Here is a 115,343-nt window from a genome sequence, read left to right on the forward strand (position 1 = left end):
TTACACCAATGATTTTCCCAGAGTTTGAATCTTCTGTTAATTTTGAAGAATCTTCAACTGCTGGAACCCTAATACCAGTTAGTGGTTCTTTAGCATCAACCGAATTTCCATCATACCGCCTAACAATATTTTTCGAAAACTCAACACCTCCCCAAACTCTAAAAACTTGGAAAATCGTTTTATCAGCGTTGAATTGACCATAAGTTGTTTCAAATTGGTAGTCATGATAATGTTGAGTCGATGTTAATTCACGCCCCGGGCCTCTGTTTTTTGCATAAGAATTGGCATTCTCAAAATCCGAATAGGTTGCGTTTCGAACAATTCTGCTCCCATCTGCATTCCGATCTCTGAAATACAATGGTTGTAAACTTTCGGTCCCAACACCAAAATATTGGTTATAATAACTTGCATCATGGCCCACATAGGATCGTAATCGGTAGGCTGTATCTAAAAAATAAGGAGCATCCCAAGCAAGATAATTGTTCTCAGTGCCACGATTGGTTCGGTATACACCGACATTGAACATATGTTCATAGGGTGTATACTTAAAGGAGGAATCATTTCTGGTCCCGTTATAAAATACATTGGCTAAAAGACCAAGTCCAGAACCATTAACTGCATCATTCCCAAAAAGAGGTAAACCAGTTGCATACCAGCCTTCTCTTTTATTGGCGAGTTCCTTTTCATCTAACTTTTTGAACTCACCCAACCATTCGGGAACATCAGAACTTCTATCTTCCGAATAAATTGGAAAAACGACGATCGTTGATAAACATACCAACTCTATCATCGATTTCCAAAATGACATGAACTTATTTTACTTCGCGGACTTGAATCGTTTCGACTCGATCCTCTCCGGCAATGATGTCGGATAAAATAACTACCTTTTCTCCCGTTTGTAAGTATCCATTATTCACTAAAGTTTGAATGGCTAAATTAATCGTTTTTTCTGGATCAGAAGAGAAATCCACTCGGTAAGGGATAACTCCTCGTGTTAACCAAAGCTTTCGTCTAACGGATGTCATATTAGTGAACGCATGAACAATTGGATACCTTGGGTGAAAAGATGCTAAATTATTCGCAGTAATTCCACGTCTAGTGATGGCTATGATTGCATGTGCTTGCATCGAATCCGCTAAACTAGCAGCTGATCTTGCCATTTCTTCCTTTTGGTCTTTAGGTTTTCTTTGTGCAGCAAGACCTAAGTTAATCGACATTTCCATTCGACGTGCAATTTTATCCAACATTTCAACACAACGAACCGGGTATTTTCCCATTGCCGTTTCCCCAGAAAGCATGATAGCATCAGCTTCCTCGTAAACTGCATTCGCAACGTCAGTGACTTCCGCTCTTGTAGGAGAAGGATTATGAATCATCGATTCAAGTAAGTGAGTCGCAACAATAACTCGTTTCCCTTCTTCTTGGCAACGTTTGACGATACGTCGCTGAACAATCGGGAGTTCTTCAATTTCAATTTCAACACCCAAATCCCCACGCGCTACCATGATTCCATCGGAGGTTTTGATGATCTCATCTAAGTTTTTTAGACCTTCTTGGTCTTCAATTTTGGCTATGATTTGTGCATGGTGTTTTTTCTCGTCGATGATATCTCGCAATTGTAAGACATCTTCTTTCGATCGCACAAACGAAAGCGCTACAAAATCAATATCCTCTTCTAAACCAAACAAAATATCCTTTTGGTCTTTTGGTGTGATCGAAGGAATGTTTACTCGAATTCCGGGTAAGTTGATATGTTTTCTAGAACCTAATTTTCCGCCGTCTAACACAGTACAAATTAGTTCATTTTCTCTGATTTCTTGGACTGCGAGGTTAATCAAACCGTTATCAACTGTGACCTTATCACCTACTTTTAAATCTTTTACGATATCACGGTAGTTTACAAAAACACTCTGCGCTTCCGCTTCCATACCAGGTATGATATGAAATGTAAACGTTTCTCCAACTTTTAAGTGTAAGTCATTTTGTACATCCCCAGTTCGAATTTCTGGCCCTTGTGTATCCAGTAGAATCGAAATTGGATGTTTGTGTAACTCATCCTTGTTTAAAGATTTTATGATTCGAATGATCTTACGGTGAAATTCATGGTCACCATGACTCATGTTGATCCTTGCGATATTCATCCCTGCCAAAGCTAAACTTCGGATCATTTCTTTGGATGCTGTCGCAGGCCCGATAGTGCATACGATCTTTGTTTTTCTTGCTCTTAGTTGTTCAATTGCTGGCATAATCTTATGGTTTTAGTTTGGGTAAAATTCGGTTTAAAAAATCTAACTGCGATTCCGCAAGGTCGAATTTTTCTTGGTTGGGGAACTTATCATTTCTTTGGCGTTCACTTTCAGCAGAAACTTTATCAAATAGTTTTTTGCCATGTCGTTTCAAATACCCAGTAGAAATCAAAATGGGCCAAGGAAACTTTTCTCTTTGGTTACGGATTGGGAAACTGTAGATTTCTTTTCCGCCAAATTTTTTTAAGAAAAAGATCAAATTTTCTTCAGTAAACTTTCCATTGAGTTTGGATAAAACATACTCACGATCAGGATACACACCGAACTCCCACGCTTCATCCAGGATACGAACAATGGATTCAATGGATTCTTTCCATTTTTTTTCTTCTTCAGGGCTACCTTGCTTTACTGGTTCTATATCTTCATCATCATCTTGTGCATTGTTAGAAGAATTAGTTTGTGAATGGCTTTGTTTCGATTTTCGTTCTGCGTCTTTTTCTGCTTCTTCTCTTTCTTTCAACCTAGCTTTGACGAGTTTTTCTTTTTCTTGTGATATCTTTTTAACTTTCTGACTCGCCAAATCTTTTGTGAGTTGTTGCTGGAGTCTTGCTTTGATGGGAGGAATTTCGAATTTATGGACAGTCATATTACCCATAATCATCCTCCATAACCTTGTAAGAAATGGCAAAAACTGAAATAAACTTTGAGCTTCAATTTCTTCTAAAAGTCTTTTTGGGCTTTCATCATTCAAATGCAGTGTCACATTCATTTGATTCAGCACACGGATTTCTAGATCAGAATGTTTGATTTGGAAGGTTCGTTTTGCTGATTCAATCGCCTGAGGGATACAAGATTTATGTAAAATAAATTCATTGAACACTCGTTTGTCTGCATATTCAGTGTACAAAACTTCTGGCTGAGATAATAACATAGCGCGAAATTCATCTGTCAGCGGTTCTCCACTCACACGAAGTAAATTTACCTCAACAATTCTACCTGCTTCTGCCAGGAAGGCCATTAGATCTTCAATTTGTTGTTTTCGTTTTTGTTTTTCTTCTTTTTCTCTATCTTTTTCGATGATTTCGTTTAACACCAAACACTCTTCCATAAGAGTTTTTTGGTCACCATAAGATTCATTCATATATCCTTTGATCTCGGTTAATATGTTTTTCGGCGAATTCCAAGAATCTTCAGTAATCTCACCCATCACACCCAAATTTTTTAACGCAGGATAAATGGTATTTTTTGCATAATCCACATAAGCATCATACCGATCTGAAATCTCAGAAGGACGATTGTATAAAAATACACTTTTGTTTGCTGGCCTCGAAGCAGAGTCGTTTCGAAAGAAAAATAAAATTTTATCATCTACCAATTGTTTGAGAATTGGTTTGAGGTGGATGACAATCGTTGCATCTTTTTGCACCTTTGTTTTGTCATACGGGCATTGGAATAAATTCCCTAACTCTGTAGAAGCATACGTATCAAAAAGTCGATTGGCATCAACAGCTGCTTTGATGACTTTCCGCATTTTTTCTTTACCAACATACTTACGTTTTTCATTGAACCATCCCTTGATGGCAGATGTTGAAAGTTCGTTTAAACCAAGTGCGTATCGGAAAGCCGTTCCACCATCAGATGTAGTTGGTCTTGCAAAAACTGTATTGTGTTTGATGTAGGTTTTAGGATTTTCTGGATCCCCCGCTTCATTCGGATGGAATTCCAGAACATTTAATTTTTTGATGATTGCAGGGTTTTGTTTATAACTTAGATCGATTACATAATTTTCTGTGCGATCCCTATCAATGGAACTATCCCGTTCAATCTGTTCTACATTAGGTAAAACTTTGTTTTGTAAAAATTTATCTGTCCATTCAAAGATAACAAGTAGAACTTTATAGATCCCCTTATAGGAAAAATCTCCACGAGAATCCATAGCCTGCACCTTTTGGAGGCAGGCCGTGTAGTCCATGACTTTTAATTCTGGGAGATTTGGATCCAACATTTTGGTAGAGAGTCCTTACTTAAAATATCCTTTTTTATACAATAACTCAGCATTCAAAATAGCAGCACCAGCAGCACCTCGAATCGTGTTATGCGAAAGAACTACCCATTTCCAGTCCAAGATTGAATCTTCTCGTAACCTTCCCACAACAGTTGTCATTCCCTTTCCTGTGTCTAAATCGAGACGAGGTTGAGGGCGGTCGTTTTCTTCGCGGTAAAGAATAGCGGGGTTCGGTGCAAACGGCAATCCCAATTTCTGTGGTTCCCCTTGAAAATCTGCCCAAACCTTTAAAATCTCTTCTTTTTTTGGTTTTTTATCAAAGGATACAGAAACACAAACAGTGTGCCCATCAAATACAGGAACTCGGTTACAATGAGCAGAGATTTTAAAGTCTGCGGATTTGATGACACCACCTTCCACTGTCCCCAAACATTTTTGAGGTTCCACTTCTGCTTTGTCTTCTTCTCCACCGATATAAGGCACAACATTCCCAAGGATGTCCATGGTTGGAACACCTGGATACCCTGCACCTGAAATTGCCTGCATTGAAAATAACATAACAGACTTTAATCCAAAAGCATCCATCAGTGGCTTAAGTGAAATCGTCACTCCCATAATTGTACAATTGGAATTTGTGATGATTTTCCCTTTTGTTTTTTGTGCAGAAAGAACATCCAAATGATGTGAGTTAACTTCTGTAGAAAGGATAGGAACATTTGGGTCCATTCTATGGTTTTTGGAATTGGATAATACCATCACTCCAGCTTCCGCATAAGCAGTCTCCACTTCTCCTGCAATGGATGCATCTAGACCACTAAACACAAGTTGCACGCCTTTTGTTACATTTGGATCTGGTAATGAAATGATAATATCTTTTGCATAAGAAGGAATGTCAGAAGAAATCTTCCAACGAGACTTCATCACTTCACCATAAGTTTGGCCCGCACTTTTTTCAGAAGCTGCTAAATGAGTCACCGTAAAATAAGGGTGATTCTCCAAAAGTTGAATGAATCTTTGACCGACGGATCCTGTTGCTCCCAGGACTCCAACTTTGATTTTTTCCATAATTTTCCTTATCTAATGTAAGGATTGAAAAACATGTTATTTCGGAAAGAGATTTCCAATTCTTTCCGCATAAATCGAATTCATTTGTTCCATTCCTAGATAAGTGAAGTGATGAAAATCGGAAAACCCTTGCATGGGAAGTACTCCGTGGATGTCCCAAAAATGTACGGAACCTGAATCCAAGGATTGCAGAAAAAGCAAATGGTCCCGATACCAGTCTGAATCCTCATACCAAGAGAGAGAGATTGGATTTTCTGGGTTATTGATGAGCAAAAACGGGATATTTCGAGTTCGAAAATGGTCTGCGATTTTTTGTAGGTAACGAAAATGAAAAAAGGGTCGGAATTTTTCATTTTTGATTCTTTCTTTAGCAAGTTTTAATGCGACTAAATAACCGATTCCAGGTCGTTTGTCCAAACCTTCTAACAATCGATAGTAAAAATAACGAGTATAGGTCTTATCATCCATCCCTTTATAGCGATAGTCTTCCGTACGAGGTTCCCGTGAGTATTGGACATCCGACTTTGCCACTTCTAGGCCAAAGGTCTGTTCCAATCGGACTCCCATGGGATCATAATGGTAATCCAAATAAGCTCCCGTAGCTTCATTCGCATACCATACTCGTTCCAAAGTAGCAGTGATTTGTTTGTTTTCCCGAAAGAAAATTGGATCCAAACGAACATTCGTCCATCGAGCATCTTTTAGGTTTACTACTTGGTTTGTATCACCATTGGAAAAGGTTAGTTTACAAGTGGAACCAGCAAGCAAATAGGGAGTGACTTCTAACCAAATCCCTTTTTTTTCCATTTTATGTGTTGGGAAAAAACTAAATTGTTTCCCTGTCCAACCAAGTCCATTGACTCCTTCTGGAATGTTGACACCCATATAAGAATGATAACTTGTATTTCGACCAAATCGGTGTTGGATTAGGTTCTGTAGGTTTTGTTCGTAAATGTCTTTGTATCGGTAAAAACTGAAACCAGAAGATACGATATAACGAGATAAAGTTTCCGTGTCCATCTCAGAACCCACTTCCATTAGTGTTTCCCAAGGAAAAACCCATAATGATTGAGGTGCTTCACCAAAGGTTAGTGCATCTCGTATCATTAATGACTCATCAACTGTATCATTCCTTCCATCCGGAAACAAAACATACGTTCGGTGGAGACGATAATCAATAAAATTAACAGGATAAACTACTAAGTCGGGTTGCAAGGGTGTAAGCCAATTGAGAAGTAAATACACATACAGAGGACTATTGCCAGCATACGCTAAATAAAAAACATCTACATCTAATGAATATTTCTCCTTTAAGGTTTTTTCCAAGGACCGCGCATCAATGGAATAATAGGCTACAGAACTTCCCACGATGATGATCCGTTTTTTAATTTTGGGAAGCGAACGTATCCTTTCATATTCATATAAAAAATTGAAAAAATGATTGGTATTCCAAGGAGATTCATTTGGCAAAAGGAATTGGATTTTTCGGAAAAACAAAGTATCAATCCCGAACAAAAAGACAATCAGACAAGTTAGGAAAAATATTCGTTTTTTCATCTTAATTCCTAAAATACAAAGTAAACAAAAGGTTTACTTTCAGCAGAATACAATACGATCATAATCAAACTTAAAACTGCAATAAAAGCCAAAAACGCCAATTTTCCTAAGGAATTTTGCATTTTTTCAAAAATCGCTAACAATTGTTTGTTTTCCTTAAACACTCGATTCCCGATCAAATGGCCAATCAAAACCAATACAAAACAATAACCAAATTTCATTTCGAGAGTGTATGGTAACAAAAAACCCTCTTTTTTCGTAAAAATCCCCTGTAGGTAACACAGGGAATCACCCAAATTTGCACTTCGGAAGAATACCCACAAAAGAGTGACCGAAAAAAAAGTGAATAAAACTTTGAATGGCTTCAGTGCCGGTAATGCCTTAAGAGAGTAACGAATCCCTACCCATCTTTCCATCACAAGAAAGATACCGTGCCCAATCCCCCAAACTACAAAATTCCAAGAAGCACCATGCCACAGACCACCAATGGCCATCACAAGGATCAGGTTACGATAGGTTAAAAAAACTCCCATACGATTTCCGCCGAGAGGAATGTATAAGTATTTTTTTAACCACTGGGAAAGTGAAATATGCCAACGAGTCCAAAATTCTGAAAATCCACTCGATAGGTAGGGCATACGGAAATTCTCAGGCAAATGGAATCCAAACAGAACTGCCGTGCCCTGGGCAATATCGGTATATCCAGAAAAATCGCAGTAAATTTGGAGAGAATAGGAAAACATTCCCATCCAGAGTGCGCGGGACGACATACTGCCAGGATGGGAAAAAACGATGTCTGCGACTTCTGCCAGATGGTCAGCCAATACCATTTTTTTGAAAAGACCGAGTAGTATCAAAAATGTCCCAAACAAAAAGGGGATCTTTAGGAAGTGGAGAGGCCTTCTGATTTGCGGCAAAAAAGACTTTGCCGTAACGATGGGACCTGCAACTAACTGCGGGAAAAAACTAAGAAAGAGGAGGTAAGAGGAAAATTTCCTTTCGGGGACTAGTTCCCCTTGGTAAACATCCACTACATAAGAGATTGACTGGAAGGTATAAAAGGAAATTCCAACGGGCAAGAGCCACTGGCTCCAAAAGGCGTCTGGGCTTTGAGTGGAACCAGCAATAGTTGCCCAATTTTCAGCAATAAAATGACCATATTTAAAGAACAAGAGTAACCCAAGACTATTTGCTAGAGAAACCAGCAAAAGTAAGAGGCGGATTTGTTTAGATTTGGAGCCGTGGATCCCCCAAGCCAAAACAAAGTCGACAAATGCGATCCAAATGATTAATAATAAGTAATTAATATTCCAAAAACTATAAAATAGTAAACTAATAACCAGCAAATAAAGAAGTTTTATTGTTCTATATTTTGATTTATTTTGTGCACTTTTTTGCCTAAGTAATCGGGCATCCAAAGAAATGGAATGCCATAAAGATAGTGCTGTGATTAAAAAAATCCCAAATAAGGCAGAATTAAAAAGCATATTTTAGCTTATATTTAAGCATTATACATTGTATTTGCATTTCACCCCACAATTGGGACAAGTGCAGGTGACTTCGGCCTTCACGCGACGGCCTTTTGCACCTTCTACCTTGCCAACTGCAACAAATTCAAAAATAACACCTTCTGGCACAAAGTGACCAGACCCGTACTTGGCCGTTCCTTCGATCACATTGGAGCAGGCGTGACATTTCACCCTTAGACGTATTGTTTCTGCCATACCAGGAAAAGATGAGGAGGACTCGCCACCCAGGCAACCAATATTCGCTTTTCTGCCAATTTTGCATGTTGATGAAACTGAGCTACACATGACATTTTGGCAGCTTAAGCTATCATTTTTCCGATAAAAAGGGGAGGGAATTTGCCCGAAAATACGGGGTTACGCATAGGGAGAAATGCCTTCTGGAGGACAGTTTTTTGGCTTAAACGCCCAGATTTCGGCAATTTAGGTCGTTTTTGGTCAATACTAGGCACTTGTTTCTCTGTTTTCCAATTCCATGGATCAGCAAAGGAACTTCTCTAACGACTACAGTTCCCTTGCAAATTCGGCTTATTTTCTGGGAATCAATTCCCTGCGTTCAGCTCGTTTACTCGGTTCTTATTTGGAAAGAAATGACCGATTTTGGTCACCAAACCACGAGGGAGATTGGAAGTCGCGAACATGCCTGAATCAAAACGGAACGATTCCGCAATAACCGCAAGGGATAGGTTCCCTGACGAAATTCCGGCGGTAATTTTTTGTCTGGAATTGCCGTAATATGGGCCGCCGAATTCTAGTCACCCTCTCCTAATGTCGCCCCCAACAGGGCACTCGCTGCCGAAGGTTGGTCTCTCGGAATGATCTCTCGCCATTGCCATGCCGAGCTTCCGGCAATTCTGGCCTTCCATTTCCGTCCATCTTAATTGCCTAAATATAGGTAGTTTTTCTTGGTTTCAAAGATCCTTTCCCCGAAAAATCGGATTTCGCGTAATGAGGAGCCTTTTCTAAATAGATTTTGGTCATATTTGCCCAATTTTAGGCAAAAATACACACCCCAGGGTGCCTCTCGGGGATGGGTGTATTTTTGTCAATTTTCGCATTTTCCTCCTGTGGTGAGCACAGGGAATGAATGGCAAAGGGAACCCCATGAGATGGTGGTCACATGAGGAGCCCTCGTTTTGTTTATTTTTTAGTTTTAGATGTGGTGGTGGTTTTGGCTTTTTTTACAGGAGACGAGGATTTTGAACTGGGAGAGTCAGATCGTTTGTTTTTTGCGCTAGCGCTGGTTTTGGACGTAGGTTTGGATTCCTTTTGACTCCTGCGAGAATTCCCAGACCCTCCAGCAACATTTTCTTCTTGGGACAGGACTTCGCTTGGCATTCGCCCATTCCGTTTGACCATATAGATGAAATGTCGGACGTACTGTGTGTAAGGCTCATGAATGGCCTTCGGATCAAATTCTTTTGGCTCTTGGAGGAGTTGGTTGACGAGAGCCAATGGGAGGTCGTCCTTACTAGTTGCCATGAGAATCTCCAATCGCTTGCAGATCTCAGAGTCATTGACCTCAGTAGACAGTTTTCGCATGGCGTTGAGAAATTTTTGGAAGGCAACTCGCTTCGGTTGAGACATATCCCCAGAAAACCAAAAAGTCCTGGGCTGGCAATCGATTTTACAGGTAGATTCTCCACTTCCATTCTCGGCTCTGAATTGTTCCCCTGAAAAGTCTGGCAATGGGACAAACCCAACCCCTTTTTTTCTGAAAGAGAAATGATTGAAATGGATGGTTGATTGGATGTAAAAATCTGGAACGTATGTTTTTCTAATTGGGTGTTTGGGATTTGGAAGAGATCTTGTCTTTCCCTTTCGTAAGTTGGAATGGCAAGCTCTTGGTTTGAAACTACCACAACTTCACTGATAACACCTTCTCTTAGTTCGATGGCAGGAACAAGTGGATCGTTTAACAGGACAACTGGTTCTTCCCATTCATTTGCAAATAGGCCTCCTTGGGAAAAAAGGACAAAAACCAGAGCACAAAAAAACGATGCATTTTTTTGCAATTTTTGTGCCAACTTTTCTGTCATTTCCAAGAAAACCATATGAATATCCATAGTTTTCCCCGAAATTATAGAAAAATAAAGCATTTTTTAGTGTTTTTTCTTATTTTTTATACAGGGATGCCCGGACTCTGAGTTTCCATTCCCACAAAACAATTTCGTGTTCTAGGTCTTTGGCCGAGTCTTGTTCTTTGGCTAAGAGGGCATAAATCATATGAGAGATGTCTTTTGAAAATCCACCATCCAATTCTTTTTCGAAAGCTTCGACTTGGAATTCCAAAATCAAGACAGCCAACCGAAATGCTTCGTTCATGGCAATGAGTTGAGGTTTGACTGTATCCAGTTCAGGTTTCTTATACTCATTTTTGATCATTACATCCAAAAAGGTTCGGATGAACATTACATCGTCAGAAGATAAATGGAAATCGAGGAGGAGTTGTTTTACTTTATCTAACTCCATAGCACGGAGGTGGATCCTAGCTAAAAAAACTGGGTTCTCACTATATGTATTTAGGTTTTGGTTTTTGGCAACATCCGTCGCACGCACCTTGTCATAATCCACCACTCCCTTGTCTTTGGATTCTTCGGTTTTTGGAGATTGGGATTCTGCCGAAGTATTGATCCTTTTTTTAATCACAAGGATGTTCATACTCGGGTATCGGATTTTAAACGAGACCATGTCCGATCTGGGGATTTCTTCATCGACAACCAAAAATTGAGCCTGTTCCCCCCGCTCCCAAGCTGCCATCAAATCTTCTTTGTTTTTGTAATGGTAAATAACAACAGGTAAAACATCACTTTGGCTTCCAGTTCCCAGATAAATGGTTTTGATCTCATTCGAGAAACCATGTTGGTACGGAATGACCATCTTTCCTGCTTTTACATTGACGAAGGAAAGTTCTCCCAAATGGAAATGGGAAACGTCAAAATCATCTCCAAAAAAGCCCACTCTCGGGACGTTGACAACGATGGAATTATTTTTGGCACCTTTTGGTACTTCGGGACCTGATTCGGTAAAAACGACGTAGGTCAGTTTGGAAATCCGGACTTTTACGAGAAACCCTGCCGGAGTTTTCCGTTCTTCGTATACAGTATCATCCATCTTTACATCAAACCAAGTTGTTTCATTTTATATTGGAGAGAACCTCTCGAAATTCCCAATGCCTTTGCCATTCGAATTTGGTTTCCCGAAAAGATACGCATTGCCAAAAGAATCTTCTGCCTTTCTAAGGCTTCTATCCCTCGCCGCAAGTCTAAATCTTCGGCATCCGGAATCTCAATATCCATCCGGTTCCGGCCGACCAGAAGATCAGGAACATCTACGATTTTGGTACGACAAGTTAAAATTCCAGAGAGAATGGAACTTCTCAATTCAACGAAATTTTCTTTATAAATTCGATTGAGAAGTTCCGCTTCACCGGCCTGACTCAGAGTAAGATCGGAGCGATTTTGTTCGTGGCATAATTTTTGAAAAATGGACTGGATGATGTTTGAAAATGTAGGTTTTGGCAAATGATTTAATGCCGGTAAATACACGGGATTTTTTTGCAATAATTGGAGGAATTCAGGGAGGACTTCTCCGCTTCCATTTGAATCACCCAAGAGAAAGAGGTTACCCTTGTATCCAGATTTTGCCCACCAATCCGCAAGGATTTGTTGTTGCCCTAAGGAAAAATGTTCTGGGTTCGTAAATACCAAACTTCCATAATTTGACTCGATTCCCCATTCCTGGAGAGCTTTTTCGAATTTCCCAAAATGATCGGGTACGGATTCGACAACGAGAAAGGGAGCCCCCGAATACTTATTTAGGTGAATCCATTTCGCTAAACTTTTTTTCCCTGATCCAGGGGCCCCAAAAATCGAAACCAATTTTTCGGATCCGAACCGTTGGATCGCGGCATCTAGATTGGGAATTTTTTCTCTGAATTGGAGATACGATTCATCAGAATCTTTTTGCTCGGGACGAACCATCTGTGGTTGATTCCCACTCCACTCTTTCCCAATTTTATCTGCAAAAAGAGAAAGGAGTGCGAACATAGGAAATGATGTTTCACCTTCAAATTCGACGAGAAGGAAACCAATACTTTCTTTCGCAACAATCCGGATCGACATTGCATTTGTTGTTTTTCCAAACAAAGGGAATTCTTTCCCAGAGAAAAAAACCGGCTCTCTGGAAGTCATAAGAGTCTCCCATTCCGCAGAACCACGATTCAGAAATGAATAGTAAAAACCATCTTCTCCGTAGCCAAAACTAGCTGATTCATAAAACGAATCTTCGTCTTCTGCTTTGAGAACTACGACACCGGAGGCCAGTCCAAACTCGGTACACAACTCTGCCCACAAAGAAGGAAGGATTGTTTCCATCCATTCTTTGCCTGTTTGGCTGGACGCAAACAAGGATGCGGTATGAGGGGGCATGCTATGAAACTGTTTAAATTTAATCACTTTGTCAAGTACGTACCAGTTTGAATGTCGGATGTCCGACAGAAACAGAAGAGATAGTTTTTGCTAATTTTTGCCATGTCGGATGTCCGACAATGTAGGTAGAAATGGACAAAAATTCCTTTTTTTGTTCCCTTTCAAAAATACAATTGATCCCAAATTTTCCAATGGAAAGCATACCAAATGGGAAGGAAAAAGAGAGATAGATGATCACCATTGCAGTTGCAAATCAGAAAGGCGGAGAGGGCAAAACAACTACTTCTTTGAATCTTGCCATGGGATTGGCTCGCCGAAATCTCAAAACTTTACTCATCGATATGGATCCCCAGGCAAATTCTACCGGAATTTTTCTAAATCCTGAAACTGTCGAAAAGGACCTTGCCCATTTATTCCAAAATTCGGCGAACATGAAAGACATCATTACTCCGGCATATAACGAGCATTTGTGGGTTGCTCCATCTAGCATGCGTTTGGCGGAAATGGAAACTGTTTCGGTGAACTCGGTAGAAGCACCTTATATTCTTAGAGACTCACTTTCCGGACTCAAGGATTTTGACTTTGTCATCATAGACTGCCCACCCTCCCTTTCTATTTTCACAGTAAACAGTTTGGTTGCTGCTAATTACGTTTTGATCCCACTCCAGGCAGAAAAATTTTCGATGGATGGGATTATGGGGCTACAACAAACCATCTCCTCAATTAAAAAAAGGATCAACCCAGATCTGGAAATTTTAGGTGCCCTCATCACCCAATTAAAACCTCAGACTTTATTGACGAAGACAATCTTACCAGTCCTCACAAAGTATTTCAGGATTTTTGAACATACGATATCTGATGGAGTTGCGATTGGAGAAAGCCATTTGGCCAAAAAATCCGTCTACGATTACAACAGGTCGTCCAGACAATCCCAAGAGTATGAAGGTTTTATCGAGGAGGTTTTAAGTGAGCTTAAAAAGTAAACGCCTAGGAACTCTCGCCGACATCTACCAAGCTGAAAATTTGGACGGGACCATTCGTACAATCCGAATGGACAGAATCCAACCTTCGGAACACCAACCCAGGCAAGAACGAAAAAAAGGGATCGAAGAATTAGCCCAGACTCTAAAAGCAGATGGCCTTTTACAACCCATCATCGTTTCAAAAGGCGAAAAAGAAGGCAGTTATAAAATCATCGCGGGAGAGAGACGTTACCACGCTGCCAAATCCTTGGGATGGGCAGAGATTGAGTGTAAGATCTTAAACCGACCCGATAAAGAAATCTACAAACTTGCTGTCATCGAAAACCTGCAAAGAGAAAACTTATCACCCTATGAAGAAGTGGATGCCCTACTGTTTTTAAAAAATTCGTACCAGTATACGGACCAGGAGTTGGGCGACCTATTTGGAAAAAGCCGCAGTTACATGACGGAAGTTCTTTCGATTACTTCCATGTCCAAGGCCGATTTGGAGAAATGTAAAAAGAACGAAATTTACAATAAAAACCTTCTCGTGCAGGCAGCCCAAGCAGCGAAAAAAGGAAGTTTGGATGAATTCCTCACCCTATACCACAAAGGTGCACTCAAGACCGTAAAAGATGCAAAAGACTTCAACAAACAAGTAAAAACAGGTGATGGGGTAAATCCAAAATCTTCCCCTCTTTCTGGTTACAAAATCAGACGCACTAGCAGTGGGATCCAAATCCAATCGGAAGACGAAATTTTGCTAGGAGATATTTATAAATTCATCAGAAAAGAACTTTCAAAAAAGTATGGTGACTCGGCATAACCCAAACAAGTACTTAGCAGTCAAGTACTTAGGAAAAAAATTTTTAGCCCGAGTAGGGAAAAATACTGTACGAACTTGACAGTTACCAGAATCCGACAATAATGTGACATAATAAAACTTTTGATAGGTTTGAGCAAACACCTTTTCTTGAGAGAAGGTGTGGGGGCATTCTATTGCCCTAACCCGATATATAAAAAAAATCCCCTGGAACACCAGGGGGTCGGGGTTTCCCGAAGGAATGTTGTTGGATGAGACATAATTAACATTATGTCAGATAATGTCAACTCCTTCGAATTATTTGCTTAAATTTAGTTTAATTTTTGCAGAAATCGGAGGAGCTTCCTTGAGCGACCAGCGACATCCCTATATCCGTCTGATGACCGACATCATCGATTCTGGTGTTTGGGCAGGGTTATCCCATGCTGCAAAGACGTTGTATCCTGTTCTTTTAAAATTCAGTGACTACAACTTCAAACCCGTTTGGCCAAACACAGAAACCCTCATGCGCCTCACAGGATTCAAAACCAAAAAATCGATCGTGACTGCCAAAAAAGAATTAACACAAGCAGGCCTACTCTACCAAGTTCCTGGAAGTGGGAGGACATCCACAAGGTATCATTTTTCTTTCCACTACGAGGGTTCCAGAATTACCCCTCTGGGAGATACATCGATACACCTCAGAGGGGTCGAGTCGGAGGTCGCTGGGGGATTCAATTCACAAGCAAAGGGGGTTACAGATGGATCCCCTAACCATATTAATATAACTATATCCAATACAAACCATGTACCAGAAACAAAAGACCAAAGCGAAAGTAAAAGAGACTCAAAAGAAGGGAAAAAAGACTTCGAAACTCTTGTCGATTTATTTGGCCCTGAAATTGCTTTAGAAGCATATCGTAAAGCTGTGGACCTTCATATGGAATCGAATGTTTCGTATGTACAAACCCTTTGTAGGGAATTGGTGAGTGCCCAACGAAAAGAAGTGCTTAATTCTGGGCATGATTTGGGAAAGGAGTCCACCCTGCCCCACTCAGCTTCTTGGTCTGGGTTTTTGACTTGGGCTTCGAAACAATTGACAGAATCATCCTTTCGCCAATTGGAAAAAATCCAGGTGACAACAGATGGAAATGTAATCATCGTCACCTCTCCGATTCTTGGGCATTTACGCCAAATCATCCAAATGTATTTCACAGAACGGGTAAAACCGGTAGTGCTCGTAGTGTTTACAGAAAAAGAAGAAGGCTCACGTGTCGGTGAAATTCGATAGACTGAATAGAAAAACGGTATTTTTTGGAAGGAATCATAACTGAAAAAGCGCATGAAAGATCATTTAATTCGCACAAGCCACCCCTACTCTTTGCCCATCCAATCTGTTTCCACAACAGGAACGTATGAAATCAAAAATAATGAGTTTTTGTCATTTTTTGAAGAAAAGGAACAGTCCTCTCTCTCCTCCATCATTTTCCAATTCGACGATGTTGTTTTTTTTAATGGGATCGAGTTATTGCCAGGAAAGGATGGATTGGATTTTTTCCCCGATTCTTTCCGGTTTGAGTTATCCCATGATGGTAAGTATTGGGAACCCATTTTACAAGAATCATCCTTTCGCAAATCATTCAAAACTTCCGCTAAATGGTTGTTTTCATTAACAAGCGCTCGTTATGTGAAGTTTATTTCAAAAATTTCAAGAAAAGCAAGTAACGGGAAAAATAGGATTAGTTTTGGTCCATTAAAAATCTTAATCAGTGGTGTTCAGTCTATCCAAGTTAGTTCTGAGTTAGATAGACTCTATGTGAAAGAGAATTTATTCGATACGAGGCCTGATTACGGATGGTCTTCTAAGAAAAAAGAAGAACCTGCTGATGAATATGTGATTTTGGACATGGGATCAGTGAATCGGATTGAAGAATTTCGGATGTTAACGAAAAACGATGCCATCACCAATTTTCCGGAAAGGTTTATTGTTTATTACAGCGAAGATGATCTAACTTGGCACCAGTTACATGAAGAAAATTATTTCTTATCCGAGCCAGGCACTTGGTACAAGTGGCGTTTTCCACCTGTCAATTTACGATTTTTAAAAATTGTTTTTATCGATGAAAAACAAGCTAACAAAAAAGAATACACTACCGAAGTTATTGAGCTCGAATTGTATTCTAGTGCAGATAAAAAGGAATCTGGTGGCCCAACCAGAGAACCACTTCCTTATGCTTCTGTTTTAAGATCTGGAATCATTCGACTCGCAGTTGATGGTGAAGTAAAAGAAGGTGTTGTTGTTCAATCTAACGATAGAAGGTTAAGAGACGCAACAACCGAATACCGTGGGATTGTGGAACTTGCATCTGACGGAGAAGAAAAACCAGGTGTTGTTGTCCAAGGAAATGATAAACGCCTAAAAATCGCCACTGAACTCACTCATGGACTCGTGAGACTTGCGAGGAGTGGAGAAGCAAGACCGGGTCTCGTTGTCCAATCGGATGATGAGAGGTTACGGAATGCTTCTACAGAACACCCAGGGATCGTAGAGCTTGCGTTAGATGGCGAAACACGTCCAGGGGTTGCCGTGCAAGGCAATGATTCTCGATTAAAAATTGCGACAAAAAAATCGGTTGGACTCGTACAACTGGCGGAAGCGGGTGAAACTGCAATCGATAAAGTGGTAACAGGTGACGATCCAAGGTTAAAGGATGCCACAACCACTGCAAAAGGAATTGTACAATTAGCACCAAATGGTGGAGAGGAAGCTAATACAGTTGTGCAAGGGAATGATAAACGTCTGAAACTTGCCAATACGGAAGCACATGGAATTGTCCAACTTGCACATTCAGGCGAAACTAAAGCTGGTGTTGTTGTGCAAGGAAACGACAAACGTCTCGCCAAAGCAGGGTTTGACGATGCAGGTATAGTTGTATTGGCCAATCATGGAGAAGCTGTCCCTGGTAAGGTCGTATTGTCCGATGATCCAAGATTGTCTGATAAAAGAGAACCGAAACCTCATACACATCCATACGCTGAAAAAGATCATGATTTCAATTCCCATACTGGATTATTAAAGATTACAGGCGAAGCTGAGTCTATTTCTAAGGGATTTGTTCCACCACAATCAAACGATGCGATCATTTACGGTAAAAATACGAAAAATGGCTCAGGTCTTGTAGGGGTCTCTTCTGGTTCTGGAGTTGTTGGATTTGGCGATTCCATCGGAGTTTACGGTATATCCAAAGGGAAGGAAACAACTCGGTCAGCTGGAATTTTAGGTGCCGGCACAGCGTCACCAGGTGGTAGGTTTGTTTCACAATCAGAGTTCGCCCTTGTTGTTGATGGAAAAGGAATTCCTGAATATGAATTAATTGGTTCTGGGAAAGCAATTTATGCTAACGGTGAATCGGTTTTTGAAGGGAACCTTCGCATAACGAAGGATGGAGGTGAAGAATGTATCGCTCGTTATTTTAGACTCGATGGAAAGGATGTTATTACTTCTGGTGATTTACTCGTTGCTACCGAAGAAACGGGAGTTCTCGGGAGGAGCAAACACCCCTACTCTACCAATGTGATCGGTGTTGCTGTCACAAATGCTAATGTTGTTTTTGGTAAAAAAGAAAAAGGCGTAGAATACGTGCTAGTTGCACTTCTTGGAATGGCGAAACTTCACGTGGATGCTACACAGGTGCCCATTTACCCTGGAGATCTTTTGGTATCAGGACTCACTTCTGGTCATGCGATCAAAGCAGATCCTTCCAAATTAAAACCAGGAATGTTGGTGGCAAAGGCAATGGAAGCTTGCAAACGAGATAAAGGACATATCCTTTGTCTCTTAACTTTCTCCTAAAAACAACGGTAGTGTCGAGGTGGGTTTTTTGATAAAACCTGCTTCAATCGCTCTTTGGAAAAGGTAAGACACAGCATCATGTCCTTCTTTTCCCAATGATTTTGTAAATTCATTCACATATAAATCAATATGAGCTTTGATTACGGAATCTTCTTTATTCTGAGAATTTTCTTTGATGTAATCCATCATTGCTTTAGGTTCTTGGTAAGCATCTCTTAGGCTTTTTTGAAGTTCCGTTTGGAATTTGAGCGCTTCTTCTCTGGAGATGTCCCTTCTGATGGCAATGGCGCCAAGAGGAATTGGGTATCCTGTTGATGATTCCCACCATTCACCAAGATCAACTACCTTCTCGAGACCTCTTTCTTCGTATGTAAACCTTTCTTCGTGAATGATCACTCCTAAACTATTTTCTTCCGTTAAAAGTTTAGGAATGATTCCATCATAACGAAGAGGAGTTGGTTTATGTGTACCATTTGTGTAAAGGGATAATAATAAATTGGCAGTAGTCAGTTGCCCCGGGATATATAGAGATTGGCAATTTTCTAAGCTGGTATTAGTATTTTTTTTTCTGACGAGAAGTGGGCCACAACCACGTCCTAAAGCAGAACCTGTTTCCAATAATATATATTTATCAATGATGTGAAAAAAGGCAGCAAATGAAAGTTTGGTTACCGGGAATTTACCTTCAAATGCAAATTCATTTAAGTTTTCAACATCGTAAAGTTCTTCTTTGACTGGATAACCTGTGTTACGAATCAGGTGATAGAAGAGAAAAGTGTCATTTGGGCAAGGTGAATACGCAAGTGAAATCATAATGCTAAAAAATATTCCTTTGTTGGTGTGATGAAAAAAATGCGAACTAGTAAAAAGAAAAACAAAGTAAGTGAGGTGCCAAGAAAGATCTTAAAACTCAGTTTTTTGGTTACACTTTCCAGAAGCAAACAGAAAGGTAAAATGAGCGTAAACATTCTGCTTAGATTATCAAAAGACCTCCAGTACCCCTCTTCTGCAATGGTTATGACAAATAAACTTCCAAGGATAGGAACAAGTAAGTTTAGATCCTTTTGAAATGAGTTTCTGATAGATGAGATAGAAATCATAATCATACTTAAAAACGAAACTAGGAAAAGTAGTTTGGGAATTTCCTTTAGTTTGAATTGAAATTGGTTATGGTCAAAAAAACTTTTTACAAATCCAAATAAAGGAACATCAGTCATATCTTTGAAACCAAGTGGGTTTGTCCCTAAATGATTTGGGGAGTTTTTCCATCCGAAATATAAAAAACCCAAAAACAAAATACCTGGTAAGGAAAATAAAAAAACTTCTTTCCATTGTTTATGGTATAGGGCTCCCAAAACAATCGGAACTAAAAATAGAACTCCCAACTCTCTTGTGAAGACTGTGATCAAGAAAAATAGAAAAGAAAAAGTTAAGTTTTCTTTTGTATAAAAATAATAACTAATGATTGCTAAACTCACAAAAAAAGAATCAGCAACTAATAATAAATTGGAATTTAACGAATAAGGAGAATGAATATAAAACAAAACGAACCATTTTGATTTTTCGGGAAGTAATAGGTATAAACAATAGACTGAAAATAGAAAAGTCGAAAATAAAATCGTAAGGGTTATGAGCGGGTAATGTTCACTACCTAATAAATGAGAAACATATCCAGAAATGAGAGATAATCCGATTCTATGGTAACGAAAATAATAACTATCTACAATTAAGTTCCAATCGGAATCGTTAAACAAATCTTTTGCGAGTAAGTAAAAAAATTGTCCGTCATATCCGCCTGATTTATATACGACAAAATTTGGATCGACTAAGTTTGGATTGATTTCATAGAATCCTTCCCAAATCCCAATTAAAGCAGACAGTGAATGGTTGTAGGGAGATATTTTAAATTGAATGATCCCCACTACTCCCAAAATGAAAAAAAACATGGTAATCCAGAGTTGCCGCGGTTTCACACTCCCATTTTGTAAAAATTAATAGATTTTGAAAGGAATTTCTCTGGAATTTTAACAAGATTCTGACAGTTTGTATCCAAAGTTGGGGCAAATGAAAGAAGTTCTCGTTACCATACAAACGGTTTATCAGTATTTGGAAAAATTGGGTCCAAAAAAGTCCTTTCAAATATTGAAAAATTTGGGATACGAAAAACTTCTTTCCCTTACTGGAAAAGTACCGAAGGAACGCCTCATCGTTTTAACACAGAAATTGAGTGAAGAAACAGTCGTTGAGTTAGTGAATCAAATCCCTGAAAAAATTTTGGTGGAGATGATACGTGAAAATGATGATGATGATTTGGTTTATTTCATTCATTCGTTATCGATTGCAGATCTTGCCATTGTATCTAAAAGTATCCCTCCACACGATGTGGGTCTATTGGCAAAAACATTAGGTCCCGAAGCAAGTGTTGAAGTTTTAAAATCTCTCGGTATCCAAAAGTCGATATCTTTACTAAAAGAAATTCCAATGCGAGATTTTTTATGGTTAGTTGATAAAATTCAGCTTCAGCCTATCATTCAATTGGTAAATGAACTTTCCGTTGCAGATTGTAAAAAATGGATCAAACAAAGAGGATTAGAAGAATTACCGATCCTTCTCAAGTTTTTTGGTGTTTCGAATGTTTTGGAAATCTTTAAAAAATTGGGTATGAACCAAGCATTAGCAATGATGCAACTTTTGGGTACAAGGGAAATGATGGAATTATCGGTTCTTTTGTCTAAAATGAATTTAGACTTACAGAACATCCCTTCCCATTTACATTCCAAACCCGTTGTTTTGGAAAAAGAAAAATCAAAAATACCGCCAAAGAAAAAAGCTGCACCTAAAAAGAAGAAGGTGGTTAAACGTTCCCATTGACGATTGGGAAGTGAATGGTAAATTTACTTCCTTCACCCATTTTACTTTCAACAAATATTTCTCCGGACATCTTTTCTACCAGTGATTTAACAATGGAAAGTCCAAGGCCTGTTCCACCTATTTTTCTATTATCTGTGGATGGGATTCGGAAAAATCGATCAAAGATTTGATTTTTGTAGTTGGGATCAATTCCGATTCCAGTGTCTTCAACTATGATTTCCACTTTCCCGTTGGCGTCGCGTAACGAGATTCCAATTTTCCCTTTGAATGTGTACTTTAGTGCGTTGACGTATAAGTTTGTTATAATTTGCGAAAATTCGAATTTGATGCCACGAATCAAAAGGCCTTTTTTCAAAGAAAGTTCCCATTCAATTGGTTTTCCTTTTGCAAGATGAGAATTCATGTGTATGACATCTTCAATCACAGGCACAGGATCAAAAATTTCTATCACTTCGGCTTCTTTGTCTTTTTCTCGCGAAGTTGTTAATTTTAGCAGGTTTTCGATTAGAAAACTAAGTCTTTTTGCGTTTTTATCGATTACTTCCAACATATTGATATGTTCTTTGTTGAACGGTAAAGAAGAGTCCGATTTAAAAAATTCTAAGTACCCACGGATATTTGTCATCGGGCTACGTAATTCGTGGCTTACATTGGAGATAAATTCATGTTGGAGTCTTTCTTGTTCTTTTCGTTCGGAGTTAGGTCGGAATTGAACTTGGTATCTCTTTTTTGGAGATAAGAGTATGGACGTAAAACTGATATCAACTTCCAGTTTGGAGCCATCTTTTACTAAAATTTCTACATCAGGAAGTGATAACATTGTATCGGAAGACAAGTCGGATCCAAACCGTAATTGGTTGGATACTTGGTTTCCGATGATGATATCTTCGATATTCATTTTTGTGATATCACCTCTGGTATATCCAGTTAAAGAACGGAATTGGTTATTTGCTTCCAGGATACTCCCTGTATCAGCATCAACTAAGGCGATCGCCTCTCTTGAAAATTCAAATAGGTAACGATATTTTTCTTCCGAGTATTGTAAGTCAACTGCGGATCTATCTAATTTAATTTCCAAAATTGAAATTAAATTTTCCAATTCAGTGATCTCTTCTCTTTGTAATTCGATTTTGGCGTTAAATGAATCTAACATTGAGTTTACGAGTACTTTGACTCTGTTGTCCAGTTGAAGTGTTTCGTCGGTGTTAAGCCGTGAACTGTAATTTCCTTGGAGCATATCCAAAACCAATGAATTGACATCAACAATTAAGTGTCTAACTGCGTTTAGTTTTCGGTAATTGATTTGTGAAGGTGCATGTAATTTTACATTTGTTGGTTCTTGGAAACTGGATAATTTTCTAACATCGAATACTTTTTTAGGTTCCAGAGCTGATAAAATTTCTTCAAAGTTTAGAGCAGCTTGAACAGCCTCTGGTTGGATGACCCTTCGAATTAAACGAAAATAGACATCTTTTAGCAACGGGAAAAGAGTTGTTTCGTCACCATGGTAAGAAAAAACTCCTTTTTGGATTAATGGATGTTCGGTGAGAAGGTTTTTTGTTTCTCCTACTCTTAAGTGCGGGTAAAAATGAGAAAGTTGAAGGTCTTCCCATAAATTGCCATGATACTCTTTGTTTGCATTTTGAAGGAAATCTATGGCTTTTTTGACAGCCAATAATACTCCTGATATTTCTCTTCCAGTTTTTAAAACAGCGTCACCACTAAATGCAAGTAAGGTGGAGGGATAAATCGTACCTTTTTTTAGTATGGGAAGTTCTAAGCTATTCGCAAAGTCTTGGAAGTTCCGGAGGAAAGGACTTGAAAATGGATCAGATACAAGTCCTAAGCAATTAGGTTTTAAAAATTCTTTTTCTTCTAAAAAGCCAGGTGTGTCAATGTAACGCACTTTTACAGGATTTTTAGGTGCATATTCTTCTAGGAATTTTTCAGCGAATAATCTTTCAATAGAATTGATATGTGGAACAGGAAGGATATAGGCTTTATTTCTGGTTAAGTCTTCTGGTTTGAATTGAAATCTTGAATAAAAAGATAAAGGAGAATGATAAAGATAAATTCCTCTATAGATTCTTTTGAGTTTTGATTTTTTTAAAAAACTATCTTGTAGGTATGCAATGGTCGGAACTTCCCCTGCTTCCACTCGTCCAGCATCCAATAAAGGTAAAATAGCTTTGTGGTGAGTATTTAGGTGTAGTGTAACTTTAACTCCAAATTCTTCGAAGTAACCTTTTTTGTAGGCAACCACGATGGGTAAGGAGCTGAGTCGACTTGTAATACAAATTTGGATCACTTGGCAACAATTCCATTTATGGGAATCGTTGCCAAATCTTTATGAGAGGAATTTGTCCTAGGTAGAAAAAATCTCCTGAAGAAATTCTGTTGTTCTTTTTGTGTACTCTGAGACTTCTTTTTCGTCCATTACCTTGGCAGAGAGTAAAGACAAATCGTAGATGACACGTGCCAATTTTTTTCCTTTCTCTGGGTTGACTCCCTCAAACGCCTGTAAGGCGAATTTTACAAGAGGAGATTTTGAGTTTACCATCAAAGTATGAGACTTAAGCATTGATTTAGTGTCTTCTCTGTTAAACATAGAATTCATTTCTGTCATTCTACGCATAAATTCAGGAAGTAAGATAACCCCTGGGACATCTACTGATTTTAGTGCTTCTACTTTGACTTGAACCCCTTCCTTTGGTAATGCAACTTCAAAGAGTTTTGCGATTCGATTGGATTCTGTTTCATTGGATTCGTTTACAATTTCAGTATTTGATTCTTTGTCTAAAACTTGATCAGCGATTTCTGAATCCACTCTTTGGAATTTCCAATCGGGATTTTTACCCTCTAAGTGTTGGATGAGGTGAGAATCAATTTTAGAATCAACTAAGAGGGCTTCTAGTCCTTGTGATCTGAGTAGTTCCATATAAACAGAACCCATTTCTGTTTCATTTGCATAAAAGATTTTGTTTTGATTCTTTTCTTTGTTCTTTTCCCAATATTCAGAAACAGTTGAGAAACCATTTTCGGAATTTTTAAAGATGATATGATCTGTCATTGAATCATAAAATTTTTCATCTGTTAGTACGCCATATTTGACAAAGATAGATATATCGTTCCAGTTTTCTTCATACTTTGAACGATTCTTTTTAAAATCATCAATCAGTCGGTCTGCTACTTTTTTAATGATATGGTTGGAGATTTTTTTAACGAGTGGATCGTTTTGTAAATACGAACGTGAGACATTCAGAGGTAAGTCAGGTATGTCGATTGTTCCTTTGAGAATCGTTAAAAATTGAGGGATTAACTCACTTGCATTATCACTTACAAAGACATGATTGCAAAAAAGTTTGATTCCATTTTTTGAAGCTTCTAATTCATGTGTGAGTTTTGGAAAGTATAAGATCCCTTGTAATCGGAAAGGGTAATCCACGTTGAGGTGGATATGAAATAAAGATTCCCCTGAAAATGGAAACAAGTAAGAATAAAAATCCTTATAATCTTCAGGAGACAGTTTAGAAGGTTCCTCAGACCAAAGTGGTTTTTCTCTATTTGCTTTTTCTCCTTGGACAAAGATTGAAACGGGCAGAAAATCACAGTATTTTTTGATTAGTTCCTTCAATTTCCATTTATCAAGGTATTCACCTGATTCACTGTCCAAGTACAGAGAAATTTTTGTACCTCTAGTATTTTTTTCAATGGGTGTAATTGAAAAGTCAGTGCCTGATTCACTTGACCACATAACCGCCGATTGGCCAGACTTGTAGGATTTAGTCTCAATGGTTACTTGTCTAGAGACCATAAAACTCGAATAAAAACCTAGACCAAAATGGCCGATGATCTCTGCTTTATTTTCGGCATTTTGGTATTGTTTGGCGAAGTCTGTGGCACCAGAAAAAGCAATTTGATTGATGTATTTTTTAACTTCATCGATGGTCATTCCAATCCCATTGTCTTCGATGGTTAAAATTCGTTTATCGACATCAAAATTTAGGTCAATGCGGTAATCACTTCCACCTTCAAATTCTTCTGTCAAGGCTACTTTTTTTAGTTTGGTGATTGCATCACTTGCGTTGGAAACAAGTTCCCTTAGGAAAATATCCTTTTCGGAATAGAGCCATTTTTTAATGATCGGGAAAATGTTTTCTGTTTCGACACTTATTTTGCCTTTTTCTTCAGCTGACATATGTTACTCCTTTGTTTTTAATGTTTTGGCAATGTGTAATGCCATCATCTTGTCTTTTTTCGATAAGTTTTTATATAAATGGGAGAGGTCAGTGTGATTACTGATCAATTCGGTGAGCCATATGGAATCGGTTTTTGGTACTCCCTTTTTTTCTAAATGTTCTGTTAAGAAAAAATCTCTTTTTTTGCCAAAACTTTCAACCATACGAACAAAAGAATTGGTCTCCACATTTAGTTTATACTTTTTAAGTGCTACGTAACCAAGGATTCCTAAAACTGCAAGTAAAACTAAAGAGAAGAAAGGTAATTCTAATTGTAATTTTTCCTTTTTTGGAGGAATTACTTCCGCTATTTTCCTCTTCGGTAGAATTTGAAATTCTGGAAAATTGATAGAGATTGTTTTGTATTTTTTTTCTGCTAGGGAGAAAAAACTTAATTGGATAGGCTCCACTTTTTCCATTGGCATTTTTTCGATTTGATAGCTGTAAAGAAATTTTACTTTTGAAAGGAATCCGTATTCTCCTGAGTCTAGTTGTTGGAAATTTTTTACTTTTGATTGATTGATACACTGAATCTTTTGATTAGAAAAAACCATTGGTGATATTCCTTCAAATCCACCTTCTCCTTCTATCATGATCTCAATGTATGCAGTTTCACCAACATACACCTGTTTGGGAGAGCTGAGGATGTGCATTTTAAAGTTCCCAATAGCGCCTCTAAAATCATGAGGTGAGTTTTTTGGAAGGTCTAAAACAATGACCTTTGCAGGTATTGTATCAATTGTTTGTTGGAGTGAATTGAATCGTAAACTATCGCCTGTTATGAATTTAGTTTTACCTAAAAGGAAACTCCCTGATCTAAGTGCTGTTAATCCATAAATTTCTTTTGCAAACACCAGAGTTTTTTTAAGTACATTATTCCTTACGACTTCTGGTTCGATTTGAACTGTCACTTGCCTTAAAGTTTCTGAAAGAAAAAATGGAAATGAGATGGATTGGTTCGGGTCTCTCTCTAGGAAAGGTTGCCTATATTGATCATAGTACAAAACAAAGTAACCAACTATAGGTTCACCTTTGTAAAATACCGACTTATTCGTATGAAAGGATACCTCTGGATTTTCTCCGGTAGTTGGTTCATCTATATCAAACGGAAAAGACTTAAAAAAACTATTTGGTGGATTTTTTGTTTTTTTACTGACTTTAAAGTCAAAAGGAGGTGAAGAATATTGTTTGCCCGCATACTCAACCGTTATTTCGGGTAATTGGAAATTTCCTTCTTGTTCTGTATCAACGTAAAAGTTGATGATTTGTGATTTAGATACTTTGAAATTTACGATTTGAGTTTCGGTGCCACTCCCAACATATCGTATTCTGACACCATTACGTTTTACGTTTGTTTGTAATGTTCGAAAGGGTTTGTCTCCATAAGCTTTTACTTCTAATTTTGCAAATTCTCCTAAAGAGAATTCGTTTGGATGGAAAAAAAATTCCACTTCCGTAGAGTATAAGTTTGTAATAGAGGCAAAGAGAAAATAGAATACAAATGGAATCAATTTACCAAAATTTCTCATTATCAATTGGACCTCCCCGTTTATTTTTTAAAATGGAGTCGTTGGAAAATGGCTCAAACATCCTGTCGATATCGGATTGCTTTTGTTTGGAAGGATTCGTTTTGTCATTTTGTGGTTTTGATTCTGAAGGATTCGGATTTTCACCATTCCCTTGTTTTTGGTTTTCCGATGGATTTTGCTTAGATTGGTTTTTTTTCGTTAAGTGTTCTATGTTTTTTTTTGCCGCGATTTGATTGGGGTTATGTTTTAAACTTTCCACATAGGAGTTGAGGGCATTTTCTTTTTGGCCTAATTTACTAAAAATGTTTCCCAATGTTAGATTTGCTTTTGATTTGAGGTTGGAGTTTGATTTAGGATGGGAAAGAATTTTTTCTGAAAGTTCTTTTGCTTCATTGTACTTTCCTAATTGATAAGCACTTGCTGCTTCATTGTAAATTAATCTTGGGTCATCTTGGAAGTATTCCTTTGCGTTCAAAAATTCTTTTTGGCTCTCATTGAAATTCTGGTTTTGGTAAGATTTAACTCCCCTTTCTACAGCATTCCCTCCTGGATCCAACTCCCATGCCTCTAAGCTATGTTGGAAAAGGATGACGCAAAATAAGAGAGTAATCATTTTGAGTGGGGATTTTTTCTGAAGTCCAATGGAGAAAATTCTTTCTAGTAATAAAAACAACAAAGAGAGTAACAAATATGGATGTGCTCCATCTTCATTTTTAAATTTTTCCAATCTTTGGATCTTGTTTTTTTTCATCACCTTCACTTTGTCGATAAGTTGGAAACTCCCATCAGGATAAAAGGATATGTTGGAATATTCGCCATTATATTTTTCTGCGATCGTTTCTAAAAATTCCTTATTTAATTTGGATACTATAACATTGTCTCCATAAGGTGATTCCACCAAATTGGAGTCATACGTAACAAATCCGCCTTTCCCGGTACTCGGATCCCTAAATTCGATTGGTCCACCTTCTTCTGTTCCGACCCCCCAAACCATTACTTCATTTTCTAGATCCGGTAACGACTGTTTTTCGTGGTCTTCCCCGTCAGTAACAATGACAGTGATAGATGATCGAATTCCTTGATTTTTTTTAAGTACCTTCCCAACTCTTTCTAGAGCAACTCCTAAATTTGTGCCTTTTGTCCCTACCATTTCTACACTTAACGATTGTATGTAATCTGAAACGGCAGATAAATCAGTAGTCATCGGACAAAACGAAAATGATTGGCCTGCAAATACAATGATCCCAATTCGATTACCTTTTAATTCAGGAAGTGTCCTCAATATTAGATCCTGAAAACGTTTCAGACGATTTGGTTTAACATCTATTGCATTCATAGATAAACTTACATCGACTACAAATAAGATATCCGTAGATTCAAATTCCTTTGTAGATTCCACATCAATTGATTTGATTTTGTATAAAGACAATAAACACAAAATGAGAGCAAACAATAGTGATAGATAACGTAAGAATAATAAAAACTGATTGGAAGTGGTAAGCCTTGAGTTAAATTCTAAATGTTTTTTTGTAAGTTGTGAAGCTTTGAAATTGATGAAGATTTTGATACTAGCAACGAGAATTCCCAAAAGAATGGTGATAGATCCAAATAAAATGACAGTTTTCATTTCCATTAGAGTTTCTCTTGTAAGGGGTAAAATTTTAGAATTAGATTTAAGAATAGGAATAGAAAAACGACAAACACAAAGGAAGGGAATTTCGTTTCTTGGATTTCAAGAGGTTTTGAAGGTAATTCGACAACCTCTAGCCTATCGATTTCGTTTAATACTTCCCCCAAAACCTCAGGCGATTCAGCTCTAAAAAATCTTCCGCTGGTATCGGATGAAATTTTCTGTAATGATTCATAATTTACTTCGTATTGGCCTTCTTCTTTGCCAATACCTATACAATACACTTTGATGCCTAATGTTTTTGAAGTATATGCTGCTGTTTCTGGATCTAGTTTTCCAGTATTTGATACTCCATCTGTTAAAAGGATGATTACTTTTGATTTAGCTTCTGAATTTTTTAATCGATATGTAGATAAAACGAGTGCATCTCCAATCGCTGTACCTTGTTCTTCTATATCTTCATTCGAAGTATCTTCAATTAACTCATCCAAGGCAGTTCGGTCACTTGAAAGTGGTGACTGCAGATACGCTGCTCCTGCAAATACAACAATCCCTATTCGATCATAAATTCTTTTTTGAATGAATGCTCTTAATAATTCTTTTGATACAGAGAGTCGATTTTTTGGTAAAAAATCATAGGAGTTAACCATAGAGCCCGAGATATCAAGTGCGATCATAATATCAACACCTTTAGTGTTATCAGGCATTAGGTTGTATTTTGCTCCTGGACCTGCGGAAGCAAAAACCAAAGATAACATTGCAAGATAAATCAAAATCTCATTAAAAATATAAAATTGTTTTTTGAAGCTTACCCAAATTGTTGATTTATGCTCTTGGAATCTGTCGGATTGTACAAAAAAAATAGGGCCATATGGATTTGTTTTCCATTGATAGATGAAAATAATTATGATTGGGATCAAAAGTAATAATAAATATGGTCTTTGGAAGTAATCCATATTATAAAAGAAAATCCTTTTTAATACGATTCCAAATGATTCTCGCGTCCTCGTTTGAAATCGTATTACTATTTTGATTGTATTTTAGGTCTCTAAAATAAAGTCTTAAGTCTCGAATGGAAGAGTCAGGTATATGAGTTTTATCATGTAAAATTGCTAAAAATTCAGAGTCAGTTGTGCCTAATAAGTTCTCTTCAAATTTTTCCGAGTATACTTCCTTTAAGTAATTACTAATTCGAAATGTAAGTTCTTTCTCGTCTATAGTTTCTGAATTGAGATATTGTTCTAAGAGGTGTAGTCGTTTAGTAGATTCTAATAATTTGGGAGGTTTTTCCCAGATAGCATCGATGATCTTTGGCTTTGATTTCCAATATAAATACAAAGCATATAATAAATATAAATTCAAAATTGTAAAAGCGATGAGTCCAATTAGTCTCAACGCATAAGGACCTGAAAATTGGATTGGTGGTTCTATATCTTCAATTTCAGTTTCATTGCCTGTTAAGTTGCTAAGGACTGAAATTTTAAGTTTCGAATTTGTTTCTATACCATCTTCCTTCCAGTTCACTGGTAAAAAGAAATCTCCAGGCACAAAAAAAATAACGGAAGCAGTGATTTTATTTTTGTCTTTTTTTACAGTTCGAATTTCGAAGGTAGGCAAAGTATGGTCTTCGTAAAACTTGCCTACTTCTAAACTAACGTCTGATACATTATTCTCCCATTCAATGGTATATTCTATGGTGTCTCCAACATATAGATCTCCTGATGGGATTCTTTCCTTTGGTGCAGGGAAAATCGAAAAAAGAAAAGCAGAGAAAATAAAAATATAAACTATTTTAGCCATGTTTTTGTGATTTGAACAAAGGAAGGATTTGGTTATTCAATTTTAAACTAGGGTTTATTTTAATTAGTTTGTTCCCAAATAAATTTTTTGCTGCCGTTTTATCTTCGTCATAAGTTGTCATTGGACTTTTAAGTTTGATCCCTTCCTGTGAAATTGGCTGAAACCACTTTAACCAAAATGGAAAATTCAAATCATCGATAGGATCCGAAATCCAAATTCCATATTGGTCCCATACTTTGGGGATCGAAAATGTTTTTGTCCAAATTGCTAGATGATTAAAATCACTGATCCAATACGTAACTGCATACTTTGGATGGATTTTAAATGCATATTGGCTTGCTATTGTATAGTTTGTTTGGTTTCCATGTTTCTGTTTATTCAGATTTTCGAAATAAGTGAGCACTTCGGTTTCTGTTTTTAACCATTTGTTGGACGAAATTGTCTGATTCGAAAAACTGATTAAAAAAATTCGGTTCCCTATTTTGATGTGAAATAATGATAAAAATAATGCAATTTGGAAGGCAGTTTTTGCTTTTATACCTTCCATAGATTGGCTTAAATCAATGAAGATTAGAATTGTGGCATCTTTTTCTTCGTAAAATTCTTTTGTATGGAGTTCGCCAGTCCGAGATGTTACATTCCAATCGATATAACGAATGTCGTCACCGTATTGGTAATTTCTTACTTCTTTAAAATCAAGCCCTCTTCCCTTATCATTCGTAAAGATAAGTCCTCGCCTATTTGAAATGAATTTTTTCTTAGATTCCCATTGTAAGACTTGGAGTAACCTTTTTAGTTCGGGATCAAGCATTTTAAGGAACTTCCGTAACTGTTAAAATCCTTTTGATAATGGAAGTCGTGCTTACATCCTCACTGATAGCATCAATTGTTAGGTGAAGTCGATGTTTAACAATTTCAGGAAAATACCTTTGGATGTCCTCTGGTATGACAAACGTTCTTTCTTCTAATAAGGCATTAATTCTACTTACTTTCAGTAAGGCAAGACTTGCTCTCGGGCTTACTCCATGTGAAAGTAATACTTTTAAGTCTTTGTCTGATGTGGATTCTGGCCGTGTATTGCGTGTTAATTGAACGATATAAGAGAATAATTTTGGATCAACAAAAACATGGTTTGAAATTTCTGATATTCGCTGGATTTCCTTTGGTTTCATCACTTTTTTCAGTGATTTTTTTTCAAAATTTACATTCCCGTGTTGGTGAAGGATTGAAACTTCATCTTCAAAACTAGGATAATCAACATTTACTTTAAAAAGAAATCGGTCTAATTGTGCTTCTGGAAGCGGATAAGTTCCTTCTTGTTCAATTGGGTTTTGAGTTGCGATGACAAAAAATGGAGGATTCAAATCAAAAGTTTGGTCCGCAATCGAAACTTGTCGTTCTTCCATACATTGTAAGAGTGCAGATTGCACTTTTGCTGGCGCGCGATTGATTTCGTCGGCTAACAATACATTCGTGAAAATTGGGCCTTTTCTAATTTCAAATGAGGAAGTTTTTGGATTGAATATATTTGTTCCAATCAAATCTGCTGGTAATAAATCTGGAGTGAATTGAACTCGAGAAAACTTGGCATCGATAATGGATGCTAAGTTTTTAGCGACCAATGTTTTTGCAAGGCCTGGCATACCTTCCAATAAAATATGTCCATTTGCAACAAGTGCTACAAATAGGGATTGGATCACTTCATCCATCCCTGATATTGATTCCGCTAATTCCGACCGAATGAGTTTCATTTGATCGGAGATTTCTTTGATTTGTTCTTTGTCTATTTGCATTGAGAAGCAGTCATCTTTGGCATTGGTTTATCTATCATGTAATACTCTGTTTTACCACCGATTGTCCAACATCCCATTTTTCTACCTTGTGGTTCAACAGGACCTCTTCCTAATTCTTTTCCATCTTCTGAATATTCAGTCGCATCTTCAGTGGAACGAATCACCATTCTTTTTTTTCCAGATGGATAGAAGTAAGTATAAGGTATACTTGGTTTATAATTTAATTTTAAGTCTTGGAGTTCTTCGTCAATTTTAACAATTGAAAAAAACATTTTTCCTTCGCCTAAAATTTTGCCTGATTGGTCGTAAACTTTTGCAGATTCTAACATACTTTCATTGGCCATATTTCCATGATAGGCGACTTGTCCGTTTTTATAATAAAACTTCCACTCACCAGTTCTCGTATGTTTTCTTGGTCCTGTACCAAATAAATTTCCATCAGGATAGTATTCTTTCCAAATCCCTGTCCTTTCGTATTTGATATCTAAATTTTCAGAGTTTTCTTTTTTAGAATAATTTCCTTCTGCTAAGATATTCCCTTTGTTTCCAAACATTTTCCAAAGGCCAGTTCTAACATCTGCAGAATAATTCCCTTGTGACTCTATGGCACCATCTTTATAATAATTTATTTCTAATCCATTTTTTAAACCATTGGAATAGGAAACTTTTGTTTTGATACCATTACCATCGGAACCTACAAAATAATATAACCATTCTCCATCTTCTTCATTCTCTTTGAAGGCACCTTTTTCTACCCACTCACCTTTGTTATTTTTTCGGAAGTACGGACCATTTTTTTTGTCATCTACATATGTAGTTTCAGAAGATACGTTCCCTTGTTTATCGTACGTTTTGGCGATCCCTTCCTTTTTGCCATCGACCCATGGAGTTTCCGCAATGAATTTTTGAGGATTTTCTGGATCAGGTTTTTTCCAAATCCCTGTTTTTTTCCCGTCAACGTATTCTCCGATTTGGTCAAGTGTAGATTTATACTTTGGATTTTCAGGAGTTGACCCTGGTTGTTCGAATTGAATGTATTCTTCCCAATAACCATGTTTAGGGAGTGATTTAATTTTTGGTGCTGCAAATTTGGAAACCTGGTCTTCTGTACATTTTGTTCCACCACATTCTGCTTTCACTTCTCCAACAGCTCGAATTCCACCTGAATTTTTGAATCGTTCGGTGCGGATCCATTTACCCTTTGTTAATTTGAGTTCAAATTCCTGGTCACCTGATCCATCTTTTACTGATGCACCTGAACATTGGATTAGCAATGTTGTGATCATTAATGCATAAATTTTTCGATTCATGTTTCTATCCTGTCAAAGAGATGTGCTCGTTTCAATTTATTAACAGATAATAATTCATTCGCAATCGCTATTTTCCCGCCTGTCAATTTTTCTGAGAAAAATCTTGGAGGGAGTATATGAAATGCACCCTCCCCTTTTACATATAGAATTTCCCCATTTAAGGAGGTTAATTCGCATTCAAGTAATACCTTTCTTTTGGCCTTTTTTATGGGCCATGCACGAATTAATAATTCTGTTTCGACAGGAGTTGCTTTATGGAATTTAAAACTCATTGTATCCGTCATGACGATGTAACCTAAATGGAAACACAGTCCTCCCATTGCTTCGTCTAACACTGTCGACAAAATACCACCATGCACGAATCCTGGTGCACCATTATAAAGTTTTTTGAAATTATATGTAAAATTTACCTCTCCAGTATCATCGTGGAAAGTAAAATCTGCTACAAGCCCAAGTGGGTTTTCCTTTCCGCAACCAAAACAAGTGTCATGATGGATTTCGTAACCATGTCTGGATGGATTTTCGATAGGTGAATTCATTGTGTGTCCTTTGGAGTCTCTTCGTTTAGAAATTGATGTATGACGTGTGCAACCTTTTCCGGGTGATCCATATGCAAGTGATGACCACCGCTTAAAATCACTTCGGATAAGTTTTTGATTGCTGATTTTCTATTAGGGAAGGCATTTGCAATCGGGAAATTGGATTTGTCGCCTAGTATGAGTAATGTTGGACAATCTATTCTTTCGCAAAACGAAACTACTTGTTCTTCCGTATAACGAAAAAAAGAATTAAAATGTAATCGAATATCCCGTCTTGGTTTTAGCCCACGTGGAGTTTTTTCAATTCCTCTTTCCATTAGCACGGAAGCAGAATTTTCTGTCATGTCCCCTGCTCTAAGGCGAATCGTAATCGCGGACTCCATATCAAGAAAATAGGTTTCTTTTTTCCCTCTTGGGTGAAGAATCTGTCTGATTGCCTCCGACATGATATCAGGTGCAGCTTGTGAAACATTTGTTAGTGGGCCAAGAGCTTCAATCAAAATAAGTTTTTTGATTTTTAATAAATTTGTACCAGCAACTAACGTGGAAATGGCGGCTCCCATTGAATGGGCCATTAATATAAAATCTTCTATTCCTAAAGATTGGACGATGGATACAATTTCTAATGCGTATTCTGCAAAGTAATACACTGTGTTTTCAGGTTTGTGGCTTGATTTGCCATGACCAGGGAAATCAATTGAGATGAATCTATACTCTGGAAAATAAGGAGCAAGAGGTGCAAAGCTATTTGCATTGTCGAGCCAACCATGAAAACACAGAATTGGAATGCCTTGTGGATTCCCCCACTCCAATCCCTCGATTGAGTGAAATTTGGTGCGAATTGAAATCGGCAACATAAATATATGGTTTCTCGGCACCTTCGGATTGTAAACATTTATCTGGCGAAATAGACTTGATTCTTTATTTTGCTCTGATGGTATTTGTGGTATGTTATTTCTTCGGCTGTGTGTAGTTTTTTTAATTTGTGTAACCACAATATTGGGACAAAATAGAACATTGAAACAATGTGTCTCCTTGGTTGATTGTGAAAAAAAGGCAGATCTCACTTCCATTCATAGAAAAAAAATAACTTTCTTATCTTTTGGCATCAATGAGTTTTCAAAAGATGCGACAATTCAATCACTCATTCCTATTTATCTAAAAAGAGCCAAATCGATTCTTCTTGAAGCGAATGGAGATACTGGTTACACTGGAGAAGTTATACTAAAGGTTACTCATAAACCAGAATACAAACAGGCTCAACTACAAAAAGCGGAAGAAGACCTTTCCTTCATAGAGAATCAATTAGCTAAATGTTCTCCAGAACAAGTTAAAGAATTTAATGAATTAAAAGGAATACTTCAAAATTCTAAATGAGTCGTTTTATTTTTTCTGTAATTTTCATTTTCTTTAACTTTCATTGCAGTCAACTATCTAGAGAGGAACAATTACATGATGAATGTAATACAACTCGAAAGAATGGATATTTGTATATGATACCTATCCTCCAAAAACACACACCAGATGGTGCAACCGATACCAATACGATCTATTGGATTGGCAATACAGAATTGGCTTATAAAAAATGCATTTCAGAAGCAAAGAAAAATGAGTTCAATTTACGTTCCAATTGATGCATCATTTGCTTCTTCTTGGATTAGTCTTGAGCCGGCTCGAAATGTTAAATAACTCCAAACCCAACTGATGAGAGTGCTCATCTTATTTTTGAATCCAACTTGGTAAACAAGGTGTACAAAGAGCCACCCAAACCAACCCATTATACCCTTTAGCCGTATTCCGCCAAACTCAGCAACTGCATCTGTCCTTCCGATGGTTGCCATATTACCTTTGTCAAAATATTGAAATGGAATTAAGGTTTTATTTTTTTCAATTGATTGTATGATTTTAGCTACATATCTCCCTTGTTGCATGGCAACAGGAGAAACTCCTGGCAGAGGTCTGTTTAAACCTTTACTAAAATTGGCAGCATCTCCAATAACAAATACATTTGGATATTCTATTGTTCTGCAAAATTCATCTACAACGATTCTATTCGCCTTATCCTTGTTAATTGAAAGTTTTTGTGATAGTTCTGAGCCCTCAACTCCTGCAGCCCATATGATAGTATTAGATACAATCGTTCTATCTTTGAGGACAACTCCCGTGTCGGTTATATCCAATACAGGTGAGTTAGTTAATACTTCAACTCCCCTACTTTCTAACTTTTCCTTTGTGAAGGAGCTGGATTTTTCGCTGAATGCATTTAATAATCTTGGACCAGCTTCTATTAAGGTTACTTTTGTCATACCCGAATCGATACTACGTAAGTCTTTTCGAATGATATTATGTGATAACTCAGCAATGGAACCTGCTAACTCAACTCCAGTTGGTCCTCCGCCAATAATCACATAATGCATTAAACTTTTTGCTTTTTCGTAATCTCCGATTAATTCGGCTTGTTCGAAAGATAATAGAATCTGTTTTCGAATTGCCAATGCATCTTTTAAATTTTTCAATCCTAAGGTTTTTGATTGCCATTGAGAATTTCCGAAATAACTGGTTTTTGCTCCTGTAGCAATTACCAGATAATCATATTTTTCGTTATGGTTTTGAAATGACACTTCTCTTGTATTAAAGTTGATACCTGTCACCTCACCATATAAAATTTTTACATTTTTAAAATCGGTTGTTATAGATCGAGTTGGAATCGCTATATCTGCTGGAGAAAGTACTGCAGTTGCTACTTGGTAAAGTAATGGTTGGAACAGATGATGATTCTTTTTATCGATTACTAAAATTTCAAAGTTTTCCTTGTTCCCGAGTGATTTGATAACTTGTAGTCCACCAAAACCAGCACCAATGATAATAATCTTTTTCTTTAATTGGGACACATTTATACTCCTAAGTAATCTAAGAAGCCAATAGAACAGTTCTCTACTAATTCTTGAACGTTTTCAAAGTCCTTTTCACTTCCATAATACGGGTCAGGAACTATATCAGGTCCTGTATCAGAACGAAATTTTCCGAATTTAAAAATTTTATTTTTTAGGGCTTCATCATTTGTTAGACTTAGTAATTCGTTATAATTGTTATTATCCATAACAATTAAATAGTCAAAGTATTGAAGATCCTTAGATTGTAATTTTCTAGATCGATGGGTCAATTGGATTCCATGTTGAAGTGCTGCTTTGCGTGTCCGAGGGTCTGGTAGTTCTCCATCGTGATAACCAGATGTACCACAAGAATCAACTTCGAACATGTGATCTAATTTTCTTTTTTTTATTAAATTTTCGAATGCACCTTGAGCCGCTGGAGATCGACAAATATTACCCAAACAAATAAACAGTACTTTAATTTTATCTTTCATTTAATTTAAATAGTAAATATAATTTTTACCGCATTCTCTTAGCCATTTTTCAGCTATTTTAAAATTAGGATTTTGACTTTTTACCAAATTCCAAAATTTTTGTGAGTGGTTGTGCTCGATCGTATGTGAAATTTCATGTAAGATAATGTAATCTATAATATAATCTGGGCAATGTACTAAGCTTAAGTTGATTGATATATAATTTTTGGAATTACAACTTCCCCATAATGATCGCATTGTCCTTATGCTAATTTTGTTTACCTTCGTTTTTAAATTGAATTCAAATTTTTTTACTAATGGTTCAATTTTAGAAGTTAATAGGGATTTTAAATAATGTTTTGCTCTTTTCTTTCTTAATATCTCATTTTTCTCTTTTTTTACATAAAAACCATTCATAGGATCGTAGAATGTCTTTTTGTCATTGAAATAAATTTTTACACTTTCCCCGAATATGTGAATTGTTTCACCGTCTTCAAATTTGAGGCTCTTTGGTAAATCTTTAGGGATTTTTTGTAGTTTGTTTAAGATCCAGTTTTGTTTTTCGGCGATAAAGTTTTCTAATTGAATTTTTGAAATTTTTGCTGGGTGTTTTAGTACGACCCTACCGTTTAGATATACAGTTAATGATATATTTTTACTTTTTGTGATTTTTCTTTCAATTTCAATTTGAGTCATTCGTTTCTATTTTTTCTTTAATTCCTGATTCTTGTTTTTCTGCATTATCGATGCCGTGGTTCCATTCTATTTTGTTGAGAACTCCTAATTCGATTGAAAAGTCTTTAATATTGATATGAGATTTAAATCCAGAGACCAGATTTGAAGTCAAATCAGCCACGGTCAATCCTCCTTGAGAAGTGAATCTCCCTTCTGAGAAAAATCGTCTATGATTGAGTCTAAAATAACTTAACCATGTTGGATTAAATTGGTAACCTACTTCAATTTTAGAACTCCATCCGAAGCCATAATTTTCAGAGAAAAAGTTAATCGATCTCTGAACATGAAAATCTCTGGTTTTTATCCTTCCGATTGAAGGCATAAAACTAAAATCGAAATATAAATTGTTTTTGGAATATCGATAACCACCACCATAAAAAAATTCCCACAGATCATTAGAGTAACTTAATCCTAATCCTATCGGCGCATAAAAAACAGGAGTTGATTCTATGTATTGATTCACATCATAAAAAAGGTATTTGAAGTAGGAATATCGGGCTCCTGTTGCTATGAAAAAACCAGAACCTTCTTTCCAGTAATCAGGATTTGCATCCTGAAAATAATAACGACCAAAAAGCTCGATTCTGTTTTCAACAATGGTAGATTTACCTTTTCCGTCGGCAAAATTTCTGCTTCCTGAATATACAGTTGCTGAGTCACGGTAACTCCATTCTCGGGTTGCAATATTTGTTGAATTTTCAGTCGAAACTGTTCCTAGAAAAAAATCTTCATCCCTAGCTTCACCTGATTTTTGATTCCAACCCGTTGTTTTCAGTTTTCCATTAATTTCCCATCTATCTTTTGTATAAATTCCCTGGATTCCAAATAATGTGAAAGTGCGCGGGAAGGAAATTCTAGAACCACCACGAATACCTGATAAATTTGGGTATTTATTGCCTGTTTCAAAGATGTACTCACCTCCGGATTTTTCGATGGATGGTCCCCAAATAACTTCAGATTTCGTTGGAGTAGTAATAACTAGTAAAGAGGTAAAAACGAGGAAAAATTTGAAAAAATTTTGCACCAACTTAGAATGAATATTACCTCAATGTTGTAAATTCGTAATTTGATTTCCTCTAGGTGTTTTGAGGAAACTTGGTGAGTTAACATCTCCAATTAAAATTACCTCTTAGGGGTGAAATGATTTCACCCCTAAGAGACATAATTAAATTGACAATAGTCATCAAGATACGATGGTTAGAGTAGGTTAGGTAAAGTGGAAACAGTTTTTGATTCTGAAGAGGCTGCAAAATTTGTTGGGATAAGCCTCGATGATTTTCAGCAGAGGGTAACGGCATTAAAAGTTCCTGGATGGAAAACTGGTGAATTTAAGAAGTCGGTACTTTCCAAATATTTTGAAATCAATCATTCGGAAGGATTTGATAGTAACGTTATAGCAATCTCTAACCAAAAGGGAGGGGAGGGGAAAACAACTATCAGCTTATACTTAGCAGAAGCACTTTCGGAAAAACATAAAGTATTATTAATTGATTGGGATCCACAAGCGAATGCTACTCAGTTATTTCTAAATGACGATGTTACTTCAATAATGGATTATTTGGGATATCGTGGAAAAAAACCAAGAAACATTGAACCCCTTATCAAAACAGTAGCGAAGAATTTTGATTTATTACCTTCCACATTGGAACTAGCAAACCTGACAACACCTTATGAAAGAGATGACTTTGAATTATTAAAAGAGGCGATTTTACCATTAAGATCAAATTATGAATATATCATCATTGATTGTCCTCCTTCGTTAGGATTAATTTTAGAAAATGCATTGATTTGTGCAGATTATATTCTTGTACCAATTCAAACTAGGGCATTTAGTTTACAAGGGATTCGAGACTTGTATGAAACCATCCAAAAAATTCAAAGAAAAGCCAATCAACGATTAAAACTTTTAGGTGCTGTCTTAAATCAATTCGAAGGCCAAAAAGCTTTGGCTGGTTTGGCAGAGGGAGTTAAAAAATATTTCCCTGTATTTGAAACCGTTATTCAAAGGCGTGAATCCATTCCGCAGGCTCAGGCAAAAATGAGTTTTTTATCAAAAATCGACCTAGCAACTATGAAAAATTTTCGAGAATTGGCAATAGAGGTTAAAGAGAAAATCAATGTCCAAAAAAACTGAATTCCAAGCCTTAGATTTAATATCAGCTTATTCTGAGAAAAAAAAGAATCCTTCTCATCTTGAGTTAAGCCAAATATTTCCAAATCCAACCCAACCTCGGCTTATTGGTAGAGAAGATACTTCTGATTTACTCCCTTCCATGGAACGACTAGGTCTCATAGAACCCATACTGGTTCGAAAAGAAAAAGGTAAGTATTTAATCGTTGCTGGTGAACGAAGATACCGTGCTGCATTAAAGTTGGGCTGGAAAGAAATACCAGCCATTGTAACAGATGCAAACGAAGATGTTTGTTACGAAATGTCTTTAGCAGAAAATGAAAAACGAAAAAATTTAAATCCTTGGGAAGTTGGAAAGGCAATCCAATATCTAAGGAAAGAAAAGAAAAAAACTGCCGATGAAGTTTCAAATCTTTTAGGTTACAGTGAAAGGTATGTTAAACAACTTAGCAGTATAGCAAGATTAGATCAAAAATCAGTAATGGAATTGATCATAAGTGGTAAGCCATTGTCAGTCAAAAATTTAGAAGATTTACTAAAAAGAAAGGAAAATAGAGGGGGTGAAATCATTTCACCCCGTGTTGGATTATCGCAGACTAAAATTAGCATTAATGTCGGAAAACTAAATAGTAAATTGCGCGAGAGTTTTTTAAAGGAATTAAACTCGCTCAAAAAAAAATACGGTATCAGTGAATAGGGGAAAAATGAAATCAACTTTAAAATTAAAAACAATAGATGATATCGAAAAAGAATTATCAATTATAATCACTTGCGAAAAAAAACAAAAATCAGACATTACATTATCGCAAATTTTTGATTTTTTGGCTGAGTCCATTGAATTATCCATTCAGGGAGTAGGGTATACTACCAAAAGAACAACTATAAATAAACTTTTAGGAAAATATAAATTTGCGAAACTTATATCAACTGGCCATTATACGAAGGCAAATCAAATCCCCGGTTTCCCACCTAAAGACTTAGGTGATCCAGAATCTGCACAATTAAGATTAAAAACATCTTTAACGGCTTTTAAATTACATTCTGGACCGTTTGCTGACCATCCAGTTTTTGGGGAACTTGATAAAAAACAATGGGAGAAAATTCATGGAATTCTAGCTTCTTTTTTGTTTGGATACATACAGTTGTTTGGTGATGAGAAGCTAAGATTCACGAAAGATAGAGAAAATAAAAAAGATAGAAATTTTTCTGAAAAAAAACAAAATCACCACCAAAGAAAAAATGAAGACAAAGGTGAGTCCAAACCAAGCGGACACAATAATAGAAAATGGAAAAATAAAAAGAAAGCCCATTATAAGGGAAATAGAAACCAAGGAGGTGGACCTAAATGAGGATAACGTTAGTAAGCGGAAGTCATAGAAAAAATTCACAATCATTAAAAGTAACAAATTTTTTAGCATCAATTTTAAAAGATAAAGGCATCGAAATTAAAATTCTAGACTTAGGTAATTCACCATTACCAATTTGGGAGCCTGGAATGTGGGAAAAAGATTCGGAGATAAAAAAGTTTTGGAACGAATACAACCAAGGATTGTCTGAATCGGATGCATTTGTATTTATTACTCCAGAATATGCTGGTATGGCAAGTCCAGCGATGAAAAACTTTTTCCTATATTTATCTGGTGGGGACATTTCTCATAAACCAGGGCTTATAATAACGGTATCAAGTGGAATGGGTGGAAGTTACCCAAATGCCGAATTGAGAATGTCTAGTTACAAAAATACAAGAATCGTTTACATTCCAGACCACGTTATTGTGAGACATGTAGAAACACTTTTAAATTCGGAATCACCAGAATCTAAGGAAGATACATATATCCGAAGTAGATTAAACTATGTTTTGAACGTGTTAGTAGAATATGCAAAAGCGTTCACAGCTATTAGGTCAAGTGGTGTGATTGATATAAAAACTTACCCTTTTGGATTATAATCGATATTAAAATTGGAATTCCTACGTTCAATAATAGTGTCAATACATACCCAAAAAATGGACCTCCAAAGGTATATGGATCTACACTGTGCATAAAGTGTATGATAAATGGATGCAGTAGGAAGATAAATAAACTTTGATTTCCTATATAACTGAGGATTTTGGATATTGATCCATTGAAATCATTCAGGTATTGCCAAACGAATAACAGAAATAGTATCGGATATATGGTGTGGTGATTTTTTAAGTCTGTACCAAATAAATGACTAACTATTAGTACCAAAATTAAAGATAAAACGTAATAAATTGATAATATAAATTTTGAATTCTGATTGATTTCAGAATTCGATTGTTTTGTTTTCCCTATATGAATTCCTAGAACGAAGAAAAAAATATAATTGAAGATTGAAATTGAATGGTACTCAATCGGTAAAAAAGTATCAAAAAACCCTAAATTGGATATCACGTTGATTAAAAAGGAAATTAATAGGATTATATTTCGCCAATTATCTTCTTTCATGATTGGATTCAAAATATAGAATAATATGTAAAATTGTAACAACAAAGGTACAAAATAGAAGGGTGTAAACACTTTACCTAAAGCATAAAAAGTAAAAAACTCATTGAGTGAATAATGATTGTATTTAATCCAATACCCAAAAATTGAGAATACCGTATAAGGTACAACTAAGTGCCTAAATTTTGATATCCAATAACCTTCCTTTATTTTTAGAAAAATAGCTGATGTCAGGATAAACATTGGGACAGAAAAACGTGCCAAATTCGATAACATCAATGTATTATGGATAATAAAAGTATCACCAGGATGAAAAAACTGAAAGTAAGAATGGATATGAATCATTACAATTCCTATCATTGCAAACCCTCTTAATACATCAAAACGTGATTCTCTGCTATTTTTTGATTGGTTTGGCACTGGAAATAATAATGGAATGCGGAAGAAGTAAAACGTAAGTGCCAACATCCCTGCTAGTATGATCCCTAATAATTCCCATTCCATATCGTAATTGTCCTTTTCGAACATTTTCATTTTATATTTCAGGATGGAAAGGAAAATGAATTCAGATTTTAGCCAAAATAGCCAAAAATAGATATAGGAGTCACCATTTTATGAGCAAACTCAACATTCCGCCGAACCAAAGGATCTTCAAAGAAGGGGAGTTGAATAATGCTATGTACATCATTTTGCAAGGGAATGTAGAAATATTTTTTACTGTTAATAACAGCCAAACACGATTGGCGCTCATGAAACCTGGGGATTTTTTTGGAGAAATGGCTTTGTTTAGTTCCAATCCAAGGAGTGCAACTGCAAGGACAATTACAAACTGTGAATTAGCAGTAATTGAGAGTAAACAACAGTTAGAAAATTTCTTGGTTAAAAATCCGAAATTCGCAGCCAAGATGGTTTCTATTATGGCGGATCGATTGGCAAAAACAAATGAATTATTAATTAGCAGTATGGAAAAATCTGTTGCTAAGAAAATTGAATTTAGTACCGAATTAGGAAAAGATTTAAAAGAAGATTTGGGAAGTGTTTAGTTTTAATCCTATCAACCATAAATAGATGGTAAGTTTTTTTTGACTAAAGTGATTTCTAATATAGGCGCATAACTGAGTAAATTCTTCAAATTGACCTTATGACCTTCCGCGAGTACAAATTCTTTCAATATTTCTAAAGTTTCTTCGGGTGATAAACTTGAGATAAAAGGGTATTCTGGATGGCCAACTAAATTGAGTTCGTCAGCTAAATTCGGGTCTTCTAAATCTTTTTCTTCCAGTGTAAGTAATAATTTCCAATCCATTTTTAAATAAAGAGATTTTGGTATTCTTCTCTATGTTCCTCAAATTTTACTTTAAAACGATCTTGCATTTCTCGAAATTCTTTTTCTGAGTGAATTTCAAAATAATCCAAAACTTCTGGTTCAACAGTAAAGTAATTCCCTTTTCCTTTGCCGATATTTGACAGGATGTCTGCCAAGTATATGATTTGGCATAAAATGTTATTTCTTGATTTACACTGCCAAGGTTTGTGATGGAAACGAATTACGTCTAAAATTTCTTCAGGGAAATGCCATTTGTCAGAAATTAAATAACCAATCTCCGAATGAGTTGTTCCAACCGTGTATTCTTCAACCCATTCCGAAATTTCCGTATTATCGTCGCTTCTCAAGACTCGGATCTGATTCACTTGGCTTAAATCAAGGGATAAGAGAACCATTCTTCCTAAATCATGTAGTAGGGCAGCGATTGTTGCAGATTCTAAAAGTTGGAAGTGTTTTCGCTTTTCTTCTAATAAAAATTTCACATACATAGAAGTTTTGAAAGAGTGAGTCCAAACTAGAACTTGTTTCGCATAACGAGAGTTAAGTATTTTTTTGGCACCCAAGGCCAAAAAGATTGACTCCAGGTTTTTTAGACCAATTCGTTTCACTCCTTCAACAACAGAAACAATAGATTTATGGACTCCAAATAATGGTGAATTTGCAATTTTGATGATTTCAGCCGCGATCGCTGGGTCTTTTTCAGCTTCAGTCGCAATTTCTTGGAAAGTAACATCTTTCTTTTTTGCAATCGTGATTAATTTATTAATTTGAGCTGGCAATGGCGGAAGTGAATTTACTTCTCGGATCAAAAGGTCTTTGATGCGTGATTGGCTATCTTTTGGGATCAATTGTTTGGGAATACGAATGATCACTTCCGTATAGTCTTCACCTGTTACCAATTCGAAAAATTGGTTCGGTATTCCTGAATTACGAAGTAGGATATGAATTAATACAATGCCAAGACCAGAACTTTCCTCATTGTCTACGGATTCTCGGTAAGCATCATTGATATTTCTATACTTTGTTGAAGCTTGGACCCTTCTAACGATTCGATTTTTTTCTTCTGGTAGGATTTTTGCATTATTGCGAACTCGAAACTCAATAAAATCCTCTTTGTACATTGTACTAAGAGAGATAGAATAATTTGATTTTTCTAAAGATGAAAAGACTCGTTTGCGATGGTGACCAAATTCTTCCTTATAAAGACTAATCCCTCTTGCATAATCTTTTTCATCCCATAAGTCTAACCCTTGTTCTGAGAAAAAAACACGTTTCCCATTGGCTTTACAACCATTCACTAAAAGTTCGCTTAGGATGGTGAATAAAATCTCATGGAGGAATTCCAGAGAAATACTCCTAACCACTCGACCAATCCAAATGTCCAATTCCGGACAGTCGATTTCCGAAAAATGGACATATTCTTTGGTGATCAATTTTCCAGAGAGAAAGTCCTCCTGGAATGTCATGAGTGGGGGAATCGACATGATAAAACTGTTTTGAACCTTGTTTCTCTTTTTGAAAACCGAAAATTTTATTTTGAAATTTACTTAGAAAATCCGATAATAGTAACTATGGAACTCTCGAAAAAAAGCCTTCTCTTTACCATTTTGTTCAGTTTAGCAGTTGTTTCAATCTCTGCACAGGACACTAAACCACAAACAACAACTACCGACGTGAATCAAGAAAATCACGATGCCAAAGAAGGCCAAGACAAAGAGTTGTTCGAGTACTACTATAAAACACGTCCAGAAAATTTACCACCTAATAAAGCAAAACTCGAATATAACCTGATTAAGACGCTCAAAAAAGAAATCATGAGTCGTGATTATTCAAAAGAGTCAGCAGAATCAATCAAAAAAATAGATGCAACTAACATCCAATACGAAAGAGTTTATCGAGATAGCAAATGGTTACGTGGGTTTATGACTCAAAATACACATCTCAATTATATGGAATATATGTATGTTGTGAAATATGATAAATATATGTGTTTTGTTACTTTTGATGTAAATCCTGAGAATTATTTACAACAATCACGTCAGTCTCATTTGGTTTTTTCTGGGAAGGATAAGTTCGAAGTAACAATTCCGAAACCCTAATTGCCAAAAAAACAGCCGTTAAAGTAAGGAAATAGTAAAAACTAAGTTTAAAATATTTTTCTAAGTTCTCTAAAAGGGGGAGTGGTTCTTCATTCCCCATTATTCTCGAAATTGCCGTAGGTTTTCCTAAAATTAGCAATTCCTTCTTATAAATTTCAATTGTATCACCTAACCTTAATCTTTTGTAAATGGAATAAGGGATTTTTTCTGTAGATTCATATAATGATCCATCAGATAATCCAAAATTATAATGGCATTGGTAAGCGATAGGGAATTGGTTTTTAACTCGAGACAATTCTTGGACTCTCGCAAAACTTCTGTTTTTCTCATTGATGAGCGATGTGGACTCCTCTTTTAGGAAGGAGTTTTCGTAGTAAATGAGGGAATAGAATATAGAAATCACTAAAAAGGAAACGAAAACCGAATTGGATATCCAAACGGAAATTCGTGGAGTCATCTAGGACTTAGATGGCTCCTCAAAAGACTTCAAAGCATCTTCGCGATCAGAAAAAAATTGGAATGCATTGGATAAACCTAAAAGATGAAACACTTGTAGGATAGAACTTGTTACACCAACAAGTGCCATTTCCTTGTTTCGTTTTTGTAAGTTCATTTTTACATCTAAAATCATACGTATTCCTAAACTAGAAATGTAACGTAATTCAGAAAAATCTAATATTAAATGTTTTCTATCGGCACCAACCATTTCATCAAGTATGGTTTGTGTGATTCGGTCTAACGGACCAGATTCCATCCGCCCTTTAATTTGAACAATGACAGTTCCATTGATGCGTTTTTGTTCGATTTCGTATGGTAAGTCCTGCATGGATTCCCCTCTCTTTAGTGGAACGACTACAAATAATTTCTCAGGCGATAATTTGATTACCGCTTTTGCATATGGTGGAAAAGGGTAGTGTCTCTCTGTCAGAGAATCCACTGCCAAACCACCATTCATTTCGGAAATAACTTCCACTTGATCCAAAGCCCTAAAATCTGCCAAGGAAAACTCTGTTTCTCGTGATTTGACTCGTATTTCTCTGGAATACACGTGGAAAAATGGCTCATGTTTCGAAAACGGAGGGAATTTTTTAGGGAAACAGGAACTGATCCAACCTGTTGATCCTGCACCCGTGTAAACAAGTAAGCCAGAACATTTTTGTTCCTCCTTTTTGTCCAAATAGGTGATCCAAAATCTTGAAGTGAGATCTGGGCTATTGTTTCGGATGGATAGTTCACAAACAGCTGGAACAGTTTTAAGTTTTGTACCATTTGGATACACAATTTCGGTTTCTAAAAGTGACCAAGACTCTATTTTTGTTTGTTTAAAATTGTGTTTCACGGCTTCACCAAGTTCTTCCGCTGTAAAGCCAAGAAGTGCACCCACTGAAGAATCTGGATCAGAATTACATCCAATCAAATGAGTACTACCAACCAAATGGGCTACATACGTAAAATGATTATCACCACCATGTGCGACGACTAAATCATAATTCGAACCAGATTCAGGGTCAAAGTGTTCTCGGAAAACAAAATCAGCCTTTGGAAATACATGTGTTTTTAGATACTCACGGGAACGAATTTGCCTTTCGTGGGATTCAAATGTTCTTTGGAATACATTTGGATTTTGTTTTGTGACTTCCTTATAGGCTTGGATGGAACCATAAGTTTCCAGATCCAACTCGTATTTGGTTCGTTTGAAAACGACAACGATCTTCTTGTATTTGATGGAAGTCATGAGTTTTGGAAGAAATTCCCATTTTCCTTAGGAAAATAAAGGTTTTTTTACAAAAACTACGATTTTCTTAAGGAATTTTAAGAAAAATTGTATCCAAAATGATTTTAATCTTGTACCAAAACAGGTAGTTTTGTAAATAATGTGTAACCGTTAAATGGTTTAGAGGAAAATCAAAGTATGGCAACAACTCCTACCCCAATGAAAAAGTCCGAAATGCTCAGCGAACTCGCTGAAACAACTGGAATGACCAAAAAAAATGTAGCAGCATTTTTGGACTCTTTCGTTGAACTCGCTTACAAAGAAACTAAGAAGAATGGTGCATTTGTCATTCCTGGTCTAGGTAAACTTGTTAAACGTAATCGTCCGAAAAGAAAAGGTAGAAACCCTGCAACTGGTGAAGCGATTGTTATTCCTGCAAAAACAGTTGTGAAATTCACACTTTCTAAAACTTGCAAAGACGCGGTTGTACCACCTAAAAAATAAAGTCATTAATTCTCCCAGGTGGGAATCTACCTGGGAATTTTATGGAAAAAAAACCATATCCATTCTCACCGTTTGAAGACTCTCTCGTAGGGGAAAAAACTCTACTTGTTTGGCAAGATAGCCATCATTCTGAAAAAAATTTAAAAGATCATCTACTGATGGCTTTGGATTTAAAAGAAGACCAGTTAGTATTCACTCCAAACGCCATAAAACAAAAGTTAATGGTTTCATATCCTACCGAAATTAGGAATTTAATTGCTAACAATCAAACATCTGAAATTTCCAAATTACTGATTGCGATTGCAAAAGGGAATACTCCAACAAATTCTCAACCAGCTTTAGATATTTGTTTTGAACTCATTGAATGGTTGTTAACTGGATTTGATTTGGATGAAGTTTTAAGAGAAACTTTGTCATTATTATTCGGAATCACATTATCAATTGAGTTTTTAACATCTGTTCGTGCTGAGTATTTCAAAGAGTTACGTGGTTAAATAAAACGAACAAAATTATTTTTTGGTTGTCAATTTGTGAATTTGGTTCAAAATTTGGAGCAAATAAGGATTTTTGGTAACTTCTATGCAAACTCGAAACATCTATAAATGGGGATCACAAGAAGTGGAAGAAAAACTTCCCTCACATACATTGGATTTTTTAAATCATCAATTCCCAGTATCAAACGAATTTAAATCTTCTCTTCCTAAAGGTGAACTTCCTTTAAAACCATTAAAGAAATCGAAGTTAACTCCTACAGTTATTTCAAAACTTAAAAAAATTGTGGGGAATGCGAATGTTTCGTTAGACGATGTTAGTCGGGCAAAACATTCAATGGGAAAGTTTTATACCGAGATCTATAAAGCTCGGTTCGGTGAAGTATCGGATGTAGTCGATGTAGTGGTCTCTCCTAAAAATGAAAAAGAAATTGAAGAAATATTAATACTTGCGAATGCAAATAAAATTCCTGTCATTCCTTTTGGTGCAGGATCCACCGTCACAAAAGCACTACAGGCTCCGAAAGGAGGAATCTCCCTTGATTTGTCTCGATTGAATCGCATCATTGAATTTAATGCAATTGATTCAACTGTAACTGTTGAAGCTGGTGTGTATGGGCCTGAATTAGAGAAACATTTAAATGACAGGGGATATACCTGCGGACATTTCCCACAATCCTTTGAATTTTCAACTGTAGGTGGTTGGATTGCGGCAAAAGGAGCAGGGCAAGCATCAACGGGTTACGGTAAAATAGAAGATATACTTCTTGGGTTAACAGCCATTACACCTTCTGGTAAATTTGAATCAAGAATTTATCCCGCAGCTTCCATCGGTCCTGATATGTTTCGTTTGTTTCTTGGAACGGAAGGAAGTTTCGGTGTCATTACCAAGGCTACTTTAAAAATCCGCAAATACCATTCACAAAATTCTGCAAAAGGTTCTTTTATATTCAAAAACTTTGAAAGTGCAGTTGAGACAATGCGAGAAGTAATGCAAGGGGGATTTGGAAAACCTCATTTTTTCCGAATCCAAGATCCAGAAGAAACAGATATTTCTTTTCATATGAGTGGATTACATGGTGGAAAAGAGGATCTTTTTCTAAGGTTTATTGGTTACAAACCAATGCAAAGGTCACTTATGCACATCATCATCGATGGGGACCCTTCTTATACAAAAGAAGTTTTGAAGAAAATCAAAAAGATCGCTAAACGAAATGGAGGATTCTCCACCGGAGAATCACCTGTTAACAAATGGCTACACCAAAGGTATTCAAGTGCATACTTGCGTGATTATTTAATGGATGAAGGCATTCGAATTGATACCTTAGAGACAGCTGTTAGTTGGTCAAACCTTCATACTCTTTGGGAAAACACACGAGCATATATCAAAAGTTTTGAAAATACGTCATGTATGGTCCATATATCCCATGCCTATGAAAATGGAGCAAATTTATACTTTATTTTCATAAGCCCAATGGATAAACAAAATGAAGTTTCCTCATTTGTTAAATTTCATAAAGGAATTATCGATAGTATCCATGAAAATGGTGGATCCTTGTCACATCACCATGGGATCGGAAGAATGTTATCTCCATGGATGGAAAAGGAAGTAGGGAAAGAAGGGCTTCGTATCCTTTCTTCTCTCAAAAAAACTTTTGATCCAAAGGGAATCATGAATCCAGGTGGATTGTTGGGATTAAAATAATGGGCGTTTCTGAAAGGAAAAAAAGAGAATTTGCACAAAGAGAAACGGACATTCTAAATTGCGCGATTGAACTTTTTCGAACAAAACATCCATCGCTTGTGAAGATGGATGATATCGCAAAACATTTGGAAATTGGCCGTGGTACGATTTATCTACACTTTAAAAGTAAAGATGATTTGATGGCTCGTATCCAATATGAAGATTATGTTCGTCTTCGGGGAAGGCTAGAAAAAGCTTTCGAAGAAAAAACTGCTATTGAAATGTCTAGGCGTGCCATTCGAGCCTACATAGATCATTGTTTAGGTGATAAACATATGTACCTCGTTGCAAAACAATGTGGAGTTAATCTAAACATAGATAATGTTTCGGAAGACATGAGAAAAATGCTCACTGACGAAAGAACAAATCGATTGTCTTTATTAGAAAAAATTTACAAACAAGCAAAACTAGAAAATCTCATCAACTCACGAGGAACCTATCCCAATGTGGCCGTTGCATGGGGAATGATACGTGGTGCAGTAGAAGTGATTCTCGATGGGCATTTTCAAAATGAAATAAAAAGTGAAAAAGCTTATTTAGAAACGATAGAACATGTTTTATTTTTTGGATTATTTTCAGGTGGAAACAAAGGAGAAACATGATGAGAAAGATAAAGGTAATTTTAAATCCAGTTTCGGGTGGAGGTCTTTCTGCAAAAGTTTGGCAAAAAATTGAACCTATTCTCATCCAAAAGGGGATTCCCTATTCCTATGAAGCAACTACCAAAGAAAAAGCCGCAAAGGATATCGCAAAGGAATCTGTAAAACAAGGGTATCATTGGATTTTGGGCATTGGAGGCGATGGTACTTTCTCAAATATCATCAATGGACTTTTTGAAAATGGAAAATTGATCAATCAAAATGTTGTATTTAGCCCAATCCCTGCCGGCCGGGGAAATGATTTTATCAAAACGGTAAAGGTTCCAAAAAATCCGGTAAAAGCTTTGGAACAAGTGTTAAATGGCAACGAAAGACATATTGATTTAATTGATGTAACTTATACCAAGCCCGATAAATCAAAAGGTAAATATTTGTGTTTGAACTTGGCTGATTTTGGAATGGGTGGAGAAGTTGTATATAGAGTGAACCAATCAAAATTAGGTAGGATTATTGGTGGCAAAGGTGTATTCCTTTTTTATACAGTTGTTTGTTTGTTTTCATATACGAATAAAAAAATCACACTCACACTTTCCAAATTTGAGAAAATCACAAATAAATGTAGGTTAATTGTTTGTGCAAATGGCGAATTTGCTGGAGGAGGAATGTGGTTTGCACCGAAAGCAAAGTTAGATGATGGAAAAATGGATTTATTGGCAATCCAAGACGTTTCCGTTTTTGAAACGCTTCGAAAATTTGGAAATCTTTACCAAGGAAAATTATCTGATGATGCAAAAGTAATTTCAAAACAAATTACTGAACTGACAGCAGAGTCAGAAGAAGATGTATTTATCGATGTAGATGGAGAAAATATGGGGCAACTTCCTGCTCAGTTTAAAGTTCTTTCCAAGGTATTACCTATTAAATGTTAAACTTATGAAAAATAGCACCAAACAAGAAAATTCGAGATTAGATCATTTAAAAAAAGAATACGATATTCTTGTCATTGGAGGTGGGATTACAGGTGCCAATGTTTTATGGGATGCGACACTAAGAGGTTACAATTGCCTTCTAGTGGAAAAAAATGATTATGCATCTGGTACGAGCCAAGCTACTTCCAAACTAATCCACGGCGGACTACGTTATTTAAAGAATTTTGAACTAGGTCTTGTGCGTGAATCTTTATCAGAACGAAGGTATCTAGCAAAAATCTCTCCACATGCTGTTCGACCTATGGGTTTTATCATTCCGATTCGGTCTCTCTTCCAAAGGATCCAGTTATTGCTAGGAATGGAGTTATACAATTTATTATCTTTTGATAGAAACAAAGAAATTGACCCAGATGTTCAACTTCCCAGATACCGATGGAATTCTGTTGCGGAAACAATTTATAAGGTGATGGGACTTGGTAGAAAATCACTAAAAGGAAGTTTCCAATACTACGACTATGCAAACCCAAATCCTGAGAAACATACTACTGAGTTTATCCTTTCTGCTAAAGAAAAAGGTGCACATGCTTTTAATTATTTGGCAGTTACTACCTTAAAAAAACAAAATAGCGGTGGTTATACGGTAGGATTAACAGATGAAATCACTGGCAAAAAAGTTTTGGTATCCGCTAAGGTAGTTGTCAATTCGGCAGGACCTTGGGCAGATATAATCGAATCAATGGCGGGGATTTCTGCTGAAAAAAAATTAGTTCGATCTAAAGGGATCCACGCAGTTGTACGCAATATTTGCGGAAATGAATGTGTTGTATTGTCAAAACGAGATGGCTCACATTTATTTGTGATCCCATGGCGTGGGAAAACAATCATTGGAACTACTGATACTGCATATGAGGATGATCCAGACAAATTTAAAGTTAAACAATCTGAAATTGTTGATTTGATAGATGAAGTGAATTTCAGTTTTGGTTTTGCAAAATTAACATTAAAAGATGTCGATTATTATTACGGTGGATTAAGACCACTTGTAGAGGATCCAGGTAGTACGGAGGGAACATACTCTGCATCAAGGAAGTCGGAGATATTTCATTATGAAAATGAAGGTTTCGCTGGATTTTTTTCTGCACTAGGTGGAAAATACACAACAAGTAGAGCGGTTGCAGAAAGTTTAGTGAATGCAATTGATACTTATACAAAAGGAAAACTTGTTCCTTGTGTTACAAAGTTCACACCATTACTCGGTGGAAGATACCAGAATCTTAAAGAATTAGTTACAGAAATTCAATTTAAGTTTCCACAAGTCCCCGGCATTAAGTTAGATACATTAGTTAAACGGTATGGCAGTTTAACATGGAAAATATTATCATTAAAAGGATTGGATACATATCGAATTCCAAATGGTGAGGTGTATTATGAAGACGAAGTGGAATACATTGTGTTAAATGAAGACATTCATCATTTAACTGATTTTTATTTTAGAAGGTCTGGTGTAGGAACAGTTGGGAAAGTAGAACCATCAGAACGATCTCGTTTAGATAAAAAAATTGCTAAGTTACTTGGTTGGAGCGCAGATCGCCTGAAAGAAGAAACCAAAAAAGTTGATGAACGTTACCAGTGGTTTGTTGATTAAGTGCCCAGAATAAAAATCGATATTCCAAATCATAAAATATTTGAAACATCCTTATCTGTTCGAATATCAGATATCAATTTTGCCGGACATTTGGCACATGATGCAATTCTGACTCTAACACATGAATGTAGAGCTAGATTTTTCCATTCCCATGGATGGACTGAGATCAATGTAGAAGGGAAAGGGATAGTTGTTTCTGATGTGGCTATCGTTTATAAATCAGAAGCTTTTTTCCCTGATGATCTAAACATCCAATTGTATGTAGATCAAATTTCATCAAAATCATTGGATATGTTATATGTGATCACACATAAGGATGGAAAAGAAATTGCTCGTGCTAAAACTGCAATTGTCTTTTTTGATTATTCGGAACGGAAACCTTGCCCAATCCCAGCAGTGTTTTTAAGTGTCATCAAAAAAGAATCTAAGAGTTAGTTTTTGTCGTTTTGAGCTATTTTGTTTTGAATGAGAGATAAAAATTTTGTTTCTTCTAACTCATAATTGAACTTATGAATGCCACCTAAAGAATTGAGTCTGACAGCTTGATTCCAAGTATTGGATTCCATTTTTTTCCAAATCCCAATTCCAAAACGGCCATATTCATTTCGAATCCACTGCATAAGTTGAGTTATAGTTTCTATATTTTTATCCTTCCGTTTCGAATATGTTAGAATAAAATTTAATAGTTCTTCTATCCCTTTCTTTTTTACCACTGATGTTTTAAAAATTGGTGGAAGTGACTGGTCAGGGAGAATGTCTTTGATAAATTCGAGAGTGGACTCTAACATATAATAACTTGAATTGGCGAGGGATTCTTCATCACATTTGTTGATGATAAAAGCTTCCGGAACTTCCATAATCCCAGACTTCATAAACTGAACTTGGTCACCACCCAAAGGTTGCATCACAAGAAATGAAATATCGGAAATGAGTGATACTGAAATTTCGTTTTGTCCAATACCAACCGTTTCAATGAATACATAATCAAAAATCTTTCTTAAAAAACGGATTACATGATAGGTATAGGGATTAAGTCCACCTAATTCAAGTTGAGATGGTTGTGATCGAAAATAAATCCTTGTGTCCCTTCTGGGAAGAGTGACTCTTGTTCGGTCTCCAAGTATCGAGCCACCACTGATATTGGAAGAGGGGTCAATTGCCACGATTGCCATTTTTTTGTCTGGTGCAAAGTCCAGGAACAAACGACAAAGTTCTCCGAGTAACGATGATTTGCCGGCACCAGGAGTTCCTGTGATTCCAATGGTAAGACCTTCTTTGGCATTTGGTTTTTGAGATTGGATTTCGTTGAACAAACTTTCTCGAAATCTTAGATTATTTTCTGTTTCGATTTTGGAGATGATTTTAGCAATGGGAAACTTCTCACCAAGAAGTGCTTCTGAAACCAATTGCGATAGTGTTTCTGTGGAATCCATCAAAGAGTGTGCCATTGTAAAATGAGTTAAATTCAAGGTGAAACCTCCACTAACATTCATATCGAAATGTAGTGGAGGCAGTTGGATCTCGTGTTTAAACGAGGGCTGGTTCAACCGAAATGATATCAATGATTTTGTTCATGATCGACATCAAATCATAATCTTTTGGAGTAAAGATTTCACGGATTCCCATTTTTTTCAGTTCTTCAAAATCGGATTCTGGGATGATCCCACCAATCACAACTGGGATGTTTGCTTTGTAGTGAGCAAGTTCATCAAATAGTTGTTTTGCGATTTCTTTATGGGAACCAGAAAGAATGGAAAGTCCAATCACATTTGCATTTTCTTCCACCGCAGATTGTACGATTTCCTCTGGAGAAAGTCGGATTCCGGAATAAATCACATCAAACCCACTGTGTTTTGCTGATACTGCAATCATCTCAGCTCCATTGGAGTGGCCATCAAGTCCCGGTTTTCCTACAACAATTTTTGGTCTATGGCCATGGGCTTTTGTGAAGGCATCCACTTTCCCGCGAACAGTTGCTACTTTATCATCAGAGAGGAAAAGTTTTTGTCCGTCTACACCTGTTGGTGGGTTATATTCGCCATACACTTCGCGAAGAGCATCTGCCCATTCTCCTGTTGTCACAAGTGCTTTTGCACATGCAATGGAGTATGGCATAAGATTTTTTCCATCTTTTGCTGCTTGTTTGAGTTCCTCTAAAGATTTTTTAGCGAGTTCTGCATTCCGACGTGTTTTTGCTTCTGCCAATACACCTAATGTTTGTTCAGCGGATTTAGGATCAACTTTGAAAATACCACCGTCAGAGTCAGTCATAAGTGGTGATTTGATCCCGTCAGTCCATTTGTTTTTACCAACAATCACAAGTTCATTGGAATTGATTTTGGAAAGCCTTTCGGTTTGTGATTTCACGAGTTGTGATTTCATATAACCATTTTCAATGGCAACAAGAGCTCCACCCATATCGAGAATTTTTTGGATTTCCAATTTGGCTTGTTCTTTCAGGGCTTTTACTTTTGATTCAATGACTTTTGATCCTTCAAAAATATCTGGGTATTCTAAAAGATCGGTTTCATATGCTAATACTTGTTGCAAACGAAGTGACCATTGTTGGTCCCAAGGTCTTGGAAGCGAAAGGGCTTCATTCCATGCTGGTAATTGTAAAGCACGGCATCTTGCGTTACGAGATAAAGTTACACCCAATGCCTCGATGAGGATTCTCCATGCATTGTTTTCTGGTTGTTCTTCTGTGAGACCAAGTGAATTTACTTGTACTCCATAACGGAACACTCTGTACTTTGCATTTTTGACACCGTAACGTTCTTTTGTGATTTCTTCCCACATTTCTGTGAACGCACGCATTTTGCACATCTCTTCTACAAAACGAATCCCAGCGTTGACAAAGAAGGAAATCCTTCCCACACACTGTTCGAATTCATCTTCTGTGAAACAGTTTCTTTCTTTGATGGCATCTAACACAGCAATCGCTGTTGCAAGAGCAAAGGAAAGTTCTTGTACAGGTGTTGCACCCGCTTCTTGTAAGTGATAAGAACAGATGTTAGAAGGGTTCCACTTTGGAATATTGTGCAGACAATATTCATACATATCCACGATGATTTTCATCGAGTCTTTTGGTGGATAAATGTATGTTCCTCGTGCCAGATATTCTTTGATGAGATCGTTTTGAGTGGTTCCGTTCAGTTTTTCGAGGGGGACTCCACGTTCTTCCGCAAGTGCCACATAAAGTGACAAGAGCCACATAGAGGTTCCATTGATGGTCATCGATGTGTTCATCTCTTCGATTGGGATCTGGTCAAATAAAATGCGGAAATCTTCAAGTGAGTTGATAGGAACTCCCACTTTTCCGATTTCAGGCCTTGAGACTTCGTGGTCGGAGCTATAACCACACTGAGTGGGTAGATCAAATGCAATGGAAAGCCCTGTTTGGCCTTTAGAAAGGTTCTTTCTGTACAACTCATTGGAGGCTTTTGCGTTGGTGTGCCCTGCATAGGTCCTAAAAATCCATGGTTTGTCAGGTTTTCCCTGTCCATTCTCGTCAACGAGAAGGTAATCTTTTTTTTCGGCGGACATTCTTTGCCTCGTTTTATAATTTCTATGTATAATTGAAAATCTTCTGGAATATTTTCACCTAAAAATTTATACAGGACTAGGCAATTTAAGCCTTTTCCAAGATGCGCGAACCTAAACCTTTTTCACCAATTCCATTCATTTTTAGCATCTTACTCTTAAGTTTGGGTTATGCGTTGTTCTCATATTTTAGACCATTCCCAACGACAGAAACAGAATGGGAATTTTTGGCAAATGCCAAAGCTGCAACGGAGGAGGGGGGACTCATTTCTGCAAGAGAACCACTTGCTTTTTGGTTTGTAGTCACTTGGAAAAAAATCTTTGGTAGCAATTACATTCCATCCTTCATTGCGTTAGCTGGTTTATTTTATAGTTTGTTTTTACATTTCTTTTTGTTGTTACTCAGAAATGTAGAATGGAAACGAAATCACTATTTTGTGGTTTATCTTGCTGCCTTTTTACCGTTTTCCTACGGATTCCCCACTTCCTATTTCACGGAAACACTTTGTTTGGTATTTTTGTTACTCGTCTTTTTGACATTTCGATTAGAGAAGATGACAGACTTACTGATTTTTCCAACATTCACTCTTCTTGCATTTTTCTCTAGTTTTATCATGTTCTATTTGGGTTTCACATTCTTTGTGATTTTCACAGGGATTCGTGGTTCGAGAAAAGCAGCACAAAAAACATCAGTTTTTTATAAGAAAAAAAATGTTCCGTTTTTATTTTTACTTGGGTACTTAGCTTTTTTTGTCATCTCACTTATCTTTTTCTCTTACTCCAATTTTTTTGGAGAAAAATCGATCAGTTTTCTTTTCAAAACTTGGTACCAAATAGCATTGATGATATTACTTCCTATGTTAACCATTGGGATTGGACATATATTATTAAAAACAGAAAAAGAACTGAATACAATTACAGCCTCTGTTGTCTTAGGCATTTCAATCCTTGTTTCCGTGTATTTTATCTTTAAGGATTTGCGTTCTTCTGCCAAAGAACCTTGGGATACACAAACCAAAAATTTAACCAAATCATTTGGTCAGGCACTTGTACTCAAATCAGATCCTATATATTTACCAAAAGAGTTTTCCTTTGCTTTGTATTTCCAAACAGGTACCAAAACAAAATATTTAAAAGAAACAGTGATTCCTGATAAATCCTTTTTGTATGTAGAAGGGATATGGAACCAAGACATCCAATTGGTGCAAAAATCTGGATTGTTCCGAAAATCGAATCGGTCGATTGGAATAGTTCCATTGAGTGAAGACGATGTCCTCATCCAAAAAACTACCTTCGATAAAATTAAAAATGAAAAAAACCTAAGTTTTATCTCTAAGAAGATAGAAGAATCCTTTACGAATGTTCCCGCAAAGCGCCCGTTTGACGAATATACGGCAGGATTACAAAAAAAGTTTGGTTATTTGAGTTTTTACTAAATCTTAAGAACTAAAGTCTTTATAAAAACGTTTCACTTTAGAAACATATTGTTTTGTTTCCTCATATGGTGGAATACCTTTGTATCGTTTCACAGCACCAGGACCTGCATTGTAAGCGGCAATTGCCTTTTCTGGATCCTTAAATTCTTTCATTAGACCTTTTAAGAATTTTACACCACCAGTGATGTTTTCTTCTGGATCAAAAGGGTCCTTTACACCCAAACTTTCTGCTGTCTCAGGCATTAGTTGCATGAGACCCATTGCCCCTTTGGGAGAAACCGCATTCGTTTTAAATCCAGATTCTGCCTTCACCATTGCCTTTACTAAATTTGGATCCATCCCTTGTGCTTCAGCTATGGATTCGATGGTACCAATGAGATCCCCTGTTTGTTTGGCTCCACGAGAGAGAGAAGGCTCTAAGGATTTTCCTGTCTCAGGAAAAGGAAGTTGGATGGAATCGTTTGAAACGGGATTTGTTCCACTTGTTTGTTTTGCCCCATTTTGTTTGTTCCATTCCTTTTCTAACAGTTCAGGGAAGGAGACAAGGGTACTAGGGTTCTTTGCCAATTGGGACAAAGATTCCATTCGGCCAAGGACAGACGAAACAGACGGGATATCAGTGAGTTTCACACCATTCCCTTCGGTCGAAATTTGGAAAACTGAAGTAAAAAATTATGTCTCTTACTGAATTTTGGAAGTTTGGATTTGGTGGAGGTCTTTTGGGCCAAGAGGTTTTACAAGGTAACCTTTCACATTGGGGAAGGACAAACTTTTGGATTGGTCGGAAGGATCAATGGAAGAAGTGAGAATGTAAATCGGGATTTGTGAGATGGGTGTGATCGTTTGGATTGTATCCAAAAACTGCCAACCATCCATGATCGGCATATTCAAATCTAAAAACAAAAGTTCGGGTAGTTGTTCTGAAGACTGTAAGGCAGTGAGTGCTTCCGATCCATTCGGGTATGTGAAAATTTCAGAAGCAAACGATATTTTTTCCATGAGGGTTTTGATGAGGAAAGTTGTAACAACATCATCTTCAATCAAAAATACTTTGGATATTTGGCTCATGATTCTGGAAAACTTCTCTCAGAAACTATCGATTTCTGGAAAAGAAGCAACCAATAAAATGACAAAACCACCCATTATAAGGAATGAGGAGAGGTTAAAACTTCTGGCCTTAGTATCTCTTTTAGTTTTTTTTCTTCTAAGAATCCAAGTTCAAGGACAATGGATTCCACAGATCGATTTTCGGCAAGAGCTCGTTTGGCGACTAAGGTTGCATTTTCATACCCAATGTATGGATTGAGGGCAGTTGCAAGACCTGCTGATGTTTTGACTCTGGATTCAAGAACTTTTCGGTTTGCTGTGATTCCTGAAACACAATTGATTTCCAAAGTCTTGCAACCGGCTGTTAGGTGCTCAATGCTTTTGAATAAACTATGGGCAATGATTGGCTCAAATGCATTCAATTGTAATTGTCCTGCTTCTGCCGCCATAGTGATCGTGATATCATTTCCTATTACTTCATAGGCAATTTGATTGACCACTTCCGGGATGATGGGATTCACTTTGCCTGGCATGATGGAGGAACCTGCAGCTTTTGCAGGCAAATTGATTTCATTAAATCCACCTTGTGGGCCACTCGAGAGTAATCGTAAATCGTTACATACTTTTGACAGTTTGGTAGCGATTCGTTTTAATACTCCAGATAATTGGACAAATGCACCTGTGTCTTGTGTTGCTTCGATCAAATTTGGAGCTGCATTTAAATCAAACCCCGTTTGTTTGGCTAGGATTTCAGTTACGATTTTCGAATAACGAATGTCAGTATTGATCCCTGTTCCGATTGCTGTAGCACCTAAATTAATTTCGCCTATGAGGGAAGTTGCTTCTTTTAATCTCGAAATGTCTTCTCCTAACATGACATCATATGTTGAGAATTCTTGGCCTAAGGTCATTGGCACTGCATCTTGTAATTGAGTTCTTCCAATTTTTAATATATCTTTAAATTCATCTGATTTTTTTCGAAACGATGCCTGCAAACTTTTTAGAGCAGAAAGTAGTCCAATGATGGAAAATACAGCAGCCAATTTGATTGAGGAAGGATAAACATCATTTGTACTTTGTGACATATTGACATCATTGAGTGGGTGAAGAAAAGTATAATCACCCTTGGGATGGCCTGCTAATTCTAAAGCAATGTTTGTGATTACTTCGTTGGCATTCATATTGGTGGAAGTTCCTGCACCACCTTGGATGACATCCACAACAAACTCCGAATGGAATTTGCCATTTAAAATTTGATCACAAGCTTCCACGATCCATTTTGATTTTTCGGAAGGGAGTAGCCCTAATTGTAAGTTTGCCAATGCAGACGCTTTTTTGATATGGGCAAGGGCACGCACTAAATCAGGATACGTACCAATGGACTTCCCCGTGATGGGATAATTTTCAAGTGCCCTTAATGTGTGGATCCCCCAATAAACATCCTTAGGAATTTTTCGTTCACCGAGTAGGTCATGTTCCATCCGAAAATTTGTTTCTGTCATTTCAGAATTTCTCCAGTTGAGAACGAAAGATACTAGACCAAAAAGAATTGGGAAGAAGATTTATGTTCTGCATGAAGAAATTCACATTCCTATTTATATACTTTAGCCTTCCATTTTCTACGATCTTTTTGTTTGGTATTGAAAAGACAAATTTGGAAGTAACTTGTAAACAGAAAGAAGAAACAGTCAAAACGATTTTTCAACTTTTACCTGATTCAGAACGGACTTGTCCTGAAATTGCAAAACTTGTTCTCACAGATGAAGATGAAGAAGGCGAAAAATTGGACAAGGAATACCAAGAATTGTTTTTGAAAGTGTGTGAGTTAAAACGTAAAAAACGTACATTAGAAGAGATTCGTGACAATTTGGGTCTTACCAAACAATGTAATTCCTACCAATCCGTGACGAAAAAGAATTGATTCTTCGAATCAACTAAGAAAATTTATTTCCAAGTATATGTTGAATTACATTTCCATTTTCTGTTTTTTCCTTTTCCCTATGGTTCTTCTGCCATGTGAACCTTTTGTTACAAAAGTTTTGTCACCTATCGACCATTCATCGAAAGACAAAAGTTTTTCGGAATTCAAAGTCAAATTTTTAAAAACCTTAAAATCAAAAGATCGTAAATCCTTAGAATCTTTTTTGGACAAAGACATTCATTTTACTTTTGGTCCAGAAACTGGCAAAAAAGAATTTTTAAAATCATTCCAACTGACAGAAAAACCAAATGATTCTGATTTTTGGAATTTAATGAATGATACAATCCAGTTAGGGTTACGTCAAAATGCGGAAGGCCAAATGGTAGCTCCTTATTTTTTTGAAACATTCCCAAGTGATTATGATCCCTTTTCGCATTATCTCATCATTGGTAAAAATGTAAATGTAAGAGAGGAGGCATCAAAAGAATCAAAGGTGATTGCCCAACTCAGTTACCAAATTGTTAAGTCAGAGGCTGATGATTTGGATGGAAGGAGACTGGAAAAGGAAAGTAATTGTAATTGGAAAAAGATTTGTACACCTCAGGGAAAAGCCGGATTTGTTTGTGATCGATTCATCCGTAGTCCTCTCGACTACAGAGCTTTTTTCGAAAAAAAGAATGGGCAGTGGTATCTAACAACATTCATTGTTGGCGATTGATAGCTGTTAAATTATCAATTCGATTAGTTTTTTCTTGATATTCGAAAGCTAGATTTTCAAATGAGAACAAACAATCGTAAAAGGATTCAATATGTTAAAAAAATTGCTTTTAGGTGCCATCGCACTTTCTTTCACCAACTGTTTGGTTTTAAATCCACTTGGTGCAACAATTGATAGGGAAAAAGGTTCTGTCGCTGCGGGTCGAATCACGGATGCAGCCATCCAAACCGATTTGGTTAATTCAACTCTATTGGCAGGAAGACCTGCGATTTCACTTATCACATTACTCGCTTCCGATATTGCAAAAATTGAATCAGATAAATATTATGTAAAAGCAGATGTTGATCAATGCATCGATGACATTACTGGATTCAAAGGTTTTGTACTTGGGTCTTTGATCACAAATATTATATCCTGCCAGGATTTGAAAACAGATGGATATATTACTGGAGATCCGTTCCCAAGCTTCTAAAATCTTCCCATATTTTTCCTGCTCTTTTTTTTAGGGCAGGGAACCATTTCAAAATCTTCCGGGTCATATTCTCAAAACAAAAAAGGAAGGTTTTATGATCTCTTTTAAAAAAGCTCTCAAAATCACAACGACTCTTGGTCTTGTTTCAGTTATGGCGTTTGCCTTTGGAAATTGCCGTGGTCACAAAGACTTTGAAAAACGAATCGAATGGGTAACCTCCAAACTCACTTCAAAATTAGATTTGGATGATGCTCAGAAAGCAAAACTAGAAAGTATCAAAGCAGAACTCATTGCTAAACATAAGGAGATGAAACCAAAACATGAATCTTGGGCCAAAGAATTAGCAAGTCAGATTCGTTCTGAAAAAATTGATACCAAGTATCTCGACAAAATGAGTGCAGAAAGAGAAACACGCCACCAAGAAATGCGTAAGTTTTTCCAAACAAAACTTGTTGAGTTCCATGCGGTTCTAAAACCAGAACAACGGGAAAAATTTGCGGAACTCGTTGAAAAATTTGCATCTCGTCACCAATCACCTGAAGAGTAAAACATGGCAAATTTTGACTTCGAATCTGTAGTCAAAGAAACCAAATACTTGGTTTTAAAAACGATCGGTGACACACTCATCGATCGTTTTGACGATGCCACTGAAGATGTAGTTCAGGAAGTGTATTTTCGTGTTTTTAAGTCCCTCGAAAAAGGTGGTTTTGATGGTCGATCTAAGCTTTCCACTTGGATCTACACGATTGCAAAAAATGAAGCCTTACGTATGAACGAAAAACGTTTGCGAGAAGAAGAGAAAGCAAAACGATATTTACAAAAAAACAAATCGAACTTATTCCAATCTGATGAGAATCATTCCATTTTAAAACAAGAGTGGATTGAATCTACCTTACTCAAAATCCCAGAAGTATACCAAAAGACAGTACGATTGTATTTATCAGGCAAAACAATGGATGAAATTGCAAACGAACTTAACATCAAAGAGGGAACCGTAAAATCCAGATTGTTTCGTACAAAAGAATGGATTCGAAAATCGTTGCCAGGAGTGAAAAATGAATTCCAAGAATCATAAAAGATGGGAAGAATTATTGAATGATTCTGATTTTGAATCGCGTATTGTTCGTAAAATTGAAACCAAGATGCGAACACAACGTAAGAATCGAAACCTAGTTGTCTCATTTGGGCTGAGTTTTCTCATTTTGTCCTCATTTACCTTTCACCAATGGGTGATTGAACCCAACGAAATGATCAGTAACATGAGTTATTTGGTCGAAGAACTAAGTTCTGAATCGATCGTGAGTTTGAGTTTTGATTGATATTTGTCATTGATAAATATCAGTACAATTTGGAGGCATCTTACTGAAGAATTAGGTATATTTTATTCAATTGTTTCGTCATAATTTGGGAAGGAACAATATAAAATGAACGCTTGCATTCTCTACTTAAACAAAAAACGAATTGAGATGATCAAGTTAGAATCAGATCACATGGAATCAAAGTCATGGGAAAAATTGAAAGAAACCGACAAATGGGATTTTGCAGAGATCACCAAAACATTAGATTCACCAAATGAAGTGATCTTAGTGGGTGAATCCGGTTTGAATATGGAATACCGCCGATGGTTAGCCAACCATGACCGTGTTTTGGCCAAAAAACTCATCGCTGTGATTGGAAGTACAATCGAAACTAAAATCAATCCAAGTGTCGTCAGTCACTTTAAAGAAAAGTACTTTCGAGGAAGGGCATAACTTTTAGATCAAATGATCACAAGACTCCGAGTGGGCATGAAAGAACAATCGGAAGAGTAAAAACCCAAGTGAAGTGAGAATGATCACAGTACCAAAAACTGGAATCCACTTGGGTTGAATGTAGTTTCGGATTTTCCCCATAACAACACTTAGGCCAGTCAGCATTGGGATTGTGCCTAGATAAAAACAAAACATCACAAGCCCCCCTGTAACTGCACTTCCTGTTGCAAAGGATGCAGCATATGCTGGGTACAAAACACCACAGGGTAGGAGAGCACTGAGAATTCCAATTCCAAACCCTAAACCATTCAGATTTGTTTTTTCACGGATTTTTTGTAAAATATTAGAAATCCCTTTTGGTAATGTTCCAAATTTAGAATTTGTTGAAAGGAAAAGCATACGTATCAAAAAAAAGAGTAACAGGACAAATGTAAAAATTCCAGCAATGCTTTGGATGGACTTGAGTTCTCCTATTGCGTTTGCTCCTTTGCCCATCAATCCTAACACAATTCCTAAAAAGGAATACGATACCATCCGGCCTAAATGATAGAGAATCACGGGTATTTGTTTGGATGGATTCGATGTTTGCAGGAGAGAAATAAACGGTCCACACATCAAGGCACAGTGAAAACTACTGAGTAAACCATAGATAATGATAGAAGCAAAAAAACTAAGGTTTGTCAGTTGGTCCATTTTGTTTGTCTTCTGCTTTTGTTAAGGAAGGTTCCACTTTTGATTGAACAGGGTATTCTTCTTCAAAAAACATTCTATATTTAGGTGACTCAATGTCTTCGAATTGGCCTTTTCGGAATGCCAAAACAAATACATATAAAAAGAAACCAGCAATACACATTGCCATGGGAATGGTTAAATAGAGGGCTTCCATTTGGGGATCCTTATCCGTATTGATAACGAATTGATGAGAACTGTCAAACTAGAACAAGCCATAAATACTGCACAGATTACGGGTAACATCAAACCAAACATGGCAAGTGGTAACATAATCGAATTGTAACAGAAAGAAATGATAATGTTTTGTAATATGACTTCTTTTGTTTTTTTGGCAGATAATAAAGAATGAATGAGTCCGTTTAAATTTCCAGAAGTAAGTACGACGTCCGATTTTTCGAGTGACATATCTTCAGCTTCCGTATGCGAAATGGAAACATTTGCCCTAGCCAAAGATAAACTGTCATTGATTCCATCACCCACCATAATGACCACATTGCCTTTGTTTTGTGAATCTTGGATGATATTTGCTTTTTCTTCGGGAGAAAGATCTGAATAAAACTGTTGGATCCCTAATGTATTTGCAATGGATTTTACCGCTGGGAAACGATCGCCAGAAAGGATGGCTATTTTTGGAATCATTTGTTTCAGTAAAGTCACAAATGAATGAGCACCTTGCCTCACTTCATCTGCCAGTACAAATTGCCCTAACATCTTACCATCAATGGCAACGTAGATGATAGAGCCTTCTTTCTCTGTATGGGAATCAATGGTTATGTTTTGGTCTTTCAGAAGAGTTTGGTTTCCAATGAGAACCGAATGTTCGTTACCCAACCAAAGGATAGTTCCTTTGACACCTTGTCCTGGGATATTCTGTAATTGGACAAGATCCATTTCTTTTGCTTTTTCCTTCACCAAATGGAAAGGGGAAAGATACTTTACGAGAGATTTGGCTAAGGGATGGTTAATTTCCTTTTCGATTCGATAAACAAATGGTAGGTGGTCTTCTGAAACAGTCACCAAACGAACAAGGAATTTCCCTTCCGTGAGTGTCCCTGTTTTATCCAAATAAATTGTATTTGCCTTTGCTAAAGTTTCCACAACGGACGGATTTTTTAAAAGTACACCTTTTTCAGCATTCAAAATATGATTTGTGACGAGGGCCGTGGGAACTGAAATTCCTAAAGCACATGGACAGGCAACAATCAGAACAGATATCGTTGTGACCAAACTCTGTTCTAAATTACCATTTGTGACAAACATCCAGACTCCAAAACAAACAAATGCCAATAGGAAAACGACAGAAATAAAATAAGAGGCAATTCTTTCAGTTAGGATTTGGATTTTTGGTTTTAAGTGAAGAGCTTCCTCTAATCGTAGTTTCAGTGAAGATAATGTCGAAGCATGGTAATCAGAATTGGCGAGGATAAGAGCTGGATTGTCCATTGTGAGGGAACCAGCAAGAATGGTATCTCCTGTTTGTTTTCGAATCGGAACAGATTCCCCTGTTAAAAATGATTCATCAACATAGGTTTCCTTTGACAATAAAATTGCATCGACAGGAATTCGTTTACCTGGAGCAACTTGGATTTTATCACCTAACTTAATCTCGCTACTAGGGATTGTGGTTTCAGTATTTTCACTGATAAGAACTGAAGTTTCTGGAAGTTTACAAAGAATTGATTCTAATTTATCAGAAGCAAAGACCCTTGCCTTTTCTTCAAAGTACTTACCTATTAAAATAAAGAAATAAATCATCGCGACGGAATCAAAATACACTTCTCCCTTATCGGTTAAGGTGACAAAGACGGAATAGAAGTAAGCCATCGAAATTCCTAAAAATAAAAGGAAATCCATGGAGAGAGTTCGCCTTCTAATACTTGTTAAAAACCCCGACATAAAAGGGAATCCGGAATATAAGTAGGCAGGTGTTGCAAAAACCCAAGAGGCATAGTGAAACATACGTTTGAGATTGAGATCAATTCCAGTGAAGTAACCAGAGTACAATGCAACACTGAGAATCATGATATTTCCAAAACAAAAACCCGCCACACCAATGCGAAGTAATAAAGTTTTTAGTTGTTTTGATTTTTGTAAATTCCCTTCGGTAGGGGAGAATAAAATCGGTTTATAACCAATCGCACGGATTAGAGAAAGAATACGTGCGATTTTAATCTTAGATTTATCAAATCGGATTCTTGCACGCCCAGAAGCAAAATTAATTTGAGCAGATAGGATTCCTTCTTCCTCATTCAAAACTTTTTCATTGATCCAAACGCAGGCAGAACAATGGATATTCGTGATTTGGATTGAAACTTCAGAAAATTCTCCGGAAGGCCTTACGAACTTTTGGTATACCAATTCATTCTCAATCTCGGTGTCATTCTCTTCGATTTCAACGGGACTGAGTTTTGTATTTCCTTTTAGGCTGTAATAGTAACTACCACCCAATGAATGGATAATGGAATAAACCGTTTCACAACCTTCACAACAGAAAACTTTTGTTTCGTCCCCCAATTTGGATTCGATACGAACCAAACGAATTGGATTCCCACAGTGGTCACATTCCGTTGTTGTGTTTTGTGATGTTGTTTCCTTCATTTAACTATGATTTTACCTTCTCTCTCAAAGGATTTTCCGCTGATATTTGCAATCAGCCTCATGTTCCAAGTTCCTGATTCCTTTAATGGAATTTTTCCAGTGAAAGTGAGATCTGATGGTTTTAAATCATATCGAGTAGTGTTTTTGGTGGTTGCATTACGTTCCAGTATGACATACATTGAATCTGCTTTCACAAATGATTCGTTTTGATTTAAAGTCACTGTTAATTCTAAATCACCTAGAGGAAGTATTGTTGTTTTGTCCCAATTGGTAGACAATTTGTAACCTTGTTTGATCAATTCTTTTTGATTCTCGATCGCCTTTTCATAATTCAAACCAATTTCATAATAGTTTTTGTCCATGACTGGTTCAAAATGTTTGTAAGTAAGACGTATTGTATAAAATGTTGCAGCCACAAGGCCAGTAAAACTAAACAATACTACATACATTGCATTGCGTAAACTAGGGTGTAAGTCTTTGAACATAATTATTTCCTCGGTAGAGACAGTGATAGTTTTTTCTCTAGTTTCTCATCTGGATCTTGTGTGTTTTTTAAAACGATGGAACCAGGTAAATATCCTTCGTTTAATTCCTGTTCGGAGAGGGTTTGCGTTTCCAACACAACAGAAATGCTTTTGATTTCTCCTGAACCTAATGTGAATTGATTGTTTTCTTCACCTGATCGAATCAGGATCTCCTTTCCATGCCTTGTATCAAAAGCAGTGAGTTGGAATTCTTTTTCGACTGGAGCAATGTTTTGAATTCTAAGTGCTACAAAGGCTCTTATTTTATTATCTGGAATGAGGATAGGGGGCATTGATTTATTGGAAGCAGCAATCATTGACATCGGAATTCTTGTGAGAAGTTGGATACTTGCCCCTGTGAGAACCACACCTAATAAAATTGCATAGACCACTGTCCGTGGTCGAACCCATTTGATTTTATCACCGGTTTCAATTTGTTTGAGGGAAAAATAACCAATTAAGGTTTTTTTGTTTTCTTTTGCCATGATGGATGTACATGCATCCACACATTTCCCACAGGCAACACAGCCTACTTGTAAGCCATCACGGATATCAATTCCTGTTGGGCAAACTACCACACACATATTACAAGCAATGCAGTCACCGATTTTGGTTTTTCCATCACGACGTGGTTCACCACGTTTGAAATCGTAAGTTACATTCCAGGAATGTTCATCCATGAGAAGGGTTTGGAATCTTGCATAAGGGCAAGCATATCGACAAAATTGTTCTCTGATAAAACCAATATCAATGAACATCGCAGCAGTAAAAAATAAGGTAAAATAAAAATATGTTTCGGAAAATGCTGATAAACTCATGTAATCAGCTAACATTTCATAGGGGCTTACAAAATACGCAATCCAGTGAAAGGAAGCAATAAATGAGACTACGATCCATAAAAAATACACAGTGTATTTTCCTATAATGGATGCGTCTTTTTTTCCATATTTAGAATCTAAAACAAACCGACCAATTCGGTCGAATAAGTCGGTATAAATGGTTTGGGGGCAACCCCATCCGCACCAGACACGTCCAATGACGGATGTAAAAAAGAAAAGTGACAATCCCATTGTGAGAAGGAAAAACCATAGGATCAGTCCTTCTTGTGGGATAAAAAGACCACCAAACAAGTGAAACATCCTCTTCGGGATGTCCAGTCGGATGAGTGGGCTACCTTCAGGTAACACCACCCAAGGTGCGACTAAAAATAATCCCACGAGAAAACTCATAACGATATTTCTTCGTGTCCTTACTTTTCCTGATTGGGGTCTTGATATGATCATCTTTATTTTGCCTTTACCAAACTACTGTTCTTTGTTGCAATCCATGCCATAACAGCATAAACTTTCTCAGCACCTAAACCTTCCCAAGCCGGCATACCACCTCGGTTGAGTTTTTGTCTTTCTGGTCCAATTCCTTTCATGATGTTGTTAAACACTTCTTTATCAGTGTTTCCATGAATCCAATCTTTATCAACCAAACTTGGTCCTACCGCACCTTCTGCCGTTGGGCCGTGGCAAGCTGAGCAAATTTGTTTGTAAGTGCTCTCACCTTCTTTAATCGCAACAGCATCATCACGGTATGGATTTGAGCCATCTTCTGGATTTGCAACAACTTGTTTTGTTGGAAACTTAGTTTCGTGTTCAGCTACTTCTTTTTCGAAAGCAACATCCTGTGGCCAATCTGAGTACCAGTGAAAGTATACAACATAACCGATGGATACGATGATACTGATGAGCCATACTAATTTCCACCAAGGTGGCATTGGATTGTCGGCTTGGAAGATTCCGTCTACTTCTTTTGGTTCTTTCATTCGTATTAATCCTCCTCAAGCATTCGATACTTGGGTTTTTCCATTTCTTCTTTACTGCGTTTTTTATAAACGTAGTAGGTGATGTATGCTATAGCGATCACAAGGATCGGCAATCGCAAACTTTTATAGATTAAGAGAAGGTCGGCGTCATTCATGACTTTACTTCATCCCTTTTTGTAACTCTGCAGAGTCACGTCCCAGTTTTTGCAAATAAGCAACAAGTGCATCTCCCTCAGTTTTATCTTTGAGAAGTGATGGAGCATTGGCTAAATCCTCTTCGGAATATGGTACTCCGATGGATCGTAATGCTTTCATATTTGCAACTACTTGTTCGACATCTACTTTGTGTGACTCTTCGAATAACCATGGATAGGCTGGCATAATGGAGTTTGGTACACCACCTACGGTTCTTGGGTTGATGAGGTGGTTTTTATGCCACTCATTTGATCGTAACATTTGGGACTCGTGTGCTAAGTCTGGTCCCGTACGTTTTGAACCCCAAAGGAATGGATGGTCGTAAACAAACTCACCACCTTTGGAATAACCATTTCGTCCATACGATTTAGTTGGGTCAAAACGATCCACTTCCCATTTAAAAGGACGAACCATTTGTGTATGACAACCAATACAACCTTCCCTTTGGTAGGTATCACGACCTGCCAACTCCAATGCTGAATATGGTTTTACAGTGGATATTGGAGTGACCGTTTTGGTTAGGAAAAACGGCGGGATGAGCTCAAAAAGTCCACCAATCACAACCGCAATGGTTGTATAAATAGTAAACTTGACACCTTTTGTATCCCAACGGTCAGCAATTTCTGAAAACCAATCTAAGAATTTGTTAAAACCAAACATTATGATTTCACTCCTATACGTAAGTCTTGTTCCACAAAACCACTGTCTTTGTTTTGAATGGTTTTGATAAAGTTATACACCATAAGGATAATCCCTGTTAGGTAGAGTGTTCCTCCAATCGCACGGAACAAACGAAATGGTTTTAAGAACTCAACGATCTCGACCCAATCTTTGTAAACGAGTTCACCGTTTTCACCAACAGCTCTCCACATTGATCCTTCTGTGATCCCAGATACCCACATGGAAATGATGTAGAGTAGGATCCCAAGAGTTCCGAGCCAAAAATGTGCATTCGCCAATTTTTCGCTATAGAGGTTTGCATTCCAAAGTCTAGGGACTAAGTAATACAAGGCAGCGGCTGACATAAAACCAACCCAACCTAAAGTTCCCGAGTGAACGTGACCAATGATCCAGTCTGTGTTGTGACCTAAAGCAGAAACCGCACGGATCGAAAGAAGAGGTCCTTCGAATGTTGACATACCGTAAAATGTAACGGCAGCTAACATCATTTTGAGGGTTGCATCCACTTTGATTTTATCTTTGGCTTGTGTGAGTGTTAAAAATCCATTTAACATACCACCCCAAGACGGCATCCATAACATGATGGAAAATACCATACCAGTCGTTTGTAACCACTCAGGGATTGGTGAATACAATAAGTGGTGAGGACCTGCCCAAATGTAGATAAAGATGAGAGACCAAAAGTGAATGATGGAGAGTCTATGTGAGTAAATTGGTTGTTTGATGTGTTTTGGGAGGTAGTAGTACATAAGTCCCAAAAATGGAGTTGTGAGTACGAATGCTACAGCATTGTGACCATACCACCATTGGATGTTGGCATCAAATACTCCTGCGTAAACCGAATACGATTTTAAGAATCCTGCAGGGATTACGATGTTATTCACAATGAAGAGTAGGGGAACTGTCACGAAGGAAGCAATGTAAAACCAAATGGCAACATACATTTGTTCTTCTTTTCGTTTGAGTACCGTCATGAGGTAATTTGCAAAAAAGATTACATACCATACAACAATGAGTAAGTCGATGGGCCATTCTAATTCAGCATATTCTTTTGATTGGCTGTAACCGAGTGGTAATGTGATCGCAGCTAAAACAATTGATAGATTGTATAATGCCAAATGCAGTTTGGAAAGAGTGTCGTTCCACATTCTTGTGCGACAAAGTCTTTGTACTGTATGATAAGCAGTGGCGAAGATTACGCTCAATGCAAAACCAAATATGGCAGCATTGGTATGTAGAGGTCGTAGTCTTCCGAAGCTCGTCCAAGGTAATTCCAAATTCAGCTGTGGATACACAAGTTGGAAGGCAATGATGACACCAAATGTCATTGATGCAACGCCCCAGACTAACGCTGAAATGATAAACCCTTTTACGATAAAATCGTCATATTGAGTTTTTTCCGTAGCCAATGTTTCTCTCCTTAATCTTTATCAGTTCTATTTCTTTAGAGAACTTAATCCTTTATATAAAGAAGACGAAGAAAAGAAAGAAAAACAGGGAAGCGAGACTATGTTCCACCCTTGATTTTTGTCAAGGATGGACTTGAGATTTAGAATTGATCTAAAATAAGTGGAGTGGTAAAGTCAGTTTAATTCTAGTTAGAAGGTGAATTCGTAACCTAATTGAGTGCGATGTTCAATACCTCTGTCACCAGCGATTGCTGTAGGGTGGTATCCAACTCTGTCTACCGTTGAATGGAGGAAAAACTTTTCTTTCCTCGTATCATCCATACTGAGTCCAGAACCTGTGGGGTGGAAGTAATATGCATCAAAGATGTTCCAAGCATACGCAAGTAAGGTGGCAATCCCAATGTATTGCATTTCTTGGTAGTGCCTTTCCACAGATTCTCTTTGGCCCTTAAATGGTCCAAGTTGGCTTGCAACCACTGCCTCTCCAGGTGAAACAGCAGCGGTTTGTGGTGTGAAGGCAGCACGGAAGAGTCCATTTGTTGTATAAGGATTATCTAAATTATTATAATCTCTTTTTGCATTGAGATACATACGGTGTTTGTCATAAGTAAAAAAGAGTCCAATGGCAATGATGGAAGGGTAAACAATCGCTTGTACCTTTCTTCCTTGTTTCCACTGACCCCATCCTGGGAGAACAGCAGATCGCCAGGTTGCACCTGCTCGTGTTAGACTTTTCCTTTCTGCATCCGCAAGTTTTGCATCTTCTTCTTGTTTTCGTTTTGCTTCTGCTTCTAGAATCGCATTGTTTTTAGCGTTTTCTTTTTCCAAACGAGCTGCTTCTTCTTGCTCTTTTTTAAGCCTTGCCGCTTCTTCTTTTTCTCGTTTGATACGTTCTTTATCTTCTTCTGCTTTTCTGAGTTTATCTTCTTCTGCAGCTGTTAAGTTTTCTTTATAAACAACTTTTAAGATTTCTGTTTTGTTGAGAACAATTGTGGTTCCGTCTTCTTTTCTGATTTTAAGCTTGTATTGGTCTTGTTCTACAACTTTCCCTTTGATAGTTCCTCCTTTTTTGAGGAGAATGTTCTCTGCAGAAACGCTGGTTGATAGTATTACCAAAAGTGTTGCGATTTTTATGATTTGTTTTACAATTAGTTTCAAGGGAGTCTCGAATGTTGGAATATTACTTAACAATTTTTATAGTGTTACTTGCTACGTTCCAATTAATCTCTCCTATGATTTTATCGATTTGGAAGTTAGGCAAGAATTTTTTTGCAAAAGAGAAAATGAATCAGAATCCACAATTGGAAACAAATTATCCCTGTTACGAGAAAGTTTGCTCCAAATGTGGTCCCTAAGCGATATTGTTGAAAGATTAAGCTTCTACTTCTGAAGTCAAAAAATGGTGCACTTGGTCTGCACACTTTCTGCCTTCCGAAATGGCCCAAACAATCAGGGATTGTCCTCGTCTTACGTCCCCACAAGCATAGACTTTTGGAACTGAAGTTGCAAAGGATCCAGATTTTGTGCCAAATTCTGCTTTGACATTCCCTCTGTTATCCAGTTCTAACCCTTCTTTTTGTAAATCAGCAAGTAATCCTTCTTTGACAGGGTTAACAAATCCCATTGCTAAAAAGACAAGGTCAGCTGGCCATTCGAATTCGGTTCCAGCTACAGGGATGAACTTTCCGTTTTCTTCTTTGACTTCCGATCCGTAAATAGCAGTGACTTCACCTTTCTCATTTGCTTTGAATCCCATTGTCGAAACTGCCCATTTACGATTCACTCCTTCTTCATGAGAAGTGGATGTTCTGTACATCTTTGGATACAAAGGCCAAGGAGTGGACTTGTCTCTTTCTTTAGGAGGTTCTGGGAATAATTCAATTTGGGTGACGGACTTTGCACCATGCCTGTTGGATGTCCCTACACAATCAGATCCTGTATCACCACCACCAATCACAATCACGTGTTTGTCTTTTGCATTGATGATGTCGATGGCATCACCTGCGACGTGTTTGTTGTTTTTTGTCAAAAACTCCATCGCAAAATGGATTCCTTTGTGATTTCTTCCTTCAACAGGTAAGTCTCTTGGCACTTCAGATCCACATGCAAGGACAACCGCATCAAAATCAGCTAATAATTGTTTTGCGGTAATATCAACTCCAACATTTACATTGGTTTTGAAAGTAACACCTTCTGCTTCCATTTGTTTCATTCGGCGGTCGATGTGTCTTTTTTCCATTTTAAAATCCGGAATTCCGTAACGGAGTAAGCCACCAATTCGATCATTTTTTTCGAAGATAGTCACTGTATGACCTGCGCGCGCTAACTGTTGTCCTGCGGCAAGGCCAGCTGGTCCTGATCCAACAACTGCTACTTTTTTCCCAGATTTGGAAACGGGAGTTTGTGGGATGACCCATCCTTCTTCCCAAGCACGGTCGATGATGGTTCGTTCAATTGACTTGATGGATACTGGTGGTTCAATGATCCCAAGGGTACAAGCTGACTCACATGGAGCAGGGCATAACCTTCCCGTAAACTCAGGGAAGTTATTGGTTTTCGAAAGATTTTCCCAAGCTTCTTTCCATCGACCTCGGTACACAAAATCATTGAATTCAGGGATGAGGTTGTCCACAGGGCAACCAGTGTCGCCATGGCAAAACGGAATCCCGCAGTCCATACAGCGAGCCCCTTGGTCTTTGGCAACAACCTCAGGGAAAGGTTTTTCAAACTCTTTATAGTTTTTAACTCTTTCCTTCGGATCAATCTTTTGAAGGTATTCTTTTTTAAATTCTAAAAATCCTGTTGGTTTACCCACGAGTTGTTACCCCCTCTGTTTTTTGTTTTTCCGATCCATTTTCAGAAGCCATTTTTTCTAAGGCTTTTTTATAATCTCTCGGAATCACTTTGATCATTTGTTTTACGACTTCATCCCAATTGTTTAGAACTTCTTCTGCTCGGTTGGACCCTGTGTATTTTTTATGGTCTTCCACCATTTTTTTGACTTCTGCAATTTCAGCAGCTTCAGTTAACGGATCTAAGTCGACCATTTCCTTGTTGATGAGAGCTTCTTTATTTTTCTTTGGATCCCAAAGATATGCAATTCCACCTGACATACCAGCCGCAAAGTTACGACCAATCTCACCTAAGATGATCACTCGTCCTCCGGTCATATATTCACAACCATGGTCACCCGTTCCTTCCACAATGACATGCGCTCCAGAGTTTCTCACACAGAAACGTTCTCCGGCCATCCCGTTTACATACGCATGACCACTAGTGGCACCAATGAAACATGTGTTACCGATAACGATGTTTTCTTCTGCTTTGTAAGGAGCATTTTTAGGAGTTTGGAAGATAAGTTTTCCACCACAAAGTCCTTTTCCAACATAGTCGTTTCCTTCACCCACCAGGCGAAGTGTCATACCTTTTGTAACAAAGGCACCAAACGACTGTCCTGCGGTTCCAGTAAACTCAATGTCGATTGTATCTTCTGCTAGTCCATCCACTCCGTATTTTTTAGTGACTTCGTGGCTGAGCATCGTTCCCACAGAACGGTTTAAGTTCACAATCGATGTTTGGATTTTTACAGGTTGTTTGTGGTCAATCGCTGCAAGGGATTTACGAATGAGTTCGTTATCAATCTGTTCATCCAAATGGTGGTTTTGTTCTTTTGCACGATAGAGACCTGTTGGGAATACAGGGTTTGGTCTATGGAGCACTTTGCTAAAGTCAAGTCCACGAGCCTTCCAATGGTGGTGAGGTCGTTTGAATTTGATTTTTTCCACTTGGCCAATCATTTCTTCGAAAGTTCTGAAACCAAGTTTTGCCATGATCTCACGAACTTCTTCTGCAACAAAGGTCATAAAGTTCACAACATACTCAGGTTTTCCTGTGAACTTACTTCTTAAAAATTCATCTTGGGTCGCAACACCAACTGGGCATGTATTGAGATGGCATTTACGCATCATGATACAACCAACAGAGACAAGTGCTGAAGTGGAGAATCCAAACTCTTCTGCACCGAGGAGAGCTCCTACAACCACGTCTTTTCCAGTGAGGAGTTTTCCGTCCACAGCTAGATACACACGATCACGTAACCCGTTTGCAACAAGTGTTTGGTGGGTTTCTGAAAGTCCAAGTTCCCAAGGAGTTCCTGCATGGTGGATGGAAGAAATTGGACTCGCTCCTGTTCCTCCTTCGTGACCTGCAATGAGGATATGATCCGCATGGGCTTTTGCAACCCCTGCCGCTACAGTTCCAACACCTGATTCCGAAACCAGTTTTACGGAGATACGAGCTCTTGGGTTTGAGTTTTTTAAATCGAAGATGAGCTGTTTTAAATCTTCAATTGAATAAATATCATGGTGAGGAGGAGGGGAGATGAGTGTTACCCCTGGAGTTGAGTAACGTAACCATCCAATGTATTTGTCTACCTTGTGTCCTGGTAACTGTCCACCTTCTCCTGGTTTTGCGCCCTGTGCCATCTTGATTTGGATGTCATCAGCGTTCGTTAGGTATTCCATGGTCACACCAAATCTCGCAGATGCCACCTGTTTGATCGCCGAACGCATGCTATCTCCATTCGGAAGGGTTTTGAAACGAACTGGGTCTTCTCCACCTTCTCCCGTATTGGATTTTGCACCAATGCGGTTCATGGCAATGGCAAGAGTTGTATGAGCTTCCCAAGAAATGGAACCATGACTCATCGCTCCCGTTTGGAAACGTTTGAGAATGGATTTTACAGATTCCACTTCTTCGATTGGAATTGCCTTTGATCCTTCAAAGTCCAATTGGAACAAACTTCTCAGAGTGATCGCTCTTTCGTTTTGGTTGTCGATGAGAGCAGAAAACTCTTTGAACGTTTTGTAATCGTTTTCTTGGGTTGCTTTCTGTAATTTATGAACTGTGATCGGAGTGTAAAGATGGCTATCTCCATTTTTACGGTAATAATGAACTCCACCTGGTTCTAAGTTGTTAGGGAAAAAAGTTGGGTCATACGCTGCTTTGTGCCTTCTGACAGTTTCTTCTTCCAACATCTCAAGAGAAAGTCCTTCGATTCGTGATTGTGTTCCCGCAAAATACGTGTTCACGAGTTCGGAATCAAGTCCTACCGCTTCAAAAATTTGAGCTCCGCAGTACGATTGTAATGTGGAGATTCCCATTTTGGAGAATACTTTGAAGAGTCCTTTCCCAATGGATTTGATGTATTTTTTCTTCGCATCTTTGTAGTTTGGAACTTCTGGTAAAAGTCCTTGGAGAGACAAATCAGCTATTGTTTCGAATGCAAGGTATGGGTTAATGGCATTGGCACCATATCCGCATAACAATGCGAAGTGGGCAACTTCTCTTGGTTCCCCAGATTCCAAAACGATCCCTGCTTTTGTGCGAAGGCCTTCACGGATGAGGTAATGGTGGAGTCCAGCAACTGCAAGTAAGGAAGGAATGGCTGCCTTTTTTTCTCCCACGGCATGGTCAGTGAGGATGATGAGGTTTACTCCTTGTTCCCTGATGGCTTTTGCTGCATCCGCGCACACTCTATCGAGTGAGTTACGCATATCATGTTTTTTGGAAGGGTCAAAAAGGATATCAAAGGTTTTTGCTTTAAAATGCCCTTCACTGATTTGTTTGATCTTTTCGAAATCTTCGTTTGTGAGGATCGGGTGTTCCAACTCTAACCTGTGAGCATGTTCCGGTTCTTCCGAAAGAAGGTTCCCTTCAGGACCAATGTATGTTGTGAGTTCCATCACCAATTCTTCACGGATTGGGTCAATCGGAGGATTTGTGACTTGCGCAAAGTTTTGTTTGAAATAACGGTAGAGAGGTTGTGGTTTTTCACTGAGGACAGCAAGAGAGGAATCTACACCCATGGAACCGACTGGTTCTTCTCCCGAAACACCCATCGGTTTGATGAGAGTAAACACATCTTCGTGCGTGTAACCAAATGCTCTTTGTCTTTCTAAAATGGTTTCGTGTTGTGGTTGTTTTACGTTCTCAGGTTCTGGTAAAGAACCTAATCGAATCATATTGTCCTCTACCCATTTGCGGTATGGTTTTTGGGTAGAGATTTGTTTTTTGATTTCTTCATCGTCAAGGATTTGTCCTTTTTCCATATCGATGAGGAGCATCCTTCCTGGACGAAGTCTGTCTTGGACAAGGACTTCTTCTGGTGGTAAATTGAGAACACCTGCCTCGGAAGACATGATCACTTCATCATCTTTGGTCACGATATAACGAGCAGGTCTTAATCCATTTCGGTCAAGAGTGGCTCCAATGATCCTTCCATCAGTGAACGCAATTGCAGCAGGACCATCCCATGGTTCCATAAATGTGGCATGGTATTCGTAGAACGCGCGTCTGTCGGCATCCATCGCTTTGTTTTTTGACCAGGCTTCAGGGATCATCATCATCACTGAATGAGGTAAAGACCTTCCACCCATCACAAGTAGTTCAAGGACAGTATCAAATGTTGCTGTATCCGATTGGCCTTCCATTACGATAGGAAGCATTCTTTTGAGTTCATCACCGTATAACGGAGATTGCATAACCATTTGGCGAGCCGCCATCCAGTTCATGTTCCCACGTAAAGTATTGATCTCACCATTGTGAGCAATTTGTCTGTAAGGGTGAGCCAAATCCCAAGTAGGGAAGGTGTTTGTCGAAAACCTTGTGTGAGTCAAACAGAACGCTGAAGTGAGGTCAGGTGACTTTAGGTCTTCGTAGAATTTTTTAACTTGGTCACCAAGTAACATCCCTTTGTATACAATCGTTCTAGAAGAAAAACTTGGTACATAGTATTGGGAACGATCGAGTTTAAGTTCCGCACGAATTCGTCTGTCAATGAGTCGTCTGATGAGGAATAGTTTTCTTTCAAAATCATCTGATGTTTTGATTTTTTTGGATTTTTTCCCAATGAACACTTGTTTGAATACCGGAATGGTTTTGGAGGCAACCACACCCGCATACTCTTTGTTCACTGGAACATCACGAAATCCAAGGAAATCTTCCCCTTCATCGATGATGATTTTTTCGATTACGTTTTCAACGGCTGCTCGCACTTCCGCATTTTGAGGTAAGAATAAAAATCCAACAGCATAATCACCTTCTTTCGGAAGCGTGAAGGGTAGGTTTTTGCGGAAAAAAGCATCAGGCAGGTTGATCATAATCCCTGCACCGTCTCCCGTTTTTGGATCTGCACCTTCTGCGCCGCGGTGTTCGAGGTTACACATGAGGCGGATCCCTTTGTCTACGATGTCACGGGAACGTTTGCCCTTGTAGTTTGCGATAAAACCAACACCACAGGAGTCTTTGTCCATGGCAGGATCATACATACCTTGGGCCTGTGGGCCGAGTGGTGGAAGAATGGGTGGTTGGTTAGATTTTGACATACGTACCCTACACTAAAGCAATTACTGTACCTTGTTTTAGAATTTGGGTGTACTGTCCAATTAATTTGTTTTCAGCAAAATGATTTATTTTTAGGCAAAACCAAAGCTGCAAAAATGCCTATCAATTAATCATTTGGCTTATTATGTATAATTTAAGATTGTTTATATAGCGTTTTTATATTCAGTCTAAAGTTTGGCGGAGTACAAGAAAGAAGCGAACTGCAACTTCCATAGGAAGATCGCTTAAATCACAACGTTCCATTTGGGAAGTGATGGAAGAGGTTTTTTGGTTGGTGAGGAAGGCTCGGGACTTCTTTGACTATGATTGGATTCCAATCCAATCCAAAAGTTTTACAACTGCTTCTTCTTTGGAAAGTTTGGATAAATTCAGTTTAAAGTGTGCCGCTTCTTGGTAAACAGGGAGTCTTTTTTCTAAAATCTGTTTGTATGAAGTTACTTTCGAAAGGTCGGGCCTTGTTTTATCCCCTTTTACTTTTTCCACAAGTTCTTCAATGCCACGTTCTAAGTAAACAATGCGGCCAATTTTACGTAAGAGGTCCAATTTTCTTTGGCTCACAATTTCATTCCCAACATCATCTAAATCAAATAAAATTCCACCACCACAATCTAAAATAATACCATTTGCATTTTGTAGTTTTAGTAAAATAGAATATTCTAATTCACGAAAAGCCTTCCATCCATTTTTATCTACAAAATTAGGGATTGGTAACCCTCCAGCTTCATAAACTGCTATAGAATCTGTTGAAACCACTGGAATTTCTGTTTGTTTTGATAAAGTACGAGAAACTTTTGATTTCCCCGCTCCTCTTGCCCCAATAAAAATGATGTTCATCTAAGAGTAAATCCTTAGTTTGTTTTAAACATTTAACAAATCAGCAAGACCTGCTTGTAAGTCAGGAATGTGAACAAAATATGTTTCGATATCTGCATCGGTAACACCTGTTTGGCTGAGAGCAAATGGTGAAATCGGAACTGATTCTCCACCAATATCAATCCCAATCCCTGATACAACAATAAGGATACTTGCTATATGCACAACTGAAGTGAGGAGTGGGTTTACTTTGGAATTTTCAGGAGTGAGGTAGTTTGCCACAACATCCGTAAGGTCAACAGGGAAATTCCATCGTTTTAAAAGTGTTTCGGAAACTTCCATGTGTGTGTAACCGAAGTATTTTTTTTCTAATGCAGGGAATGGTTCTTGGTTGTCCTTGAGGTCTGTTTTGATTTGCATCATCACAGAACTAAAAAACTGAGCGAGGACTATTTTGCCAACACTACACAAAAGACCTGAAGTGAAGGCTAAGTCCTTATCAATTTTTAACTTTTTGTGTTGGACGATTTTACTAGAAAGTTCGGCAACAAGTAAGGAAGCAGTCCATAATTGTGCCGCTTCCAATTGGTAACTGTTTAAGTCTTGTGCAAGGATTCCCTTTGCAGCAGTAAGGAGTACAATTTCTTTTACTGTTTTGATTCCTAATGTCATCAATGCTTCTTGGACAGTTCGAATTGGTTTGGAAGCTCGGTAATAAGCCGAATTAGAGAGTTTGATTACATTGGCCGTAATGGCTGGGTCTTTAGATATTTCTTGCGCTAAGTCAGCAATGTTGACATCGGGTTTTTGCAATTTTTCCAATACCTTGGAAACAACCGATGAAATGGCCGGTAATTTATTTACGTCTTGTAATACTTCATCAACTTTTGATTTTAGCATATCGCCTAACGCACCTTATAAAGGTATTTTTCCATACCAGCTTTTTTTAGCAAAACGCGACCGTCATCGCAGTAGAGACTGATGGTTCTTCCCTCGTTACCAGCTATATCTTCCACAATGATTGGGATTTTTTTCTCTTCCATAAACTTTTTTACGATGAGAATGTTCTGTTCCCCAATATTTTGTAAGAATTGGGAATTGATTCCTTTGAACATGGAAGCACCACCAAAAATTCGGCAAGAATATTGCCCAATGTTTGATCCTTCTTTTTTCATCATATCAATGAGGATTGGAAGTGCAGTTTCTCCATATTTGTGAGGAAACTTACTCATGTCTTTTCCTGTTGGATCTTTTGCGAGCATGATGTGTGAAATAGCACCAATTTTTTGGTCGGGGTCATACAAGACGATTCCAATGCAGGAACCCAATGTAGTCCGGAGTACATCCGTATCTTTTCCGACCTTAATGTCAGCAATTCCCACATTGATGATTTTGGATTTTATAGACATTCTTCTTGTTTCTAGAGAGAGGAACCGTTATTTAGGTATAATAGATAGTCACTTCTCAGTATGCGTTCAATCAAAAAAACTACTCCACCAAGAAAATCTGCCAAAAAAGGTTTCAAAACCAAAGAACCTTACCTATTTAAAACCATTGACAAAACAGAAGTCCATATTTTAGGAACTGCCCACATATCCAAACAAAGTGTGGAAGAAGTTGAAAAACTGATCCAAAGTATCAAACCAGATGTCATTTGTGTTGAGTTATGTGAATCACGAATGAAGTCTGTGGAAGACCCAGATTATCTTAAAAAATTAGATATTTTTAAAGTGTTCAAAGAACGAAAGATGTGGTTATTACTTTCGAGCCTCATCCTTTCTTCGTTTCAGAAAAAAATGGGGAATCAAGACATCAAACCAGGAGATGAAATGCGCAAAGCCATCTCTCTTGGAAGATTACTCAAAAAACCGGTCCTTCCTGTTGACCGAGAAATCCAAACCACTCTCAAACGTTCGTGGGGCAATGTTGGATTTTTTTCTAAGATGTATCTCTTTAGTGCCTTACTTGCATCATTACTTGTCAAAGAAGATGTTTCTGATGAAAAAATTGAAGAAATGAAATCGGATGATATCCTTAAAGATTTGTTCTCTCAGATTCCTAAAAAATATGAATCTATCAAAAACGTTATCATTGATGAACGGGATGTATACTTAGCTGAAAAAATCCGCGTTTCTACCTTAGACAAAAAGGTAAAAAAAGTGGTAGCTGTTGTGGGAGCAGGCCACCTCGCTGGGATCGAAAGGAATATTGATTTGCAAAATGACTTATCGGTGTTAGACGAAGTACCCAAACCAAAACTTTGGGATAGTCTGAGTCTAATCATCTACCCTGTGTTTTTTGCGGGTCTCATTGGTTATACCACTTGGAGCCAAGGGGGAGAAGCAGGTTTGGATTTGTTTTCTAAACTCATCTACATCAAAGGAGGACTTGCTGCCCTTGGAGCACTTATCGCTTGGGCTCACCCCATTTCCATTTTACTTGCTTTCATTACAGCACCCATTGGAACCTTTGTTCCCATTTTTAAGGCGGGTTGGGTGAGTGCCTTGTCTGAGTCCTATTTACGAAAACCACTCGTAGAAGATTTTGAAAGAATTGCAGAAGATTCAGAAACCTTTCAAGGGTTTTGGAAAAATAGAGTTTTGCATATTTTTTTGGTTTTTTTCCTCCCCCAATTTGGGTCCACAATTGGAACCTTTATTGTCGCAGGAAAAGGCTTGAAGAATTTATTTTAAACTGGTAATCTGATCATAAGTTCTTCGTCTAAAGACAAGGAAACAACAATGAAACGTAAGGCAAGTTTAGGGTTCATTCTGCTGTTTTTACTCTATTTAGGGTGTAAATCGTCCCTATTTGGTGTATGTTTATCACCTGAATCCTTCGTTCAGAAATCCTCACTCCCTCCTTGCCACCAAACACAAGCAGGTGAATCGAACAAAAAAGACAACTGTGATTGTCCGATTGCCTTAGAATCACTGCAATCTTCACCTGATTCGGATCTTTCTATCGGCAAACCTATGGTGACATTGGTTGTTTGGTCAGATTCCCGTGGGTCTTTTATTTCCTTATTGAAACCGAGACCAACCGAGAGTTGGATTGCTGGATCACAACACAAACTCCCTCCTCATACTCCCACTCGCACCATCCACCTTCTGATTTGAGATAGGCACACCTTGTAATGAGGTGAACCGATTTCGAATGATTAAAATTACAACAGAAGGATAAGAATATGAATCGCAAAGAATTATTACAAAAAGCAGGAATGGCAGTTGCTGTTTCTGGAATTTTATCAACACTTTCCGCAGAAGACCATGACCATTCAGGTGCTATGCCCACAGCTGGAAAATCCAAATATGCAAAAGCGATGATGGCAGCAATCCATTGCCAACTATCTGCTGAAGTATGCCTCAGTCATTGCATCACCGAACTTGGAAAAGGTGATAAAGCGATGGCAGCATGTGCGGCTTCCACTCGTGAAGTGATTAGCCTATGTGACTCGTTTGTGAAACTTGCAAGCCAAAGTTCATCATTTACGAAAAAACTAGCAAATTTATGTGTGGAAGTTTGTGAGGCATGTGCAAAAGAATGTGACAAACATGCCAATCACCATGCAGTTTGCAAAGAATGTAGAGACAGTTGTCTTGCTTGTGCAAAAGAACTAAAAAAAGTTTAAGTTCAATTTAGAACTTTGATTTTAGGAGCTGTCCATCGTTTGGTGGACAGCTTTTTTTATGGATTACCGTTTGGATTTCTTTTTCGGTTTTGCCTTTGGTTTCGGAGTCTGTTTCGCTTTCTGATTTGGTTTTGTTTTTGGTGTCGGTTTCGACAACTCTTTGTTAGAAGAAGATTTCTTTTTTGCTAACGTTGCCTTATTCTTTTTATAAACAGCTGGTTCATATTTAGAAAAATCAACTTCAATTTTTTTAGGGACTGCAAATTCAGGATTTGCTTTTGGACTTGGTGTGATATTGATATTATCTTTTGGTGTTCCTAAAAATTCACGTAAAGTTCGGATGTTTTCATTCCTGCGTACAAGATTGTAATTCCCTGGTATGTCAAACCAAAGGTCACGTCCTTGTCCAAACTCGGTACTTTCTTGAGGGGGAAAACTAAAATCTTCAATGGCAGAGAGTGGTTGGAAAAGTGGGAAAAATAATGCGTTTTTATAATTGGTTTTCACCCAATCCGATTCAAAACCCCAATACGAAAATCTTGTATTGGTAAATCGATCAGATCCATGAAACGGAGTTCCAAGAGTAATTAATCTTTTTACTTTTCGTCTCGCTTCATCTGGTAAAATCAAAACCAATAGTCCACCAGTATTATGAGCGATCAAAGTAACTTCGTTAGGTGCTGTTAAAATTTGTTTCGCTAAGTGTTGGATTGCTTCTTCTAACGAAGTGGGGTTTCGTAAAGTAGACAAAATCCCAACTTTAAAACCCAAATTGTCTAAATTTGACTTTAGTCTTGCATAAAAAAAACGTCCGGCTCTAAACCCAGGCACAATGAGAATATTTTTATCTTTATTGTTTTCAATCGACCAATGACTAGGCAGGTAAAATGATACGAGAGCCCAAAATCGTTCCAGATATTCCATGAATCGAAACATGAATTTGATGATTCAATCTGACACAATTCTTGTCTAGGAAAATCAATTCCAGGGGAAGAATTCCTGAATTGACCTCTAACCGTCTCCACATAGGATTGCCTTTTAGTAAGCTATGTTACATTTGGTGCGCTTTTTTTTGTTCCTTTTGGTTTTGCCGTCCTATCTCTCGGCAAATCCTGGGACCTATGAGGATGCAGCCAAATTACTCCCTGAAATTTGGGAGACAAAATACCCACTTCCTTACGGAAAACTCATTAAGAAGGACCCTCTCCATCAGGGGATCCGTCAGATTTCTCGTAAAAAAGGAAAGTATTGGGTGTACAATTTCGAAGTATTTATGCCAAAGTACGAAAGGAAAGAAACAACTCCGGTTCCAAAACTGGAAGGTCGTAATATTCATGTCTTTTTTTTCTGGAATCCGGGAATCATTGATGAACCCCACCGGATCGAATTAGGGGAACCACACGAAGGGAAATGAAATGGAGAAAGAAACCGTAGACCAACTGATCCGCGAGACAATGAAACAGGCAGGTCTTTCTAATGCGTTCATCGCTGACTTTATTCTTAAAGTAGACGCAGTCCGTAATGGCGAAACAGGAATCGTACGTTGGGATGAGGTAGGGGATTTAGACCCAAAATCTGATGAAATTTCCCTTGAGTCAATTCATGATTCCTATCCTCTCGATACAACACTTCTATCGAAACTTGTTGTCATCAAGTTGAATGGGGGACTCGGGACAAGTATGGGACTCGACAAAGCAAAGTCTCTCATCCCGATCAAAGGGAATTTGTCTTTTTTATCCGTGATGGCAAAACAAATTGAATACCTTCGTAACAAGTATGGTATCGATGTTCCTTTGCTTTTTATGGATTCTTATAATACCCAAGAAGATTCTCAAAAAGAATTAAATCATAGTGGATTCAAACAATCGTTACGATCTAGTTTTTTACAACATAAGGTTCCAAGATTAGATGCAAAAACCTTTGCTCCTATCAAAACCAATGTGGAAAAGGAAAACTGGTGTCCACCTGGCCATGGTGATATTTATTTCACAATGATGGAAGAAGGGATTTTAGATGAACTTCTCTCCAAAGGATTTGAAATTGCTTTCCTCTCCAATGGGGATAATTTGGGCGCAACAGTTGACCCTCAAATTGTATCCTACTTACTCAAAGAAAACATCCATTTTGCAATGGAAATGACACCAAAAACTTTAGCGGATAAAAAAGGCGGAGCTATTTATCGCAAGTTAGTCGGCGCCAAAATGATTCAATACGAATTATTGGAAACGGCTCAAGTTCCAAAAGAACACGAACACGAATTTAGTGGGCTCGGAAAATTCAGAACGTTTTCTACCAATAATCTTTGGATCAACTTACGTGCACTTAAAGAGAGATTTCAACAAGGAAACTTTTCTTTATCTCTCATCGTCAATCCAAAACAAGTGTCTGGAAAGGATGTGATCCAACTAGAAACAGCAATGGGAAGTGCTGTTGGTAATTTTTCAAAGTTTAAAGGGATTATTATTCCAAGAGATCGATTCGCACCTGTCAAAAAAACAGAAGACTATCTGATCCGCCGTTCGGATGCCTATGTTTTAAACGAAGATTTTTCGTTAACAATGACGAAGGAACGAAAGAATAAGGGACTCGGTGAAGTCCTTGTTTCTTTGGATGAAAAATTCTATAAAAAAATCCAACAATTTGATACATTGTTTGTCGCCTTACCATCTTTAGTTGAATGTGAAGAACTTATTGTGGAAGGTGAGATTTTATTTGATGTTCCTGTGAAAATAAAAGGAAAGGTAAAATTCCAAAACTTTTCTGGTACCCTTCAAAAGATATCGTCTCTATCACAAGCTGAGTTTGAAAACCAAATCATTTCATTATGAGAAGATTGATTGGTTCTTTCACCATCTTATTTTTTTTGAGTTGTGGTTCGCCATTTTCATTTCGTTCTGCATGTTATGAGCGGAACAAATGTTCGACGATAGAAGGTTCGTGTTTTTTGCGGAATGATGCGTTTTATCGAGTTTCAACTGGTGCAGAAACGTATAGTAACGTGGATTTGGCGGCAATTGTGGGCAGTTGCCTCGGATTAGAAAAAGTATGTCGAAAAAACTGCGAAAGTGGGACTATTTTTTAAACTCAATAATCAATTCATATGTATAGGTGAATTTGGATCCAATTATCATTCACGAATGAATGATAATTGGCTTTTTTCTGGAACTAAACCTTTATCTTCAAATTCACCTGATAAGGATTCATAGTTTGGAGATAGTTTAATTTTCCATTTTCCTTTTTCTTCGATTAAATCAGAATCCACAATATTTTTGCCACGAAAGATTGGATTTTCATTCCATTTCATGACAATGTTCCCTTCCGCGTCTTCAGCTTCGATGGTCAAACGAACTGGCTTCACTTTGTTTTTTCCATCCCAATACATTGCGGTCCAAGGCCCGATAAACTTCTGTATGGCGGATTCACCAAATGTTTTTACTTTTTTAATATCAGGTACAGTCTCTGATAAAACAGCAGTAACGGGAGAGGAATACAAACTTTCCCCAACTCCTTTTTGAACAGATTGGATCACAAAAAAGTAAAATTCATTTTTGGAAAGGTTTTGTAATTTAAAATTAGATTCTGAAGTTTCTTTCACAAGACTCCAGTCTTCTTCATTCTTTTTTCTCATCAGAATTTTATAAGAAGTGACCTTTGGAATTACATTCCAACTAAACCAGAGTTCACCAGATTTACGATTTTCTGTGATTGTTAATTCAGGAGCCTTTACACTTAAAGACCTCCCTGCAACAAGTGATGCATATCCTATATCTGGTTCAGATGGGAAACTATACAACTCCCCATCGAATTCTGCTGTGACAGCATAAAAGGCTTCTTTTCCAGATGGTTCCCCGTCTTTGTAGAGTAAGTCTGTGGTTTTTGCAATGCGTTGCCAGGAACCATTTGTTTTTCGAAAGATATGATAAGCTGTTGCACTTGGAGAACCTTCCCATTGTAAGACAGTCACACCAGGATACAATCCCTTGGAAGCGGTGAAATGTTCAGGTCTTGGTTTTAATACCTCAGAAGGATCTAAATGTGCAGATACGTAAAAACTGGACTCTCCTTCTAATTGGTTTCGTTCTGGAACAACTTGGTAAATTTCATTGTCACCGTTACGACTGGCTTTTAAATCCGTATAAGAATTTTTTTCAGTTTTTCCTAAAAAGCGGAAAATCCTAGCCATGGCGTTCCATTTGTATACAATGTAAGTGGTAGGAATGGAATGATTGTCCCATTCTAAAATAATGCGGTCATTTGTTGGTGCAACTGATGCTCTTAAATTCGTGACGGGTAAAATCCCTGCAGGTTTTGTTGGCTCCGACGCATAACCATCGTTTGAGTCAATAGATGGCTTGGATAAATAATTTTCATCTAAACTAGCTACTTTGTAATGGTAGGCAGTATTTTTTTGAACACCATAATCATCGAAAAAAGGTTGTTTGGAGAGTCCAACAAGCTGGTATTTCGTATCGATCTTTCGTTTTCTGTACACTTCGTACCCAATGGCTCGCTTTTCACTCGACCATGAGATTCTAATCCGATCAGAATAATCTCCTCGGGATGCATACACTTCTTTGGGTGGGAATAAATTATGTTCACCAAATTCCAATGACTCTAATTCATTCATCAATTTTGATTCTGTGAGTAATTGGTTTCCCTCTGAAGGATTCGCAACATAAATCGATTTGGTGTGTTTTGGGAAACTATCATAAGAAATCCAAAGATACCCTTGGTCTCCCCAATTGGTTCCCCAAGTATTCCAAACTTTAAACGCTTTTTTTTTGTCATTATATCCCAAAATGACAAGGGATTGTGCCCCTAAAACATCTCCATTGCCTTGTTGGAAAACGGCATCTGGTTTTGGATCTAGAAAGTTTTCATAAACCAAATATCCTATTAAAACTGGTTTTTTTTCAGCTAATGCAAGTTTTACGGAAGAGAGGTCGTGAGGTTCAATTTTAAAAATTCGCCCAAGTCTAGCTTTTCGTCCTATTTCTACAATGTTTGCTTTTGGCCGAACCCTCAGATTGTTATTTGATTCATTCATGAGTTCAATCGGAACAGAACCTCTGCTTGTTGCAAGAACCAAGGCATCGAGTAAGGAAACTGCTTGGTCTTTTCCACTGTTCAATTGGTTATAAATGAAATTTGCGGAATACAGAAGTTTTTGTCCATTCGCAGAATTAGGACCAATGGAAGCTAAATTGCGAATCCCTTTTTTCCCAGCCTCTAAATATGAAATAAGGCCATATCCGACTGTAAAACCTACGTTATCTTTTCCTGTGCCTTGGTCCATTGGTATAGGAAAGTCCGCACTAAAGTCGATATTGGAAGGTAAGTCGGAAGGGGAAACATCGGAAATATAGGGAGGAATACTTTGGTATAAAGCAAATGGGTCTGGAGTCAGCCCTGGTTTTTTTAAAGAAGATTTGGGTTCTGTTTTCCCTGTAATCGGTTTTGTTTGGAAACTAACAACGATTAGCCCAACAATGAATAATAAAGTACCAATTGCAATTTTTTGTTTTGTATTCCGAAACATCTTAATCCTCTTCTAAATCAAAACTGATGGGCAATCTATGAGCCATCCGAGTTGGTTTTCCTTTGTCATAACCAGGTGTAAACCTGGCGCGTTGGATGATTTTAATTGCAGCCTCATCAAACCCATATCCTGCTCGTCCCGAAACAATTTTCACACCTTGGAGTACACCTTGTTCGTCAACTTGCACCATAACAACAACAGTCTTTTGGCTGATGTTGGCAGCCTTGGCTGCTTCAGGGAAGTATGCTTTTAGATCAAAATCAATGATGGGTGTGGGAGGTCTGTCACCGTTAAATGAAAACAAAAATCCATCTTTGTCTGTACCATTCCCTGAAAGTTGGTTTGGGTTTAAGTCTGAATTATCGGGTTTGTCTTCCGCATCTTTATTCGATCCCTCTACCCATTCTTGTTTTTCGACGGGAGCAGGGCTTGAAGTACCACCAATGAGTTCTGGTGGAATTTCTTCAAAGGATACGTCCACATCTTCCAATGAAGTCTCTTGAAACGCTGCTTCACTTGGCAATGTTAGAATAAAATATACCAAATAACAAAATACATGTAAACTCACAGAAACAAATAAGCTGGCTCGGAAAAGACCAAACCGCCTGAGTTTGTATTGTAAAAATAATGTAAATGAATTCATGTAACTAATGTTTAGTGGTGAATGTTGGGAGTGGAACTAGAAGATTGGTTGTGTTTTCCACTTGTGATAAAACTTGCATGGATTTCTTTCGAAAGAATTTCTAATTGTCCTAATACCAGTTTCATTTTACGAGTGAAGTAGTTATTGGCCATCACAACAGGAATCGCAACAGCAAGTCCAGCAGCAGTGGCAAGTAGGGCAGTGGAAATACTACGCATCACCACTTCTGCTCCAGAGTTCCCTAAAGTACCTAAACCATAAAATGCTTTGATGACCCCAAGCACAGTTCCCAAAAGTCCAATGAAGGGGGTGTTGTTCCCAAGAGTGTTGAGAATTGGAAGTCTTTCTTCTAAACTGAGTCGTTCTTTTAGAATTTTCCCTTCCATGAGTTCCGATAAACCTTTATGATTTTCTTTTTCACGTTCCAAAACAAAATGAATGAATCGTGTATAAGAATTTTCCATAGGATGGCTTTCGAGTAATTTTTCCGTACCTTTTAGATCACGGTGGCGAATCAGAAGTGTGAGTGAATCGAGAAGTGATTCAGATTCTTTGTTAAAATTGCGTTTATAAACAATTAACCTTTCGATGAAAACAGCAATGGCGAGGATACTCGCGAATAACATCACGAGAAAGATGATTTTTTCACCAATGTCTACGAAATCTTGCATTTTTTGAACCTTCTAACGGACAGAATCCAATTCCTTGGACAACAATCAAAGAGAAAATTTGCGTAAAAAATACTTCGGTTGATCCCAATTCGACCCCAAAGAAAGAATGATTCCAAGGATTGGTATGAAGGCAAAAAACATTCTTCTGAACAGTTTTGGGGTTCTTTTCATCGGTTTCGGCGTTTTTCTCGTCGTGTTCTATGCTACAAAATCTTGGGAGGCCTTCCTCCAAATTTGTCCCAACAAGGATTTTTTGTCTTGGGACGAAAACATACGACTGAACCAAGTCCTCGACCAGTATGTCGATTTTCGAAATGGAAATTGGTTTTATGGCATGCTGCCATTTTTGGAAAGCCCCACTTGGCCTCCGTTACGTTCGCTACTAACATTCGTTACTTTGTATTTACCAATTGATGCTTATGAAACCTATCGAGATAGTTTTCTTGGACTATTCTTTTTGATCTTAGTGTATCCAAGTTTGGTGTATACATCGTTTAGGATGACAAAATCTCTTTTTTGGTCCGGACTTTTTTCATCCCTCATTTTTATCCTGACCATCCAAACTGTAGAAGTGCCTGCGTATTCTTTGTCTTCCATGTTGGAAACCCAATCTATGTTTTTTTTACTTCTCTCTGTTTATGCAATTTACCGTTTGTATGATACAGATAACCGAGAACGTGAGATTGATGGCACTACCAAATGGATGATCTTTGTTTCGCTATTTGGTTTTTATTTCACCAAATATCCATATGGGATTTTATTCTTTATGGCATGTTTTGCCTATGAACTCATTCGTTCCCCAGGTAAATACAAAGAAGTAATCCTTTATCTATTAAAACAATACGCAAAAGGAATTCGACTTTTATACTTAGTTTTTGTAGTACTCATGGTATTTTCTTTGCCAGTGTTACGAGTTGTCACCAAAATCAATTTGAATCAAAAGGGTTTCAAACAGTTTATGTTTGGGATCACCTTGGTTTTGTTTGTTGATCTTTCGGTTTATTTATTCCGAAACCGCGATACCATGAAGAAAATCTTCCCAAAAACAGCAGTTGTACTTTGGGCTTATGCAATTTTCCCTGCATTTTTATGGTTATTTTTAAATCCAGATAGAGTGAATGCTCTTATCGATGCACAGATGATTGTGAATGCATACACAAGGAGTTTTTTCCTGACCCTTTGGACGGAACCAGGAAAAGACCCATCTGTTCCTGGAGTTTTTGATTTCATTTGGGGATTTAGAACTTTGGTATTATTTTCCACCTTGTCTTTGTTATACTTTTTTGTTCGCACGAAAGAAACAATGTGGAATAAAATCAAAGACCCACTTGTGGCAGGCACTTTTATTCTATTTTTAGAACTTTTGATTTTGGAACTTACCACAGGGAACAAACAACCAAGGCATGTTCTTCAGTTTATCCCTGCGATTGGTCTAGTGGGGTTTTTGTGGATTTTACGACTCTACCATTTAGCGGATCACAATTTTCAAAGAATCACTTCTATATCAGTGATCCTACTCACAACTAGTTTTGTATTTTATAATTCGGTTTACGAACAAGGGATCCTTTCTGGAAAATTTCATGAGACCAAAATGTTTTGTTACCGAGGGATGAATGCAGGTGATTTCCAACCGGCAAGAGAAATTGCCGAACATGTGGCTCCTAATAAAAAATACATCCTCATGAATGCCTTCCATTTTACCGAAAAATATGAATCAAAAGGGAGAGTTTTAGCCTCCGATTTTGATCTGGCGATGAAACTTCGCACTTACAAAGAGGGTATGGTACGAAATGACAACAAATACCGATGGAAAGATTGGACAAATTTTGATTCCGTTCTCTTATTAAGTGATGTATGCCCTGATAGTTTTGTTGAAGAAAAATTTGAAAATCGCACAAAAATGTTGAACAGCAAGTCAACATTGCTGTCTACTTACAGAGAGAGCTCAGGCATCGCTTGTTTACAAGAATACAAACTGCTTAAATAGAGATAAGAATTCATGAGTATTGCTTCTTTTTCGATCAAACGCCCCATTTTCATTTCATCCCTCGTGATCATCATGGTGATCACAGGATATATTTCCTTAAAAAGAATTGGTGTGGATTTATTCCCAGATATCAACATCCCATTTGTTGTGGTGTCCACTGTGTACCCTGGAGCAGGCCCAGAAGAGATTGAAACATCCATCTCCAAACCATTGGAAGAGGAACTCAGTTCCATCTCTGGACTCAAAAGGATTACTTCCCGAAACCAAGAAGGAATCTCTCTCGTTTTTGCTGAGTTCAGTTTGACCACTGACATCAAATATGCCGAACAACAAGTACGGGATAAAACAGCAAGGGTCAAACCACTTTTCCCTGAATCATCAAAAGAACCTCTCGTACAGAGGTTTGATCCCTCAGACCAACCCATTATGCGGATCTCTTTATTTGCGGATTTGCCAGAAGGTGAGTTGTACGATTTAGCAAAAGAAAAAATCAAAACCAAGTTAGAACAAGTGAATAACGTTGGTGCCGTGAAAATTATCGGTGGAGCTCGCCGTGAAATTCATATTGAACTTGATCGTAACAAAATCAATGCCTACCAAGTGCCTGCCATTGCCATTGGGAACCAAATCAAAAATTCTGGTGTGAACATCCCTGCAGGAAAAGTAGAAGGTGGAGAAAAGGAAACTTCTTTTCGTACGGTTGCAAAATACGATTCCTTATCCCAAATTGAGAACACAGTTGTTTCGTTTGGTGGTGAATTCGGTAGAGGGGTACTTGTCAAAGACCTTGGCCAAGTTAAAGACACATTACAAGACCGCCAGACTCGTGGTCTTTTGTACGCTCCCATTAAAACAGAAGAACACGAAGAACCATCCATCATTGGAAAATTATTATTCAAATACGATGCTCCGAAAAAGGAGCGAGTTCAAAAAACAGCACTTTTTCTAGATGTTTATAAACAATCGGGAGCAAACACCGTTGAAGTGGCGGATGGTATCATAACAAAAATTAATACTATCAATGACCAAATCAAAGATATGAAAGGCACTCCGAAAGTCATTCTCATACGAGATGGCTCAAAATGGATCCGAGCTAACATTGAAGATGTAACTCTCGCCATTATTCTAGGGATTTTTCTTGCTGTTTTAGTTGTGTATCTTTTTCTCGGGAACGTTCGTTCTACCATCATCACTGGTATGGCTCTCCCAAACTCAATGTTAGGTGCCTTTATCATCATGTATGCTATGGGATTTACCATGAACGTGATGACACTTCTTGCCTTATCACTTGCGGTAGGTCTTTTGGTTGATGATGCCATTGTGGTTAGGGAAAATATTTTCCGTAAACTAGAAGAAGGGGAATCGGTCATTGTTGCTGCCCGAAAAGGAACAGAAGAAGTAACCTTGGCGGTCATTGGTACCTCTCTCACCGTGATTGCGGTTTTTCTTCCCATTGGATTTTTATCGGGAATTGTGGGTCAGTTTTTCAAACAGTTCGGACTCACCGTTGTCTTTGCCATGATCATTTCACTTTTTGATGGTCTGACAGTTGCACCAATGTTATCTGCTTATTTTGCAGGTAAAACTGACATTCATAAAGAAAAGAATTTTGTCCTACGTTATTTTGATAAGTTTCAAGATTTCTTGGACAGAATGTACGCAATCATTATGAAGTTTGCCTTAAAAAAACCATGGGCAGTGATTTTACTTACAATTCTTACACTCGTCACAAGTATTTTCTCACTTGCCTTTGTGAAAAAGACCTTCCTTCCTGCAAACGATCAGGGAGAATTTATGGTGAATGTGGAGATGGCACCAGGGACTTCCTTAACAGGAACTTCTGAAGTGGTAGAACAAATCCAAAATGAAATCATCAAAAACGTTCCCGAATTAGAATTATTGGCAACAGTTGTGGGGAATAGTGATGGAGAATCCAATATCGCTACGATCGGTGTCGCGTTACTCCCTTCTGAATATCGAAAACGTACAACAGCTGCTGTAAAAGACAAAATCAGAGATCTTCTAAAAGCATATCCACATGCAAGACCGAAAGTGAACGACTATTCTGCGATTGGTGGTGGTGTCCAATATCCATTCAACCTTAACTTAAAAGGGGAAAATTTAAAAGATTTGGAAACCTATTCCTTTAAGGTAATGGATGAACTCAGGAAAATTCCAGACTTAACTGATGTGGACACAACTTATAGAACAGGAAAACCAGAATTCCAAGTGGTACCAGACCGTGCCAAAATGCAAACCGTTGGAGTGGTGGCAGGGGTGATGGGAGCAGAACTTCGTTACCACATCGAAGGGGGAGAAGTTGCCAAATACCTTGAAAATGGAATTGAATATGATGTTAGGTTACGTCTGAAAGAAGACCAACGAAATTTACGTAAGTCTTTTTATGAAACAAGAGTGCCAAACATTCAAAACAAACTCATTCCTCTAAGTGCAATTGCAGATGGTAAGGAAAGTTCCTCCCCTGCAAGGATCATTCGTGAAGACAGATCAAGGGTTGTACCTATCAATGCAAACCTTGCGCCAGGTGGTGCCATAGCATCAGCTTCTGAATCTGCTGTCAAAATCCTAAAGGAAAAATTACCACCACCTCCTGGGATTACATATTCCTTTGTGGGACAATCTGAAGACTTCAAAGAGTTGTTACAAAACATCGTTCTTGCCTTTGGGATGGCGCTCATCTTCATTTATCTTGTGTTAGCTTCACTTTATGAGTCATTTATCACACCAATCACGATTTTATTTGCCATTCCTCCGGCAATTTCGGGTGCCTTTTTTGCACTTGCTTTAACTGGTGAAATGTTAAACTTATTTAGTATGATTGGACTCATCTTACTCATGGGACTTGTTGCTAAGAACTCCATTTTACTTGTCGACCATGCGATGCTTGCCATGAAAGAACATGGAATGTCTAGAAACGATGCTATCTTTGATGCTGGTGCAAAACGTTTGAGACCAATCCTTATGACATCCCTTGCGATGATTGCCGGGACATTGCCGATTGCACTCGGGATTGGTGAGGCATCTAAATCGAGAACTGCAATGGGGATTGCCATCATTGGTGGACTCATCCTATCGACACTGATCACACTCATTGTGGTACCTGCCGTTTTTGGATACATTGATAGGCTCAGAGAGAAAATTGAAGGAGCCTTCCGTCCAGATTACGAAATCCGACCTGAGGATTTAGAAGGATAAGAGAAATCTCACCCTTAGATACGGGTGAGATTTTCATTTTAAACTTGCCCAAACATTGATTTTGGTGTTCTCTAGCATTCATGTCTAGCGAACGCCGCATTTACAATCGTATCTCTGAAAAAGTCCATCTCACCTACCGTGTGATCCAATCGGGTGCAGGTTCGGCTCAGTTTTTGCCTAGTGACAAAGGGGAAGGTGACTCACAAGACATCTCTGAAGGTGGACTCCTCTTTCGAACCAAGGAACCAATGCCTATGGGAACAAGGCTTGAATTGGAATTACGATTCCCTGATGTAAAATATGTTTTGTACCCGAAGGCAAAAGTCGTTCGATTGGAAGAATTTGGAAGGTGCTTTTTATGAAGTCGGACTTGAATTCAACCAAATCTTTGATGATGATAAAAAACTTCTATTGGAACATATCAAAAAACTAGAAGTATGAAGAAAGTCTTCATTCCCTACCAAACAAAGTATTGGTAGATTTATGAACATTCGTGTTTTCTATCACAAACTTTTGGGCAAACAATTTGACCCAATTTCATTAATTGCAGTTTACTCAGAAATCTTAAACAAACTGTATTTTTTAGGATTCGCCTATACCCTTGCTTATGCTCATAGCGTTTATTTAGAGTGGGGAAAAGTGGATCTTACGAATTGTTACCTTTCATTTTCCCAACTCATCATCAGTTTATGCTTAATTGGGATTTCTTTTTTTTATCGAACAGTGAACACAAGTATTACTAATCTAGTTCGAATTCTGTTTTTATCCTTAGTCTTAGTCGAAATCGAAACTGGCTTTCATGATCCAACAATTCCTTATTTTGATCCAAGGAATTGGTTAACCATCATCGCACTCATTGGTTCAAATTCGTTTTTTTATCCAGGACTTGTTTGGCAGTTTATTTTTGAATGGACCCTTGTTTTTTGCTTTTATTTGATACGAGTTTTCATCCAAAATGATTCTTTGATTCCAGAAGAAACATGGAGAGAGATGTCAACTATTGTACCATTATTCTTAGTTTCTTTTTTTCTAAACCATTGGTGGTTCCAAACACGATACATCGCAGCTTATCGTGGTATGTTACTCGAAGAAAAACGTAGGACTTTTTTCCAAGACATCCATGATAGTTTGGGTTCTAAACTCACGGACTTAGTATTACTCTGCCAAACATTAGAGTCCAATTCAGTAGAAACTTCCACGGCTGTGATCCATAAAATCAAAGAACTTTCTTCTGATGCGTTAGAATCTTTACGGAACCAAGTAAAAGAAGAAGACCAGAGAGTAATTTTACAGGAATCTCTGGTTGATGGTCTGCAACTCCTGGTTAAAAAAAGATATAAAATGTTAGGCAGGGAAATTTTAATCCAAAGCGAATCACTTAAGGAACGATTGATCTCAATCAAAGAACCTGAGGCTGCACATCATTTATTACAAATTTTCAATGAAATCAGTACCAATGATTTAAGACATGGTAGTGGAAAAACAATTTGTCGTTTAGAGGAAACTGAAAATTTCATCTCCTTTGATTTTGCCACAGAAAACAAGGTAACAAATCCACAATCTCCAAACGTAAACATTGCGAATCCAGAATCATTTTTGGATTTGGGAATCGGAGAAAAAGGGATTGAACAAAGAATCCAATTCCTAAATGGTCAATTAGAAATTAGTCCATCTCCTTACCGGATCAAAATGCAAATCCCGAAATCATTATTCTTATTATGAATGTAGTCCAAATTGGCATCATAGAAGACAATCCTGACTATTTAGCTTCGTTAGTTGGTGTATTAAAAACAAGAGATACACTTTCCATTTCAACTTGGAATTCTGCAGAAGCCTTCGATTCAAATCCTCCTAAGGAAGAATTACAATTATTGATTCTTGACATTGGACTCCCAGGTGCCAATGGTATCGATGTTTTAAAAAAATACCATACTGTTGAAGTGAGGAAAAGTCTTGTTATCTCTTCCTTACAAACTGATGATGTGATCTTTGCTGCGATCAAACTCGGTGCATCAGGTTATATCTGGAAGTCTGAATTGGATTCACTTTGGGATACCATCCAAACGATTTTGGAAGGGGGGAGTGTGATTTCTCCTTCCATCGCCACAAAAGTATTGTTAGCATTTCGGAAACCAGAAACCAACTCTAGTTTAGGTTCTCATCCTAAAAAAGAAAAAGAATTGGGTTTAGAAGTTTTATCCCCAAGGGAAAGGCAAATTTTAGAACTCATTATTGAAGGAGATACTCCCCATCAAATTGCCCAATTGTTTGGAACAACTATCGGGACTGTCAGGCAACAAATCAAAACCATCTACAGAAAACTCCAAGTCAATACGAGGGTCCAAATGTTAAAGAAAGCAAGGATATTTGGTATCTTCTGATTTGAGGGAGGTTTTAGTTTTATACCATCTGGTAGATAGACGAACCGAAAATTCTAAAGTATAATAAATCCTGAATTCAAGGAATTCTTCTTTTGAGGGTTTTGTAAAAAATTTGGTCTTATTTTTTGTTACCTACTTTCGTTTTTTCCTTTGGTTCGGTGTTTATTTCGGGATCCTTTTTTTTGTGAACTTTATTCTTTAATTCTCCCTTTTTCAATTTGAACTTTTCCTTTAAATGAATGATAACCTTATAATACACCATCGTGTTCAGTCACGGTGGTGTTTTTTTTATTTTCCTAAAAGGAATTTGATTTCACGGAGCACCGTGGACTTACCTTGCATCAGTTTGGATTCTGAAACGGCAATGGCTTCTTTTTTCCCTTCTTTGGCAAAAAACTGATCCAGAACTGCTTCCCGCAAGGACTCTTCAAACCAAGTTTTGGTTTGGTCTTCGCGATTTTTCGCATAATATCCGTTTGTTCTTGTGGTAGAGATATAATCGAGAATTAACTTCCAAATTTCATCGATTCCTTTTCCTCCGAGTCCACTGCAAGTGGTGGCACGTGGTGTCCACTTGGATTCGGGCGCAGGGAAGAGGTGGAGAGCTGATTCATATTCAGCTCTGGCGCGAGTGGCATAGGCTTCATTTTGACCATCGGCTTTGTTGATGGCAATAAGATCTGCCATCTCCATAATCCCTCGTTTGATCCCTTGCAGTTCGTCTCCTGCTCCCGCAAGCATCAGTAACAAAAAGAAATCTACCATGGAATGGACTTGGGTTTCAGACTGGCCTACACCCACAGTTTCAATGATGATGGTATCAAACCCCGCCGCTTCACAGAGATACATACTCTCTCGTGTTTTTCGTGCGACACCACCCAGCGAACCACTGCTAGGTGAAGGTCGTATAAATGCATTTTCTGCTTTGGACAAAACTTCCATTCTCGTTTTATCACCAAGGATGGAACCTTTTGTCCTTTGGCTACTCGGGTCTATGGCTAGCACTGCGAGTTTTCGATTTTGTTCGAGGATAAAACTTCCAAAACTTTCAATGAAGGTAGATTTTCCCACACCAGGAACACCAGTGATCCCAATGCGAATGGAGTTCCCAAGCTTTGGCATCACAAGTTCTAATATCGCCTGTGCCTTGTCATTGTGTTCTTCTAAATTACTTTCCACAAGGGTGATGGCCTTGGAGAGGGCAGTTCGGTTTCCCGAAAGGATTCCTTCTGCAAGAGATTCTGGCGTCGTATCTTTTTTCGATAAGGATTTTCGTTGTTCTTTGATATAAGGAGAAATGGCAGGAGCATCCGCAACACCAGGATTGACCGAAAGGGCAGACTTAAGCCTTTCGTTGTCACTCGAACGATTTGGTTTCTCTGAGTCTTTGTTTTCCTGATTCATTTGATTCTCTGTGAAGCGTAAGAACGTCTTGGTTGTATTTTGAATCCAGTTTTGTCAGACACCAAACGAACACCGACTGCCCCATTGACAAGTCGGCGATTGTTGTTTGATTCAGTGTTTTACCAGAACTTCGCTTTTTAAGCCTTAAGCGGCTCTTCGTTCGCCGAGTAACAAATTGAGGATTTGTTTGGCAGCTTCCGAAATCACAGTTCCTGGTCCAAAAATTGCTGTGGCACCTGATTTGTAGAGGAAGTCGTAGTCTTGTGCTGGAATAACTCCTCCCACAACAACTAACACATCTTCTGCGCCAAGTTTTTTCAATTCTTCAATCACTTGGGGAACCAAGGTTTTGTGTCCTGCTGCAAGAGAAGAAACTCCAAGTATGTGGCAGTCGTTTTCTACCACTTGTTTGGCAACTTCTGCAGGTGTTTGGAAAAGAGGCCCAATATCAACGTCAAAGCCCATATCGGCAAAACTGGTGGAGATCACCTTGGCACCACGGTCATGGCCATCTTGTCCCATTTTGGCAACCATGATCCTTGGTCGACGGCCTTCGAGTTTGGCAAATTCGTCGGCAAGACCCCGTGCTTCGATATAACCTTTGTCTTCAGAAATTTCTGAGGAGTAAACTCCCGAGATCGATCTGATCACAGCTTTATACCTCCCGAATACTTTTTCCATAGCGTATGAAATTTCACCGAGAGAAGCACGTTTTCGCGCAGCATCTACTGCGAGTTCGAGTAAGTTTCCATTGCCAGTCTCTGCACATTTCGTAATGGCGTTTAACGCAGCTTCTACGGCTGTGTTGTCACGGTCTTTTTTCATTTGTTCGAGTCGTTTGATTTGGGCGAGTCGAACTGCAGTGTTATCGATGTCTAAAATATCAAGTGGGGCTTCCTTATCCAAACGGAATCGGTTCACTCCTACGATCACATCTTTTCCAGAGTCGATACGAGCTTGTTTTCTCGCGGATGCTTCTTCGATCCGCATCTTTGGAATTCCCGTCTCAATCGCCTCTGCCATACCACCTAATTTTTGTACTTCGGTGATGAGGTCCCATGCTTTGTGGACTAAATCGTTTGTGAGTTTTTCCACATAAAAGGATCCACCCCAAGGGTCGATGACACGGTGGATGTTGGTTTCTTCTTGTAGATAAATTTGCGTGTTACGAGCAATCCTCGCAGAGAAGTCAGTCGGTAGGGCAATCGCTTCATCAAGAGCATTCGTATGAAGGGATTGTGTATGGCCAAGCGCCGCTGCCATGGCTTCAATACAAGTCCTTCCTACGTTATTGAATGGGTCTTGTTCTGTGAGGGACCATCCAGACGTTTGGCAATGGGTTCGGAGAGCCAAAGACTTTGTCGATTTCGGTTGGAACTGGTTTACGATTTTGGCCCAAAGCAGACGCCCCGCACGCATCTTGGCAATCTCCATAAAATGGTTCATCCCAATTGCCCAAAAGAAAGAGAGGCGTGGTGCAAATTCATCTACAGAAAGCCCAGAAGCGATTCCTGTTTTGATGTATTCCCAACCATCCGCAAGTGTATAAGCAAGTTCCAAATCCGCAGTGGCACCGGCTTCTTGCATGTGGTAACCAGAGATGGAGATGGAGTTAAACTTTGGCATGTATTTAGAAGTGTAACCAAAGATGTCCGCGATGATTTTCATCGAATGTTTTGGCGGGTAGATGTAAGTGTTCCTCACCATAAACTCTTTCAAAATATCATTTTGGATGGTACCGGAAAGTTTGTCCTTAGAGACCCCTTGTTCTTCTGCTGCAACAATATAGAATGCAAGGACTGGGATGACCGCACCATTCATGGTCATGGAAACAGACATCTGATCGAGAGGGATTTGGTCGAAGAGGATCTTCATGTCGAGGACAGAGTCAATCGCCACACCCGCTTTCCCCACGTCTCCTACGACTCGTTCGTGGTCGGAATCATATCCCCTATGGGTCGCCAGGTCAAAGGCAACAGAAAGTCCCTTTTGCCCTGCGGCTAAGTTTCTACGATAAAAGGCATTTGATTCTTCTGCCGTGGAAAATCCTGCATATTGGCGGACCGTCCAAGGTTTGTTCACATACATGGTGGAATAAGGCCCACGTAAGTAAGGAGGGATTCCCGCTGCATAGTTTAAGTGTTCCAAACCTTCCAAATCGGTAGGTTGGTACCGAGATTGGATGGAGATCCCTTCTGCCGTTTGCCAAAGCGAAATGGACTTTGGGTCTGGTTTTGGGGCGCTAAAAGAAAGTGGGGTAGTTGCAAAATTAGGTTTATTCATTTGTTTTCCCGATCCATTTGGTTTGGGCTTTTTCCATAAACTGAACGAGGTTACGTTTCATGTGGATGAAGTCGTCGATTCCGAGGGATTCTGCTTGGCTTACCAGGTCTTTTGGGTATCCAGCAAGTAGTTTCCAAGAGTTTGGAAGTTGGGTTGCCATTTCCTTTGCAAATTCAGGAAGGTAGGTCGCATACTCTTCGTCAGACGAACAAAGGACAACGATCTCAGCTCCCGATTCCTTTGCTTTGGTAACTCCTTCTTTTACAGAGGCAAATCCAAGGTTGTCGATGATTTCGTATCCTAGGCAACCAATGAAGTTGGAGCTAAAACCAGCACGTGCTTTTCGCATCGTTAGGTCCCCAATGGTTAGTAAAAATACCTTAGGTGCTTTTTTCCCAGAAGCAACATGGAGGTCTGTTTTGTTTCTCCACTTGTCAAATTCATAAGAAAGTCTGAGTGGCACCAAACGTTCGTATGTTGATTTTTCTGAGTAAAATAGCCGTTTTTCAGTTTCGGCCACTGATTCTTTAAGTTCGGCATGCCGTTCTGTTGGGAGTGGGTATTGGTTTGTTCCAAGCAGGATTTCTTTTTTGGTAGCAAGAGCTTCGCGTTTTTTGGAAGCACGAGTTTGGATTTCTGTTTGGATGGTTCCTTTTTTCAAAGAAACACCGAACCCACCTTCTTTTTCTACAGTTTGGAATTTTTCCCAAGCCGTTTCCGCTAATTTTTTCGTGAGAACTTCTAAGTAGTACGAACCTGAAGCAGGGTCTTCTACTTTGTCGAGGAAGGATTCGTAACGAAGAAGGAGTTGTGCATTCCTTGCAATTCGTTTGCCTAACTCTTGTTTTGTGGTATATTCGGAATCAAAAGGCGATACTGCGATAAAATCAGCACCACCAATTATGGCAGACATAGCAGCCGTTGTTCCCCGTAACATATTCACGTAGGGATCATATGCCGTGTATTGGAAATTAGAAGTTTGGGCAAGGATGAGGGCAGGAAGCATTTCTCCAAGGCCTGGTTTGTAGGCATTTAAAACTTCAGTCCAAAGGATTCGCATAGCGCGGAATTTGGCGATCTCTGTGAAATAATCAGAGCCAATTCCCATCCAAAACCAGAGGTTTGACGCTGCATCTTCGATGGACACACCTGCATCCAAATGTCGGTTTAGGTAATCCACACCCCAAGAAAGGGAATAGGCAAGTTCTTGGCCAATGGAAGCACCAGAATCCCGTAAGTACAAACTATGAATTCCAACTCCAGAAAACCCTTTGGTTCCCGAGAGGGATTGGAATGTTTTGCCAATGTTATTTTCTTCACAACCAAGTTCTCCACAAAGAAGAGCAGTACCATACGGGTCGAAGTCACCGAGTACTGTGTTATGCGAAGGTATAAGTTTTTTGAATGTGTCACTGAACTTTGGAGTTCGTGTGGCGAGTGAAACAATGAGGGGAATCTCACCCACTGATTTTGCCAAAGATTCTAAATCGGAAGCTGAGGAGATTTTACATCCATAATGTTTTCCAGCTTCTTCATGAGAAATGAGGATGGCTGCATCAACACCTTTCTCTGTTACAGATTTTGTTTCGGATTCGGATGTGATAGATTCGGTTACTTTCCATCCAGGGTTTCGTTTGAAAACTCTAGGCAAAACAGGAAGGTCTTCTTTACGATAAAACGGTTCAATTTTAAAACCTTCTTCTGTTTCCCAGGTCACTTTGTCCCAAGGACTACCTTTTAGGTCTTTGAGGATTTGGTTTTTCCAATCCTCAGTGGATACTTCAGGAAAATCTGAAAATAAAAATTCGTTCAATTTATTCCTCTACGATTTGGTAATCTTCCATATAACCAGGGAAGTCGCCTAACCCTCGTGTGAAGGTGAATTTTGCAGGGTATACAACCAATCTTCTTCCAGATTGCAAAAAAGTTCCAGAGAGAAGAGTGAAGGGAGATGCGACGATAAATGCAGCAGTTCCTAATACAGTACCTGCAAGTCCCATGGGACGAGCAACGATGAGATCTATCAACATTTCTCCGCCAGAAGGGACTTCTCTTGCAGATAAGGTTTGTGTCCACAAAAGACAGATTAAGAAAAGGATAGACAAGGGTCGTGTTTGTTTCATAGGCTGATCACTCGGGCTTTCCATCTGATGAAATCTCGAGAATGATATCTGTGTAAAGTAAGAAATATGGCTAAAGAAATTGTTTTGTTTGTTCTCTTTTCTGTTGTACATCTACTTGCGATCGTTACGATCTCAAAGGAAGATGTTTTTTATCTACCTTCCAAAATTGTCCCAATCTTAATCTTGATTGTCGCATTGTTTCGTTCGTTTCCCACATTGGAAAAACGAGGGAAATTGGTAGCAGTAGGACTTGTTTTTTCTCTATTTGGAGATAGTTTTTTGGCCATTCCAAAAGAAGGTTATTTTGTCCCAGGGCTTGGCTCTTTTCTTATCGCCCAATTGATTTATTCGTATGCATTTACCATTGATTCCAAAATCAAACCTCTCCTTGCCATTCCTTTTTTATTATTTGGATGTTCGTTCTTTATGGTACTAGTTCCGAAATTGGGTGCTCTCACAATCCCTGTTGGATTTTATATCTCTGCCATTTGCCTTATGGGTTGGAGAGCTGCCGCGAGAAATTCGATCACCAAACCATTTTATTTAGGTCTCCTCGGTGCTCTGGTTTTTATCCTATCGGACTCCATTATCGCATATTCAATGTTTCTCAACCGTGAAATGGACCGATCCGTTGCATCTCTTGGAATCATGATCACTTATTATCTTGCACAACTACTCATTTATGCTGCAACAAAGACAGAAGAGTTAGATGTTCAATCAGTGAAAAATACTTGATTCACTTCGCTCAAACGAGTATCGTATTTATGGTTTTACAAAACCAGGGAAAGGGATTATGAAATCACTAAAAAAAACATCCTTTATTGAAGCAGTAGCAGCTGCGATTGAACACGAGGTTCAATGTTTCAATTTTTATCTTAAACTATCTGAAAGTTTGCCTGAAGGTCAAATTAGAGAACTTTTCAGCCAACTTGCGTTAGATGGTGATGAGCATATCAAATACATCAAAGACATTTATAAAAGTGCAGAGGGGAAAGAACTTCCTAACCTCAAACAACTTTCGGAGATTGAAAAATTCCATTCTTCCACCATCCAAAAGATCATGGATCGTTTGGACCGAAACAAAAATGCAGAAGTCAAAGCTGACGAAAAGAAGGCCATTGAACTTGCCATTCGCGAAGGGGAAGATGCACGTAATTTTTATGCGACTGTCCGTGGAAAATTCCAAGATCCAAAAATCAATTTGTTGTTTCAAAAATTAGCAAATTTTAATGAATCCAATAACTCACTTTTGGAAGCCCAAGCAATGGCGATGGAACAATCCACTCCAGCAGACCAAGTTTTTTATTGGGAAGATGAAGAGTTACTTGCACAAGTAAACCAACCTTCGAAGTCACAAGGGAAATCAAAACCAAGTGCGAAACCAAAAACAACGGCAAAGGCAAAACCGGCATCCAAACCTGTCGCTAAACCACAAAACAAAGTGAAGGCGAAAAAAGCTGTTAAAAAGGCAGCAAAACCTACACCTAAAAAAGCCAAACCAAAGGCAAAACCTGCAAAGAAAAAAGGTAAGAAAAAATAGTGAAATACCAAGTCATCCATACATTCCCAGTTCCCTTAGATAAACTTTTGCATGCAAGAGAGGAGAGATACAAACACCTAGACCAGTTTCCGGATCTAAAGAATGTAACTTTACTCGAAGAAAAAAAAGAAGGGAACCTCATCCACCAAAAACGAAAGGTGAGTTTAGAAGGATCAATGCCTGCCGTTTTATCGGCGGCTTTGAATGATCTTTCTTTGTTAGAAGAGTCTACCTTTGATACCACAACCAACACACATGAGTTTAAAATTGCCCCACCTGGCAAAGACAATGTATTTGTGATCAAAGGGAAAAGTAAATACGAGGCAAGTGGATCTGAGTCCAAACGTTCTTATGATGTGGATGTGATTTCTAGTTTGCTCTTTGTTTCTCCGATTGTGGAAAAAGCGATTGAAGAAATTCACAAACATAGTTTGGAGAAGGATAGAAAATCCATCGCCAAATTTCTAGGGGTTGAATCCTAAGGAAGAAGTGAAAACTTCTTCCCCATCTTTCATTCGTTCTGTACTCGAACTCAATTTGACGATCCTCATTATGGGGAACGTCACTTTGTTTGCCAAACTCCTCCCTTTTCCAGCAGTCACTATTATCTCTGGTCGTGCTTTGTTTTCTGTATTGATATTAGGTTTATTTTTTATCCTAAGGCGTAAGTCGATACACTACCAAAGTTTTAAACATTTTAGCTATGTATTTGGGATTGGGATATTGTTTGCCTTACATTGGGTAACATACTTCCACTCCATCCAGGTATCCACAGTGGCCGTTGGGATGTTGTCTTTATTTACTTACCCTGTGTTTTCTGCAATCCTCGAACCAGTATTAGGTGGAAATAAACCAGAACCATTTGCTTTGTTTTTGGCTTCCTTCTCTCTTTTTGGATTATTTCTCATCGTGCCCGATCTTTCTTGGGACAATCAAATGTTCCAGGGTGTGGTTTGGGGTGTTGTTTCTGCAGTTTTGTATGCAATCCGAAACTTGCTCACAAAAGAGATGCATGTCCATTACCCAAGTTCTCAAATTTTATTCACTCAACTTTTCGCAACTTCCTTGGTTTTGCTCCCCTTTGCCGATGGGCTTTCCCAGATGCTTGCAGAACCGAAGTATCTCCTCTTCCAAGTGATCCTAGCGGGAATTTTCACATCGCTTGCTCATACCATTTGGATTCGCAGTTTGTCAAATTTGTCAGTGACTACGGCAGGGACATTGTCCACACTGAGCCCGATTTACGGGAGTTTGGCGGCTTGGTACTTCCTCGGAGAAGTTCCACCCGAAAGGTTATGGCTCGGTGGAGGGGTGATTTTGTTTTGTGCTGTGATGGAAGTGTTTCGGAAACAGAATGAGGTTCGGTTGCGAGATAAAGAGAAGCTGGTGTAAAACTCATCCCAAAGGAAATCTGGTTTCTCTCTTAGATTCATTTTATTCATTTTGAGATATGACCTGATGTGCTAAGGATGGGTTTTTATAGCCAAGCGCCACCGATGGTAGCGAAAATCCTTTCGCAAGGCGAAAGATTGTAGCGGACAGCGGGATCGCCTAATGGAAAGAATGCGAAATTCGAATCCATTGGCGAGGTGCCCCCGCTAATTGAAAAACAATTACAGAAAGTACTTTATTCGTGAAGGTGGTGGATCACTCGGACAAGTTTGTCCTGCACTTCTTTGGCGATGGTTTCCAGTTCGGAGTTTTGCACAAGTTTCGTCATTGTCATAGGATCAAAAATGGATACTTTGATTTCTCCGTTTTTTTCTTCTGTCACTACCACATTACATGGTAACAACATTCCAATTTCGTCTGCGGTTTGTAGGGCTCTGTGCGCAAAACTAGGGTTACATGCGCCGAGGATGGTATAACGTTTGAAATCAACGTTAATTTTGTCTTTTAAGGTTTGTTTGACATCAATGGTAGTCAAAACTCCAAACCCTTCTTTTTTTAACGCTTCCGTTGTATCGTTTATGGTTTCTTCAAAACTTTTTTTTCTGTGAACAGTTAACCCTAACATAAATCCTCCGAAATCCTATACCCCATAGGGTATAGGAGAGGTTGGAAGTTGCAAGAGCTTTTTTTAAATTTTTAAGGAGAAGTTTCTTTTTTCGGGAGTTTTTGCATTTCTTCGACACTGGGAAGTTGGTTCGAAGTATGCCTAATTTCGCCCGAAGCATTCAATAGAAAGTATTGAGGCAGTGGGTCAGTTTTGAGTGAGGCAAATCGATCATCCAATACAAGGGTTTGGAATTCGTTATCGCGCGGAGTGAAGTTGAGGAGGACATAAGTGCCAATGTCTGGTTTTCCTTCCCCACATTCCAACCCTTGTAACATTTCACAACGTGATTTTGTTACGGATAATAAAATGAGTTTCCCTTCTCTTGAAGCTTGTCCAAACGCAAACGATTTATTATGGCCCCAATGGATTTCTTCACTTGCCATTTGGTTGATTTTAATATAGCCAAAAACCAGAAGCAAAATAAAGAGAGGCATAGCTAAAAAACCAACGAGGTAAAAAACGCGAGAATATTTCTGCATACAAATCTATGGAATGGAACTTACCAATTCCCGCCAAGTTCAATTTTTAAGCTTTCCCATTCCTAAATCTTCAAAAAAAACTACACCTTCTTCTTCCCATTCCTATTCTGGTTCAAAGAGAGAATCCTTAGGAGCATTTAATGGAGATTTGGTACACAGAAAAATTGGAATTAGAAAAAGGGCGAGCCGTCAGTTACCGAGTAACAAAGACAATCGAAAGCCTACAATCTCCATTCCAAAAAATTGATATATTTGAAACACAATCATTCGGTCGTATGTTCACTTTAGATGGTGTAACAATGGTTACAAACAAAGACGAACATTCTTATCATGAGATGATTGCACATATCCCGATGATGAGCCATCCCAATCCAGAATCTGTGCTTGTAATTGGAGGAGGAGATGGGGGAACAGTTCGTGAAGTATTAAAACACCCATCTGTCAAAGAAGTTGTTTTGTGTGAGATTGACAAAGCAGTTGTCGACATCAGTTACAAATACTTTCCAGAATGTGCAGATGCCATGAAAGACCCAAAAGTCATCCATCACTATGATGACGGAGCCAAATTTGCAAGAGACAACAAAGGTCGTTTTGATGTAATCCTTGTGGATTCTAGTGACCCAGTGGGCCCTGCAGAAGTTTTGTTTAAGGAACCATTTTTTCGTGATATGGCAAGTGCCTTAAAACCTACTGGGATCATTGCGACTCAAGCAGAATCGTTTTGGTACCATGGAGATGTGATCACTTCACTCTTTGAATTCATTCCGAAAATTTTCCCTGAGTATGGATATTATTACACAACCATTCCCACTTATCCTTCTGGAATCATTGGGTTTACTTTTTTATCCAATGCAATTGATCCGTATTCGGTCACACCAGATCCAAAACGAGTTCCAAAAGGTCTTAAGTACTATAGCCCTGAAATCCATAAAGCAGCGTTTGTGTTACCTGAGTTTGCAAAAGCTTATATCAAACGTAAAGGTTAAAACATTGTGAAACTACGATTCGTTTCCAATTTCATTTTCTGCCTTTGGCTTTTAGGAAGTACAAATCTATTGTTTGCACAAGAAACAAAAGCAACAGAGATGGAGTTGGAGGCTGAATCTTTTGAAGAAAGAGGATACCCAAAAAAAGCAAACCTCATACGAGAAAAAATCAAACGAATACGAAAGGAAAATTTCCAATCAAATAAGTATAACGATCCAGTTTATATCCCGCCTAACCAAAATCTCCCAACCACGAAGAACGGATCACTTGAATTTATGAATGGGACATGGGAGTTTGGGTTTCGTTTTTTAAGCCAAAATGCAGAATTTCGTTCTGGTAAGGAATGGGCGTTAGATGATGGCAGAGTTGCTTTCCAGTCCGGTTCTCCCTATTTCCCAAGATCCCCCATGGGATACCAAAATATCCGCACCCTTCCTTTCCAATCGGAATGGGAAGATACAAGAAAAAATTCTAGTACATTCTCCCCAAGGATTTCTTACCAACATAGTTCCAAAAAATGGGGAATTGAATATGTTTATATGCAGTATTCTACCTCTAGGAATTTTTTCTCGATTGGAGACATTGCAGGTTTCCAATTAGGATTCCAAACAGATCGATTTTATAGCGCTGATCATAAAGTATCTGTATTAGTTCATGATGAATATTCGCATAACAAGAGATTTGTGTGGGAATTTGGATTACGGATGGGATCCTTAAATACAAATTCTTCACAAAATTCACAAACATTAGGGCAAACAGGACTATTCCGAGACACAATCCAATATGTGGCTCCCAGTACTGGTTTTAAATTTGTGCATCAGTTTTTTGAAAATTATTCCTATGAATTGGGTGGAGATATGTTTTTTACACCCGCTGGGAATTTAAAGTATAGAAGGGATAGTTTTACAAGTAGTGGAGGTGTGAGCCGATTTGGAGGTGAACGAACCACAACTGATGAAGTGTATTCTTTATTTTCAGAAAAACGAATTCTAACGACGATTGTTGGATTGAATCTGAATGCCCAATTGAATTGGGTTCCTTCCCCAAATCATAAATTCCATTTGGGTTTACAAGCCATCCAATACAATTGGCGGGCCAATGAATCCCAAGCACCAGGACTTCGTGCTTTAAACCAAGAGTCTTATCTAGCGGGTGTTAGGGATTATTATGTGAGTTCTGCGTATTATGAAGCAGATGGAGGGAAGGATCGTCCAATGAGGTCCTATGGTATTTCTAATTTGTACTTTGGGTATACTTATGTTTATTAATCGATTCCTTTTTATTATAAGTTTGTTATCGTTTCTCTTTGGGTTTTTGCATTGTGGAATTTCTTTGCGAGTGTACCGAGTTTTCCCAAATGAAAGGGAATATGATTTTGTAAAAAAAATGGATCATATTTTCATCCAGGTCAAACATGAAAATCGAAGGCAAATGGCAGTGTATGATCCATATTTTTTTGATTCCGAAGCCTTACAAAATGAATATGGTCCATTATCCTATCTCATTCGAAAAGAACTTTCCATCCGAGAGTCTAGGTACCCATTACTTGTGGAAAGAGGAGGGTCAATCATTGTAGAGGAATTCCAATTAGTTTCATTGGATCGTTGTTATAAAAATTTAACTTATGTTCGGTTAAAAGCAAAAATCCAAATCCGAGGTTATGCTGAAGAAGAAATTAATTATTATGACGAAATTGATTCAAAAGTAACCAATTGTTATTTAACGGGCAGTATCATCACTCTTGTGCCTCTTTTGTGGTATGTACCTTATAATGGATTTCGTGGAAACCGCGATGACCAAATCAACCAGTTGGGCCGAAATGCATTGACAGAACTATTCACCCAATTAGAAATACGTTCTGGTTACATTGAAAAACCTACCGAATCACAAAAGTTAGAGGATCAAAAAATCATTCCGAAACAATCACCCACCAAACAAGAGACAGTGGATCCGAAATTAAAGGAAATTTTAGAAAGTTTATGAAACAATTTGGATTCATCTTGTCCATTGGAGTTATGGTATTTATTACCAATTGTTATTCATTGGAAAAACCGTATAATTATGGGAATCCTTTCCTCCCAAGCCCTGAGTTTTCAGAAGATGATCCACAATTTGAAGAAGGTGAACCGATTTGGATTTTGGACCAAACGGGGAATTGGATTTTTTCGCTTCCTTCCAAACTGGTATTGTGGAATCGAAAAGCAGACAATCATTATATTTCAAAAGAAACGAAGGAATATTTAATTCGTTATATCAAAGAAAACAATTTAAGAGATGTAAAAGTTCGTTTTAACCAGTATGCTCCTCTTTCTGAATGGCGTAGACTTTCCAAAAACAAAAACATTAACCCTGTAATCCGATACTTTTTTGGATCCATCTCTCTTCTTGCATACACGTTTTTGCCAGGTAGATTGTTTGCAGGTACCATTGGTGGTGATCATTATAATTCCTTTACCAATACGATCAATGTATACTCTGACCTACCTCCCGTTGTGATCCATGAAGGTGGGCATGCAAAGGATTTTTCGCAAAGAGAAAAAAGGACTTTGTATGCGATTGTTTATGCCATTCCAGTTGTGGGATCTCTCTACCATGAGGCAAAAGCATCTGACGATGCCTTAAATTATTTTGCAGAAAAAGAAGATCTTGCTCAATTAGACTCTTCTTATGAGTTGTTAACACCTGCTTACTCTACTTATGTGGGTGGAGCCATCGGAGATGTGGTAGTAAACCCATTAACGGCTGTCGCTGTCATACCTGGCCATATTTATGGTCGGTATAAAAAAAGAGATATCCCGATTGAATTAGAAAAACGAAAACAAAAGAAAAAACTAAAGGAATCAAAATCCATTCCATGACTTCATTTTTAACAAAATTCCATTCCCGAAGAGACAAATTACGATCCCTTTTATGCATTGGAATGGATCCTGAATTGGAAAAATTACCGAAGTCTTGTTTGGATTCAAAATCACCTCTTGTGTTTTTTGCAGAAACCATCGTTCGTTACACCCATCTTTATGCAGTCTCTTGGAAACCCAACATTGCCTTTTTTGAACGCCACGGTGCCGAAGGTTATTTTGCGTTAGAACATACAGTCCACTTAATGAAAGAAATTTCTCCAGAAGTTCCCATTGTGATGGATGCCAAACGCGGAGACCTTGCGAACACGGCAAAAGAGTATGCAAAGTATTTTTTCCAAACCTTAAAGGTCGATGCCCTCACAGTGAATCCATACATGGGTCGAGATAGCCTTGTTCCCTATTTGGATTTGGGTGGGTATCTATTTGTTTTAGGGTTAACCTCAAATCCAAGTTCATCTGATTTCCAAAAACTTAGGATTGGGTCCAGTGGTTTGTACGTATACGAAGAGGTAAGTGACCAAATGGCGCGCCTGGCTGAATCCTATCCTGGCCAATTGGGTTTAGTCGTGGGTGGAACCCATCCCTCTGAAATTGAATCTTTACGTGACCGCCACCCTGATTTATGTTTTCTCATCCCTGGTTTTGGAGCACAAGGTGGAGATTTAGAATCCATTATCAAAGCAAGTGGCAAGGAAGCACTTATCAATTCATCGCGTGGGATCACAATGAGTACGGTTGCTGAAAATTTTGGAGAAGTTTCTAAAAAGAAATCAGAAGAAGTACATTTGCAGATGAACCAACTCTTTCCTTAACGGTCTAATCACCATTAGGGAATCAAGTGAAAGAAACTTTAGCAATTGTCGGAACTGGAATCGCAGGTTTAGGTTCTGCATACTTTTTAAAAAACGATTTTGAATTAACCATTTTTGATCATGCCGATTATATCGGTGGTCATACCAATACAGTCATGGTAGAAGAAGATGGAATCCAAATTCCTATTGATACTGGGTTTATTGTATTCAACCATGTTACGTATCCAAATTTATTACGTTTATTCCAAACCTTAAATGTTCCGACCAAAAAATCGGATATGTCATTCAGTGTACAATTTGATCCCACCAAACTAGAGTTTTGTGGATCTGGACTTTCTGGTTTATTTGCTCAGAAAAGAAATCTCTTCCGTCCTCGGTACTTAAAAATGTTACTTGAGATCAATCGGTTTAATACGGAAGCACCGAAAATATTGGATAACCCAACTTACGATGATTGGAATTTGGGTCGTTATATGGAAACCTTTGGGTATGGAAAAGACATTCTCAATTATTATTTGGTTCCTATGAGTTCGGCTGTTTGGTCCACTCCACCAGATTTGATGTTGGAATTCCCTGCCAAATCACTCATCCGATTTTTTTACAACCATGGATTTTTGGGACTCAATACACAACACCAGTGGTATACAGTTGATGGTGGATCCAAAGAATATGTAAAACGAATCATTCCGCCCATCCAAAACCGATTCCGATTGAATACACCTGTGCTTGCCGTAAACCGTTTGCCGAATGGAAAAGTGGAACTTGTGTTACCGGAAGGGAAAAAGGAAGTATTTGACAAAGTCCTTCTTGCAACACATGGGCATATTTCCGCTAAATTACTAGGGAACCCAACAAAACTCGAAAAAGAATTACTCCCTCTCTATAAATACCAACACAATACAGCGACCTTACATACTGATGATTCCGATATGCCATCTATCAAATCCTGTTGGTCGAGTTGGAATTATAAAATCACTGAATCAAACAGTGGAAAATTGGAACCGTACACCATCTATTGGATGAATCGTTTACAAAATGTATCCAAAAAGAAGAATTATTTTGTAACAATCAATGATCCAGGTCGTGTGAAACAAAGCCATACAATCAAAAAAATTGATTACGAACATCCATTGTTTTCGGTCGAAGCGTCTCTTGGTCAAAATCGTTTGCCCATGTTAAATGAAGATGGGCCAATTTATTATGCAGGTGCTTATTTTAGATATGGATTCCATGAAGATGGATTTTTGTCTGCAGTGAATGTATCAAAAAGTATTTTAAAAAGAGACCCATGGACTTAAATTCCTGTATGTATGAAGCGGACGTATTTCATATGCGTACCGCTCCCACACAAAACAAATTCCAGTATAAAATATTTAATTTTTATTTGGACTTGGAAGAAATTGATAACTTGGCGAAGTCTAGTTTGTTGTTTTCCAGGAATCGGTGGAATCTGTTTTCTTTTTATGACAAAGACCACTTACAATTCGGAAAAGAATCCATTTATGAAAATGTTAAAACGTTTTTGGAAGCTTCGGGTGTCAAAGGACCAATTGGCAAAATTTTTCTCTTAACAAATCTAAGAGTTTTGGGTTATGTGTTCAATCCTGTTAGTTTTTACTTTTGTTTTGATACATTGGGGAAACCACTTGTTGCCATAGCAGAAGTAGGGAATACCTTTGGGGAAATCAAACCATACATTGGTACATTCCAAACAGGGAAGGGAACCATTGCAGATCCCGAGGTTTTCATACGAGAACCAAAGAACTTTTATGTCTCCCCATTTAT

Annotated in this window: 111 protein-coding genes (2 of these 111 cut by a window edge); 50 read left to right on the forward strand and 61 right to left on the reverse strand. The window is 38.0% G+C overall.

The features are described 5' to 3' along the window. The 10 genes from omp85 to ND812_RS17240 form a co-directional block, all read right to left on the reverse strand. Positions 1 to 790, reverse strand: the 5' portion of a protein-coding gene (gene omp85, locus ND812_RS17195) for an Omp85 family outer membrane protein (protein ID WP_265376576.1). Its footprint begins 614 nt before the window's first position; only the first 790 of its 1,404 coding nucleotides appear in the window; the start codon lies at positions 788 to 790; the stop codon falls past the left edge of the window. A 22-nt stretch (positions 791 to 812) separates the two neighbouring features. Then, positions 813 to 2,246 carry a pyruvate kinase gene (pyk, locus tag ND812_RS17200; RefSeq protein WP_265376577.1) on the reverse strand — a complete coding sequence of 478 codons (1,434 nt, stop codon included), beginning with the start codon at positions 2,244 to 2,246 and terminating at the stop codon, positions 813 to 815. A 4-nt stretch (positions 2,247 to 2,250) separates the two neighbouring features. Further along, complete coding sequence (locus ND812_RS17205; protein ID WP_265376578.1) at positions 2,251 to 4,182, reverse strand: hypothetical protein; 1,932 nt, start codon at positions 4,180 to 4,182, stop codon at positions 2,251 to 2,253. A gap of 84 nt (positions 4,183 to 4,266) precedes the next feature. Then, on the reverse strand, positions 4,267 to 5,316 hold the full coding sequence (asd, locus tag ND812_RS17210) for an aspartate-semialdehyde dehydrogenase (RefSeq protein WP_265376579.1): 1,050 nt from the start codon (positions 5,314 to 5,316) through the stop codon (positions 4,267 to 4,269). A 36-nt stretch (positions 5,317 to 5,352) separates the two neighbouring features. Then, positions 5,353 to 6,873: a hypothetical protein gene (locus ND812_RS17215; protein WP_265376580.1), complete on the reverse strand. Its 1,521-nt coding sequence runs from the start codon at positions 6,871 to 6,873 to the stop codon at positions 5,353 to 5,355. An 8-nt stretch (positions 6,874 to 6,881) separates the two neighbouring features. Further along, positions 6,882 to 8,360: an MBOAT family O-acyltransferase gene (locus tag ND812_RS17220; protein ID WP_265376581.1), complete on the reverse strand. Its 1,479-nt coding sequence runs from the start codon at positions 8,358 to 8,360 to the stop codon at positions 6,882 to 6,884. Positions 8,361 to 8,381: 21 nt separating this feature from the next. Then, positions 8,382 to 8,597, reverse strand: coding sequence for a hypothetical protein (locus ND812_RS17225; RefSeq protein WP_100716066.1), 216 nt, complete (start codon positions 8,595 to 8,597; stop codon positions 8,382 to 8,384). Between the two features lie 942 nt (positions 8,598 to 9,539). Then, positions 9,540 to 9,986: a phosphatidylinositol phospholipase gene (locus tag ND812_RS17230; protein WP_265376582.1), complete on the reverse strand. Its 447-nt coding sequence runs from the start codon at positions 9,984 to 9,986 to the stop codon at positions 9,540 to 9,542. Between the two features lie 528 nt (positions 9,987 to 10,514). Continuing rightward, positions 10,515 to 11,513: a hypothetical protein gene (locus ND812_RS17235; protein ID WP_100716018.1), complete on the reverse strand. Its 999-nt coding sequence runs from the start codon at positions 11,511 to 11,513 to the stop codon at positions 10,515 to 10,517. A 2-nt stretch (positions 11,514 to 11,515) separates the two neighbouring features. Further along, on the reverse strand, positions 11,516 to 12,775 hold the full coding sequence (locus ND812_RS17240; RefSeq protein ID WP_265376583.1) for a helix-turn-helix domain-containing protein: 1,260 nt from the start codon (positions 12,773 to 12,775) through the stop codon (positions 11,516 to 11,518). Positions 12,776 to 13,059: 284 nt separating this feature from the next. On the opposite strand from ND812_RS17240, the gene ND812_RS17245 reads away from it, so the two are divergent. The 4 genes from ND812_RS17245 to ND812_RS17260 all read left to right on the forward strand — a co-directional run bounded on the left by ND812_RS17245 (position 13,060) and on the right by ND812_RS17260 (position 18,446). Then, positions 13,060 to 13,812, forward strand: a complete 753-nt coding sequence (locus tag ND812_RS17245) for a ParA family protein (RefSeq protein ID WP_265376584.1) — start codon at positions 13,060 to 13,062, stop codon at positions 13,810 to 13,812. Next, positions 13,796 to 14,617, forward strand: coding sequence for a ParB/RepB/Spo0J family partition protein (locus tag ND812_RS17250; RefSeq protein ID WP_265376585.1), 822 nt, complete (start codon positions 13,796 to 13,798; stop codon positions 14,615 to 14,617). Before ND812_RS17245 ends, ND812_RS17250 begins: the two co-directional genes overlap by 17 nt. Positions 14,618 to 14,960: 343 nt before the next feature. Next, entirely contained in the window at positions 14,961 to 15,884 is a 924-nt protein-coding gene (locus ND812_RS17255) for a helix-turn-helix domain-containing protein (RefSeq protein WP_265376586.1), read from the forward strand. A gap of 51 nt (positions 15,885 to 15,935) precedes the next feature. Continuing rightward, entirely contained in the window at positions 15,936 to 18,446 is a 2,511-nt protein-coding gene (locus ND812_RS17260; protein WP_265376587.1) for a discoidin domain-containing protein, read from the forward strand. Here the strand turns inward: ND812_RS17260 and ND812_RS17265 are convergent. After that, the gene (locus ND812_RS17265) at positions 18,432 to 19,259 is read right to left on the reverse strand and encodes a 1,4-dihydroxy-6-naphtoate synthase (protein ID WP_265376588.1); all 828 of its coding nucleotides are present in this window, start codon (positions 19,257 to 19,259) and stop codon (positions 18,432 to 18,434) included. The two genes, ND812_RS17260 and ND812_RS17265, sit on opposite strands and share 15 nt — an antisense overlap. Further along, entirely contained in the window at positions 19,256 to 20,419 is a 1,164-nt protein-coding gene (locus ND812_RS17270; protein ID WP_407658607.1) for an AZOBR_p60025 family cell surface glycopolymer formation protein, read from the reverse strand. The genes ND812_RS17265 and ND812_RS17270 overlap by 4 nt, the downstream gene beginning before the upstream one ends. Before the next feature lie 91 nt (positions 20,420 to 20,510). Here ND812_RS17270 and ND812_RS17275 point away from each other — a divergent pair, with 91 nt between their 5' ends. Beyond that, positions 20,511 to 21,317, forward strand: coding sequence for a hypothetical protein (locus tag ND812_RS17275; RefSeq protein ID WP_265376590.1), 807 nt, complete (start codon positions 20,511 to 20,513; stop codon positions 21,315 to 21,317). Here ND812_RS17275 and ND812_RS17280 read toward each other — a convergent pair. Genes ND812_RS17280 through ND812_RS17330 form a run of 11 tightly spaced genes read right to left on the reverse strand, consistent with a single transcriptional unit; the run spans position 21,301 to position 35,013 of the window. Further along, entirely contained in the window at positions 21,301 to 23,625 is a 2,325-nt protein-coding gene (locus tag ND812_RS17280) for an ATP-binding protein (protein ID WP_265376591.1), read from the reverse strand. The two genes, ND812_RS17275 and ND812_RS17280, sit on opposite strands and share 17 nt — an antisense overlap. 57 nt (positions 23,626 to 23,682) lie before the next feature. Then, positions 23,683 to 25,515, reverse strand: a complete 1,833-nt coding sequence (gene htpG / locus ND812_RS17285; RefSeq protein WP_265376592.1) for a molecular chaperone HtpG — start codon at positions 25,513 to 25,515, stop codon at positions 23,683 to 23,685. Between the two features lie 3 nt (positions 25,516 to 25,518). Beyond that, complete coding sequence (locus ND812_RS17290) at positions 25,519 to 27,084, reverse strand: BatD family protein (RefSeq protein WP_265376593.1); 1,566 nt, start codon at positions 27,082 to 27,084, stop codon at positions 25,519 to 25,521. Further along, entirely contained in the window at positions 27,068 to 28,711 is a 1,644-nt protein-coding gene (gene batB / locus ND812_RS17295) for a VWA domain-containing protein BatB (protein ID WP_265376594.1), read from the reverse strand. Before batB ends, ND812_RS17290 begins: the two co-directional genes overlap by 17 nt. 5 nt (positions 28,712 to 28,716) lie before the next feature. Then, complete coding sequence (gene batA / locus ND812_RS17300) at positions 28,717 to 29,670, reverse strand: VWA domain-containing protein BatA (RefSeq protein WP_265376595.1); 954 nt, start codon at positions 29,668 to 29,670, stop codon at positions 28,717 to 28,719. A 1-nt stretch (position 29,671) separates the two neighbouring features. Further along, positions 29,672 to 30,514 carry an LB_053 family protein gene (locus ND812_RS17305; protein ID WP_265376596.1) on the reverse strand — a complete coding sequence of 281 codons (843 nt, stop codon included), beginning with the start codon at positions 30,512 to 30,514 and terminating at the stop codon, positions 29,672 to 29,674. Further along, positions 30,507 to 31,325 (reverse strand): DUF58 domain-containing protein, encoded by an 819-nt coding sequence (locus ND812_RS17310; RefSeq protein WP_265376597.1) that lies wholly within the window; start codon positions 31,323 to 31,325, stop codon positions 30,507 to 30,509. The genes ND812_RS17305 and ND812_RS17310 overlap by 8 nt, the downstream gene beginning before the upstream one ends. 1 nt (position 31,326) lies before the next feature. Then, on the reverse strand, positions 31,327 to 32,307 hold the full coding sequence (locus tag ND812_RS17315) for an AAA family ATPase (RefSeq protein WP_265376598.1): 981 nt from the start codon (positions 32,305 to 32,307) through the stop codon (positions 31,327 to 31,329). Next, positions 32,298 to 33,617, reverse strand: a complete 1,320-nt coding sequence (locus ND812_RS17320) for an LIC20035 family adhesin (protein ID WP_265376599.1) — start codon at positions 33,615 to 33,617, stop codon at positions 32,298 to 32,300. Before ND812_RS17320 ends, ND812_RS17315 begins: the two co-directional genes overlap by 10 nt. Further along, positions 33,614 to 34,156, reverse strand: coding sequence for a PaaI family thioesterase (locus ND812_RS17325; protein WP_108961200.1), 543 nt, complete (start codon positions 34,154 to 34,156; stop codon positions 33,614 to 33,616). The genes ND812_RS17320 and ND812_RS17325 overlap by 4 nt, the downstream gene beginning before the upstream one ends. Beyond that, positions 34,153 to 35,013: an alpha/beta fold hydrolase gene (locus ND812_RS17330; RefSeq protein WP_265376600.1), complete on the reverse strand. Its 861-nt coding sequence runs from the start codon at positions 35,011 to 35,013 to the stop codon at positions 34,153 to 34,155. The genes ND812_RS17325 and ND812_RS17330 overlap by 4 nt, the downstream gene beginning before the upstream one ends. A 91-nt stretch (positions 35,014 to 35,104) precedes the next feature. Between ND812_RS17330 and ND812_RS17335 the strand changes: the two genes are divergently transcribed. Both ND812_RS17335 and ND812_RS17340 read left to right on the forward strand, forming a co-directional pair. Further along, positions 35,105 to 35,533: a hypothetical protein gene (locus ND812_RS17335; RefSeq protein WP_265376601.1), complete on the forward strand. Its 429-nt coding sequence runs from the start codon at positions 35,105 to 35,107 to the stop codon at positions 35,531 to 35,533. A 116-nt stretch (positions 35,534 to 35,649) separates the two neighbouring features. Beyond that, the gene (locus tag ND812_RS17340) at positions 35,650 to 35,790 is read left to right on the forward strand and encodes a hypothetical protein (RefSeq protein ID WP_265376602.1); all 141 of its coding nucleotides are present in this window, start codon (positions 35,650 to 35,652) and stop codon (positions 35,788 to 35,790) included. Here ND812_RS17340 and ND812_RS17345 read toward each other — a convergent pair. From ND812_RS17345 to ND812_RS17360, 4 genes are read right to left on the reverse strand one after another with little or no spacing between them, the layout of a single operon-like run. Further along, positions 35,776 to 37,047 carry an NAD(P)/FAD-dependent oxidoreductase gene (locus ND812_RS17345; protein WP_265376603.1) on the reverse strand — a complete coding sequence of 424 codons (1,272 nt, stop codon included), beginning with the start codon at positions 37,045 to 37,047 and terminating at the stop codon, positions 35,776 to 35,778. The genes ND812_RS17340 and ND812_RS17345 overlap by 15 nt on opposite strands. Positions 37,048 to 37,049: 2 nt before the next feature. After that, positions 37,050 to 37,523, reverse strand: a complete 474-nt coding sequence (locus tag ND812_RS17350) for a low molecular weight protein-tyrosine-phosphatase (protein ID WP_265376604.1) — start codon at positions 37,521 to 37,523, stop codon at positions 37,050 to 37,052. Then, entirely contained in the window at positions 37,524 to 38,198 is a 675-nt protein-coding gene (locus tag ND812_RS17355; RefSeq protein ID WP_265376605.1) for a M48 family metallopeptidase, read from the reverse strand. Then, positions 38,185 to 39,264, reverse strand: coding sequence for a putative porin (locus ND812_RS17360; protein WP_407658612.1), 1,080 nt, complete (start codon positions 39,262 to 39,264; stop codon positions 38,185 to 38,187). The genes ND812_RS17355 and ND812_RS17360 overlap by 14 nt, the downstream gene beginning before the upstream one ends. Before the next feature lie 189 nt (positions 39,265 to 39,453). Here ND812_RS17360 and ND812_RS17365 point away from each other — a divergent pair, with 189 nt between their 5' ends. From ND812_RS17365 to ND812_RS17380, 4 genes are read left to right on the forward strand one after another with little or no spacing between them, the layout of a single operon-like run. Then, positions 39,454 to 40,371, forward strand: a complete 918-nt coding sequence (locus ND812_RS17365; RefSeq protein WP_265376606.1) for a ParA family protein — start codon at positions 39,454 to 39,456, stop codon at positions 40,369 to 40,371. Next, on the forward strand, positions 40,355 to 41,065 hold the full coding sequence (locus tag ND812_RS17370; protein WP_108961192.1) for a ParB/RepB/Spo0J family partition protein: 711 nt from the start codon (positions 40,355 to 40,357) through the stop codon (positions 41,063 to 41,065). The genes ND812_RS17365 and ND812_RS17370 overlap by 17 nt, the downstream gene beginning before the upstream one ends. Positions 41,066 to 41,072: 7 nt before the next feature. Further along, positions 41,073 to 41,717, forward strand: a complete 645-nt coding sequence (locus ND812_RS17375; protein ID WP_265376607.1) for a DUF1569 domain-containing protein — start codon at positions 41,073 to 41,075, stop codon at positions 41,715 to 41,717. Beyond that, positions 41,714 to 42,316: an NADPH-dependent FMN reductase gene (locus tag ND812_RS17380; protein WP_265376608.1), complete on the forward strand. Its 603-nt coding sequence runs from the start codon at positions 41,714 to 41,716 to the stop codon at positions 42,314 to 42,316. Before ND812_RS17375 ends, ND812_RS17380 begins: the two co-directional genes overlap by 4 nt. Here ND812_RS17380 and ND812_RS17385 read toward each other — a convergent pair. Continuing rightward, a complete protein-coding gene (locus ND812_RS17385) occupies positions 42,267 to 43,367 on the reverse strand; it encodes an acyltransferase (RefSeq protein ID WP_265376609.1) in 1,101 nt (366 codons plus the stop codon). The genes ND812_RS17380 and ND812_RS17385 overlap by 50 nt on opposite strands. Before the next feature lie 80 nt (positions 43,368 to 43,447). On the opposite strand from ND812_RS17385, the gene ND812_RS17390 reads away from it, so the two are divergent. Beyond that, entirely contained in the window at positions 43,448 to 43,876 is a 429-nt protein-coding gene (locus ND812_RS17390) for a Crp/Fnr family transcriptional regulator (RefSeq protein ID WP_100715991.1), read from the forward strand. A gap of 11 nt (positions 43,877 to 43,887) precedes the next feature. Here the strand turns inward: ND812_RS17390 and ND812_RS17395 are convergent, their stop codons facing one another. After that, positions 43,888 to 44,139: a hypothetical protein gene (locus ND812_RS17395; RefSeq protein WP_265376610.1), complete on the reverse strand. Its 252-nt coding sequence runs from the start codon at positions 44,137 to 44,139 to the stop codon at positions 43,888 to 43,890. Between the two features lie 2 nt (positions 44,140 to 44,141). Next, complete coding sequence (locus ND812_RS17400; protein WP_265376611.1) at positions 44,142 to 45,644, reverse strand: HDOD domain-containing protein; 1,503 nt, start codon at positions 45,642 to 45,644, stop codon at positions 44,142 to 44,144. Positions 45,645 to 45,731: 87 nt separating this feature from the next. On the opposite strand from ND812_RS17400, the gene ND812_RS17405 reads away from it, so the two are divergent. Further along, positions 45,732 to 46,259: a hypothetical protein gene (locus ND812_RS17405; protein WP_265376612.1), complete on the forward strand. Its 528-nt coding sequence runs from the start codon at positions 45,732 to 45,734 to the stop codon at positions 46,257 to 46,259. A gap of 457 nt (positions 46,260 to 46,716) precedes the next feature. Here ND812_RS17405 and ND812_RS17410 read toward each other — a convergent pair whose 3' ends face one another. After that, the gene (locus ND812_RS17410) at positions 46,717 to 47,994 is read right to left on the reverse strand and encodes an STAS domain-containing protein (protein WP_265376613.1); all 1,278 of its coding nucleotides are present in this window, start codon (positions 47,992 to 47,994) and stop codon (positions 46,717 to 46,719) included. 177 nt (positions 47,995 to 48,171) lie between these two features. Between ND812_RS17410 and ND812_RS17415 the strand changes: the two genes are divergently transcribed. The 7 genes from ND812_RS17415 (at position 48,172) to ND812_RS17445 (ending at position 54,320) form a co-directional block, all read left to right on the forward strand. Beyond that, entirely contained in the window at positions 48,172 to 48,477 is a 306-nt protein-coding gene (locus ND812_RS17415; protein WP_004788037.1) for an HU family DNA-binding protein, read from the forward strand. Positions 48,478 to 48,518: 41 nt separating this feature from the next. Beyond that, positions 48,519 to 48,971: a VanZ family protein gene (locus ND812_RS17420; protein WP_265376614.1), complete on the forward strand. Its 453-nt coding sequence runs from the start codon at positions 48,519 to 48,521 to the stop codon at positions 48,969 to 48,971. A gap of 85 nt (positions 48,972 to 49,056) precedes the next feature. Continuing rightward, positions 49,057 to 50,673, forward strand: coding sequence for an FAD-binding oxidoreductase (locus ND812_RS17425; protein WP_265376615.1), 1,617 nt, complete (start codon positions 49,057 to 49,059; stop codon positions 50,671 to 50,673). Next, on the forward strand, positions 50,673 to 51,314 hold the full coding sequence (locus ND812_RS17430) for a TetR/AcrR family transcriptional regulator (RefSeq protein ID WP_265376616.1): 642 nt from the start codon (positions 50,673 to 50,675) through the stop codon (positions 51,312 to 51,314). The genes ND812_RS17425 and ND812_RS17430 overlap by 1 nt, the downstream gene beginning before the upstream one ends. Further along, on the forward strand, positions 51,314 to 52,240 hold the full coding sequence (locus tag ND812_RS17435) for a diacylglycerol/lipid kinase family protein (RefSeq protein ID WP_265376617.1): 927 nt from the start codon (positions 51,314 to 51,316) through the stop codon (positions 52,238 to 52,240). Before ND812_RS17430 ends, ND812_RS17435 begins: the two co-directional genes overlap by 1 nt. Positions 52,241 to 52,244: 4 nt before the next feature. Continuing rightward, the gene (locus ND812_RS17440; RefSeq protein ID WP_265376618.1) at positions 52,245 to 53,885 is read left to right on the forward strand and encodes a glycerol-3-phosphate dehydrogenase/oxidase; all 1,641 of its coding nucleotides are present in this window, start codon (positions 52,245 to 52,247) and stop codon (positions 53,883 to 53,885) included. Beyond that, positions 53,886 to 54,320, forward strand: a complete 435-nt coding sequence (locus ND812_RS17445; protein WP_265376619.1) for an acyl-CoA thioesterase — start codon at positions 53,886 to 53,888, stop codon at positions 54,318 to 54,320. Here the strand turns inward: ND812_RS17445 and ND812_RS17450 are convergent. Together ND812_RS17450 and ND812_RS17455 are read right to left on the reverse strand one after the other, a co-directional pair. Then, positions 54,317 to 55,321 (reverse strand): P-loop NTPase family protein, encoded by a 1,005-nt coding sequence (locus ND812_RS17450; protein ID WP_265376695.1) that lies wholly within the window; start codon positions 55,319 to 55,321, stop codon positions 54,317 to 54,319. The two genes, ND812_RS17445 and ND812_RS17450, sit on opposite strands and share 4 nt — an antisense overlap. A 91-nt stretch (positions 55,322 to 55,412) precedes the next feature. Continuing rightward, entirely contained in the window at positions 55,413 to 57,431 is a 2,019-nt protein-coding gene (locus tag ND812_RS17455) for a protein meaA (RefSeq protein ID WP_265376620.1), read from the reverse strand. A gap of 101 nt (positions 57,432 to 57,532) precedes the next feature. Here ND812_RS17455 and ND812_RS17460 point away from each other — a divergent pair, with 101 nt between their 5' ends. Continuing rightward, positions 57,533 to 58,864, forward strand: coding sequence for a hypothetical protein (locus ND812_RS17460; protein WP_265376621.1), 1,332 nt, complete (start codon positions 57,533 to 57,535; stop codon positions 58,862 to 58,864). Positions 58,865 to 58,867: 3 nt separating this feature from the next. On the opposite strand, the gene ND812_RS17465 is transcribed toward ND812_RS17460, so the two are convergent. From ND812_RS17465 to ND812_RS17475, 3 genes are all read right to left on the reverse strand, one after another. Then, the gene (locus ND812_RS17465) at positions 58,868 to 59,494 is read right to left on the reverse strand and encodes a lytic transglycosylase domain-containing protein (RefSeq protein ID WP_265376622.1); all 627 of its coding nucleotides are present in this window, start codon (positions 59,492 to 59,494) and stop codon (positions 58,868 to 58,870) included. 51 nt (positions 59,495 to 59,545) lie between these two features. Further along, the gene (locus tag ND812_RS17470) at positions 59,546 to 59,932 is read right to left on the reverse strand and encodes a response regulator (RefSeq protein ID WP_265376623.1); all 387 of its coding nucleotides are present in this window, start codon (positions 59,930 to 59,932) and stop codon (positions 59,546 to 59,548) included. A gap of 74 nt (positions 59,933 to 60,006) precedes the next feature. After that, entirely contained in the window at positions 60,007 to 61,413 is a 1,407-nt protein-coding gene (locus ND812_RS17475) for an aspartate ammonia-lyase (protein ID WP_265376624.1), read from the reverse strand. A gap of 71 nt (positions 61,414 to 61,484) precedes the next feature. On the opposite strand from ND812_RS17475, the gene ND812_RS17480 reads away from it, so the two are divergent. The 7 genes from ND812_RS17480 to ND812_RS17510 all read left to right on the forward strand — a co-directional run bounded on the left by ND812_RS17480 (position 61,485) and on the right by ND812_RS17510 (position 64,773). Beyond that, positions 61,485 to 61,832, forward strand: coding sequence for a hypothetical protein (locus ND812_RS17480; RefSeq protein ID WP_407658613.1), 348 nt, complete (start codon positions 61,485 to 61,487; stop codon positions 61,830 to 61,832). Positions 61,833 to 61,869: 37 nt separating this feature from the next. Continuing rightward, positions 61,870 to 62,550: an SH3 domain-containing protein gene (locus tag ND812_RS17485; RefSeq protein ID WP_265376626.1), complete on the forward strand. Its 681-nt coding sequence runs from the start codon at positions 61,870 to 61,872 to the stop codon at positions 62,548 to 62,550. Between the two features lie 91 nt (positions 62,551 to 62,641). Further along, the gene (locus ND812_RS17490) at positions 62,642 to 63,022 is read left to right on the forward strand and encodes a TIGR04452 family lipoprotein (protein ID WP_265359560.1); all 381 of its coding nucleotides are present in this window, start codon (positions 62,642 to 62,644) and stop codon (positions 63,020 to 63,022) included. Positions 63,023 to 63,116: 94 nt separating this feature from the next. Further along, on the forward strand, positions 63,117 to 63,569 hold the full coding sequence (locus ND812_RS17495; RefSeq protein ID WP_265376627.1) for a Spy/CpxP family protein refolding chaperone: 453 nt from the start codon (positions 63,117 to 63,119) through the stop codon (positions 63,567 to 63,569). Positions 63,570 to 63,572: 3 nt separating this feature from the next. Further along, positions 63,573 to 64,097 carry an RNA polymerase sigma factor gene (locus ND812_RS17500; RefSeq protein WP_108961172.1) on the forward strand — a complete coding sequence of 175 codons (525 nt, stop codon included), beginning with the start codon at positions 63,573 to 63,575 and terminating at the stop codon, positions 64,095 to 64,097. Continuing rightward, a complete protein-coding gene (locus ND812_RS17505; protein ID WP_265376628.1) occupies positions 64,078 to 64,341 on the forward strand; it encodes a hypothetical protein in 264 nt (87 codons plus the stop codon). Before ND812_RS17500 ends, ND812_RS17505 begins: the two co-directional genes overlap by 20 nt. Positions 64,342 to 64,446: 105 nt before the next feature. Continuing rightward, on the forward strand, positions 64,447 to 64,773 hold the full coding sequence (locus ND812_RS17510; RefSeq protein ID WP_238761407.1) for a hypothetical protein: 327 nt from the start codon (positions 64,447 to 64,449) through the stop codon (positions 64,771 to 64,773). Positions 64,774 to 64,776: 3 nt separating this feature from the next. Here the strand turns inward: ND812_RS17510 and ND812_RS17515 are convergent, their stop codons facing one another. From ND812_RS17515 to ND812_RS17585, 15 genes are all read right to left on the reverse strand, one after another. Continuing rightward, the gene (locus ND812_RS17515; protein WP_265376629.1) at positions 64,777 to 65,466 is read right to left on the reverse strand and encodes a sulfite exporter TauE/SafE family protein; all 690 of its coding nucleotides are present in this window, start codon (positions 65,464 to 65,466) and stop codon (positions 64,777 to 64,779) included. Then, on the reverse strand, positions 65,444 to 65,659 hold the full coding sequence (locus ND812_RS17520) for a cbb3-type cytochrome oxidase assembly protein (RefSeq protein WP_265376630.1): 216 nt from the start codon (positions 65,657 to 65,659) through the stop codon (positions 65,444 to 65,446). Before ND812_RS17520 ends, ND812_RS17515 begins: the two co-directional genes overlap by 23 nt. After that, positions 65,641 to 68,103 carry a heavy metal translocating P-type ATPase gene (locus ND812_RS17525; RefSeq protein WP_265376631.1) on the reverse strand — a complete coding sequence of 821 codons (2,463 nt, stop codon included), beginning with the start codon at positions 68,101 to 68,103 and terminating at the stop codon, positions 65,641 to 65,643. Before ND812_RS17525 ends, ND812_RS17520 begins: the two co-directional genes overlap by 19 nt. Further along, a complete protein-coding gene (locus ND812_RS17530) occupies positions 68,100 to 68,588 on the reverse strand; it encodes a FixH family protein (protein WP_265359552.1) in 489 nt (162 codons plus the stop codon). The genes ND812_RS17525 and ND812_RS17530 overlap by 4 nt, the downstream gene beginning before the upstream one ends. A gap of 2 nt (positions 68,589 to 68,590) precedes the next feature. Next, a complete protein-coding gene (ccoG, locus tag ND812_RS17535) occupies positions 68,591 to 69,910 on the reverse strand; it encodes a cytochrome c oxidase accessory protein CcoG (RefSeq protein WP_265376632.1) in 1,320 nt (439 codons plus the stop codon). A gap of 2 nt (positions 69,911 to 69,912) precedes the next feature. After that, entirely contained in the window at positions 69,913 to 70,440 is a 528-nt protein-coding gene (locus ND812_RS17540; protein ID WP_265376633.1) for a c-type cytochrome, read from the reverse strand. Positions 70,441 to 70,445: 5 nt separating this feature from the next. Next, complete coding sequence (locus ND812_RS17545; RefSeq protein WP_100715964.1) at positions 70,446 to 70,595, reverse strand: CcoQ/FixQ family Cbb3-type cytochrome c oxidase assembly chaperone; 150 nt, start codon at positions 70,593 to 70,595, stop codon at positions 70,446 to 70,448. 4 nt (positions 70,596 to 70,599) lie between these two features. Further along, complete coding sequence (ccoO, locus tag ND812_RS17550) at positions 70,600 to 71,295, reverse strand: cytochrome-c oxidase, cbb3-type subunit II (RefSeq protein WP_108961165.1); 696 nt, start codon at positions 71,293 to 71,295, stop codon at positions 70,600 to 70,602. Continuing rightward, positions 71,295 to 72,725 carry a cytochrome-c oxidase, cbb3-type subunit I gene (gene ccoN / locus ND812_RS17555; RefSeq protein WP_108961164.1) on the reverse strand — a complete coding sequence of 477 codons (1,431 nt, stop codon included), beginning with the start codon at positions 72,723 to 72,725 and terminating at the stop codon, positions 71,295 to 71,297. Before ccoN ends, ccoO begins: the two co-directional genes overlap by 1 nt. A 189-nt stretch (positions 72,726 to 72,914) precedes the next feature. After that, the gene (locus ND812_RS17560) at positions 72,915 to 73,883 is read right to left on the reverse strand and encodes an LA_0442/LA_0875 N-terminal domain-containing protein (protein ID WP_265376634.1); all 969 of its coding nucleotides are present in this window, start codon (positions 73,881 to 73,883) and stop codon (positions 72,915 to 72,917) included. 214 nt (positions 73,884 to 74,097) lie between these two features. Further along, positions 74,098 to 75,540, reverse strand: coding sequence for a glutamate synthase subunit beta (locus ND812_RS17565; protein WP_265376635.1), 1,443 nt, complete (start codon positions 75,538 to 75,540; stop codon positions 74,098 to 74,100). Continuing rightward, the gene (gene gltB, locus ND812_RS17570) at positions 75,533 to 80,110 is read right to left on the reverse strand and encodes a glutamate synthase large subunit (RefSeq protein WP_265376636.1); all 4,578 of its coding nucleotides are present in this window, start codon (positions 80,108 to 80,110) and stop codon (positions 75,533 to 75,535) included. Before gltB ends, ND812_RS17565 begins: the two co-directional genes overlap by 8 nt. Before the next feature lie 319 nt (positions 80,111 to 80,429). Beyond that, positions 80,430 to 80,963 (reverse strand): shikimate kinase, encoded by a 534-nt coding sequence (locus tag ND812_RS17575; RefSeq protein WP_265376637.1) that lies wholly within the window; start codon positions 80,961 to 80,963, stop codon positions 80,430 to 80,432. A gap of 24 nt (positions 80,964 to 80,987) precedes the next feature. After that, positions 80,988 to 81,842: an HDOD domain-containing protein gene (locus ND812_RS17580; protein ID WP_135637860.1), complete on the reverse strand. Its 855-nt coding sequence runs from the start codon at positions 81,840 to 81,842 to the stop codon at positions 80,988 to 80,990. Positions 81,843 to 81,847: 5 nt separating this feature from the next. After that, complete coding sequence (locus ND812_RS17585) at positions 81,848 to 82,351, reverse strand: chemotaxis protein CheD (RefSeq protein ID WP_265376638.1); 504 nt, start codon at positions 82,349 to 82,351, stop codon at positions 81,848 to 81,850. Positions 82,352 to 82,411: 60 nt separating this feature from the next. Between ND812_RS17585 and ND812_RS17590 the strand changes: the two genes are divergently transcribed. The 3 genes from ND812_RS17590 (at position 82,412) to ND812_RS17600 (ending at position 84,573) form a co-directional block, all read left to right on the forward strand. Beyond that, on the forward strand, positions 82,412 to 83,635 hold the full coding sequence (locus tag ND812_RS17590) for a TraB/GumN family protein (protein WP_265376639.1): 1,224 nt from the start codon (positions 82,412 to 82,414) through the stop codon (positions 83,633 to 83,635). Between the two features lie 48 nt (positions 83,636 to 83,683). Continuing rightward, positions 83,684 to 84,061 carry a hypothetical protein gene (locus ND812_RS17595; RefSeq protein WP_265376640.1) on the forward strand — a complete coding sequence of 126 codons (378 nt, stop codon included), beginning with the start codon at positions 83,684 to 83,686 and terminating at the stop codon, positions 84,059 to 84,061. Positions 84,062 to 84,129: 68 nt separating this feature from the next. Beyond that, complete coding sequence (locus ND812_RS17600) at positions 84,130 to 84,573, forward strand: four-helix bundle copper-binding protein (RefSeq protein WP_265376641.1); 444 nt, start codon at positions 84,130 to 84,132, stop codon at positions 84,571 to 84,573. 63 nt (positions 84,574 to 84,636) lie between these two features. Here the strand turns inward: ND812_RS17600 and ND812_RS17605 are convergent, their stop codons facing one another. After that, complete coding sequence (locus ND812_RS17605) at positions 84,637 to 85,509, reverse strand: esterase/lipase family protein (RefSeq protein ID WP_265376642.1); 873 nt, start codon at positions 85,507 to 85,509, stop codon at positions 84,637 to 84,639. Between the two features lie 112 nt (positions 85,510 to 85,621). Between ND812_RS17605 and ND812_RS17610 the strand changes: the two genes are divergently transcribed. From ND812_RS17610 to ND812_RS18460, 3 genes are read left to right on the forward strand one after another with little or no spacing between them, the layout of a single operon-like run. Further along, a complete protein-coding gene (locus ND812_RS17610; protein ID WP_265376643.1) occupies positions 85,622 to 85,987 on the forward strand; it encodes a hypothetical protein in 366 nt (121 codons plus the stop codon). Between the two features lies 1 nt (position 85,988). Continuing rightward, the gene (locus ND812_RS17615; RefSeq protein WP_265376644.1) at positions 85,989 to 87,401 is read left to right on the forward strand and encodes a UTP--glucose-1-phosphate uridylyltransferase; all 1,413 of its coding nucleotides are present in this window, start codon (positions 85,989 to 85,991) and stop codon (positions 87,399 to 87,401) included. Further along, entirely contained in the window at positions 87,398 to 87,655 is a 258-nt protein-coding gene (locus tag ND812_RS18460; protein WP_407658616.1) for an LA_0364 family Cys-rich lipoprotein, read from the forward strand. Before ND812_RS17615 ends, ND812_RS18460 begins: the two co-directional genes overlap by 4 nt. Positions 87,656 to 87,700: 45 nt before the next feature. Here ND812_RS18460 and ND812_RS17620 read toward each other — a convergent pair whose 3' ends face one another. The 3 genes from ND812_RS17620 to ND812_RS17630 are packed head-to-tail and all read right to left on the reverse strand — an operon-like array spanning position 87,701 to position 91,426. Then, positions 87,701 to 90,112 carry a fibronectin type III domain-containing protein gene (locus tag ND812_RS17620; protein WP_265376645.1) on the reverse strand — a complete coding sequence of 804 codons (2,412 nt, stop codon included), beginning with the start codon at positions 90,110 to 90,112 and terminating at the stop codon, positions 87,701 to 87,703. A 1-nt stretch (position 90,113) separates the two neighbouring features. Continuing rightward, positions 90,114 to 90,755, reverse strand: coding sequence for an energy transducer TonB (locus ND812_RS17625; RefSeq protein ID WP_265376646.1), 642 nt, complete (start codon positions 90,753 to 90,755; stop codon positions 90,114 to 90,116). An 11-nt stretch (positions 90,756 to 90,766) separates the two neighbouring features. Beyond that, on the reverse strand, positions 90,767 to 91,426 hold the full coding sequence (locus tag ND812_RS17630) for a MotA/TolQ/ExbB proton channel family protein (RefSeq protein WP_100727990.1): 660 nt from the start codon (positions 91,424 to 91,426) through the stop codon (positions 90,767 to 90,769). Between the two features lie 124 nt (positions 91,427 to 91,550). Here ND812_RS17630 and ND812_RS17635 point away from each other — a divergent pair, with 124 nt between their 5' ends. The 5 genes from ND812_RS17635 to ND812_RS17655 all read left to right on the forward strand — a co-directional run bounded on the left by ND812_RS17635 (position 91,551) and on the right by ND812_RS17655 (position 99,010). Beyond that, on the forward strand, positions 91,551 to 93,413 hold the full coding sequence (locus ND812_RS17635) for a hypothetical protein (RefSeq protein WP_265376647.1): 1,863 nt from the start codon (positions 91,551 to 91,553) through the stop codon (positions 93,411 to 93,413). A gap of 12 nt (positions 93,414 to 93,425) precedes the next feature. After that, on the forward strand, positions 93,426 to 96,629 hold the full coding sequence (locus ND812_RS17640; protein ID WP_265376648.1) for an efflux RND transporter permease subunit: 3,204 nt from the start codon (positions 93,426 to 93,428) through the stop codon (positions 96,627 to 96,629). Positions 96,630 to 96,709: 80 nt separating this feature from the next. Next, positions 96,710 to 96,991, forward strand: coding sequence for a PilZ domain-containing protein (locus ND812_RS17645; protein ID WP_265376649.1), 282 nt, complete (start codon positions 96,710 to 96,712; stop codon positions 96,989 to 96,991). 121 nt (positions 96,992 to 97,112) lie between these two features. Beyond that, a complete protein-coding gene (locus ND812_RS17650) occupies positions 97,113 to 98,351 on the forward strand; it encodes a sensor histidine kinase (protein WP_265376650.1) in 1,239 nt (412 codons plus the stop codon). Continuing rightward, positions 98,348 to 99,010: a response regulator gene (locus tag ND812_RS17655; RefSeq protein ID WP_265376651.1), complete on the forward strand. Its 663-nt coding sequence runs from the start codon at positions 98,348 to 98,350 to the stop codon at positions 99,008 to 99,010. The genes ND812_RS17650 and ND812_RS17655 overlap by 4 nt, the downstream gene beginning before the upstream one ends. 288 nt (positions 99,011 to 99,298) lie before the next feature. On the opposite strand, the gene meaB is transcribed toward ND812_RS17655, so the two are convergent. The 4 genes from meaB to ND812_RS17675 form a co-directional block, all read right to left on the reverse strand. Further along, positions 99,299 to 100,414, reverse strand: a complete 1,116-nt coding sequence (meaB, locus tag ND812_RS17660; RefSeq protein ID WP_265376652.1) for a methylmalonyl Co-A mutase-associated GTPase MeaB — start codon at positions 100,412 to 100,414, stop codon at positions 99,299 to 99,301. A 144-nt stretch (positions 100,415 to 100,558) separates the two neighbouring features. Further along, the gene (scpA, locus tag ND812_RS17665) at positions 100,559 to 102,697 is read right to left on the reverse strand and encodes a methylmalonyl-CoA mutase (RefSeq protein ID WP_265376653.1); all 2,139 of its coding nucleotides are present in this window, start codon (positions 102,695 to 102,697) and stop codon (positions 100,559 to 100,561) included. Continuing rightward, entirely contained in the window at positions 102,690 to 104,510 is a 1,821-nt protein-coding gene (locus ND812_RS17670; RefSeq protein WP_265376654.1) for a methylmalonyl-CoA mutase family protein, read from the reverse strand. Before ND812_RS17670 ends, scpA begins: the two co-directional genes overlap by 8 nt. A gap of 1 nt (position 104,511) precedes the next feature. Next, a complete protein-coding gene (locus ND812_RS17675; protein ID WP_238761418.1) occupies positions 104,512 to 104,820 on the reverse strand; it encodes a hypothetical protein in 309 nt (102 codons plus the stop codon). A gap of 66 nt (positions 104,821 to 104,886) precedes the next feature. Between ND812_RS17675 and ND812_RS17680 the strand changes: the two genes are divergently transcribed. From ND812_RS17680 to ND812_RS17695, 4 genes are read left to right on the forward strand one after another with little or no spacing between them, the layout of a single operon-like run. Further along, positions 104,887 to 105,555: a lysoplasmalogenase gene (locus tag ND812_RS17680; RefSeq protein ID WP_265376655.1), complete on the forward strand. Its 669-nt coding sequence runs from the start codon at positions 104,887 to 104,889 to the stop codon at positions 105,553 to 105,555. Between the two features lie 58 nt (positions 105,556 to 105,613). Next, positions 105,614 to 106,360 (forward strand): ferritin-like domain-containing protein, encoded by a 747-nt coding sequence (locus ND812_RS17685; RefSeq protein WP_265376656.1) that lies wholly within the window; start codon positions 105,614 to 105,616, stop codon positions 106,358 to 106,360. After that, positions 106,360 to 106,842, forward strand: coding sequence for a DUF2505 family protein (locus tag ND812_RS17690; RefSeq protein WP_265376657.1), 483 nt, complete (start codon positions 106,360 to 106,362; stop codon positions 106,840 to 106,842). The genes ND812_RS17685 and ND812_RS17690 overlap by 1 nt, the downstream gene beginning before the upstream one ends. A gap of 7 nt (positions 106,843 to 106,849) precedes the next feature. After that, the gene (locus tag ND812_RS17695) at positions 106,850 to 107,752 is read left to right on the forward strand and encodes a DMT family transporter (RefSeq protein WP_407658619.1); all 903 of its coding nucleotides are present in this window, start codon (positions 106,850 to 106,852) and stop codon (positions 107,750 to 107,752) included. 235 nt (positions 107,753 to 107,987) lie between these two features. On the opposite strand, the gene ND812_RS17700 is transcribed toward ND812_RS17695, so the two are convergent. Both ND812_RS17700 and ND812_RS17705 read right to left on the reverse strand, forming a co-directional pair. Beyond that, complete coding sequence (locus ND812_RS17700; protein WP_100715931.1) at positions 107,988 to 108,377, reverse strand: DUF302 domain-containing protein; 390 nt, start codon at positions 108,375 to 108,377, stop codon at positions 107,988 to 107,990. A gap of 71 nt (positions 108,378 to 108,448) precedes the next feature. Continuing rightward, positions 108,449 to 108,898 (reverse strand): hypothetical protein, encoded by a 450-nt coding sequence (locus tag ND812_RS17705; RefSeq protein WP_265376658.1) that lies wholly within the window; start codon positions 108,896 to 108,898, stop codon positions 108,449 to 108,451. 140 nt (positions 108,899 to 109,038) lie between these two features. Here ND812_RS17705 and speE point away from each other — a divergent pair, with 140 nt between their 5' ends. The 7 genes in view from speE to ND812_RS17740 are tightly spaced (at most 26 nt apart) and all read left to right on the forward strand, a layout consistent with a single transcriptional unit that may run on beyond the window. Further along, positions 109,039 to 109,884: a polyamine aminopropyltransferase gene (speE, locus tag ND812_RS17710; RefSeq protein WP_100727913.1), complete on the forward strand. Its 846-nt coding sequence runs from the start codon at positions 109,039 to 109,041 to the stop codon at positions 109,882 to 109,884. A gap of 6 nt (positions 109,885 to 109,890) precedes the next feature. Beyond that, complete coding sequence (locus ND812_RS17715) at positions 109,891 to 111,153, forward strand: hypothetical protein (protein ID WP_265376659.1); 1,263 nt, start codon at positions 109,891 to 109,893, stop codon at positions 111,151 to 111,153. Then, a complete protein-coding gene (locus ND812_RS17720; protein WP_265376660.1) occupies positions 111,143 to 111,868 on the forward strand; it encodes a hypothetical protein in 726 nt (241 codons plus the stop codon). The genes ND812_RS17715 and ND812_RS17720 overlap by 11 nt, the downstream gene beginning before the upstream one ends. Next, complete coding sequence (locus ND812_RS17725; protein ID WP_265376661.1) at positions 111,865 to 112,743, forward strand: hypothetical protein; 879 nt, start codon at positions 111,865 to 111,867, stop codon at positions 112,741 to 112,743. The genes ND812_RS17720 and ND812_RS17725 overlap by 4 nt, the downstream gene beginning before the upstream one ends. Then, on the forward strand, positions 112,740 to 113,558 hold the full coding sequence (pyrF, locus tag ND812_RS17730; RefSeq protein WP_265376662.1) for an orotidine-5'-phosphate decarboxylase: 819 nt from the start codon (positions 112,740 to 112,742) through the stop codon (positions 113,556 to 113,558). The genes ND812_RS17725 and pyrF overlap by 4 nt, the downstream gene beginning before the upstream one ends. A 26-nt stretch (positions 113,559 to 113,584) precedes the next feature. After that, positions 113,585 to 114,856, forward strand: coding sequence for an NAD(P)/FAD-dependent oxidoreductase (locus ND812_RS17735; RefSeq protein ID WP_265376663.1), 1,272 nt, complete (start codon positions 113,585 to 113,587; stop codon positions 114,854 to 114,856). Positions 114,857 to 114,864: 8 nt separating this feature from the next. Beyond that, positions 114,865 to 115,343, forward strand: partial view of a DUF1365 domain-containing protein gene (locus ND812_RS17740; protein WP_265376697.1) — the 5' portion only. Its footprint extends 325 nt past the window's final position; the window shows 479 of its 804 coding nt (coding positions 1–479); it begins with the start codon at positions 114,865 to 114,867; the stop codon falls past the right edge of the window.

This window comes from Leptospira limi (genome assembly GCF_026151395.1).
GTDB lineage: Bacteria > Spirochaetota > Leptospiria > Leptospirales > Leptospiraceae > Leptospira_A > Leptospira_A limi.

Excerpts from the sequence above, each read along its gene's own strand:
- ND812_RS17205 (WP_265376578.1), bottom strand. The coding sequence starts at position 4,182 with ATGGATTCTCGTGGAGATTTTTCCTATAAGGGGATCTATAAAGTTCTA.
- ND812_RS17265 (WP_265376588.1), bottom strand. The coding sequence starts at position 19,259 with ATGATTTCACTTGCGTATTCACCTTGCCCAAATGACACTTTTCTCTTC.
- ND812_RS17475 (WP_265376624.1), bottom strand. The coding sequence starts at position 61,413 with ATGACAGAAACAAATTTTCGGATGGAACATGACCTACTCGGTGAACGA.
- ccoO (WP_108961165.1), bottom strand. The coding sequence starts at position 71,295 with ATGTTTGGTTTTAACAAATTCTTAGATTGGTTTTCAGAAATTGCTGAC.
- ND812_RS17330 (WP_265376600.1), bottom strand. The coding sequence starts at position 35,013 with ATGTTGCCGATTTCAATTCGCACCAAATTTCACTCAATCGAGGGATTG.
- ND812_RS17420 (WP_265376614.1), top strand. The coding sequence starts at position 48,519 with ATGGAAAAAAAACCATATCCATTCTCACCGTTTGAAGACTCTCTCGTA.
- ND812_RS17620 (WP_265376645.1), bottom strand. The coding sequence starts at position 90,112 with ATGTTTCGGAATACAAAACAAAAAATTGCAATTGGTACTTTATTATTC.
- ND812_RS17225 (WP_100716066.1), bottom strand. The coding sequence starts at position 8,597 with ATGGCAGAAACAATACGTCTAAGGGTGAAATGTCACGCCTGCTCCAAT.
- ND812_RS17480 (WP_407658613.1), top strand. The coding sequence starts at position 61,485 with ATGAAGAAATTCACATTCCTATTTATATACTTTAGCCTTCCATTTTCT.
- ND812_RS17700 (WP_100715931.1), bottom strand. The coding sequence starts at position 108,377 with ATGTTAGGGTTAACTGTTCACAGAAAAAAAAGTTTTGAAGAAACCATA.
- ND812_RS17685 (WP_265376656.1), top strand. The coding sequence starts at position 105,614 with ATGAAATCACTAAAAAAAACATCCTTTATTGAAGCAGTAGCAGCTGCG.
- ND812_RS17390 (WP_100715991.1), top strand. The coding sequence starts at position 43,448 with ATGAGCAAACTCAACATTCCGCCGAACCAAAGGATCTTCAAAGAAGGG.
- ND812_RS17460 (WP_265376621.1), top strand. The coding sequence starts at position 57,533 with ATGCGCGAACCTAAACCTTTTTCACCAATTCCATTCATTTTTAGCATC.
- ND812_RS17675 (WP_238761418.1), bottom strand. The coding sequence starts at position 104,820 with ATGAAACAAACACGACCCTTGTCTATCCTTTTCTTAATCTGTCTTTTG.
- ND812_RS17220 (WP_265376581.1), bottom strand. The coding sequence starts at position 8,360 with ATGCTTTTTAATTCTGCCTTATTTGGGATTTTTTTAATCACAGCACTA.
- ND812_RS17525 (WP_265376631.1), bottom strand. The coding sequence starts at position 68,103 with ATGAAGGAAACAACATCACAAAACACAACAACGGAATGTGACCACTGT.
- ND812_RS17230 (WP_265376582.1), bottom strand. The coding sequence starts at position 9,986 with ATGTCTCAACCGAAGCGAGTTGCCTTCCAAAAATTTCTCAACGCCATG.
- ND812_RS17455 (WP_265376620.1), bottom strand. The coding sequence starts at position 57,431 with ATGTCCGCCGAAAAAAAAGATTACCTTCTCGTTGACGAGAATGGACAG.
- ND812_RS17490 (WP_265359560.1), top strand. The coding sequence starts at position 62,642 with ATGTTAAAAAAATTGCTTTTAGGTGCCATCGCACTTTCTTTCACCAAC.
- ND812_RS17375 (WP_265376607.1), top strand. The coding sequence starts at position 41,073 with ATGAAATCAACTTTAAAATTAAAAACAATAGATGATATCGAAAAAGAA.
- ND812_RS17290 (WP_265376593.1), bottom strand. The coding sequence starts at position 27,084 with ATGAGAAATTTTGGTAAATTGATTCCATTTGTATTCTATTTTCTCTTT.
- meaB (WP_265376652.1), bottom strand. The coding sequence starts at position 100,414 with ATGAATCAGGAAAACAAAGACTCAGAGAAACCAAATCGTTCGAGTGAC.
- ND812_RS17260 (WP_265376587.1), top strand. The coding sequence starts at position 15,936 with ATGAAAGATCATTTAATTCGCACAAGCCACCCCTACTCTTTGCCCATC.
- speE (WP_100727913.1), top strand. The coding sequence starts at position 109,039 with ATGGAGATTTGGTACACAGAAAAATTGGAATTAGAAAAAGGGCGAGCC.
- ND812_RS17500 (WP_108961172.1), top strand. The coding sequence starts at position 63,573 with ATGGCAAATTTTGACTTCGAATCTGTAGTCAAAGAAACCAAATACTTG.
- ND812_RS17495 (WP_265376627.1), top strand. The coding sequence starts at position 63,117 with ATGATCTCTTTTAAAAAAGCTCTCAAAATCACAACGACTCTTGGTCTT.
- batB (WP_265376594.1), bottom strand. The coding sequence starts at position 28,711 with ATGAAAACTGTCATTTTATTTGGATCTATCACCATTCTTTTGGGAATT.
- ND812_RS17355 (WP_265376605.1), bottom strand. The coding sequence starts at position 38,198 with ATGACTCAAATTGAAATTGAAAGAAAAATCACAAAAAGTAAAAATATA.
- ND812_RS17485 (WP_265376626.1), top strand. The coding sequence starts at position 61,870 with ATGTTGAATTACATTTCCATTTTCTGTTTTTTCCTTTTCCCTATGGTT.
- ND812_RS17275 (WP_265376590.1), top strand. The coding sequence starts at position 20,511 with ATGAAAGAAGTTCTCGTTACCATACAAACGGTTTATCAGTATTTGGAA.
- pyrF (WP_265376662.1), top strand. The coding sequence starts at position 112,740 with ATGACTTCATTTTTAACAAAATTCCATTCCCGAAGAGACAAATTACGA.
- ND812_RS18460 (WP_407658616.1), top strand. The coding sequence starts at position 87,398 with ATGAGAAGATTGATTGGTTCTTTCACCATCTTATTTTTTTTGAGTTGT.
- ND812_RS17650 (WP_265376650.1), top strand. The coding sequence starts at position 97,113 with ATGAACATTCGTGTTTTCTATCACAAACTTTTGGGCAAACAATTTGAC.
- ND812_RS17530 (WP_265359552.1), bottom strand. The coding sequence starts at position 68,588 with ATGTTCAAAGACTTACACCCTAGTTTACGCAATGCAATGTATGTAGTA.
- ND812_RS17520 (WP_265376630.1), bottom strand. The coding sequence starts at position 65,659 with ATGGAAGCCCTCTATTTAACCATTCCCATGGCAATGTGTATTGCTGGT.
- ND812_RS17240 (WP_265376583.1), bottom strand. The coding sequence starts at position 12,775 with ATGGAAACAATCCTTCCTTCTTTGTGGGCAGAGTTGTGTACCGAGTTT.
- ND812_RS17680 (WP_265376655.1), top strand. The coding sequence starts at position 104,887 with ATGGCTAAAGAAATTGTTTTGTTTGTTCTCTTTTCTGTTGTACATCTA.
- ND812_RS17340 (WP_265376602.1), top strand. The coding sequence starts at position 35,650 with ATGATACCTATCCTCCAAAAACACACACCAGATGGTGCAACCGATACC.
- ND812_RS17540 (WP_265376633.1), bottom strand. The coding sequence starts at position 70,440 with ATGAAAGAACCAAAAGAAGTAGACGGAATCTTCCAAGCCGACAATCCA.
- ND812_RS17575 (WP_265376637.1), bottom strand. The coding sequence starts at position 80,963 with ATGAACATCATTTTTATTGGGGCAAGAGGAGCGGGGAAATCAAAAGTT.
- gltB (WP_265376636.1), bottom strand. The coding sequence starts at position 80,110 with ATGTCAAAATCTAACCAACCACCCATTCTTCCACCACTCGGCCCACAG.
- pyk (WP_265376577.1), bottom strand. The coding sequence starts at position 2,246 with ATGCCAGCAATTGAACAACTAAGAGCAAGAAAAACAAAGATCGTATGC.
- ND812_RS17215 (WP_265376580.1), bottom strand. The coding sequence starts at position 6,873 with ATGAAAAAACGAATATTTTTCCTAACTTGTCTGATTGTCTTTTTGTTC.
- ND812_RS17640 (WP_265376648.1), top strand. The coding sequence starts at position 93,426 with ATGAGTATTGCTTCTTTTTCGATCAAACGCCCCATTTTCATTTCATCC.
- ND812_RS17610 (WP_265376643.1), top strand. The coding sequence starts at position 85,622 with ATGTTACATTTGGTGCGCTTTTTTTTGTTCCTTTTGGTTTTGCCGTCC.
- ND812_RS17400 (WP_265376611.1), bottom strand. The coding sequence starts at position 45,644 with ATGTCGATTCCCCCACTCATGACATTCCAGGAGGACTTTCTCTCTGGA.
- ND812_RS17385 (WP_265376609.1), bottom strand. The coding sequence starts at position 43,367 with ATGAAAATGTTCGAAAAGGACAATTACGATATGGAATGGGAATTATTA.
- ND812_RS17720 (WP_265376660.1), top strand. The coding sequence starts at position 111,143 with ATGTTTATTAATCGATTCCTTTTTATTATAAGTTTGTTATCGTTTCTC.
- ND812_RS17320 (WP_265376599.1), bottom strand. The coding sequence starts at position 33,617 with ATGAATCGAAAAATTTATGCATTAATGATCACAACATTGCTAATCCAA.
- ND812_RS17310 (WP_265376597.1), bottom strand. The coding sequence starts at position 31,325 with ATGCTTGATCCCGAACTAAAAAGGTTACTCCAAGTCTTACAATGGGAA.
- ND812_RS17470 (WP_265376623.1), bottom strand. The coding sequence starts at position 59,932 with ATGAGCCAAATATCCAAAGTATTTTTGATTGAAGATGATGTTGTTACA.
- ccoG (WP_265376632.1), bottom strand. The coding sequence starts at position 69,910 with ATGATCATATCAAGACCCCAATCAGGAAAAGTAAGGACACGAAGAAAT.
- ND812_RS17305 (WP_265376596.1), bottom strand. The coding sequence starts at position 30,514 with ATGGCTAAAATAGTTTATATTTTTATTTTCTCTGCTTTTCTTTTTTCG.
- ND812_RS17435 (WP_265376617.1), top strand. The coding sequence starts at position 51,314 with ATGAGAAAGATAAAGGTAATTTTAAATCCAGTTTCGGGTGGAGGTCTT.
- ND812_RS17430 (WP_265376616.1), top strand. The coding sequence starts at position 50,673 with ATGGGCGTTTCTGAAAGGAAAAAAAGAGAATTTGCACAAAGAGAAACG.
- ND812_RS17635 (WP_265376647.1), top strand. The coding sequence starts at position 91,551 with ATGAAGGCAAAAAACATTCTTCTGAACAGTTTTGGGGTTCTTTTCATC.
- ND812_RS17545 (WP_100715964.1), bottom strand. The coding sequence starts at position 70,595 with ATGAATGACGCCGACCTTCTCTTAATCTATAAAAGTTTGCGATTGCCG.
- ND812_RS17600 (WP_265376641.1), top strand. The coding sequence starts at position 84,130 with ATGAATCGCAAAGAATTATTACAAAAAGCAGGAATGGCAGTTGCTGTT.
- ND812_RS17725 (WP_265376661.1), top strand. The coding sequence starts at position 111,865 with ATGAAACAATTTGGATTCATCTTGTCCATTGGAGTTATGGTATTTATT.
- ND812_RS17395 (WP_265376610.1), bottom strand. The coding sequence starts at position 44,139 with ATGGATTGGAAATTATTACTTACACTGGAAGAAAAAGATTTAGAAGAC.
- ND812_RS17335 (WP_265376601.1), top strand. The coding sequence starts at position 35,105 with ATGTTATTTCTTCGGCTGTGTGTAGTTTTTTTAATTTGTGTAACCACA.
- ND812_RS17605 (WP_265376642.1), bottom strand. The coding sequence starts at position 85,509 with ATGTTTCGATTCATGGAATATCTGGAACGATTTTGGGCTCTCGTATCA.
- ND812_RS17245 (WP_265376584.1), top strand. The coding sequence starts at position 13,060 with ATGATCACCATTGCAGTTGCAAATCAGAAAGGCGGAGAGGGCAAAACA.
- ND812_RS17645 (WP_265376649.1), top strand. The coding sequence starts at position 96,710 with ATGTCTAGCGAACGCCGCATTTACAATCGTATCTCTGAAAAAGTCCAT.
- ND812_RS17325 (WP_108961200.1), bottom strand. The coding sequence starts at position 34,156 with ATGAATTCACCTATCGAAAATCCATCCAGACATGGTTACGAAATCCAT.
- htpG (WP_265376592.1), bottom strand. The coding sequence starts at position 25,515 with ATGTCAGCTGAAGAAAAAGGCAAAATAAGTGTCGAAACAGAAAACATT.
- ND812_RS17410 (WP_265376613.1), bottom strand. The coding sequence starts at position 47,994 with ATGACTTCCATCAAATACAAGAAGATCGTTGTCGTTTTCAAACGAACC.
- ND812_RS17515 (WP_265376629.1), bottom strand. The coding sequence starts at position 65,466 with ATGGACCAACTGACAAACCTTAGTTTTTTTGCTTCTATCATTATCTAT.
- ND812_RS17630 (WP_100727990.1), bottom strand. The coding sequence starts at position 91,426 with ATGCAAGATTTCGTAGACATTGGTGAAAAAATCATCTTTCTCGTGATG.
- ND812_RS17370 (WP_108961192.1), top strand. The coding sequence starts at position 40,355 with ATGTCCAAAAAAACTGAATTCCAAGCCTTAGATTTAATATCAGCTTAT.
- ND812_RS17705 (WP_265376658.1), bottom strand. The coding sequence starts at position 108,898 with ATGCAGAAATATTCTCGCGTTTTTTACCTCGTTGGTTTTTTAGCTATG.
- ND812_RS17655 (WP_265376651.1), top strand. The coding sequence starts at position 98,348 with ATGAATGTAGTCCAAATTGGCATCATAGAAGACAATCCTGACTATTTA.
- ND812_RS17510 (WP_238761407.1), top strand. The coding sequence starts at position 64,447 with ATGAACGCTTGCATTCTCTACTTAAACAAAAAACGAATTGAGATGATC.
- batA (WP_265376595.1), bottom strand. The coding sequence starts at position 29,670 with ATGGATTACTTCCAAAGACCATATTTATTATTACTTTTGATCCCAATC.
- ND812_RS17580 (WP_135637860.1), bottom strand. The coding sequence starts at position 81,842 with ATGCTAAAATCAAAAGTTGATGAAGTATTACAAGACGTAAATAAATTA.
- ND812_RS17235 (WP_100716018.1), bottom strand. The coding sequence starts at position 11,513 with ATGGATGATACTGTATACGAAGAACGGAAAACTCCGGCAGGGTTTCTC.
- ND812_RS17615 (WP_265376644.1), top strand. The coding sequence starts at position 85,989 with ATGGAGAAAGAAACCGTAGACCAACTGATCCGCGAGACAATGAAACAG.
- ND812_RS17380 (WP_265376608.1), top strand. The coding sequence starts at position 41,714 with ATGAGGATAACGTTAGTAAGCGGAAGTCATAGAAAAAATTCACAATCA.
- ND812_RS17590 (WP_265376639.1), top strand. The coding sequence starts at position 82,412 with ATGCGTTCAATCAAAAAAACTACTCCACCAAGAAAATCTGCCAAAAAA.
- scpA (WP_265376653.1), bottom strand. The coding sequence starts at position 102,697 with ATGAATAAACCTAATTTTGCAACTACCCCACTTTCTTTTAGCGCCCCA.
- ND812_RS17585 (WP_265376638.1), bottom strand. The coding sequence starts at position 82,351 with ATGTCTATAAAATCCAAAATCATCAATGTGGGAATTGCTGACATTAAG.
- ND812_RS17440 (WP_265376618.1), top strand. The coding sequence starts at position 52,245 with ATGAAAAATAGCACCAAACAAGAAAATTCGAGATTAGATCATTTAAAA.
- ND812_RS17350 (WP_265376604.1), bottom strand. The coding sequence starts at position 37,523 with ATGAAAGATAAAATTAAAGTACTGTTTATTTGTTTGGGTAATATTTGT.
- ND812_RS17315 (WP_265376598.1), bottom strand. The coding sequence starts at position 32,307 with ATGCAAATAGACAAAGAACAAATCAAAGAAATCTCCGATCAAATGAAA.
- ND812_RS17405 (WP_265376612.1), top strand. The coding sequence starts at position 45,732 with ATGGAACTCTCGAAAAAAAGCCTTCTCTTTACCATTTTGTTCAGTTTA.
- asd (WP_265376579.1), bottom strand. The coding sequence starts at position 5,316 with ATGGAAAAAATCAAAGTTGGAGTCCTGGGAGCAACAGGATCCGTCGGT.
- ND812_RS17425 (WP_265376615.1), top strand. The coding sequence starts at position 49,057 with ATGCAAACTCGAAACATCTATAAATGGGGATCACAAGAAGTGGAAGAA.
- ND812_RS17625 (WP_265376646.1), bottom strand. The coding sequence starts at position 90,755 with ATGAATTCATTTACATTATTTTTACAATACAAACTCAGGCGGTTTGGT.
- ND812_RS17415 (WP_004788037.1), top strand. The coding sequence starts at position 48,172 with ATGGCAACAACTCCTACCCCAATGAAAAAGTCCGAAATGCTCAGCGAA.
- ND812_RS17595 (WP_265376640.1), top strand. The coding sequence starts at position 83,684 with ATGAAACGTAAGGCAAGTTTAGGGTTCATTCTGCTGTTTTTACTCTAT.
- ND812_RS17505 (WP_265376628.1), top strand. The coding sequence starts at position 64,078 with ATGAATTCCAAGAATCATAAAAGATGGGAAGAATTATTGAATGATTCT.